The organism is Pseudonocardia benzenivorans CB1190 (assembly GCF_000196675.2).
Lineage (GTDB): Bacteria > Actinomycetota > Actinomycetes > Mycobacteriales > Pseudonocardiaceae > Pseudonocardia > Pseudonocardia benzenivorans.
In genome coordinates this window covers 171,565-286,907 of record NC_015312.1, presented here as the reverse complement: position 1 = coordinate 286,907, position 115,343 = coordinate 171,565, and the positions used below count along the sequence as shown (strand labels likewise).

99 protein-coding genes, 3 tRNA genes and 1 pseudogene (2 of these 103 only partly in view) are annotated in these 115,343 nt (G+C 73.8%); 49 read left to right on the top strand and 54 right to left on the bottom strand.

The features are described 5' to 3' along the window. The 4 genes from PSED_RS01320 to PSED_RS01305 all read right to left on the bottom strand — a co-directional run. A protein-coding gene (locus PSED_RS01320; RefSeq protein ID WP_013672468.1) for a non-ribosomal peptide synthase/polyketide synthase crosses the window boundary here: on the bottom strand, positions 1–13,640 show its 5' portion. It extends 10,099 nt beyond the left edge of the window; only the first 13,640 of its 23,739 coding nucleotides appear in the window; the start codon lies at positions 13,638–13,640; the stop codon falls past the left edge of the window. 68 nt (positions 13,641–13,708) lie between these two features. Then, positions 13,709–15,544: an ABC transporter ATP-binding protein gene (locus PSED_RS01315; RefSeq protein ID WP_013672467.1), complete on the bottom strand. Its 1,836-nt coding sequence runs from the start codon at positions 15,542–15,544 to the stop codon at positions 13,709–13,711. Next, positions 15,544–17,253 (bottom strand): ABC transporter transmembrane domain-containing protein, encoded by a 1,710-nt coding sequence (locus PSED_RS01310; RefSeq protein WP_041760282.1) that lies wholly within the window; start codon positions 17,251–17,253, stop codon positions 15,544–15,546. The genes PSED_RS01315 and PSED_RS01310 overlap by 1 nt, the downstream gene beginning before the upstream one ends. 9 nt (positions 17,254–17,262) lie before the next feature. After that, positions 17,263–18,588 carry a lysine N(6)-hydroxylase/L-ornithine N(5)-oxygenase family protein gene (locus PSED_RS01305; RefSeq protein WP_013672465.1) on the bottom strand — a complete coding sequence of 442 codons (1,326 nt, stop codon included), beginning with the start codon at positions 18,586–18,588 and terminating at the stop codon, positions 17,263–17,265. A 288-nt stretch (positions 18,589–18,876) separates the two neighbouring features. On the opposite strand from PSED_RS01305, the gene PSED_RS01300 reads away from it, so the two are divergent. The 4 genes from PSED_RS01300 to PSED_RS01285 all read left to right on the top strand — a co-directional run bounded on the left by PSED_RS01300 (position 18,877) and on the right by PSED_RS01285 (position 22,724). Then, positions 18,877–19,833, top strand: coding sequence for an ABC transporter substrate-binding protein (locus PSED_RS01300; protein ID WP_143770315.1), 957 nt, complete (start codon positions 18,877–18,879; stop codon positions 19,831–19,833). A gap of 142 nt (positions 19,834–19,975) precedes the next feature. Beyond that, the gene (locus tag PSED_RS01295; RefSeq protein WP_013672463.1) at positions 19,976–21,013 is read left to right on the top strand and encodes a FecCD family ABC transporter permease; all 1,038 of its coding nucleotides are present in this window, start codon (positions 19,976–19,978) and stop codon (positions 21,011–21,013) included. Beyond that, positions 21,010–22,095 (top strand): FecCD family ABC transporter permease, encoded by a 1,086-nt coding sequence (locus PSED_RS01290; protein ID WP_013672462.1) that lies wholly within the window; start codon positions 21,010–21,012, stop codon positions 22,093–22,095. Before PSED_RS01295 ends, PSED_RS01290 begins: the two co-directional genes overlap by 4 nt. Positions 22,096–22,229: 134 nt before the next feature. Next, the gene (locus PSED_RS01285; RefSeq protein ID WP_013672461.1) at positions 22,230–22,724 is read left to right on the top strand and encodes a DUF1059 domain-containing protein; all 495 of its coding nucleotides are present in this window, start codon (positions 22,230–22,232) and stop codon (positions 22,722–22,724) included. Between the two features lie 76 nt (positions 22,725–22,800). Here PSED_RS01285 and ygiD read toward each other — a convergent pair whose 3' ends face one another. Next, positions 22,801–23,706, bottom strand: a complete 906-nt coding sequence (ygiD, locus tag PSED_RS01280) for a 4,5-DOPA-extradiol-dioxygenase (protein WP_013672460.1) — start codon at positions 23,704–23,706, stop codon at positions 22,801–22,803. 164 nt (positions 23,707–23,870) lie between these two features. Between ygiD and PSED_RS01275 the strand changes: the two genes are divergently transcribed. From PSED_RS01275 to PSED_RS01250, 6 genes and pseudogenes are all read left to right on the top strand, one after another. Beyond that, on the top strand, positions 23,871–25,445 hold the full coding sequence (locus PSED_RS01275) for an HD domain-containing phosphohydrolase (RefSeq protein WP_013672459.1): 1,575 nt from the start codon (positions 23,871–23,873) through the stop codon (positions 25,443–25,445). 97 nt (positions 25,446–25,542) lie between these two features. After that, positions 25,543–25,926, top strand: coding sequence for a nuclear transport factor 2 family protein (locus PSED_RS01270; protein ID WP_013672458.1), 384 nt, complete (start codon positions 25,543–25,545; stop codon positions 25,924–25,926). Next, positions 25,923–26,288 carry a DsrE family protein gene (locus PSED_RS01265; RefSeq protein WP_013672457.1) on the top strand — a complete coding sequence of 122 codons (366 nt, stop codon included), beginning with the start codon at positions 25,923–25,925 and terminating at the stop codon, positions 26,286–26,288. The genes PSED_RS01270 and PSED_RS01265 overlap by 4 nt, the downstream gene beginning before the upstream one ends. 61 nt (positions 26,289–26,349) lie before the next feature. After that, positions 26,350–26,562, top strand: a pseudogene (locus tag PSED_RS01260) (FAD-dependent oxidoreductase); the annotation flags it as partial. A 70-nt stretch (positions 26,563–26,632) separates the two neighbouring features. Next, a complete protein-coding gene (locus PSED_RS01255; protein WP_013672456.1) occupies positions 26,633–27,103 on the top strand; it encodes a hypothetical protein in 471 nt (156 codons plus the stop codon). A 180-nt stretch (positions 27,104–27,283) separates the two neighbouring features. Beyond that, entirely contained in the window at positions 27,284–28,585 is a 1,302-nt protein-coding gene (locus tag PSED_RS01250) for a cation:proton antiporter (protein ID WP_013672455.1), read from the top strand. Positions 28,586–28,605: 20 nt separating this feature from the next. Here PSED_RS01250 and PSED_RS01245 read toward each other — a convergent pair whose 3' ends face one another. Continuing rightward, positions 28,606–29,157 (bottom strand): TetR/AcrR family transcriptional regulator, encoded by a 552-nt coding sequence (locus PSED_RS01245; protein WP_013672454.1) that lies wholly within the window; start codon positions 29,155–29,157, stop codon positions 28,606–28,608. Positions 29,158–29,253: 96 nt separating this feature from the next. On the opposite strand from PSED_RS01245, the gene PSED_RS01240 reads away from it, so the two are divergent. Then, positions 29,254–30,162 carry an NmrA/HSCARG family protein gene (locus PSED_RS01240; RefSeq protein WP_013672453.1) on the top strand — a complete coding sequence of 303 codons (909 nt, stop codon included), beginning with the start codon at positions 29,254–29,256 and terminating at the stop codon, positions 30,160–30,162. Between the two features lie 126 nt (positions 30,163–30,288). Here PSED_RS01240 and PSED_RS01235 read toward each other — a convergent pair. The 4 genes from PSED_RS01235 to PSED_RS01220 form a co-directional block, all read right to left on the bottom strand. Then, positions 30,289–30,364 (bottom strand) — tRNA-Arg (locus PSED_RS01235). Between the two features lie 50 nt (positions 30,365–30,414). Continuing rightward, positions 30,415–30,504 (bottom strand) — tRNA-Ser (locus PSED_RS01230). A gap of 100 nt (positions 30,505–30,604) precedes the next feature. Then, positions 30,605–32,584 carry an acetoacetate--CoA ligase gene (locus tag PSED_RS01225; protein ID WP_013672452.1) on the bottom strand — a complete coding sequence of 660 codons (1,980 nt, stop codon included), beginning with the start codon at positions 32,582–32,584 and terminating at the stop codon, positions 30,605–30,607. A 41-nt stretch (positions 32,585–32,625) separates the two neighbouring features. Next, positions 32,626–33,330, bottom strand: coding sequence for a dienelactone hydrolase family protein (locus PSED_RS01220; protein ID WP_013672451.1), 705 nt, complete (start codon positions 33,328–33,330; stop codon positions 32,626–32,628). A 56-nt stretch (positions 33,331–33,386) separates the two neighbouring features. Between PSED_RS01220 and hisC the strand changes: the two genes are divergently transcribed. Further along, complete coding sequence (gene hisC, locus PSED_RS01215) at positions 33,387–34,439, top strand: histidinol-phosphate transaminase (protein WP_013672450.1); 1,053 nt, start codon at positions 33,387–33,389, stop codon at positions 34,437–34,439. 84 nt (positions 34,440–34,523) lie between these two features. On the opposite strand, the gene PSED_RS01210 is transcribed toward hisC, so the two are convergent. From PSED_RS01210 to PSED_RS01195, 4 genes are all read right to left on the bottom strand, one after another. Then, on the bottom strand, positions 34,524–34,796 hold the full coding sequence (locus PSED_RS01210) for a GlsB/YeaQ/YmgE family stress response membrane protein (RefSeq protein WP_013672449.1): 273 nt from the start codon (positions 34,794–34,796) through the stop codon (positions 34,524–34,526). Between the two features lie 310 nt (positions 34,797–35,106). Next, on the bottom strand, positions 35,107–35,838 hold the full coding sequence (locus tag PSED_RS01205) for a response regulator transcription factor (protein ID WP_013672448.1): 732 nt from the start codon (positions 35,836–35,838) through the stop codon (positions 35,107–35,109). A 558-nt stretch (positions 35,839–36,396) separates the two neighbouring features. Then, complete coding sequence (locus tag PSED_RS01200) at positions 36,397–38,430, bottom strand: M3 family metallopeptidase (protein ID WP_013672447.1); 2,034 nt, start codon at positions 38,428–38,430, stop codon at positions 36,397–36,399. Beyond that, entirely contained in the window at positions 38,427–39,860 is a 1,434-nt protein-coding gene (locus PSED_RS01195) for a GMC family oxidoreductase N-terminal domain-containing protein (protein WP_233899267.1), read from the bottom strand. The genes PSED_RS01200 and PSED_RS01195 overlap by 4 nt, the downstream gene beginning before the upstream one ends. A gap of 18 nt (positions 39,861–39,878) precedes the next feature. On the opposite strand from PSED_RS01195, the gene PSED_RS01190 reads away from it, so the two are divergent. From PSED_RS01190 to PSED_RS01180, 3 genes are all read left to right on the top strand, one after another. Continuing rightward, positions 39,879–41,132 carry a M18 family aminopeptidase gene (locus PSED_RS01190; protein WP_013672445.1) on the top strand — a complete coding sequence of 418 codons (1,254 nt, stop codon included), beginning with the start codon at positions 39,879–39,881 and terminating at the stop codon, positions 41,130–41,132. Positions 41,133–41,342: 210 nt separating this feature from the next. Then, positions 41,343–41,804 carry a YdeI/OmpD-associated family protein gene (locus PSED_RS01185; RefSeq protein WP_233899265.1) on the top strand — a complete coding sequence of 154 codons (462 nt, stop codon included), beginning with the start codon at positions 41,343–41,345 and terminating at the stop codon, positions 41,802–41,804. Positions 41,805–41,918: 114 nt separating this feature from the next. Then, positions 41,919–42,524 carry a hypothetical protein gene (locus tag PSED_RS01180; protein ID WP_013672443.1) on the top strand — a complete coding sequence of 202 codons (606 nt, stop codon included), beginning with the start codon at positions 41,919–41,921 and terminating at the stop codon, positions 42,522–42,524. Here PSED_RS01180 and PSED_RS01175 read toward each other — a convergent pair. Next, positions 42,439–43,044, bottom strand: coding sequence for a 2'-5' RNA ligase family protein (locus PSED_RS01175; protein ID WP_202946339.1), 606 nt, complete (start codon positions 43,042–43,044; stop codon positions 42,439–42,441). The genes PSED_RS01180 and PSED_RS01175 overlap by 86 nt on opposite strands. 86 nt (positions 43,045–43,130) lie before the next feature. On the opposite strand from PSED_RS01175, the gene PSED_RS01170 reads away from it, so the two are divergent. Further along, entirely contained in the window at positions 43,131–43,835 is a 705-nt protein-coding gene (locus tag PSED_RS01170; RefSeq protein WP_013672441.1) for a peptidylprolyl isomerase, read from the top strand. A gap of 9 nt (positions 43,836–43,844) precedes the next feature. Continuing rightward, a complete protein-coding gene (locus PSED_RS01165; RefSeq protein ID WP_013672440.1) occupies positions 43,845–44,240 on the top strand; it encodes a DUF6191 domain-containing protein in 396 nt (131 codons plus the stop codon). Here PSED_RS01165 and PSED_RS01160 read toward each other — a convergent pair. Then, positions 44,222–45,118, bottom strand: coding sequence for an SDR family oxidoreductase (locus PSED_RS01160; RefSeq protein ID WP_013672439.1), 897 nt, complete (start codon positions 45,116–45,118; stop codon positions 44,222–44,224). The two genes, PSED_RS01165 and PSED_RS01160, sit on opposite strands and share 19 nt — an antisense overlap. A gap of 99 nt (positions 45,119–45,217) precedes the next feature. On the opposite strand from PSED_RS01160, the gene PSED_RS01155 reads away from it, so the two are divergent. After that, on the top strand, positions 45,218–45,778 hold the full coding sequence (locus PSED_RS01155) for a TetR/AcrR family transcriptional regulator (RefSeq protein ID WP_013672438.1): 561 nt from the start codon (positions 45,218–45,220) through the stop codon (positions 45,776–45,778). A gap of 10 nt (positions 45,779–45,788) precedes the next feature. On the opposite strand, the gene PSED_RS01150 is transcribed toward PSED_RS01155, so the two are convergent. Beyond that, positions 45,789–47,561 carry a PucR family transcriptional regulator gene (locus tag PSED_RS01150; protein WP_013672437.1) on the bottom strand — a complete coding sequence of 591 codons (1,773 nt, stop codon included), beginning with the start codon at positions 47,559–47,561 and terminating at the stop codon, positions 45,789–45,791. Positions 47,562–47,691: 130 nt separating this feature from the next. On the opposite strand from PSED_RS01150, the gene PSED_RS01145 reads away from it, so the two are divergent. The 7 genes from PSED_RS01145 (at position 47,692) to PSED_RS01115 (ending at position 54,223) form a co-directional block, all read left to right on the top strand. Beyond that, the gene (locus PSED_RS01145) at positions 47,692–48,894 is read left to right on the top strand and encodes a cytochrome P450 (protein WP_013672436.1); all 1,203 of its coding nucleotides are present in this window, start codon (positions 47,692–47,694) and stop codon (positions 48,892–48,894) included. Then, the gene (locus PSED_RS01140; RefSeq protein WP_013672435.1) at positions 48,891–49,625 is read left to right on the top strand and encodes an SDR family NAD(P)-dependent oxidoreductase; all 735 of its coding nucleotides are present in this window, start codon (positions 48,891–48,893) and stop codon (positions 49,623–49,625) included. The genes PSED_RS01145 and PSED_RS01140 overlap by 4 nt, the downstream gene beginning before the upstream one ends. A gap of 157 nt (positions 49,626–49,782) precedes the next feature. Further along, the gene (locus PSED_RS01135; RefSeq protein WP_013672434.1) at positions 49,783–50,316 is read left to right on the top strand and encodes a cupin domain-containing protein; all 534 of its coding nucleotides are present in this window, start codon (positions 49,783–49,785) and stop codon (positions 50,314–50,316) included. A gap of 28 nt (positions 50,317–50,344) precedes the next feature. Continuing rightward, positions 50,345–51,313 carry a DODA-type extradiol aromatic ring-opening family dioxygenase gene (locus PSED_RS01130; protein WP_013672433.1) on the top strand — a complete coding sequence of 323 codons (969 nt, stop codon included), beginning with the start codon at positions 50,345–50,347 and terminating at the stop codon, positions 51,311–51,313. Then, positions 51,310–52,791: a 4-hydroxyphenylacetate 3-monooxygenase, oxygenase component gene (hpaB, locus tag PSED_RS01125; protein WP_013672432.1), complete on the top strand. Its 1,482-nt coding sequence runs from the start codon at positions 51,310–51,312 to the stop codon at positions 52,789–52,791. Before PSED_RS01130 ends, hpaB begins: the two co-directional genes overlap by 4 nt. Next, positions 52,788–53,339, top strand: coding sequence for a flavin reductase family protein (locus PSED_RS01120; RefSeq protein ID WP_013672431.1), 552 nt, complete (start codon positions 52,788–52,790; stop codon positions 53,337–53,339). The genes hpaB and PSED_RS01120 overlap by 4 nt, the downstream gene beginning before the upstream one ends. 5 nt (positions 53,340–53,344) lie before the next feature. Beyond that, positions 53,345–54,223, top strand: a complete 879-nt coding sequence (locus tag PSED_RS01115) for an alpha/beta fold hydrolase (protein WP_202946338.1) — start codon at positions 53,345–53,347, stop codon at positions 54,221–54,223. A 2-nt stretch (positions 54,224–54,225) separates the two neighbouring features. On the opposite strand, the gene PSED_RS01110 is transcribed toward PSED_RS01115, so the two are convergent. Next, positions 54,226–54,313, bottom strand: a tRNA-Ser gene (locus tag PSED_RS01110). A 10-nt stretch (positions 54,314–54,323) separates the two neighbouring features. Then, positions 54,324–54,812 (bottom strand): MarR family winged helix-turn-helix transcriptional regulator, encoded by a 489-nt coding sequence (locus PSED_RS01105; RefSeq protein WP_013672429.1) that lies wholly within the window; start codon positions 54,810–54,812, stop codon positions 54,324–54,326. 96 nt (positions 54,813–54,908) lie between these two features. Here PSED_RS01105 and ypfJ point away from each other — a divergent pair, with 96 nt between their 5' ends. Further along, complete coding sequence (gene ypfJ / locus PSED_RS01100; protein ID WP_013672428.1) at positions 54,909–55,868, top strand: KPN_02809 family neutral zinc metallopeptidase; 960 nt, start codon at positions 54,909–54,911, stop codon at positions 55,866–55,868. A 9-nt stretch (positions 55,869–55,877) separates the two neighbouring features. On the opposite strand, the gene PSED_RS01095 is transcribed toward ypfJ, so the two are convergent. Then, a complete protein-coding gene (locus PSED_RS01095) occupies positions 55,878–56,525 on the bottom strand; it encodes a GNAT family N-acetyltransferase (protein WP_013672427.1) in 648 nt (215 codons plus the stop codon). Positions 56,526–56,570: 45 nt separating this feature from the next. On the opposite strand from PSED_RS01095, the gene PSED_RS01090 reads away from it, so the two are divergent. From PSED_RS01090 to glfT1, 5 genes are all read left to right on the top strand, one after another. Next, a complete protein-coding gene (locus PSED_RS01090) occupies positions 56,571–57,554 on the top strand; it encodes an NAD(P)H-quinone oxidoreductase (protein WP_041759155.1) in 984 nt (327 codons plus the stop codon). A gap of 49 nt (positions 57,555–57,603) precedes the next feature. Further along, the gene (locus tag PSED_RS01085; RefSeq protein WP_013672425.1) at positions 57,604–58,158 is read left to right on the top strand and encodes a bacterial proteasome activator family protein; all 555 of its coding nucleotides are present in this window, start codon (positions 57,604–57,606) and stop codon (positions 58,156–58,158) included. 132 nt (positions 58,159–58,290) lie between these two features. Beyond that, positions 58,291–59,166, top strand: coding sequence for a galactan export ABC transporter permease subunit Wzm/RfbD (gene wzm, locus PSED_RS01080; protein ID WP_103381989.1), 876 nt, complete (start codon positions 58,291–58,293; stop codon positions 59,164–59,166). A gap of 4 nt (positions 59,167–59,170) precedes the next feature. Further along, complete coding sequence (wzt, locus tag PSED_RS01075) at positions 59,171–59,941, top strand: galactan export ABC transporter ATP-binding subunit Wzt/RfbE (RefSeq protein ID WP_013672423.1); 771 nt, start codon at positions 59,171–59,173, stop codon at positions 59,939–59,941. Further along, the gene (gene glfT1 / locus PSED_RS01070; protein WP_013672422.1) at positions 59,938–60,852 is read left to right on the top strand and encodes a galactofuranosyltransferase GlfT1; all 915 of its coding nucleotides are present in this window, start codon (positions 59,938–59,940) and stop codon (positions 60,850–60,852) included. The genes wzt and glfT1 overlap by 4 nt, the downstream gene beginning before the upstream one ends. Positions 60,853–60,859: 7 nt before the next feature. Here glfT1 and PSED_RS01065 read toward each other — a convergent pair whose 3' ends face one another. The 4 genes from PSED_RS01065 to PSED_RS01050 all read right to left on the bottom strand — a co-directional run bounded on the left by PSED_RS01065 (position 60,860) and on the right by PSED_RS01050 (position 65,325). Continuing rightward, the gene (locus PSED_RS01065) at positions 60,860–61,300 is read right to left on the bottom strand and encodes a GtrA family protein (protein ID WP_013672421.1); all 441 of its coding nucleotides are present in this window, start codon (positions 61,298–61,300) and stop codon (positions 60,860–60,862) included. 148 nt (positions 61,301–61,448) lie between these two features. Continuing rightward, entirely contained in the window at positions 61,449–62,168 is a 720-nt protein-coding gene (locus PSED_RS01060; RefSeq protein ID WP_013672420.1) for a DUF4386 domain-containing protein, read from the bottom strand. Positions 62,169–62,189: 21 nt separating this feature from the next. Next, positions 62,190–62,411 (bottom strand): DUF8691 family protein, encoded by a 222-nt coding sequence (locus PSED_RS01055; protein WP_013672419.1) that lies wholly within the window; start codon positions 62,409–62,411, stop codon positions 62,190–62,192. A gap of 205 nt (positions 62,412–62,616) precedes the next feature. Beyond that, complete coding sequence (locus PSED_RS01050) at positions 62,617–65,325, bottom strand: winged helix-turn-helix domain-containing protein (protein WP_202946337.1); 2,709 nt, start codon at positions 65,323–65,325, stop codon at positions 62,617–62,619. A gap of 188 nt (positions 65,326–65,513) precedes the next feature. Here PSED_RS01050 and PSED_RS01045 point away from each other — a divergent pair, with 188 nt between their 5' ends. The 4 genes from PSED_RS01045 to PSED_RS01030 are packed head-to-tail and all read left to right on the top strand — an operon-like array spanning position 65,514 to position 68,183. Next, the gene (locus PSED_RS01045; RefSeq protein WP_013672417.1) at positions 65,514–66,161 is read left to right on the top strand and encodes a hypothetical protein; all 648 of its coding nucleotides are present in this window, start codon (positions 65,514–65,516) and stop codon (positions 66,159–66,161) included. Between the two features lie 5 nt (positions 66,162–66,166). Beyond that, on the top strand, positions 66,167–66,517 hold the full coding sequence (locus PSED_RS01040; RefSeq protein ID WP_049803582.1) for a transcriptional regulator: 351 nt from the start codon (positions 66,167–66,169) through the stop codon (positions 66,515–66,517). After that, complete coding sequence (locus PSED_RS01035; RefSeq protein WP_013672415.1) at positions 66,514–67,437, top strand: ABC transporter ATP-binding protein; 924 nt, start codon at positions 66,514–66,516, stop codon at positions 67,435–67,437. Before PSED_RS01040 ends, PSED_RS01035 begins: the two co-directional genes overlap by 4 nt. After that, positions 67,434–68,183, top strand: coding sequence for an ABC transporter permease (locus PSED_RS01030; RefSeq protein ID WP_013672414.1), 750 nt, complete (start codon positions 67,434–67,436; stop codon positions 68,181–68,183). Before PSED_RS01035 ends, PSED_RS01030 begins: the two co-directional genes overlap by 4 nt. A 27-nt stretch (positions 68,184–68,210) precedes the next feature. Here the strand turns inward: PSED_RS01030 and PSED_RS01025 are convergent, their stop codons facing one another. Both PSED_RS01025 and PSED_RS01020 read right to left on the bottom strand, forming a co-directional pair. Next, complete coding sequence (locus PSED_RS01025; protein WP_013672413.1) at positions 68,211–68,822, bottom strand: DUF1707 SHOCT-like domain-containing protein; 612 nt, start codon at positions 68,820–68,822, stop codon at positions 68,211–68,213. Between the two features lie 32 nt (positions 68,823–68,854). After that, positions 68,855–70,615 carry a hypothetical protein gene (locus tag PSED_RS01020; RefSeq protein ID WP_013672412.1) on the bottom strand — a complete coding sequence of 587 codons (1,761 nt, stop codon included), beginning with the start codon at positions 70,613–70,615 and terminating at the stop codon, positions 68,855–68,857. A gap of 174 nt (positions 70,616–70,789) precedes the next feature. Here PSED_RS01020 and dprE1 point away from each other — a divergent pair, with 174 nt between their 5' ends. Together dprE1 and dprE2 are read left to right on the top strand one after the other, a co-directional pair. After that, entirely contained in the window at positions 70,790–72,163 is a 1,374-nt protein-coding gene (gene dprE1, locus PSED_RS01015; RefSeq protein ID WP_013672411.1) for a decaprenylphosphoryl-beta-D-ribose oxidase, read from the top strand. A 3-nt stretch (positions 72,164–72,166) separates the two neighbouring features. Continuing rightward, positions 72,167–72,922, top strand: a complete 756-nt coding sequence (dprE2, locus tag PSED_RS01010) for a decaprenylphospho-beta-D-erythro-pentofuranosid-2-ulose 2-reductase (RefSeq protein WP_013672410.1) — start codon at positions 72,167–72,169, stop codon at positions 72,920–72,922. A gap of 40 nt (positions 72,923–72,962) precedes the next feature. Here dprE2 and PSED_RS01005 read toward each other — a convergent pair whose 3' ends face one another. The 4 genes from PSED_RS01005 to PSED_RS00990 form a co-directional block, all read right to left on the bottom strand. Continuing rightward, positions 72,963–74,969, bottom strand: coding sequence for a hypothetical protein (locus tag PSED_RS01005; protein ID WP_013672409.1), 2,007 nt, complete (start codon positions 74,967–74,969; stop codon positions 72,963–72,965). A 119-nt stretch (positions 74,970–75,088) separates the two neighbouring features. Next, positions 75,089–75,742, bottom strand: coding sequence for a nitroreductase family protein (locus PSED_RS01000; protein WP_041760267.1), 654 nt, complete (start codon positions 75,740–75,742; stop codon positions 75,089–75,091). An 11-nt stretch (positions 75,743–75,753) separates the two neighbouring features. Then, positions 75,754–76,413, bottom strand: coding sequence for a class I SAM-dependent methyltransferase (locus tag PSED_RS00995; protein ID WP_013672407.1), 660 nt, complete (start codon positions 76,411–76,413; stop codon positions 75,754–75,756). A gap of 51 nt (positions 76,414–76,464) precedes the next feature. Continuing rightward, positions 76,465–77,868, bottom strand: coding sequence for an acyltransferase family protein (locus tag PSED_RS00990; RefSeq protein ID WP_013672406.1), 1,404 nt, complete (start codon positions 77,866–77,868; stop codon positions 76,465–76,467). A 229-nt stretch (positions 77,869–78,097) separates the two neighbouring features. Here PSED_RS00990 and PSED_RS00985 point away from each other — a divergent pair, with 229 nt between their 5' ends. Then, the gene (locus tag PSED_RS00985) at positions 78,098–81,085 is read left to right on the top strand and encodes an arabinosyltransferase domain-containing protein (RefSeq protein WP_013672405.1); all 2,988 of its coding nucleotides are present in this window, start codon (positions 78,098–78,100) and stop codon (positions 81,083–81,085) included. Between the two features lie 197 nt (positions 81,086–81,282). After that, entirely contained in the window at positions 81,283–83,220 is a 1,938-nt protein-coding gene (locus PSED_RS00980) for a glycosyltransferase (RefSeq protein WP_013672404.1), read from the top strand. 78 nt (positions 83,221–83,298) lie between these two features. Here the strand turns inward: PSED_RS00980 and PSED_RS00975 are convergent, their stop codons facing one another. The 3 genes from PSED_RS00975 to glf form a co-directional block, all read right to left on the bottom strand. Then, complete coding sequence (locus PSED_RS00975; RefSeq protein WP_013672403.1) at positions 83,299–85,287, bottom strand: glycosyltransferase; 1,989 nt, start codon at positions 85,285–85,287, stop codon at positions 83,299–83,301. Between the two features lie 133 nt (positions 85,288–85,420). Then, positions 85,421–87,142: a hypothetical protein gene (locus PSED_RS00970; RefSeq protein ID WP_013672402.1), complete on the bottom strand. Its 1,722-nt coding sequence runs from the start codon at positions 87,140–87,142 to the stop codon at positions 85,421–85,423. 148 nt (positions 87,143–87,290) lie between these two features. Continuing rightward, positions 87,291–88,484 (bottom strand): UDP-galactopyranose mutase, encoded by a 1,194-nt coding sequence (gene glf, locus PSED_RS00965; protein ID WP_013672401.1) that lies wholly within the window; start codon positions 88,482–88,484, stop codon positions 87,291–87,293. Positions 88,485–88,596: 112 nt separating this feature from the next. Here glf and PSED_RS00960 point away from each other — a divergent pair, with 112 nt between their 5' ends. From PSED_RS00960 to PSED_RS00950, 3 genes are read left to right on the top strand one after another with little or no spacing between them, the layout of a single operon-like run. Then, positions 88,597–90,702 carry a DUF6541 family protein gene (locus tag PSED_RS00960; RefSeq protein WP_013672400.1) on the top strand — a complete coding sequence of 702 codons (2,106 nt, stop codon included), beginning with the start codon at positions 88,597–88,599 and terminating at the stop codon, positions 90,700–90,702. Positions 90,703–90,755: 53 nt separating this feature from the next. Next, positions 90,756–92,045: a polysaccharide biosynthesis protein gene (locus PSED_RS00955; RefSeq protein WP_013672399.1), complete on the top strand. Its 1,290-nt coding sequence runs from the start codon at positions 90,756–90,758 to the stop codon at positions 92,043–92,045. Next, a complete protein-coding gene (locus PSED_RS00950; RefSeq protein WP_013672398.1) occupies positions 92,042–93,079 on the top strand; it encodes a glycosyltransferase family 2 protein in 1,038 nt (345 codons plus the stop codon). The genes PSED_RS00955 and PSED_RS00950 overlap by 4 nt, the downstream gene beginning before the upstream one ends. Before the next feature lie 24 nt (positions 93,080–93,103). Here the strand turns inward: PSED_RS00950 and PSED_RS00945 are convergent, their stop codons facing one another. From PSED_RS00945 to PSED_RS00935, 3 genes are read right to left on the bottom strand one after another with little or no spacing between them, the layout of a single operon-like run. Next, positions 93,104–93,517, bottom strand: coding sequence for a DUF2304 domain-containing protein (locus tag PSED_RS00945; RefSeq protein WP_013672397.1), 414 nt, complete (start codon positions 93,515–93,517; stop codon positions 93,104–93,106). Further along, complete coding sequence (locus PSED_RS00940) at positions 93,517–94,251, bottom strand: glycosyltransferase family 2 protein (protein WP_049803581.1); 735 nt, start codon at positions 94,249–94,251, stop codon at positions 93,517–93,519. Before PSED_RS00940 ends, PSED_RS00945 begins: the two co-directional genes overlap by 1 nt. A gap of 32 nt (positions 94,252–94,283) precedes the next feature. Continuing rightward, positions 94,284–94,994 carry a class I SAM-dependent methyltransferase gene (locus PSED_RS00935; protein ID WP_233899261.1) on the bottom strand — a complete coding sequence of 237 codons (711 nt, stop codon included), beginning with the start codon at positions 94,992–94,994 and terminating at the stop codon, positions 94,284–94,286. Between the two features lies 1 nt (position 94,995). Between PSED_RS00935 and PSED_RS00930 the strand changes: the two genes are divergently transcribed. After that, entirely contained in the window at positions 94,996–95,535 is a 540-nt protein-coding gene (locus tag PSED_RS00930) for a dTDP-4-dehydrorhamnose 3,5-epimerase family protein (RefSeq protein ID WP_041759151.1), read from the top strand. Then, entirely contained in the window at positions 95,532–96,368 is an 837-nt protein-coding gene (locus PSED_RS00925; RefSeq protein ID WP_233899260.1) for an SDR family oxidoreductase, read from the top strand. The genes PSED_RS00930 and PSED_RS00925 overlap by 4 nt, the downstream gene beginning before the upstream one ends. Here PSED_RS00925 and rfbB read toward each other — a convergent pair. From rfbB to PSED_RS00885, 8 genes are all read right to left on the bottom strand, one after another. Beyond that, entirely contained in the window at positions 96,355–97,329 is a 975-nt protein-coding gene (rfbB, locus tag PSED_RS00920; RefSeq protein WP_013672394.1) for a dTDP-glucose 4,6-dehydratase, read from the bottom strand. The two genes, PSED_RS00925 and rfbB, sit on opposite strands and share 14 nt — an antisense overlap. Continuing rightward, complete coding sequence (gene rfbA / locus PSED_RS00915) at positions 97,326–98,237, bottom strand: glucose-1-phosphate thymidylyltransferase RfbA (protein ID WP_013672393.1); 912 nt, start codon at positions 98,235–98,237, stop codon at positions 97,326–97,328. Before rfbA ends, rfbB begins: the two co-directional genes overlap by 4 nt. Before the next feature lie 9 nt (positions 98,238–98,246). Then, on the bottom strand, positions 98,247–99,167 hold the full coding sequence (locus PSED_RS00910; protein ID WP_013672392.1) for a decaprenyl-phosphate phosphoribosyltransferase: 921 nt from the start codon (positions 99,165–99,167) through the stop codon (positions 98,247–98,249). A gap of 25 nt (positions 99,168–99,192) precedes the next feature. Next, positions 99,193–99,684 carry a phosphatase PAP2 family protein gene (locus PSED_RS00905; protein ID WP_049803579.1) on the bottom strand — a complete coding sequence of 164 codons (492 nt, stop codon included), beginning with the start codon at positions 99,682–99,684 and terminating at the stop codon, positions 99,193–99,195. A 242-nt stretch (positions 99,685–99,926) separates the two neighbouring features. Then, positions 99,927–100,775: an HAD family hydrolase gene (locus tag PSED_RS00900; protein WP_013672390.1), complete on the bottom strand. Its 849-nt coding sequence runs from the start codon at positions 100,773–100,775 to the stop codon at positions 99,927–99,929. 38 nt (positions 100,776–100,813) lie between these two features. Continuing rightward, the gene (locus tag PSED_RS00895; RefSeq protein ID WP_013672389.1) at positions 100,814–101,266 is read right to left on the bottom strand and encodes a DUF350 domain-containing protein; all 453 of its coding nucleotides are present in this window, start codon (positions 101,264–101,266) and stop codon (positions 100,814–100,816) included. Between the two features lie 23 nt (positions 101,267–101,289). After that, positions 101,290–102,456 carry a glutathionylspermidine synthase family protein gene (locus PSED_RS00890; protein WP_013672388.1) on the bottom strand — a complete coding sequence of 389 codons (1,167 nt, stop codon included), beginning with the start codon at positions 102,454–102,456 and terminating at the stop codon, positions 101,290–101,292. After that, positions 102,457–103,143, bottom strand: coding sequence for a hypothetical protein (locus PSED_RS00885; RefSeq protein ID WP_013672387.1), 687 nt, complete (start codon positions 103,141–103,143; stop codon positions 102,457–102,459). Positions 103,144–103,413: 270 nt separating this feature from the next. Here PSED_RS00885 and PSED_RS00880 point away from each other — a divergent pair, with 270 nt between their 5' ends. Both PSED_RS00880 and PSED_RS00875 read left to right on the top strand, forming a co-directional pair. Then, on the top strand, positions 103,414–104,493 hold the full coding sequence (locus PSED_RS00880) for a septum formation family protein (RefSeq protein ID WP_158511279.1): 1,080 nt from the start codon (positions 103,414–103,416) through the stop codon (positions 104,491–104,493). A 13-nt stretch (positions 104,494–104,506) separates the two neighbouring features. After that, positions 104,507–104,857, top strand: coding sequence for a metallopeptidase family protein (locus PSED_RS00875; protein WP_013672385.1), 351 nt, complete (start codon positions 104,507–104,509; stop codon positions 104,855–104,857). A 24-nt stretch (positions 104,858–104,881) separates the two neighbouring features. Here PSED_RS00875 and PSED_RS00870 read toward each other — a convergent pair whose 3' ends face one another. The 3 genes from PSED_RS00870 to PSED_RS00860 form a co-directional block, all read right to left on the bottom strand. Then, on the bottom strand, positions 104,882–105,676 hold the full coding sequence (locus PSED_RS00870; protein ID WP_013672384.1) for a histidine phosphatase family protein: 795 nt from the start codon (positions 105,674–105,676) through the stop codon (positions 104,882–104,884). Then, positions 105,673–106,620 (bottom strand): prephenate dehydratase, encoded by a 948-nt coding sequence (pheA, locus tag PSED_RS00865; protein ID WP_013672383.1) that lies wholly within the window; start codon positions 106,618–106,620, stop codon positions 105,673–105,675. The genes PSED_RS00870 and pheA overlap by 4 nt, the downstream gene beginning before the upstream one ends. Positions 106,621–106,841: 221 nt before the next feature. Beyond that, entirely contained in the window at positions 106,842–107,726 is an 885-nt protein-coding gene (locus PSED_RS00860; RefSeq protein WP_013672382.1) for a hypothetical protein, read from the bottom strand. A gap of 121 nt (positions 107,727–107,847) precedes the next feature. On the opposite strand from PSED_RS00860, the gene PSED_RS00855 reads away from it, so the two are divergent. Next, positions 107,848–108,675 carry a DUF2470 domain-containing protein gene (locus tag PSED_RS00855; protein ID WP_013672381.1) on the top strand — a complete coding sequence of 276 codons (828 nt, stop codon included), beginning with the start codon at positions 107,848–107,850 and terminating at the stop codon, positions 108,673–108,675. Between the two features lie 21 nt (positions 108,676–108,696). Here the strand turns inward: PSED_RS00855 and PSED_RS00850 are convergent, their stop codons facing one another. Beyond that, a complete protein-coding gene (locus PSED_RS00850; protein ID WP_233899258.1) occupies positions 108,697–109,053 on the bottom strand; it encodes a DUF3817 domain-containing protein in 357 nt (118 codons plus the stop codon). A gap of 45 nt (positions 109,054–109,098) precedes the next feature. Then, positions 109,099–109,542 carry a hypothetical protein gene (locus tag PSED_RS00845; protein ID WP_013672379.1) on the bottom strand — a complete coding sequence of 148 codons (444 nt, stop codon included), beginning with the start codon at positions 109,540–109,542 and terminating at the stop codon, positions 109,099–109,101. Positions 109,543–109,600: 58 nt separating this feature from the next. Here PSED_RS00845 and PSED_RS00840 point away from each other — a divergent pair, with 58 nt between their 5' ends. Beyond that, the gene (locus PSED_RS00840; protein ID WP_013672378.1) at positions 109,601–110,419 is read left to right on the top strand and encodes a CPBP family intramembrane glutamic endopeptidase; all 819 of its coding nucleotides are present in this window, start codon (positions 109,601–109,603) and stop codon (positions 110,417–110,419) included. A 133-nt stretch (positions 110,420–110,552) separates the two neighbouring features. On the opposite strand, the gene PSED_RS00835 is transcribed toward PSED_RS00840, so the two are convergent. The 3 genes from PSED_RS00835 to PSED_RS00825 form a co-directional block, all read right to left on the bottom strand. Next, on the bottom strand, positions 110,553–111,467 hold the full coding sequence (locus tag PSED_RS00835) for an SDR family NAD(P)-dependent oxidoreductase (protein ID WP_041759149.1): 915 nt from the start codon (positions 111,465–111,467) through the stop codon (positions 110,553–110,555). Positions 111,468–111,567: 100 nt separating this feature from the next. Beyond that, complete coding sequence (locus PSED_RS00830) at positions 111,568–112,515, bottom strand: DUF5926 family protein (RefSeq protein ID WP_013672376.1); 948 nt, start codon at positions 112,513–112,515, stop codon at positions 111,568–111,570. 37 nt (positions 112,516–112,552) lie between these two features. After that, complete coding sequence (locus PSED_RS00825; RefSeq protein WP_049803270.1) at positions 112,553–113,362, bottom strand: DUF4328 domain-containing protein; 810 nt, start codon at positions 113,360–113,362, stop codon at positions 112,553–112,555. Here PSED_RS00825 and PSED_RS00820 point away from each other — a divergent pair. Then, positions 113,337–113,852, top strand: a complete 516-nt coding sequence (locus PSED_RS00820; protein ID WP_143770309.1) for a hypothetical protein — start codon at positions 113,337–113,339, stop codon at positions 113,850–113,852. The genes PSED_RS00825 and PSED_RS00820 overlap by 26 nt on opposite strands. Here the strand turns inward: PSED_RS00820 and PSED_RS00815 are convergent. Continuing rightward, the gene (locus tag PSED_RS00815; RefSeq protein WP_013672374.1) at positions 113,845–114,174 is read right to left on the bottom strand and encodes a rhodanese-like domain-containing protein; all 330 of its coding nucleotides are present in this window, start codon (positions 114,172–114,174) and stop codon (positions 113,845–113,847) included. The two genes, PSED_RS00820 and PSED_RS00815, sit on opposite strands and share 8 nt — an antisense overlap. A gap of 51 nt (positions 114,175–114,225) precedes the next feature. Then, positions 114,226–115,343: the 3' portion of a sodium/solute symporter gene (locus tag PSED_RS00810; RefSeq protein WP_013672373.1), read on the bottom strand. Its footprint extends 625 nt past the window's final position; 1,118 of the gene's 1,743 nt are visible here — the last part of the coding sequence; its start codon lies beyond the right edge, outside the window; its stop codon occupies positions 114,226–114,228.

Below are 115,343 nucleotides of genomic sequence, written 5' to 3'. Positions count from 1 at the left end.
AGCCGGACGGCCAGCGCGTCGGAGCGCGCGTCGAGCTCGGCGTAGGTCAGCTCGGCCCGGCCGTCGCGGACCGCCACCGCGTCGGCGTGCGCGCGGGCGACCGCGCGGAACAGTTCGGGCAGGGTGGCGCCGGGTGCCGGGACGAGCTGCGGAGCCGAGGCGACCTCGGCGCCCGTCGACAGCCCCGCCACGGTGACGTCCGGGTCGTCGGCGAGCTGGGCGAGGAACCCGGCCAGCCGGCCGACGAGCCGCTCGGCCGTGGCCTCGTCGACGCGCCCGGTGTCGTAGGTGACCTTGAGCCGCAGCCGGTCCCCGGGGTGAGCGACCAGCGAGACCGGGTAGTGCGCGGCGTCGGTGCCGTCGATCCACTCCAGCTCGGGGAGCCCGGCCGACCCGGTGGGGTCGGTGGCGGCCTCGGTGACCAGGAAGTTCTCGACCACGACGATCGTGTCGAACAGCTCGCCCGCGACCCCGGCGACCCTGGCCAGCTCGGTCAGGCCCAGATGCTGGTGCTCCAGGACGGTGAGCTGCTGTTCCTGCAGCCGGGCGAGTACGTCGCACACCGGTTCGCCGGGCGACCACGCGAGGGGGACCGGCACGGTGTTGATCATCAGGCCGACGATCTCCTCGATGCCGGCCGTGTCGTCGCCGCGGCCGGAGACGGTGGAGCCGAACACCACGCGCTCGCGGCCGAGGGTGCGGCCCAGCAGGAGTCCCCACGCGCCGTGCACGGCGGTGCTGATCGTGACGCCGGCCGCCCGGACGCGGTCGAGCAGCCGCGCGCTGACGTCGGCGTCGAGCACCTGCTCGGCCGCGGCGTGCGGGGCGTCGGAGGTGGTCCCTGGCTCGGTGTCGACGAGCTGCGTCGGGCCGTCGACCTGGGCGAGCACGTCCGCCCAGGCCTTCCGGGAAGCCTCGGGCGCGCGCCCGGCCAGCACCGCGACGTGGTCGGCGAACGTGACCGACGGCGCCGGGAGCGACACCTGTCCCGTCCGCACGAGCTGCCCGTACGCGGCGGCGATGTCGTTGAACATCAGCGGGTAGGACCAGCCGTCGGCGAGCAGGTGGTGCATGGTCTGCACCAGGCGGTGCCGGTCGTCGGCGAGCCTCACGAGCAGGTAGCGCAGCAGCGGCGGCGCGGCGAGGTCGAAGACGGTGCGGAACCGTTCGGCGGCGACCTCGTCGAACCGCTCGGGGTGCTCACGCAGGTCGCAGGTCTCCCACGGGAGCGGCACGTCGGCGGCCAGCACCTGGGCGACCCTCCCGTCGGAGAGTTCGCGGAAGCCCGCGCGCAGGACGTCGTGCCGGGCCACCATCGCCGCGACGGCCTGCCGCAGCAGGTCGGGGTCGACCGTGCCGCGCAGCTCCAGGACGTGCTGGATGACGTACGGGTCGCGGCCCTCGGCCTGGACCGAGTGGAAGTACATGCCCTGCTGCAACGGCAGCAGCGGCAGGACGTCCACCGGCCCGCCGGGGACCGTCGTCTCCAGCTCCGCGACGTCGTCGGCGGTGAGCGTGACCAGCGGGAAGTCCGCCGGCGTGTGCCCGGCCAGGTCCTCGGCGGAGGCGATCGCCCGCAGCGCCTCGCCCCACAGGGCGGCCAGCTGCTCGACCTCCGCCCGCGCCAGGATCCCGGTGGGGAACGTCAGCGTCGCGGAGAACTCCGGACCCGCGGCGGTGTCGTGGGTGATCGCGTTGACCGACAGCGCGCGGACCTCCGACGACGGGTCGACACCCTCGCCGAGTGCCGCGTACTCCTCGACGCTCCCCCAGTCCGACGCCGCGCCGGTGGCGAAGCGACCCAGGTAGTTGAACAGGATCTGCGGTTCGACGACCGGCAGGCCGGCCGCGGGGTCGAGATCGGCGAGCACGCCGTGCCCGATGCCCCGGTTGGGCACCCGCAGCTGGTCCTTGACGGCCTTGACCGCGCGGGCCAGCTCCGGCCCGCCGGCGCGCACGGCGTCCCAGCCAGGGGTTCCGGGGTCGAGGCGGACCGGGTGCAGCGAGGTGAACCAGCCGACGGTGCGGGAGAGGTCCAGCGGGCCCGCGGCGTCGAACGGGTCGGGCTCGCGGCCGTGGCCCTCCAGGGTGAGCAGCACGGCGGCGTCCTCGGCCCGGCCGCGGACGCGTCGCCAGTGCCCGACGGCCAGCGCGAACCCGGCCAGCAGCACGTCGTTGACGCCGCCGAAGATCGCCGCGGGCACCGTCGACAGCAGCGGCCCGGTGACGTCGGACGGCAGCTCCAGCACGACGTCGTCGGTGGTCGCGGCCACGTCGACGGCCGGGTCCAGCGGGCGCGAGCCCAGGTCGGGGTCCGGGGTGGCGAGGACGTCGCGCCAGTACGCGGCCTCGCCGCGGAACCGGCCCTCGTCGGCGGCCGTGCGCATCCGGGTGGCCCAGGTGCGGAACGACGTCGCGACCTCCTCCAGCTCCGGCGCGCGCCCGGCCCGCACGGCCGCCCACGCCTGCTCGAGGTCGGCGCCGAGGATGCGCCAGGACACGCCGTCGACCACCAGGTGGTGGACGACGAGCAGCAGGCTCCCCGGCCCGTCCCCGGCACGGAACCAGTGCGCGCGGACCATGGTCCCGGCGCGGGCGTCGAGTGCCGCGGCGGCGGCGCGGGTGGCCGCCGCCATCTGCTCGCGGCTCGGCCTGCCGTCGGTCATCTCCAGCGGCACGGAACCGCCGGGTCCGGGCACGGTGAGGTGCCAACCACCCTCGGCGGAGCCGACGACGCGCGCCCGGAGCAGGTCGTGGCGCGCCAGCACCGCGGCGAGGACCGTCTCCAGCTCGTCGCGCGTCATGCCGGCGGGCGTGCGCAGCACCGACGACTGGTAGAAGTTCGCGAGCGGCATGTCCTGGAACGCCGCCAGGATCGGCGTGTTCGGCACGTCGCCGACGCCGTCGTCGCGCACCGCCGGCGCCCCGGTCGCCCTACCCGCGGCGGCGGCCAGCGCCTCGACCGTGCGGCGGCGGAAGACGTCGCGCGGGGCCAGCTCGAGCCCGGCCTTGCGCGCCCGGCTGCACAGCGTGATCGACGAGATGCTGTCACCGCCGAGGGTGAAGAAGTCGTCCTCGGGGCTGACGTCGGTCACGTCGAGCCCGACGACCGCCGCCACGATCTCGACGAGCAGCCGCTCCGCCCCGGTACGGGGAGCCCGGCCACCCCGGCGGGCGACGGGCCGCGGCGCGGGCAGGGCGGCGACGTCGAGCTTGCCGTTGACGGTCAGCGGCAGGTCGTCGACCACGCCCCAGAGCGTCGGGACCATGTAGTCCGGCAGCACCCTGGCCACCGCCTCGGCGAGGTCGGCGGGCTCGACCGACCCGTCGGGCACGACGTACGCGGCGAGCCGCTTGACGTCGGCGTCCGTGCGCACGACGACCGCGGCGCGGCGCACCCCCGGCCGGGCGGCCAGCGCCGCCTCGATCTCGCCGGGCTCGACACGGTAGCCGCGGATCTTGACCTGGTCGTCGGAGCGGCCGAGGAAGTCCAGGTTCCCGTCCGGCCGCCGGCGCACGAGGTCGCCGGTGCGATACATCCGCCCGCCCGGGTTCCACGGGTCGGCGACGAACCGGTCCGCGGTGTTGCCCCGCCGGTCGAGGTAGCCGCGGGCCAGCCCGGCACCGGCGATGTAGAGCTCGCCCACGACGCCGTCGTCGACCGGGCGCAGCCACTGGTCGAGCACGTGCGCGCGGGTGTTGTGGATGGGCCGCCCGACCGTCGACGTCGCGCTGTCCCGCGTGCCCGCGCCGAGGGTGTTGATCGTGTACTCGGTGGGGCCGTACAGGTTGTAGCCGAGCGTGGTCTCGCGCAGCTCCGTCCACAGGGCTTCGGGCACCGCCTCGCCGCCGAGCAGCATCAGCGCGAGCGGGTGCCGTCGGACCAGGCCCTCCTCCAGCAGGACGCGGGCGTAGGTCGGGGTCACGTTCACGACGTCGACGCCGTGCGTGCGGCAGTAGTCGACGAGCGCGCGGGCGTCGCGGCGCAGCTCCTCATCGCACACGTGCACCTCGTGGCCCTCGACGAGCCAGAGCAGCTCCTCCCACGACATGTCGAAGGAGAACGAGACGGTGTGCGCGATCGTGAGCCGGCGCCCGCCGGCCGCGGCGACCGTCGGGTCGAAGATCTCGGCCCGGTGGTTGAGCTGCATGTTCGTGAGCCCGCGGTACGGGGTGACGACGCCCTTGGGCTTACCCGTCGACCCCGACGTGAAGATCACGTAGGCCGGGTGGTCGAGCCGTCCCGACCGGCCGGGGGCGAACGCCCCCAGCTGCTCGGCGGTCGGCGCGGTGTCCGGGTACACGGCCAGGTCGAGACGGTCGAGCTCGACGGCACCCGGGAACCGGGCCGACACCGCCGACGTCGAGAGCACCAGCAACGGGCGCGCGTCGGCGATCATGCCGTGCAGCCGGTCGTCGGGCTGTTCCAGCTCCAGCGGCAGGTAGGCCGCGCCCGTGCGCAGCACGGCGAACAGCGCCACGACCATCTCGATCGAGCGCGGCAGCGCCAGCCCGACGACCTTCTCCGGGCCCGCCCCCGCGGCGAGCAGGTGGTGTGCGAGCCGGTTGATCCGGGCGTCCAGGTCCGCGTAGCCGACCCGCGTGCCGCCGAAGACGAGCGCGGTCTCCTCCGGCACGGCGGCGGCGCGCTCGGCCAGCAGGTCGGCGATGGTCGCGGTGCCGATCTCGTGCTCGGCCCGTGCCCACTCGGCCATCCGCGCCGCGCGGTCGGCCGGGGTGGTGAGGTCGATCGCGGCGACCCGCTCGTCGAGCCCGTCGGCGAGTCGCAGCAGGACCTGCTCCAGCCGCGCGAGCAGCCCGGCCGCCCGCTCCGGGGCGACGACGTCGCTGCGGTGCTCGAGCTTCACCCACAGCCGCGGGCCGGGGTAGACGACCCAGGTCAGCGGGTAGTGCGTCGAGTCGACGCCGTCGGCCGAGACGATGCCGTGGTCGGCGCGCAGGTCGTCGGTGAGCGCCTCGTCGTCGACGAAGTTCTGCAGCACGTAGAGGTTGTCGAACAGCTGGCCGCGGTCCACCGCGCGCTGGACCTCGCCCAGCCCGAGGTGCTCGAACGGCATCATCGCGGCGCGCTGCTCGTGCATGCCGCGCACGGCGTCGGCCACGGTGTCGGCCGGGTCGAGGCGGACGCGCGCCGGGATCGTGTTGAGGAAGACCCCGACCACGGACTCGACGCCGGCGACCTCGGCGGGCCGGCCCGAGACCGTCATGCCGAAGACGACGTCGTCGGTCCCCGCGGCGTGCCCCAGCACCAGACCGAGCGCCGTGGCCACGACCGAGTTGAGGGTGACGCCGAGCTCGCGGGCCCGCGCGGACAGCCGCGCGGTGTCGGCCTCGGACAGCTCGACCGACAGCCGCGTCGCGATCACCGGGTCGCTGCCGACCGCCTCGGGGAACATGATCGTCGGCGACTCGACGTCGGCGAACGCCTGCGCCCACGCCGCGGCCGCGGCCGCGTCGTCCTGTTCCGCGAGCCACCCGAGGTAGTCGGGGAACCGGGCGGTCGCCGGCGCGGGCAGCGCCGCCGCGTCGCCCCGGCGATAGGCCTCGTAGGCCCCGAAGAGCCGGCGCAGCACCAGCTCCCGCGACCACCCGTCCCAGAGGATCAGGTGCCGCGTCATCAGCAGGTGGTCGCGGCCGTCGCCGCGCAGCACGGCGAGCCGGAACAGCGGGGGCCGGGCCAGGTCGAACGGCGTCCGCCGGTCCTCGGCCATGATCGCGGCGGTGCGCTCCGCGCGTTCGGCGGGGGGGAGCCCGGACAGGTCGATCTCGGTGACGACGGGCGCGACCCGCGGGGGCAGGACGGCGACCGGTGCGTCGAGCCCGGCGTCGGTGAAGCCCAGCCGCAGCGCGGAGTTCTGGTCGAGCAGCAGCGTGGCGGCGCGGGTCAGCGCGTCGACGTCGAGGCGGGTCTCGAACTCGATGCTGTCCTGCGCGAGGTAGACGTCGACGCCCTCGGCCGAGGTGTCGGCGAACCGCGCCTGGAAGTACAGCCCGGCCTGCAGCGGGGAGAGCGGCCAGACGTCCTCGACGGGGCCCGCCGCCTCCAGCGCGGCCACCTCGTCCTGGCGCAGCGACACGAGCGGGAAGTCCGACGGGGTGTGCCCGCGCAGGTCGGGGCAGCGTGCGACCGCGTCGAGCACCTCGGTCCAGCGCCGGGCCAGGGCGCGGACGTCGGCGGCGCCGAGGATGCCGGTGGGCCAGGTCAGCGTGGCCGTCCCCGCGTCGCCCTCGCCGAGCACGTTGATCTCGAGCGCGTCCACCGGTGCGGCCGGGTCGAGCCCCGAACCGACGGCGGCGAAGCCGGGCAGCGGCGCCCAGTCGCCGTCTGTCGCCTGCCCGCGACCGCGGTAGTTGAGCACGACCTGCGGACGGACGTCGGGCAGGTCGGCGTCGGGGTCGAGATGGCGCAGCACGCCGTACCCGACACCCGCCGACGGCACCCGCAGCTGCTCCTTGACGGCCTTGACCGCGCGGGCCAGCGCCGCGGCGGCCTCGTCGACGTCGGCGGCGCTCACGTCGCCGGGGTCCACGCGCACCGGGTAGACCGACGTGAACGACCCGACCGTGCGGGACAGGTCGAGGTCGCCGAACAGCGCGCTCTCGCGGCCGTGGCCCTTCACCCGCAGCACGGTCGCCGGCCCGTCGTCCACGCCGCGGTCGCGGCGCCACCGGTGCAGCGCGATCGCGAACGCCGCCACGAGGACGTCGTCGCCGCGGCCGTGGATCGCCTGCGCCGCCCCGGCGAACGGCGGCAGCGCGACGGTCACGGTGTCGGTCGTGGCCTGCACGTCGACGCCCGCGTCGAGGGGCCGGTCACCGAGATCCGGGTCGGGCGTCGCGAGGACGGCCCGCCAGTGCTCCCGCTCGGCGCGGAAGCGGCCTGCCGCGGCGGCCTCGCGCAACGTCCGCGACCAGGTCGCGTACGACGTCTCGACGGGCGCGAGCAGCTCCTCGGTTCCCGTCCGCACGGCGTCCCACGCCGCGGCCAGCTCACCGCCGATAATGCGCCACGAGACCCCGTCGACCACGAGGTGGTGGGCCACCAGCAGCAGGGCGCGCGCGTGGCGGAACCAGACGGCCCGCAGCAGGGCGCCCCGGGCGGGGTCGAGTGCCGCCGCGGCCTCCCGGGTCGCCCGCTCGACGGTCTGCGCCGAGACCGCTCCCGGCTCGACCACGACGGTGGGCGGCGTCGTCCCCGCCGGCACCTCGACGGTCCAGGCGTCGCCCGCCGGTTCGACGACCGCGCGGAGCAGCCCGTGCCGCGCCAGCACCGCGGCGAGGATCCGGTCCAGGTCCGCGCCGGTCAGCCCCTCGGGGGTGCGCAGGAGCGCGGACTGGAAGAAGTTCGCGAGCGGGATGCGGTCGCGCGCGGCCTCCGCCATCACCGGCACGAGCGGGACCGGGCCGATCCCCTCGTCGCGGGCGGACCCGGTGTCCGTGACGACGTCGTCGACGACCCCGGCCAGCGCCGCGACGGTGCGCAGCCGGAAGACGTCGCGGGGCGTGATGCGCAGACCGGCGCGGCGGGCCCGGCCGGACACCGCGATCGAGGTGATGCTGTCACCGCCGAGCGCGAAGAAGTCGTCGTCGATCCCGACCCGGTCGAGGGCGAGGGCGTCGGCGAACAGCGCGGCGAGCCGTTCCTCCACCGGCGTGCGCGGGGCCCGGTCCGACACCAGCCCCGCGAAGTCCGGTGCCGGCAGGGCCGCACGGTCGAGCTTGCCGTTGGGCGTCGACGGGAACGCCTCCAGCGCCACCACGATCGCGGGCACCATGTGCTCGGGCAGCACCTCGGACACCCGGGCGACCAGGGCGTCCGACGAGGTCGGGCCGGTCACGTAGCCGACCAGCCGCCCGTCGCGCACGACGACCACCGCCCGCGTCGCCCCGGCCGCGACCAGCGCGGACTCGATCTCTCCGGGTTCGATCCGGAAGCCGCGGACCTGGACCTGGTGGTCGACGCGGCCCGTCACCTCCAGCACGCCGGTCTCGTCCCAGCGCGCGACGTCGCCGCTGCGGTACATCCGCGCGCCCGGCACGAACGGGTCCGCGACGAACCGCTCCGCGGTGAGCCCCGGACGGTTCAGGTAGCCGTGCGCCAGCTGCACGCCCGCGAGGTACAGCTCGCCCGTGACGCCGGGCGGCACCGGACGCAGCGCCCCGTCGAGGACGTAGAGCCGGGTGTTCGCGACCGGCCGCCCGACCGGCACCGACGCCCCCACCGGGCGCTCGCGGGTGTCCCAGGCGGTGACGTCGATCGCGGCCTCGGTCGGCCCGTAGACGTTGTGCAGCTCGGCGTCGGAGAGCGCCGCGAAGCGCCGGACCACGTCGGCGGGCAGGACCTCGCCGCCACAGATCACCCGGCGCAGCGAGGTCAGCTCGCGGACCGCGGGCTCCTCCAGGAACACGGCGAACATCGACGGCACGAACTGCACCGTCGTGACCTCGTGCTCGGCGATGAGCGCCGCGAGGTAGGCGGCGTCCTTGTGGCCCTCGGGCTTCGCGAGCACCATCGTCGCGCCGGACATCAACGGCCAGAACAGCTCCCGCAGCGAGGCGTCGAAGCTGGTCGGCGTCTTCTGCAGGGTCGGCTCGCCGGGTTCGAGCCGGTGGCGCTCCTGCATCCAGGTCAGGAAGTTGGCGGCGGCACCGTGCGGGACCACCACGCCCTTGGGCCGGCCGGTCGAGCCACTGGTGTAGATGACATACGCCGGGTCGGCCGGCGTGACGACGGTGTCCGGGTTCGCCGGGTCGCCGTCGACCGGGAAGGCCGCCGGGTCGTCGAGCACCACGACGGGACGCGCGTCCTCCAGCACGAACGCGATCCGTTCGGCGGGGTAGCCGGGATCGACGGGCAGGTACGCCGCGCCCGCCTTGTGCACCGCGTACAGCGCGACGATCAGCTCGATCGACCGTTCCAGCCGCACCGCGACGACCGACCCGCGCGACACACCGCGCGCGAGCAGGTCGTGGGCCAGCAGGTTCGCCCGGCGGTCCAGCTCGGCGTAGCTCACCGAGCTGCCCTCGAAGACCACCGCCGTGGTGTCGGGGGTCTCGCGCACCCAGTGCTCGAAGCGGCTGCGCAGCGTCGGCGCGCCGAGGTCGAGCTCCGTGTCGTTGAAGTCCTCGACGACCGTCGTGCGGGCGGCGGCGTCGACCAGCTCCAAGCGGCCGACCGGCGTCCGCGGGTCCGCGGCCAGCTGGTCGAGCACGCGCAGCACGCGGTCGAGCAGGTCCCGGGCCCGGTCCTCGGCGACGAGGTCGACGTCGTACTTGAGCTGCAACGTCAGCCGCTCGCCGGGGAACGCGACGAGCGAGACGGGATAGTGGGAGAAGGTCGTGGACGTGAAGCCGCGGACGGCCGGCCCGTCGTCCTGCGGGGCGTAGACCTCGGGGAAGTTCTCGACGATCACGAGCGTGTCGAAGAGCGTGCGCAGCCCGCGCGACCGGGCGAGCTCGGCCAGGCCGACGTGCTGGTGCTCCAGCACCGCGGTCTGCCGGTCCTGCAGCCGCCGGACGACGTCGTCGACCGGCTCGGCCTTCGTCCACGACATCGCCACCGGCACCGTGTTGATCAACAGTCCGACGACGGACTCGACCCCCGGGACGGTCTGCCCGGCCCGGCCCGACACCGTCGACCCGAAGACGACGGTGTCCTCGCCCAGCGTGCGACCCAGCACCAGCCCCCATGCCGCGTGCAGCACCGTCGACAGGGTGACGCCGAGGTCACGGGCGAGCCCGGTGAGCGCCGCGGAGCGGTCGACGGACAGCTCCTCGGCGGCGATCCGGTGCTCTCCGACGGCGGCGCCCGGGTCGGCGTCGACGAGCAGCGTCGGTTCCTCGACCTCGGCGACGGCCGCGACGTGCCTGCCCAGCGCGACGGCGGGCACCCCACGCAGCGTGCCGCGGTAGGCGTCGACGACGTCGTTGAACATCAACGGGTACGACCAGCCGTCGGCGACGATGTGGTGCAGCGTCTGGACGAGCCGGTGCTCGGTCGGGGTCAGCGAGACCACGGCCCAGCGCACCAGCGGCGGGCGCGCGAGGTCGAACGGCCGTGCGCGCTCCGCGGCGGTGACCTCCGCCAGCCCGGCCGCCGGGTCGGCCGACCCGGTGAGGTCCACGACCCGCCACTCGAACTCGACGTGCCCGCTGACGACCTGCACGATCCGGCCGTCGGCGAGCCCGCGGAACCCGGCCCGCAGCGCCGGGTGCCGGTCGACCATCGTCGCCACGGCGGCGCGCAGCACCTCCGGGTCGAGCGGCCCGGTCAGCTCGGCGACCTGCTGGATCCGGTACGGGTCGACGGACCCGTCCCCGAACGTGGCGTGGAAGTACATGCCCTGCTGCAGCGGCAGCAGCGGCAGCACGTCCTGCAGGTCGGGCACCTCCCGCTCCAGCTCCGCGACGTCGGCGGCGGTGAGCGGCACGAGCGGGAAGTCCGACGGGGTGTGCCCGGCGACCGTGTCGTCGGTGGCGATCGCGCCGAGCAGCCGCACCCACTCGTCGGCGAGCGCCCGGACGTCGGCGGCGTCGAGGACCGCGGCGGGCCAGCTGAAGCGGGCCGAGAGCACCGGACCGTCGGCCGTGTCGACGGTGATGGCGTTGACCTCCAGCGCCCGCGGCAGCGGCATCCGGGGGTCGCGGTCCTCGCCGAGCACCCGCTCGTCCCCGGCCGCCGCGTCGTCGGCCGTCGACCAGTCCGCACCCGAGCCGGCCGGGAACCGGCCGAGGTAGTTGCACAGCAGCGACGGCGCCACCGACAGCTCCTCGTGCCCACCCAGGAAGCGCAGCGCGCCGTAACCGAGCCCGTGCCGGGGCACCGCGCGCAGCTGCTCCTTGACCGAGCGCACCACCTCCGCGAGCGAGCCGTCGGTGATCTCCAGCGGCACCGGGTAGAGCGTGGTGAACCAGCCGACCGTGCGGGACAGGTCGAGCGGGTGCCCGGGCAGCAGCTCCGCCTCGCGGCCGTGCCCCTCCATCTCGACGAGGATCCGGTCGTGCCCGCGCCAGGCCCGCACGGCGAGCCCGAGCGCCGCGACCAGCGCGTCGTTGACGCCACCGTGGATCGCCGCGGGCACCGAGCCGAGCAGCGGACCGGTCAGCGCGCTCGGCACCGTGACGGTCAGCGCCCGCTCGGTCGCGACGGTGTCGGTCGCGGGATCGAGCGGACGGTTCCCCAGCACCGGGTTCGGCGCGGCCGCGGCCGCGCGCCAGAACGGGAGGTCGTCGTCGAACGTGCCCGCGCGGGTGGCCTCGTCGAGGCGCAGCGCCCATTCCCGGAACGACGTGGTCGCGGGCTGCGGGTCGGCGCCCGCCCAGGCCCGGCCCAGGTCTTCGGCGAGGACCCGCAGCGACACGCCGTCGACCACCACGTGGTGGACCACGAGCAGCACCCGGCCCTGGGCGTCGGGCCCGCGGTCGAGCCGGACGACCTCGAGCATCCGGCCCGCGCTCGCGTCGAGCCGGGCCGCCGCGGCGACGGTCTCCTGCCGGACCCGGTCGGCGACGGGCTCGTCCGGGTCGAGGCGGACGTGCGTGACCGAAGGCGCCGCCGGCCCGGCCGGGACGTCGACCCGCGGCCTGCCGTCGGCGCCCGTCCGGACCCGGGCGCGCAGCACGTCGTGCCGGGCGAGCAGTCCCGTCGTCAGCTCGGCGAGCCGCTCGGTCGTCAGCGCGGCCGGGGCGTGCAGTGTGATCGACTGGTAGAAGCCCTCCGACGGACCGGTGGCGTGGAGCCACTCGACGACCGGCGTCGCCGGCAGCTCACCGACCGGCGCGACGGTGCTCGGCTCGGCGCCCGCGGCGTCGCGGGCCGCGAGCGCCAGCGCCGCGGGCGTGCGCAGCTCGAACACCTCGCTCGGCCGGATCTCCAGGCCCTCCCGGCGGGCGCGACTGACCAGCCCGATCGCGACGATGCTGTCGCCGCCGAGGGTGAAGAAGTCGTCGTCGGCCCCGACCTCGGGCAGCCCGAGGACCTCCGCGACGACCGCGCACAGCGTCGCCTCGTGTGGGGTCCGCGGCGCCCGGCCGGGCTCGCGCGCCGGCCGCTGCGGCTCCGGGAGGGCACGGCGGTCGACCTTCCCGTTGGGGGTCAGGGGGAACGTGTCCAGGACCGTGACGGTGGTCGGCACCATGTACTCGGGCAGCCGGTCGGCGCACCAGCCGCGCAGCTCGTCCTCGGTGACCGGGTCGAGCAGCAGGACGTACGCGGCGAGGTACTTCGCTCCCGCGGAGTTCGAGCGGGCGGCGACGACGGCCTGGCGGACGGCCGGGTGCGCCGCCAGCGCGGCCTCGACCTCCTCCGGCTCCAGCCGCATCCCGCGGATCTTGACCTGGTTGTCGACGCGGCCGAGGAACTCCAGCGTCCCGTCCGGGTGCCAGCGGGCGAGGTCGCCGGTGCGGTAGAGGCGCGCGCCCGTCGGGTCGAAGGGGTTGGCGACGAACCTGGCCGCGGTGACGCCCGGCGCGTTGACGTAGCCGCGGCCGAGCAGGAACCCGGCCGCGTACAGCTCGCCGCCGACGCCGACCGGTACGGGCCGCAGGCGCTCGTCGAGCACGTGGATCTGGGTGTACGGGTTGGGCCGGCCGATCGAGGTGTCCGACCGCTCCGCACCCGGCCGGTAGATCGCGTGCGTGACGCCGATCGTCGCCTCGGCCGGGCCGTACCCGTGGTACATGGTCGTCGTCAGCCGGGCGCGGAAGCGACGGAACAGCTCCGGCGTCAGCGCCTCGCCTCCGCACCAGACGTGCCGCAGCCCGTCGAGGCCGCCCCCGGCCGTGCCGCGGGCCATCTCCAGCAGCGCGTCGAGCATCGACGGGACGAGGTAGACGAACGTGACGCCCTCGGTGGCGATCAGGTCGAACAGGTGGTGCGGGTCGCGGTCGCCGCCCGGGTCGGCGACGACGACGTGCCCGCCCGACACGAGCGGCAGCAGGATCTCGTTGACGGAGATGTCGAACGACAGCGGGGCCTTGAACAGCGACGCGTCGCCGGGGCCGAAGCCCAGCACCGTGTGGACCTGCCACTCCAACCGGTTCGCGATCGCCGCGTGCCGGATCATCGCGCCCTTCGGCGTGCCCGTCGAGCCGGACGTGAACATCACGTAGGCGAGCCGCTCGGGCTCGATCCGGACGTCCGGCCGGTCCGCCTGCCGGTCGGCGTAGCGCCAGGCCCCGAGGTCGACGACGGACGCCGGGACGAGGGGGTCGCCGTCGTCGGCCGTGGTGACCATGTGGACCGCGCCCGCGTCCGCGAGCACCTGACGGCGACGCTGCTCCGGCCACTCGGGGTCGACCGGCACGAACGCCCCGCCCGCTGCCATGATCGCCAGCACCGAGATCACCATCTCCGGTGACCGCGGCAGGTGCACGGCGACGACCTGCTCGGCCGTCAGGCCGCCGGCCAGCAGGTGGTGTGCGAGCTGGTGGACGTGCCGGGCCAGCTCGGCGTAGGTGAGCCGGACCGGACGCCGTCCCCTGGCGACGAGCGCGGTGACCCCGGGGTGGGCGGCGGCCGCCCCGGCGAAGAGCTCCACGACCGTCGTGGTGTGCGCCGGCTGCTCGGGGTCGTTCCACTCGGCGAGCGGCAGGAGACGTTCGGCGGACTCGATGGACATGACTCTCCCCAGGTACCTCAGACGATCGAGGTTCGTTGCGGCAGAACGAGATCGGTGGCGACGCGGCGTCAGGCGTCGGGCACGTGGGCCGTGCCGGGCGCGGCCGGGACGACGTCGACGGCCTGCGACCGCCACGCCGTCCACAGCTGCGCGTACCGGCCGTCGTGGGCGAGCAGGTCGCAGTGCGTGCCGCTCTCCACCACCCGCCCGTCCTCCATGACGACGATCCGATCGGCGGTGGCGGCCTGCGTGAGCCGGTGCGCGACGACGATCGTCGTGCGGCCGGCGGTCGCCGCCGCGGCGGCCTGTTCGAGCCCGCGGGCGCCGAGGCTGCCCGCCTCGGCGGTGGCCTCGTCGAGGATCGCGACCGGCGGGTCGCAGATCACGAGCCGGGCCAGTGCCAGCTGCTGGGCCTGTGCCGCGGTCAGCTCGCGGCCGCCCTCCCCGACCTCCGTGGCGATCCCGTCGGGCAGCGCGTCGACCCACTCGAGCGCGCCGACCCGGGCGAGCGCGTCGCGCACCTCCTCGTCCGTCGCGTCCGGCCGGGCGAGCCGGACGTCGTCGGCCAGCGGGCCCGCGAACACGTGCACCTCCTGGCTGACGATCGCCACCTGCGCGCGCACCTGCTCCGGGGTGAGCGCGGCCAGGTCGATCCCGCCGAGCCGGACGACGCCCCGGTCGGGCACGAGCTGACCGGCGGCGATCGCGGCGAGCGTCGTCTTGCCCGCGCCTGTCGACCCGACGAGGGCCAGCCGTTCCCCCGGCTCGATCCGCAGCGTCACACCGTGCAGGACGGGGGCACCGGGCTCGTAGCCGAAGGCGATGTCGACCAGCTCGAGCGACGCGTCGGCGGGCGTCCCGCCGGGCTGCGCGCCCGCGCGCGTGTCGTCCGGGATCCGCACGACGCCCACGAGGCGCGCGAGGCAGGCCCCGGCCGACTGCACCTCGTCGAAGCTGTGCAGCGCGGTGCCCACCGGATCGAAGAGCCGGTGGAACAGCAGGGCGGCGGCCGTCGCGGCGCCGACCGTCGCGACGTCGGCCCGGACCAGCACGAACCCGATGACGAGCACGACCGACAGGCCGACGAACTCGGCCCGGTTGGTGCGCCCGACGAAGCGGGTGAACAGCGTGACGATCCCGATGCTCAGGTCGCGCGCGCGGATCGCGGCGGCGTCGATCTCGGCCAGGTGCGGACGCTCCAGCCGGTACGCGTGCACCGTCCGGGCGCCGATCATGCTCTCCATCAGCGCCTGGGACCGGGCACCGACGGCCTTGCGCTCCTGCGCGTACAGCGGCGCCGACCGCCTCAGGTACCAGCGCAGCGCCACCAGGTAGAACGGCACCGCGACGAGCCCGGCCAGGCCGAGCCGCCAGTCCAGCCCGGCCATCGCCACCAACCCGAGCACGGCGATCAGCAGCGACGAGATGACCTTCGGCAGGACGTCGGTGACCGCGCGGCCGATGGTGTTGACGTCGTCGCCGATGCGGGAGAGCAGATCGCCCTTGCCGGCCTTCTCCAGCACGGGCGTGGGCAGCGTCAGCGCCCTGGCGACGACGCGCTCGCGCATCGTCGCCAGCACCGACTCGCCGAGCTTGCTGGTCAGGTAGGCCGCGACGCCGCTGAGCACGCCGCCGACCACGGCGGCGACGACGAGGACGACCGAGATCATCACGATCGTCGACGTCGGCCCCCGGTCGCGCACGCCGTCGACTAGCGCGGCGAAGACGTAGGACGGCAGCACGGCCGCCGCGGCGGCGACGATCCCGACGAACAGCGTGAGCGCGGCCAGCGCCCGGTGGTGGCGCAGCTCGCCCGCGAGCCACGACCACGACTCGCGGGCACCGGCGACCGGCAGCAGGGTCCGCCGGTCGGGGGTGGCGACGGTCTCCGTCACGGCGGTCATCAGCGCAACACCGCCCTGCGGTAGTCGTCGTCGCGGTCGACCAGCTCGTCGTGGGTCCCGGAGGTGCGCACGACGCCGTCGTCGACGACCACGACCCGGTCCACGGTCGCGAGCAGGATGGGGCTGGAGGTCACCAGCAGCGTCGTGCCGCCCCGGCCCGGTCCGTGGCGCAGCGCGCGCAGGCCCCGCGCGATCGTCTGTTCGGTGACGGGGTCGACCGCCGTGGTCGGGTCGTGCAGCACCAGGACCGGCGGCCGGGTGTGCAGCGCCCGGGCCAGCGCGACCCGCTGCCGCTGGCCGCCCGACAGGCTGGCGCCGCGTTCGGAGACGGGCGTGTCCAGCCCGTCGGCGTGGACCTCGACGACGTCGTCGGCGGCCGAGGCGCGCAGCACGGCGTCGAGGAGGTCCGGGTCGTCGGGCCGGCTGCCCTCGTCGTCCCCGACGACGATGTTGGAGCGCAGCGTGCCGGTGAAGACGTCGGTGGTGTGCGGCTCGACGAGCAGCGCCGCCCGCGCCGCGCGGTGCCCCGCGACGGCGACGTCGACCCCGGCGACCGCGACCGTGCCGCGGTAGTCCTCCGGGGCGAGCTGTCCGGCCAGCACGGTCACCAGCGCCTCGGCGTCGGCCGCCCGCGGTGCGACGACCCCGACGAGCTCACCCGGGGCGACCGACAGCTCGAGTCCCTGCAGGCTCCCGTAGTGCAGGCCGGTGACGTCGAGGCCGTGCGGCGGCGCGGGCAGCTCCGCGGTGTCGTCGGGCACGAGCGGGGGCGCCGAGAGCACCATCGCGACCCGGTTGGCCGACGCCCTCGCCTCGGCGATCCAGCTCGGCACCACGGTGAGCTGGGCCAGCGGCTCGACGAGGAACTGCGCGAGCCCGATCACGGTGACGAACTGGCCGATGGTGATCGCGCCGTCGAGCGCCAGCCAGCCCGCCGCGATCGCGATGCCCGCAGCCAGCAGGTTGGACAGCGTCGCCGAGATCCCCTCGAAGCCGCGCTGGGTGCGCGCGGCGCGCAGCGTCGCCCGCAGCGACCGCCTGCTGACCTCCCGGTAGCGGCGGCTCGCCGGCTCGTGCGCCCCGATGCCCCGCAACGGCCGCAGCCCGGCGACCAGGTCGGTCGCCACCGCGGCGGCGCGGCCGGCCGTCTCCTGCTGGTGCTGGATGCGGCGGGTGATCAGCGGCTCGGACAGCTGCAGCACCACCAGCACGAGCGGTGTGCCCAGCACGACGCCGAGACCGAGCGGCACGTCGATGAGCAGCAGCGTCACGGCGCAGACCGTGACGGCGGTGAGCGAGGCGACGATCCGCGGGATGTAGTCCAGGAAGTAGGAGGCGTTGTCCGCGTCGCTGGAGGAGATGGTCAGCAGCTCGCCCGACCGCAGGTCGGTGCGGACGCCGCGGGGCCGCAGGATCGTGCCGGCGACCTCGATCCGCAGGTTGGCGCCCTCGCCGGCCTCGGCGTAGGTGAGCAGCCGCGCGCCGAACCGCCACATCAGCGACAGCACGAGGAACAGCACCGCCAGCACGGCCACCCAGACGACCAGCTGCGCGACGTCACCCGTCGCGACCGCCCGGTCGATGATCACACCGATGACGACGGGGACCAGCGCCTCGCAGATCTGGTGCCCGCCGTACATCGCCGACCCGAGGGTCAGCCAACGGCGGTTGCGGGAGATCCCCGTCAGGAGCACTCGCGAACCGGTCATCTCGGGCATCTACGCGCGGTCCCCGGTCGACGCCAGTGCCGTCGTGATCGACTGGAGGATCTCGGCCGACCGCACGGCGATGTTCGACAGCAGCGACGACGACAGCCCGTGCGTGTGCTCGGTGCCGCCCTGCAGGTAGATGTTCCCGGACAGCTCCGTCCGGGTCAGCAGCCGGTAGTCCCGGCTCACCGCGGGCTCGCCCGCGAGGGCCTGCGGGTCGCACACCCCGGACAGCAGGTCGCGCAGCGGCATCGGGTCGAAGCCGGTGGCGTACACGACCGCGTCGCAGTCGAGCGTGTCGACCGTGCGCGTCGGGTTGTGCTCGATCTGGACCCGCACGCCGTCGGCGGTCTCCACCGCGCTGCGGATCCGACTGGCGCCGCGCAGGAACAGCCGTCGCGTCCCCCCGACCCGCTCGGAGTACTCGCGGCGGTAGAGGCTCTCGATGAGGTCGAGGTCGACGCAGGAGTAGTTGGTGCCGCGGTGGTACTCGAGCAGCTGGCGGCGCACGGCCGGTTCGGCGACGTAGAAGTCGTCGACGGCGGCGGGGTCGAAGACCCGGTTCGCGAAGGGGCTGTCGTCGGCGGGGCTGTACCCGTACCGGTTGAACACGCCGTGCACCTCGGCCGACTCGAAGCGGTCCAGGAGGTGCTCGGTGACCTCCGCGGCGCTCTGTCCGGATCCGACCACGACGAAGCGCCGGTGCGTCGGCTCGGGCAGCTCCGCGAGTCGGGCCAGCAGGCGGTGGTTGTGGAACTGCCGGGCGCTGGGCCGAACCCCGCTGGGCAAGCGGGGCGTGAGCCCCCCGGCGAGGACGACGTTGCGCGTGCGCAGGGAGATTCGGCCGTCCGGGCCGTCCGCGACGACCTCGAGCGCGCCGTCGACGTCGTGGACGGCGACCGCGCGCGTCCCGTACCGCACCCGCGCCGACACCGACTCGGCGGCCCAGGTCAGGTAGTCGTGGAATTCCACCCGTGTCGGGAAGAAGTTCTGGAGATTGATGAAATCGGTGAGTCGACCGCGTTCGGAGAGGTAGTTCACGAAGCTGTACCTGCTGCGCGCATTGCGCTGCGTGGCCAGATCCTTGAGGAAGGAAATCTGCATCGTCGTCCCGGGCAGGAGCATCCCGGTGTGCCAGCCGAAGCGTTCCTGGGCCTCCACGAACTCGGCACGAACGGGGTGCCCACCGTCTGCGACGTGCTCCTCGATCGCGATCGCGAGCCCCAGGTTCGAGGGTCCGAACCCGATCCCGACGAGGTCCAAGGGCTCCGAACCCCCTGCGTGCGGTCGAGTGACCTCGGGCGGCATCGAGCCGCCGGAAATGACGAGCGCCATGACCACCTTCCTGAATTTCAGGTAAGCCTAACCTGAGACTCCGTGAACCGGGCAAGCGTGACACAGAGCACGTCGGATTCCCAAGCCCTGCACGAGGTCCCCGGGCCGCGAGGGGACATGCCCGGCCGGAAGGGGCCCCCGAACGCCGTGATCGATCGTGTTGTCGGGCGAGTTCCTAATGCTAGCCTCAGCTAACTTTGCGAAGGAGAGGCTATGAGACCGAGGTTCCTGGTTCCCTCTGACGTGCGCCGCGGCCGCGTCCGCCGCAGCGGTGCACGGTCCCTGGGAATGGTCGCCGCACTGCTGCTCACGGTCGGTCTGTCGGCCTGCGGATCGACGGCAGGCGACGATGCACCGCCCCCGAGCACCGCGGCGGCGGCACCGGTCACGATCGAGCAGAAATACGGGGCGGTCACCGTGCCGGCGAACCCGACGAAGGTCGCGACGGTCGGCTACAACGACCAGGACTTCGTGCTCGCACTGGGCGTCCAGCCGGTTCTCACCCGCGGCTGGTTCGACAGCTACAACAAGCTGCCGTGGGTCGAGCAGGAGACCGACGGCAAGGGCGTGACCGAGATGAAGGACGGCGAGATCGACTACGAGGCGCTCGCCGCCGCCCAGCCCGACGTCATCCTGGCGATCTACGAGACCCTCGACCAGCCGACGTACGAGCGGCTCTCCAAGATCGCGCCGACCGTCCTGCAGCCCAGCCAGTTCCCCGACGAGGAGACGCCCTGGGACGCCCAGCTGCTGCTCACGGGCAAGGTGCTCGGCAAGGACCAGGAGGCGCAGGCCCTCGTCACCAAGGTGAAGGGCGCGATCGACAAGGCCAAGGCGGACAACCCCGGGTTCGCCGGCAAGGTGCTCGTCGTCGACTACGGCCCCGAGGACGGCGGGCACTACCTCATCCCCAAGGGCGACCCGCGGCGCGCGCTGTTCGACGCGCTCGGCTTCGCCGCACAGGACGCCAAGGGCGACGTCAGCCAGGAGAACCTGAACCTGCTCGACCGCGACGTGCTGTTCGTCGCCGGCGCCACGAAGGCACAGATGGCGGGCTCGCCGGGCTTCGACCGGCTCAACGTCGTCCAGGAGGACCGGACGCTGTACACGACGTTCGACTCCCCGCTCGGCGGTGCGCTGTCCTACAGCGGCCCGAGCGCGCTGCTGTACGCGATCGACAAGGTCGTGCCGCAGCTCGCCAACGCGGTGGGCGGCAAGCCCGTCGCGGACCTGTCCAATGCCTGATCTACCCGCCTGATCTACCCGTGCCCCGCGCGGCGCGGGTGCGGCACCGGCCGCCGCCGGGACGTCCCCCCGGCGGCGGCCACGCCCGGACACGCCGGGCACCCCTGACGCACCGACACCCACCACACCACCCGGAGGCCCGGTGGCCCAGACCACCACCGCGTCGGTCGAACGCGGTCGCGGCACCCGTGCCCGCCGGATCGGCATCATCGTCGTACTACTCGCGCTGCTCGTCGTCGTCGCGGCGGCCGGCCTCCTCCTCGGGTCGCGCTCGCTGCCGCCAGCGGCCGTCTGGTCGGCACTGACCGACCCCACCGGCAGCGACCTCGACTTCATCGTCCTGTCGCTGCGGGTGCCCCGGACGATCCTCGGGATCGCCGTGGGCGTCGCGCTCGGCATCAGCGGCGCACTCATGCAGGGACACACCCGCAACCCGCTCGCCGACCCCGGTCTGCTCGGCGTCAGTGCGGGTGCGGCCCTGCTCGTCGTGGTCAGCGTCTACGCACTCGGGATCACCAGCCTCTACGGCTACGTCTGGTTCGCCTTCGTCGGCGCGTTCGGCGCGAGCGTGCTGGTGTTCATGCTCGGCACCCTCAGCCCCGACGGCCCGACACCGGTGACGCTGGCGCTCGCGGGCGTGGCCGTCAGCGCGTTCCTGGGCGCCATGACGACCGCACTGGTGCTCGGCGACCGCCAGACGCTCGACGTCTTCCGGTTCTGGTCGGTCGGGGCCCTCGCCGGTCGCGGCGGGGACATCGTCGTGCAGATCGCGCCGTTCCTCGTCGCCGGGGTCGTCCTGGCGCTGGCCAACGCACCCGGGCTCAACCTGCTCAACCTCGGCGAGGACGTCGCCCGCGGCCTCGGGGCCAACGTCGGGATGATCCGCGTCATCGGCCTCGTGGCGATCACCCTGCTGGCCGGGGGCGCGACGGCCGCCTGCGGGCCCATCGGGTTCGTCGGGCTCGTCGTGCCGCACGTCTGCCGGTTCTTCACCGGGCCCGACCACCGCTGGCTCGTCCCGACGTCCGGGCTGGCGGGGGCCGTGCTGCTCCTCGGCGCGGACGTCGTCGGCCGCCTCGTCGCCCGGCCGGGAGAGCTGCAGGTCGGGATCGTGCTCGCGGTCGTCGGCGCGCCGTTCTTCGTGCTGCTGGTGCGCCGTCGGAAGCTGGCGTCGCTGTGAAGCTGCTCGAGGCCGACGACGTGCTGATCCCCGGCCGCACCCCCGTGCGCTACCGCAGGTTCTCCGGCGTGTGGCGGCCCCGGATCGTGCTGGTCACCCTGCTGGGCCTGGCCGCGACGCTGCTCATGCTGGCCGTCAACGTCGGCCTCGGGGAGTACCGCATCGGGGTCCTCGACGTGCTGCGCGTGCTCCTCGGCGGCGGCGACCCCGGCCAGCAGTTCGTCGTACTCGACCTCCGCCTCCCGCGCTCGCTGACCGCGGTGTTCGTCGGCGCCGCGCTCGGGCTGTCCGGGGCGATCACGCAGACCGTCACCCGCAACGCGCTCGCGAGCCCCGACATCCTCGGCATCACGACGGGCGCCTCGACGACCGCCGTCGCCGTCATCGTGCTCGGCGGCAGCTTCCCGCTCGCGACCTGGCTCTGGGGCACGGGCAGCCTGCCGTTCGCGGCACTCGTGGGCGGGCTGCTCACCGCGCTCGTGATCTATGCGCTCGCCTGGCGCAAGGGGGTGGAGGGCAACCGGCTGATCCTCGTCGGCGTCGGTGTCGGGGCCGTCGCCGCGGCGCTCACCTCGTGGTTGCTGGTCATCGCCGACCTCAACGATGCGTCGAAGGCGACCATCTGGCTCACGGGCAGCCTCAACGGCCGGGACTGGGCGCAGGTCTGGCCCGTGGCGGCCACGGTCGCGGTCCTGCTCCCGGTCGCGCTCGCGCTCTCCTTCGGGCTGGGCGCGATGCAGCTCGGCGACGACGCCGCGGGCGGCCTCGGGATGCGCGTCGACCGGCAGCGGACGCTCGCGCTGCTCGTCGCCGTCACGGCGGCGGCGGTCGCCACCGCGAGCGCCGGGCCGATCGACTTCGTCGCACTCGTCGTCCCGCAGGTGGCGATGCGGCTCGTCGCGTCCGCCCGGCCACCGCTGCTGACGTCGGCGGTGTTCGGTGCGCTCCTGCTGCTGGGTTCCGACGTCGTCGCCCGGACGGTGCTCCCGACCGAGCTCCCCGTCGGGACCGTCACCGCGGCGCTCGGCGCCCCCTACCTGATGTGGCTGCTCACCTACGGGCACCGGCGCGCCCGGGTGTGACACCCGACGGGTGCGCCGTGCCTCCGCCGTACGGGGAGACCGGATCCGCCTATCGACACGACCGGACGAGAGGGCTTGGGTCGGTGTCCCGGTGCCCTCGCGCCGGGGTTCGGCCCGAGTGTGGAGGTGGGAACGTGGCCAGGGTGACTCTCGACTGCCGGTCGATCCCCAGCGAGTCGAACTGCTCGCTGACCATCAGCGGCGAGCCCGACGAGGTGCTGCGGGCGGCGGCCGCCCACGCGGTCGACGTGCACGGACACGTCGACGACGACGAGCTGCGGCAGGGGCTGCGCACCGCGCTGACCGAGGCCGCCGCGATCGACGTGGAGCCGGGCGCGTTCGTACAGCTCATCGAGTTCACCACCGACCGGATCGACGAGATCGCCGACATCGAGCAGGAGTGGCTGGAGGCGATCGGCACCGACCGGACGGCCGTCTGGGGCATCGTCGGGGCGGACCGGTCCGACCCGAGGCGTTTCGTCCAGGTGGTCGGGTTCCCGGACGCCGAGCAGGCGGCCGTCAACTCGAAGCACCCCGCGACCAGCCGGATCGCCGAGCAGCTGCGCGCGCTCTGCGACGGGGACCCGGTCTTCCGCGACCTCGACGTGCGCGAGGTACGAGCGTTCTGACCAGGCACGATCCGCCCGCCGCGCCGAGAGTGCCCGCTCGCGCGGCGGGCGACCCGCGGAACGCGCCGCCCGGAGCTCAGATGTTGGAGCCGTCGGGCGGGACGTCGTCGGGCGGCCGCGGAGACCCGCCCACCGACGCCGTCGCCGGGCAGGACAGGCCCAACGTGTAGGCGGTCATCGACAACGAGCCGTAGGCGTACCCGTCGACCAGCACCCTGGTGTCGCTCGCCTCGCCGGCCGCATCGGCGAGGCCCGCGAGGTACAGCGCCGGGATGAAGTGGTCGGGGGTGGGGACGGCGTGCCCGTAGTCGGCGTGCGCGTCGAGGGCGGCGAAGCGCGTCGGGTCACCCAGCATGCGCTCCCTGGCCGCCTCGTCGAAGCGGCGCGCCCAGTCGAAGCCCTCGTCGGTGAGCTTCCAGTCCATCCCGCGAAGGTTGTGGACGACGTTCCCACTGGTCACGACCAGCACCCCGCGGGTGCGCAGTGCGTGGAGCTTCGCGCCCAGCTCGAGGTGGTGGTCCAGCGGCTTGTCGGCGTTGATGCTCAGCTGCACGACGGGGATCGACGCGTCGGGGAACGCGTGCACGAGCACCGACCAGGTGCCGTGGTCGATGCCCCAGCTGTCGACGTCGGCCCCGACCCAGGTGGGTTCGACGACGTCGGCGATCTCGGCGGCCAGCTCCGGCATCCCCGGAGCGGGGTACTCCACCTCGAACAGCTCCTGCGGGAAGCCGTAGAAGTCGTGGATCGTGCGGGGCCGCGGCATCGCGGTGACGGCGGTGGCGTTGATGTACCAGTGCGCGCTGACCACGAGGATCGCACGCGGGCGGGGCACGGCCTTCCCGAACGCGCGCCACGCGGCGGTGTACCTGTTGTCCGACAGCGCGTTCATCGGGTTGCCGTGGCCGAAGAACGCGGCCGGCATCAGCGGCGCACCGCCCCCCGCCGTCGCCTGGTGGCTGCCGTCGGCCGGCAACGTCATGGCGTCCTCCGATCCGGTCGACCAGCGGCCCGCGCGGGTGCACGTGCCGGTCGGCACACCGCAGTCTGCCGCGTCGGGCGGCCCGGAGCCCACCCGAGCGTCGTCGACGGCCCGCGTGTGTTCGTGGATCCGCCGCCCGGCCGCCGCCGCTACGCTCGACGCTCATGACGACGGGCGGCCTGCCGTCGGGGGTGCGCAAGGCCGAACTCGTGGCGGCGCTGTCGTTGGCGACCGATCTCGGGCTCGGCCTGCCGGAGGAACACGTCCTGCGCCAGACCGTCATCGCCCGGCGGCTGGCCCGCCTCGCCGTTCTGTCGGCCGCCCAGCAGGACGCCGTCTTCTACACCTCGCTGCTCGCCTGGGTCGGCTGCGTCGCCGACTCGCACGAGATGGCCCACTGGTTCGGCGACGACCGCCGGCTGCGCGCCGAGAGCTACGCCGTCGACAAGGCGGGCCTGCCGATGCTGCGCTTCCTCGTCGAGCAGGTCGGACGGGACGCCGGGCCGGCGCGGCGGCTGACGGCGATCGGGCGGTTCCTCGTCGCGGGCGGCGTCGGCGAGGCGATGGGCTCGATGATCACCCACTGCCGGACCACGGCGGACATCGCCGAGCGGCTCGGCCTGCCCGACGACATCGGGCGGGCCCTGGGTCAGGCCTTCGAGCGCTGGGACGGCCGCGGTGTGCCCGGACGGCTGCGCGCCGCGGCGATCGACCCGGTGATCCGCGTCGTCCACGTCGCCGACGACACCGAGCAGCACCACCGGGCCGGGGGCGTCGGCGCCGCCACCGCGATGCTGCGGTCACGCCGGGGCACCGAGTTCGACCCCGACCTCGTCGACCTCGTCTGCGCGCACGCCGACGAGGTGTTCGACGGTCTCGACGCGGTGTCGGCGTGGCAGTCCGTCCTCGACGACGGGTCGCCCGCCGAGTCCCCCGCGCTGACCGAGGACGAGCTGACCGACGCCCTGCGCGTCTTCGGCGACTACGCCGACCTCAAGGCGCCCTGCTTCCTCGGCCACTCCGCCGCCGTCGCGGCACTCGCGGCCGACGCCGCCGGCAGGATGGGTCTCCCCGACGCCGACGTGACGCTCGTCGAGCGGGCAGCGCTGGTGCACGACCTCGGGGTGCACGGGGTGTCGAGCGGGGTGTGGGACAAGCCGGGGCCGCTGAGCGCGGGCGAGTGGGAGCGCGTCCGGATGCACCCCTACCTGACCGAACGGACGCTGGCGCGGGTACCGCAGCTGGCGGAGCTGGGGACGCTCGCCGCGCTGCACCACGAGCGGCTCGACGGCTCGGGCTACCCGCGGGGGCTGCGGGCCGACGCCATGCCGATCACCGCGCGGGTCCTCGCCGCCGCCGTCCGCTACCGGACGGCGGTCGAGCCGAGGCCGCACCGCCCGGCCGCCGAACCGGCCGCGGCGCAGACGCTGCTGCGTGCCGATGCCGCCGCCGGACGTCTGGACGGCGAGGCCGTCAACGCGGTGCTGGCCGCCGCGGGCCACCGCGTCCGGCGGCGCCCCGCGTTGCCCGCGGGCCTGAGCCCGCGCGAGGCGCAGGTACTGGGACTCGTGGCGCGCGGGCTCTCCAACCGGGCCATCGCCGCCGAACTGAGCCTCGCGCCCCGCACCGTCGGCAGCCACGTCGAGCACGTCTACACCAAGATCGGGGTCTCGACACGGGGTGCGGCGGCGATGTTCGCGATGCGCCACGGCCTCGTCGGCGACCCGGTCCAGGGCTGAGGGCGGCGCGCCGAAACTTCGGGTGAACACCCGAGGCGACCCCGCCCCGGTCCGGCGACGCTACCTCCATCACTCGTCATCGATCGGAGGAGATCCCGTGCAGACCCTCGGCCCACCACTCACCACCGCGGGACGGCTCGTCGAAGCCGTTGCCGCGCAGGACTTTCCCGCTGTCCACGACTGCTTCACCGACGCCGTGCGGTTCCGGGCGCTGCTGCCCCGGGGGCCCGTCGAGACCACCGGTCCCGAAGCGGCCACCGACCGGTTCCGCGGCTGGTTCGGCGAACCCGACGAGCTCGAGGTGGTCGACGCCGCGATCAGCACGATCGCCGGCAAGGCCTGCCTGCGGTGGCGGCTGCGGCTGACCACCCCGACCGGTGCGTCCCGGCTCGTCGAGCAGCACCTGTTCGTCAGCGGCGACGGGCGGCTCGACGCCGTCGACCTGCTCTGCTCCGGCTGGATGCACGGGGGTGCGCGATGACGGGCAAGGCGGTCATCAGCCTCACCACCGGCCTGGAGGACCCCGAGCGGGTCACCGTGGCGTTCCTCGTCGCGGTCGGCGCGGCCGAGGAGGGCCGCCCCACGCTCATGTTCCTCACCAAGGAGGCCGTGCGCCTCGTGGTGCCCGGGACGGCGACCGGCACGGCGTGCACCGGCTGTCCTCCCCTGGAGACGCTGATGAAGCGCTATCGCGCCGCGGGCGGGACCTACCTCGCGTGCCCGATCTGCGTCGACGCCAAGGGCCTCGACGGCACCGGGTTCATCGACGGCGCCGAGGTCGGCGGCACCGTGCCCATGTGGCGGTGGATCGGTGACGAGGGCGCCACGACCTTCAGCTACTGATCCGTCCGCGTGAACCGTCGGCATCGGCGAACTTTCCGGCGCCCCGCGGCATCTCCTCGTCATGGTGGATGTCATCGTGGTCGGCACCAGGGTCGCCGGTGCCTCGACGGCACTGTTGCTGGCGCGCCGCGGGCTGTCGGTGCTCGCCCTGGACCGCGCGCGGTTCCCCAGCGACACGGTCTCGACGCACCAGGTGCAGGTCCCGGGCGGTGCCCGGCTGCACCGGTGGGGGCTGCTCGAACGCCTCCGCGCGGCGGGGACCCCGCCGGCGCGGACGGTCCGGTTCGACGCCGGCCCGGTCGTCCTGCAGGGTCGTCTGCCGGAGGTCGACGGCGTCGTGCGGGGTGCCCGTCGGCACCGTGCGCAGCCGCCTGCACGCGGGCCACCGCCGGCTCGCCGACGCCCTGCTGGCCACCGCCGCACAGGCGCACCCCGACCGGGCCCGCGCCCGCCGCTACGCCGAGGGGCTCGGCGCGGCGATGACCGCGTTCCAACGCACCGGCGACACCCGCGCGCTCAACGACCACCTGGCCGTCGACGTCGAGTACCAGTTGTTCGACGGCGTCCGCCGCCGCGACCGTGCGCGCTTCGCCGCGGCACTCGCCTCGGAGTTCGACGACGGCATCCGCGCCGAACCACTGGGCGTCACCGCGGGCGCCGGGCTCACGGTCGTCGATCTGCGGCTGCACAACCCCTCCGACCAGCCGCTGCACTGCCCGCCCGCCCTCACCCAGCTGTTCCTGCACGACGGCCGGACGGTGCGCCGCATCACCTCCCACTACGCGACGCTCCAACCGGACGCGGCCCGCGCGTAGCGCCGCCCGCGGCAACGCGCCGAGGGCGTACGGGGGTCGGCTTCACACTTTCCGCGTGACGGCCGGGGCGGGTGCGCACCGGATGATGGCCGCGGTGCCCGCTCGGAAGCCGCCGGCCCGGGGGTACTGCGGCGCGCCGCCTGTCGTCGTGCTGTCGAACGCCGCGGCAAGGGGGAGCCGATGGGTGGCCTGACCGCTCTCGCCGTCGTCGTCGTGGCCTACACCGTCGTGTCGTCGAAGCTGGATCGCTGGTGGATCTCCGGCCCGATGGTGTTCGTCGCCTCAGGCACGATCCTCGGGCCCGCCGTGCTGAACGTCCTCCCGCTGGCGGTCACCGACGAGGTGGTTCTGACCGTCACCGAGCTGACGCTGGCCCTGCTGCTGTTCTCCGACGCCTCGACGGTGCGGCTGCGCGAGGTCGAGGGCGATGCCGGCCTGCCCTCGCGACTGCTGTTCGTCGGCCTGCCGCTGACGATCGTGGCGGGCGCACTCGTCGCTCACCTCGTGTTCCCGGAGATCCCCTGGGCGGCGGCAGCGTTGATCGCGACCATCCTGGCGCCCACCGACACCGCGCTCGGCCTGGCGGTCGTCACCAACAGGCTGGTTCCGACCCGGATCCGGCGGGCGCTCAACGTCGAGAGCGGCCTCAACGACGGGATCGCCACTCCCTTCGTCACGCTGTTCATCGCGGTCCTCGCCGCGGAGGAAGGGGCCGGCGACCGCGCGTGGGGGCTCGAGGCCCTCAAGGAGATCGGCCTGGCGCTCGTCGCGGCGTTGGTCGTCGGATACCTCGGCGGGAAGCTGCTCGCATTCGCCAAGGACCGCGCCTGGACCTCGCCCGTGTCGGAGCAGATCGCCATCCTCGCGCTGGCGCTGCTCGCCTACGAGGGCTCCGTCGCGATCGGCGGGAACGGGTTCGTCGCGGCGTTCGCCGGCGGGATGCTGTTCGGCGCGGTGACGAAACGCGGCTTCGCCGAGCCCGGCCGCTTCACCGAGACACTCGGGCTGGCGGCCACGTTCCTCGTGTGGGCGGTGTTCGGTGCGCTCTTCCTCGGCGAGTTGTTCACCCACGGGCTCTCGGCACGCCCCGTCGTGTACGCGATCCTGAGCGTCACCGTCATCAGGATGGTGCCGGTCGCGCTCTCCCTGATCGGGACCCGGCTCAGACCGGTCACCGTGGGATTCATGGGCTGGTTCGGTCCGCGAGGACTCGCGTCGGTCGTCTTCACGCTCCTCGCGTGGCAGGAGCTCGAGCACGCGGCCGGTGGGGGGCTGCTCCTGCAGACCGCCGCCTGGACGATCCTGCTCTCCGTTCTGCTGCACGGCCTGTCGGCCTCGCCGTTCGCCACCCGGTACGGGGCATACGCCGCGACGTTGGCGAATGCCCCCGAGCAGGCCCCTTCGAGCCGGCCGCGGATCCGGCTGCGAGACCTCGGCGGTCGCCACCACCCGGAGGACCGGCCGGACCGGGAACCCGCGTGAGAGGACCGACGACCGCACGGCTAGGTGAAGACGGATGCCGAAATCAGACCGGCCAGGTGACCCGGCGGCGCGTCGTGGTGACGTGATTCAGCGGTGACGGCGGCAGCCAGCAGCGAGGTGACGTCCGCCGTCGTCAGGTTGTCGCGGAGGCGGCCCACGTCGCGCGCCCGACCGACGAGCTCGTCCAGCACGGACTCATAGCGCTGCCGCACGTCCGGATCGATGTTCAGCTTCTGATCACCCGCTGTGATGAGGTCGCACAGCGCCGCGTTCTCGCAGGCGTGCCTGACCGCCAGCCGCCAGAACTCGACACACCGCTGACCCGGCGGGTCGTCGGGGAGGCTCGGCACGCGGTCGAGGAGCTCGGTCAGGCGAGCGGACACGACGGCTGCATAAAGAGCCTCCTTCGTCGGGAAGTGCCGATAGACCGTGCCCGCGCCGACGCCGGCCCGGGCTGCGATGTCCAGCAGGCCGGCGCTCCTGCCCTCCGTGGCGAAGACCTCCTTCGCCGTGTCGAGCACGCGCTGGCGGTTGCGCGCGGCGTCGGCACGTGGCGCCCGGGCCGAGGACATTTCATTCCCCCTTGCTAAGCGGGTTTCAGATTCCGTATCGTTCGAAACGGGTTCCGTAACCCGGATCCTATCGTGATGACGCTCGGGGGAGCTGACATGTCCGAACTGATCACCGTCCTCGCCGCTACAGGGCGCCAGGGCAGTGCGGTGGTACGCGCCTCGCTCGCGGCCGGGAGCCCGGTCCGCGCGGTGGTGCGCGACCCGAGCCGGGACGACGCGCGCCGCCTCGCCGACGCCGGAGCCGAGGTCGTCCCCGGATCGCTCGACGACGCCGACGCCATCGCCCGGGCGTTGCAGGGCGCCGCCGGCCTGTTCCTCTATCAGCCCGGCTTCGTCTCGCCGCAGGTGACGCCGGGCATCGGTCCGGACGACGAACTGCGTCGCGGGCGGGCGATCATCGACGCCGCCGTGCGGGCCGGAGTCGGGCACATCGTCTACTCCTCCGGACTGGGCGCGGACCGGCCCGACTTCAGCCCGTTGTCACGCCCCAAGACCGAGCTCGAGGACTACCTGCGCTCCACGCAGGTTCCGGCCACCATCCTGCGGCCGGTCGGATTCATGGAGAACCACCTCGGGCCGTTCCGGGGCTTGCGCCCCGATGGCCGGCTCGCCTCCACCGCCCCGCCGGACGTCGTCGAACAGCTCATCAGCGTCCCCGACATCGGCTCGATCGCGACGCGCGCCCTCACCGCGCCGGACGACTGGATCGGTCGCGCCATGGACATCGCCGCGGACGAACTGACGGCACCCGAGATCGCGTCCGCCATCGCGGCAGCGACCGGCCGGGCAGTGCGCTACGAGCGCATCCCGCTGGACGAGGTCCGCACACAAGATCCGCGACGTGCCGCCGCGATCGCCCGCATGTGGGACCCCGACCGTCCGGCGGCCGAGCTGCAGACCTGCCGTGCCACGATCCCCGACCTCACCGGCTTCAGGGCCTGGCTCGACACGCCGGGCGTGACCGAGGCCTTCACGACCTACCTGTCCGAGGCGGAGCCGATCTGACATGTCGACCACGGCGACGAGCCACGTCCGATCGCCACGCTCCGGACCAGCACACCCGAAGCGCAGTCGACAGCGCAATCGAAACGACATCGCCCCGGCCGTTCCTGCCGACCGGGGCGATGTTCCTGGTGCGCCCGAAGGGATTCGAACCCCTAACCTTCTGATCCGTAGTCAGATGCTCTATCCGTTGAGCTACGGGCGCGTGCTCTTCAGTTGTCGCCGCGACCGACCCGGGAGTCGGCCACGCCTGCGCGGAGGCTCCGGGATTTGAACCCGGGATGGGGGGTGACCCCAAACCGCATTAGCAGTGCGGCGCCATAGACCAGACTAGGCGAAGCCTCCCGGGGCCTCTCGGCCTCAGCACGGACAACCTTACACAACCCCCCGGCGCCCCTCGCACACCCCCCACCCCCCGAGGGGCGCCGTGACGATCACCCGTCGATCACCCGGACGCGGCCATCTCCAGGAACGGCGCGAGGGCGTCGGGGTTCTGCAGGGCCCCCCGGCTGACGGCCTTGTCGGCGGCCACGCCCGCCAGGATCTTCTTCACCGGGACCTCGCACTTCTTGCCGTTCAGCGTGCGCGGCACCGCGTCGACGACGATGAACCGGTCGGGCACGTGCCGGGGCGAGAGCTCCGAGCGCAGTGCCTTGCGGAGGTCGCCCTCGACATCGTCGAGCGTGGTCCCGTCGGTCAGCACCAGGAAGCACAGCAGGGCACCCTCGTCGCGCGCCCCCAGCTCTGTGGTGTCGATCACCAGCGAGTCGGCGACGCCGTCGAAACCCTCCACGACGGCGTAGAAGTCCGCCGTGCCCATGCGGACGCCGCCCCGGTTGAGCGTCGAGTCCGAGCGGCCGTAGATGACGTAGGAGCCACGCGGGGTACGGCGCACCCAGTCGCCGTGCCGCCAGACGCCGGGGTAGTCCTCGAAGTAGGCGGCCCGCAGCTTGGCCCCGTCGGGGTCGTTCCAGAACATCACGGGCATCGACGGCATCGGCCGCGTGACGACGAGCTCCCCCACCTCGTCCTCGATCTCCTGGCCCTTCTCGTCGTAGGCGACGACGGCCGCCCCGAGCGCCGCACAGGAGATCTCGCCCAGCCACACCGGGACGGTCGGGGCCGCGCCGACGAACGCGGCGCAGAGGTCGGTCCCGCCGGACACGGAGGCGATCTGCAGGTCGTCGCCCACGGCGTCGGCGACCCAGGCGAATCCCTCCGGCGACAGCGGCGCCCCGGTGGACCCGACGGTGCGCAGCGCCGACAGGTCGACCTCGTCGCGCGGCCGCAGGCCGGCCTTGAGGCACGCCTGGATGAACGGCGCGGACGTCCCGAAGTACTTGACGCGGTGCTTCTCGGCCAACCGCCAGAGCGCGCCGAGGTCCGGGTGACCGGGGTTGCCGTCGTAGAGGATCACCGTCACACCGACGAGAAGCCCGGCGATCAGGTAGTTCCACATCATCCAGCCGGTCGTGGTGAACCAGAAGAAGCGGTCGCCCGGGCGCAGGTCGCCCTGCAGCTGCAGGGCCTTCATGTGTTCGAGAAGGATGCCGCCGTGGCCGTGGACGATGCCCTTGGGCAGGCCCGTCGTCCCCGACGAGTAGAGGACCCACAGGGGGTGCCCGAACGGGACCGACTCGTACTCGAGCGGGCCGGGCTCGGCGGTGAACTCGGCCCAGGTCGTCGTGCCGTCGAGGGTGGCCTCCTCGTCGAGGTAGCCGACGAGCACGGTGGTGGTCACCGTCGGGAGCTGGCCGCGCAGCGCCGCGACGTTCTCGCGGATGTCGAACCGCTTGCCGCCGTAGACGTAGCCGTCGACGGCGAAGAGCACCGTGGGCTCGATCTGGGCGAAGCGGTCGTGCACGGCGCGGGCGCCGAAGTCCGGGGAGCACGACGACCAGATCGCGCCGAGGCTCGCCGTCGCCAGGAAGGCGACGAGCGTCTCGACGGAGTTGGGCGCGAGCGCGACCACCCGGTCGCCGCGGCCGACGCCGGCACGGACGAGCCCGGCCCGCGCGCGGCCCACGGCGTCGCGCAGCTCGGCGTGGGTGACGGTGCGCTCCAGGCCGTCCTCGCGGACGAAGACGATCGCCGTGTCCTCCGGCGCGCGTCCGGGGCCGTCGCTGAGCGCGTGCTCGGCGTAGTTGAGCGTGGCGCCCGGGAACCACTCGGCACCGGGCATGGCGTCGGAGCCGAGCGGCGCAGTGGGCGCGTCGTGGAACCGGACCCCGAAGAACTCGGCCGCGGCGTCCCAGAACGCACCGACGTCGGCCACGGACCAGGCGTGCAGCGCCGCGTAGTCGGTGTCGTCGGGCAGGTCCACGCCGCGGTTCTCCCGCAGGTGCCGCGCGAACCGCGCGATCTCGCTCGACGCCGCCGCTGCAGGCGACGGGGACCACACGACCTCGGGTGTTCCGGATTCCATTCCGCGGAGTTTTCCCGGCGCCGCGCCCGGATGCCAGTGACCTAGCGCAGGTGTGACCCGAACCAATTGAGCATCCGCTGCCACGCCTCGGCCGCGGCGTCGGGATCGGCGTCGAAGCGGTGCCCCGAGAGCGGGTAGGTCACGAGGTCGGTGGCGACGCGGGCACGGTCGGCCGCCTCGCGCAACGCGTCGACGTCGTCGTGGCTGCCGCCGTCGGCCGGGCTGCCGTAGATCCCCAGCCAGGGACAGGTCAGCGCGGACGCGGCGTCGAGCAGCTCGTCCAGGCCCTCGGAGGTCGTCGTCGTGACCCCGCCGCCGCCGACGGTGACCGCCGCACCGAAGGCGCGTTTGGCCGCGACGAGCAGCGCCACCGAGCCCCCGATGTCGAACCCGACGACGCCCATCCGGTCGGGGGGCACGTCGTGCTCGGCGAGCCAGCCGAACGCCGTGTCGGTGTCGGCCATGATCTCTTCGCGGTCGAGTTTGTCGAGCTGCTCCTGGACGTGTTCGTCCGGTGAGTCGGCGTCGAGCTCGTCGGCCCCGTCGCGGTGGTAGAGGTGCGGTGCGACGGCCAGCCACCCGTCGCCGGCCATGCCGGAGACGATGTTGCGGACGCTCTCGGTGACGCCGCGCGCCTCCTGGAGCACGACGATCCCCCCGCGCACCGAGCCGTCGGGCTCGGCGACGGTGAGCCGCAGTCGGCTGCCGTCGACGAGCGGGACGGTCTCCGTCCGGATCTCGGTCATGGCGCAAGCCTGTCACGTCGGCGAACGGGTCACGGGCCCGGACTACGGTGACCCCCATGACGTTGATCCGCGCGGACCTCGACGCCCTGCCGGCCTACGTGCCGGGCCGGGCCGTCCCCGGGGCCGTGAAGCTCGCCAGCAACGAGGTGCCCCTGCCCCCGCCCGCCTCGGTCCTTGCGGCCGTCGCCGAGGCCGCAGCCGGCGGCAACCGCTACCCGGACCTGGCCGTCGTCGCGTTGACCGACCGGTTGGCCGGCCTGCTCGAGCTGCCCAGCGAGCGCATCGCCGTCGGCTGCGGCTCGGTGAGCCTGTGCCAGCAGCTCGTCAACATCACCTGCCTCGTCCCCGACGACGAGGTCGTCTTCGCGTGGCGCTCGTTCGAGGCGTACCCGATCGTCACGCAGATCGGTGGGGCGCGGGCGCGGATGATCCCGCTGACCGACGACTTCCGCCACGACCTCGACGCGATGGCCGCCGCGGTCACCCCGGCCACCAAGCTCGTCTTCGTCTGCTCGCCCAACAACCCGACGGGCACCGTCGTGACCCGGGCGGAGCTGGAGCGCTTCCTCGCCGCCGTCGGGCCGGACGTGATCGTCGCGCTCGACGAGGCGTACTACGAGTACGTCGACGACCCCGAGGCCGTCGACGGGCGCGACCTCGTCGACGCGTACCCCAACCTCGTCGTGCTGCGGACGTTCTCGAAGGCGTACCGGCTGGCGGGGCTGCGCGTCGGCTACGCGTTCGCCGCACCCGAGGTCGCGACGGCCCTGCGCAAGGTGTGTTCGCCGTTCAGCGTGAGCGTCGTCGCCCAGGCCGGGGCGATGGCCGCGCTCGACGTCCGTGACGAGCTGCTGGCCTCCTGTGCCGACGTCCGGCGCGAACGGGTGCGGGTGCGCGACGCGCTCGTCGCCATGGGGCACACCGTCCCGCCGACGCAGGCGAACTTCGTGTGGCTTCCGCTGGCCGACCGCTCGGCGGAGTTCGCGACGCACTGCCTGGAGCACAAGGTGGTCGTGCGGCCGTTCCAGGGCGACGGGGTGCGCGTCACCGTCAGCACCCCCGAGGAGAACGACCTGCTGCTGGCGGCCGCGGCGTCGTTCCCGCGCTAGACGCCTCCTTGGCGAAGGCCCGGACAGGCGAACGGCCCGGGGAGCAGGCCCCGGGCCGTTCTGTTCAGCGACGTGTTCGATGGCTCAGCTGCGCACGCCCCGCTTGGCCCACAGGCCCGCGACGAGGCCGATACCGATGATCGCGACGATCAGCTGCACGATGTGCTCGATCCAGTCGATCCCGTTCGTGTCGGCCACGCCGAAGGCGCGCGCGATCCACGTGCCGATGTAGGCCGCCACGATCCCGACGATGATCGTCAGCCACAGCGGAATCTTCTGGTCGCCCGGAAGAATGATCCGAGCGAGCACGCCGAGCACCAAACCGATGATGATCGCGCCGATGATGCTGCCGAGCATGTGTTCCCCCGATCCGTCGTCGAGGCGCCGCCACCACGGCCGCGCAATTCCCGTGTGGCGAGACTGACATCGATCGGCAATTCCTGCCCGCCGGGGCGGCCGAACAATACCGAAGCGTTATCTCCCTGTGCGGCTGCCGACATCCCGGACGTCCGGTTCGGGCCGATCGGCGTCGCGGGCGCACCCGCTCGCCCTGATCCGGCAGCCGCCGGACGGATGTCCACTGCCCGGCCGGGCGCGCGCAGCGGCTCGGCGACGCAGCCGTGACGCTGTGCCGAATTCGCGCCGCCGAACCGACTCGAACGGGTGGTCAGCCCTCGAGTACGTAGCCCGCCCCGCGTACCGTGCGAATTCGTTCGGCCCCGATCTTGCGACGGACGTAGGAGATGTAGACCTGCACGAGGTTCGCGGACGCCGGCTCGGCCCAGACCCGGCGCGCGATCTCGTCGTGCGAGACGGTCTGCCCGGCGTCGGTGAGCAACGCCATCAGCAGCGCGAACTCCGTCGGCGACAACGCCACCGGCCTGCCGTCGACCTGCACCTCGCCGAGGTCGGGGTCGACGGCCAGGTCGCCGATCCGGACGACCTTCTCCTCCACCAGCCCCCCCTGCCGCAGTCGCAGCCGGATCCGCGCGGACAGTTCGTCGACGGGGAAGGGGCGCAGGACGTAGTCGTCGCGATCGGCACGCAGCAGCCCGAGCAGCGCCGCACGCCGCTCACGCGGCGTCACCGCGACGAGGGGCGCCGACGGCACCTCGGCCTGCAGCGCGCCCACGACGGTGACGACGTCAGGGCCCGGTAGCTCGACGTCGACGACGACGAGGGCGGGGACACGGGCGCGCGCTGCGTCGAGCACGCCGATGCCATCGTGGACGGACGCGACGTCGAGGCCGTCGGCCCGCAGGCTGCGGACCACCGAGGCCGTGGCCGCGGTGGCCGGCAGCGCCAGCAGGACCTGATCCGACGACGCGGGCCACTGACCGTGCGACCGTTGTGCCGGGACGAACGCCGACGCGCCCTCCGGGGGAGCAACAGGGAGCATCGGAAGAAGCCTCTCCCGCCAACGGCAGGTCACGATCGGCTAACGGGGCGAGCGGTCGCCTCGAGCTGTCAAACGGTCACCCCTGAGACGACCTCTGCTCCGATCGGAGCAAGGCACTGCGCGGACATGCGACGTCGAGCGCTCCCCGGCGCGTCTCACGGACCTGTCGGCGCGTACGCGCAACCTCGACTCTCAGGATCGCACCCTTGCAGGGCAGGGGTTCCTAAGTTCTCCCGTCATGCGACGGACCCACCGCGCAGGCGGCCGGCACGCTCCCCTCACCGCCGGCCGCGAGGACCGACCACGGCCTGCGGCTCCCATCCCCGGCCGTGACCGGTCCGACCGGACGGACGTCCCCGGCCCCGGTGCCCCAAACCGGGCCCGGGGGCTCGTCCCACCGGGCGCCCACCGCCAGGGCGACGCCCCTCCGAAGCTCCCCATCGGACGGTCGTCACCGAGGCGGTCACCACGGGCGGGGACGGGCGGAAACGACCTCGTCCCCGCCCGGCGCCCCGTCTCGTCCGGCGTGATCAGGGCGGTGGCCGGGGTCGGCCCGTTTCAGCGGTTGAGCCCCCGGCGCTCGAGCAGCGGCGCGATCTCCGGGTCCCGGCCGCGGAAGGCGCGGTAGGCCGCCATCGGCTCGACGGCCCCGCCCCTCGACAGCACCGCGGCGCGGAACGCGTCGCCGTTCTCCCGGCGCAGGCCGCCGTTCTCGGTGAACCACTCGACGGTGTCGGCGTCGAGGACCTCCGACCAGATGTAGGAGTAGTACCCGGCGCTGTACCCGCCGGCGAAGACGTGGTTGAAGTAGGTGCTGCGATAGCGCGGCGGCACGGCGGGCAGCGCGATCCCCGCGTCGGCCAGCGCCCGGGCCTCGAACTCCTGCACGTGCTCGGCGTCGGGGACCTCGTCGGTGAGGGTGTGCCACGCCTGGTCGAGCACGGCCGCGGCGAGGTACTCGGTCGTCGCGAAGCCCTCGCCGTACGCCCGGCCCGCACGCAGCTTCTCGACCAGGTCGGCCGGCAGCGGCTCGCCCGTCTCGTGATGGCGCGCGTACCGGGTGAGCACCTCCGGCCACAGCGACCACATCTCGTTGACCTGCGACGGGAACTCGACGAAGTCGCGCGGAACGCTGGTCCCGGAGAACCGCGGGTACGTCACGTCGGACAGGAGCCCGTGCAGCGCGTGCCCGAACTCGTGGAACAGCGTCGTGACCTCGGAGAACGTGAGCAGCGTCGGCTCGTCGCCGGCGGGTTTCGGGATGTTGAGCGTGTTCATCACGACGGGTCGCTGCCCCAGCAGCCGCGACTGCGTCACCAGCGAGTTCATCCACGCCCCGCCGCGCTTGGAGTCGCGCGCGTAGAAGTCGGCACCGTAGAGGCCGACCGGTCCGGCGTCGTCGAAGACCTCCCAGACGCGGACGTCCTCGTGGTACATGACGAGGTCGTCGCGCTCGACGAACCGCAACCCGTAGAGCTGCCCGGCCGCGAAGAAGACGCCGTCGTGCAGCACCCGGTCGAGCTCCAGGTACGGCCGCAGGGTCGCGGTGTCGACGGAGAAGCGCTGCCTGCGCACCCGTTCGCCGTGGAACGCCCAGTCCCACGGCTCGAGCGTCTCCTCCCCCGCGACGGCCTGCAGCTCCACGGCCTCGGCCTTCGCGTTGGCGACCGCGGGTGGCACGAGGTCGGCCAGCAGCCCCGCGACGGCCTCGACCGAGCCGGCCGTGCTGTCGGCCGCGACGTAGGACGCGTGGTCCCGGAACCCGAGGAGCCGCGCCCGCTCGGCGCGCAGCCTCGCGAGCTCGGAGACGAGAGCACGGGTGTCGTGCTCACCGCCGCGGGCGCCGCGCTCGACCGAGGCCCGGAACAGCTCCTCGCGCAGTGCCCGGTCGGTCAGCGACGCGAGCGCGGGCTGCCCCGTCGGCAGCACCAGCGTGAGCAGGTGCCCGGACAGGCCCCGGGCCGCGGCGGCCGCGGCCGCCGCGGAGATCGCGCCGGAGGACAGGCCGTCGAGCCGGGCCGGGTCGTCGACGTGGACGGCCGAGGCGTTGGCGTCGGCGAGCAGGTGGCGGCCGAAGGCCGTCGAGAGCGACGAGAGTGCCGCGTTCAGCTCGCGCAGCCGGGCCTTGCCCGCGTCGTCGAGCTCCGCGCCGTTGCGGACGGCGTCGTCGGTCATCCGCTCCAGCAGCCGCAGCGACTCCGGGTCGAGCCCGAGATCGTGGCGGCGTCCGTGCAGGTCGCGCAGCCGGGCGTAGAGCCGCGGGTCCAGTGCGACGGCGTCGCGGTGCGCGGCGAGCTGCGGCGCGATCCGGGCCTGCAGCTCCTCGATCGCCGGGTTGGTGTGGGCGCTGACCCGGCTGAAGAACACCGTCGAGACACGGTCGAGGACGCGGCCGGACCGTTCGAGCGCGACGACGGTGTTCTCGAACGTCGGAGGCTCGGGGTTCGACAGGATCGCCTCGACCTCGGCGCGGTGCTCGGCCATGCCGACCTCGAAGGCCGGGCCGAAGTGCTCGTCGGCGATCCGGCGGAAGTCCGGCAACTCGTAGGGCAGGTCGCTCGCGTGCAGGAACGGGTTGTCGGACTCGCTCATGAGTCCCACGGTAGTGCCGCGGCCCGCTCCCCCAGCATGATCGCGCTGGCCGCGGGCCCCCTCCGGGGGACGGCCGGGAACACCGACGTGTCGACGACGCGCAGGCCCTGCGTGCCGCGCACCCGCAGCTGCGGATCGCACACCGGGCCGATCGCCGCCGTGCCGCACAGGTGCGACGACGTCGTCAGGTGGTCGCGGATCCAGCCGTCGACGCGGGCGTCGTTGCCCAGGACGAACCCCTCGGGCTCGAGGCGGGTGCCCAGACCCGCGCGCAGCAGGTCCGCGGCGATCCGGACGGCGTGCCGCAGCCGTCGGCGATCGGCCTCGGTGCGCAGGTACCGGTGCCGGACCGCTGGCGCCGAGCCGTCGACCGACAGCACCCCGCTGCGGTCCGGGCGCTGCAGCGCGCACATCACGTGCAGCGGGCCGCCCGGCGTGAACGGCCGCGAGAACAGCAGCAGCTCCAGGTCGCCCGCGGGATCGGCGCCGGAGTCGACGTGCAGCGCGACCTGCGCGGTGACGGCGTGCGGGTGCGGCGGCGTGTCGTCGTGCGGACGGAACGGCAGGAAGACCGCGGGGTGGTCGGAGAACCCGCGGCCGACAGGGAGGTCGTGCCGGACCCGGATGCCGGCCGCGCGCAGGTCGTCGCCGGGCCCGATGCCGGCACGCGCGAGCAGGACCGGCGTCGCGAGCGCCCCCGCCGCGAGGACGACCTCCCCCGCCTCGATCAGCCCCTGCCCGGTCCGGACGCCGACGGCGCGCAGCCGGTCGAGCTCGATGCCGAGCACCGGCGTGTCGCCCCGCACGACCAGGTTCGACGGCCGCTCCCCCAGGTACGCGTCGGCGGCGCTCACCCGGACACCGTCGACGGCGTTCGACGGGACCGGTCCCGCCCCGGGCGGGCCCCCGGCGTTCTTGTCGGGCTCCTCGGGGAAGCCGAGCGCGGCCGCGGCGGCCAGGAACGGTCCGGTCGTCGGCGCGAGCAGCGAGCCCGCGGGCCGGCGCACCGGGATCGGCCCGGCGTCGCCGTGACCGGGCGCGTCGCCGAGGTCGAGGTCGCGCTCGCTGCGCACGTAGAACGGCAGGACCTCGTCGTAGCCGAAGCCGGGTACACCCCAGCCGTCGAGGTCGTCGCGGGTGGCACGGACGAAGTAGCCGCCGTTGATCGCGCTCGACCCGCCGAGCAGCCGTCCCCGGGGCAGCACCGCGTCGATCCCCGAGACGAGCTCGGTGGTGTACCCCCAGTTCAGCGGATGCCCGGGCACGGTGGCGGCCAACGAGGTGACGTCGCGCGTGTCGTCGGTCCCCGTGACGGGGCCGGCCTCGAGCAGCAGCACCCGGCGGCCCGGCTTCTCCGCCAGCCGGGCGGCCAGCACGCAGCCCGCGCTGCCACCCCCGACGACGACCACGTCGAACCGTTCACCGGCCACGAGGGCAGGATGCATCACGTGGCCGACCTCGCGCTGGACCTCGCCGACTTCATCTCCGCGAGCCCGACCCCGTACCACGCGGTGGCCGAGGCCGTGGCCCGGCTAACCGCGGCCGGGTTCACCGAACAGGCCGAGACGGCCGACTGGGACACCACACCCGGCGGCCGGTACCTCGTGCGGGACGGGACCGTGCTGGCGTGGTGGCAGCGCGGCGGCGGCGCGCCGCTGCGAATCTTCGCCGCGCACACCGACTCACCCACGCTGAAGGTCAAGCCGTTGCCCGACACCGGGGCCGGCGGCTGGCGCCAGGTCGCCGTCGAGGTCTACGGCGGTGCGCTGTGGAACTCCTGGCTCGACCGCGACCTCGGGCTCGCGGGCAGGCTCGCGCTCTACGACGGCTCGTCGGTGCTGGTGAACGTCGCCCGCCCGCTGCTGCGGGTCCCGCAGCTGGCGATCCACCTCGACCGGTCGGTCAACCAGGGCCTGACGCTCGACGCCCAGCAGCACCTGCTGCCGGTCTGGGGGCTCGGCGACCCGTCCCCGGGGGACCTGATCGCCTTCCTCGCCGGGGAGGCGGGCGTCGACGCGGCCGACGTCGCCGCGCACGATCTCGTCGTCCACGATCTGACGCCGCCCGCCCGGCTCGGCAAGCACGGCGAACTGCTGGCCGCGCCACGGCTGGACAACCTGTCGTCGGTGCACGCGGGCATCACCGCCCTGACGGCCGCGGCCGAGCGCGACCCGTCGACGACACCGGTGTTCGTCGGCTTCGACCACGAGGAGATCGGCAGCGCCAGCGCGACCGGCGCCGCCGGCCCGCTGCTCGAGACCCTCCTGACGCACCTCGCCGGCGGCTTCGACGCCCGGTCGCGGACCTTCGCGGCGTCGCGGGCGCTGTCGGTCGACGTCACCCACGCCGCGCACCCCAACTACCTGCACCTGCACGACCCCGGGCACCGCGCGCTGCCCAACCAGGGTCCGTCGCTCAAGGTCAACGCCAACCAGCGCTACGCCACCGACGCCCCCGGGGCCGCGGCGTGGCAGCGGGCGTGCCGCGCCGCGGGTGTCGGCTCGCAGTTCTTCGTCGGCAGGAACACGGTGCCGTGCGGCTCGACGGTCGGGCCGATCATCGCCACCCGGCTCGGCATCCGGACCGTCGACGTCGGCATCCCGGTGCTGTCGATGCACTCCGCGCGCGAACTGTGCGGCGTCGAGGACCCCGCACATCTCATTGCGACGGCAACCGAATTCCTCGCAGATGAACGCTCGTGAGTGGCATTACCGGCCATGGTCGGTAGGGCCACTCACGACCGTCAGGGCGAATGCACTCATTCGAGCGAATGGACCGTTCCCCGCTCTCACGGATGTCGTTGATCGAAGTGGTGGTGGCGAGACCGGAGGGGAGCCCCTCGCTGCCGCCCCCAAACCTCGCGTCCGGCATTGTCCGGTGGCGCAACGGCCCGGCATGATCGCCTCCGGCGGATGATCGGAGGGGCCGTGCAGTTCCGGACGACGATCGAGGCGACCGGGAAGAACACGACGGGAATCGTCGTCCCCGAGCGGGTCGTCGAGGAGCTCGGCGGGGGTCGCAGGCCGGCCGTGTCGGTGACCGCCGCGGGCCACACGTGGCGCACCAGCATCGCGTCGATGGGCGGGCGGTTCCTGATCGGCGTCAGCGCGGAGGTCCGGCGCATCACCGGCCTCGCCGGAGGCGACGACGTGGACGTCGAGGTCGAGCTGGACACCGCGCCGCGCGAGGTCACCGTCCCCCAGGACCTCGCCGCCGCCCTCGACGGCGACGCCGCCGCGAAGGCCGCGTTCGAGGCGCTGGCCTACAGCCACCAGCGTCGCCACGTCCTGGCGATCGACGACGCCAAGACCCCCGAGACACGGGCCCGGCGCATCGCCAAGGCCGTCGACATGCTGCGCGAGGGCCGGAAGTAGGCGCCCGCGACACCGGACGGACCAATTTGAGACACCACACGGACACCTCGTCGTGCATGGTGACGTGTGATCGGCGTCATGATCGCCGATCACCGGTGTCGACGAGGAGGCCGCATGATCCGCGAGGCCGAGCTGTTCGTGACGGCCGAGGAGGTGGCCGTGCGGACGCTCGTCCGCGTCGGCCGCGAACATCGGATGATCACCGTTCCGCCGCCCTTCGGGCTGCCCGCCGACGCGCCGGTCCCGATCGCCACGGTGCTGCGCGAGCACGCCCGCGACGACGCGTGCGTGCCCGACCTGCTCGCGGGTGGCGAGGCGGGCACCGTCGACCCGCTGGAGATCGCACCGGGCGACGCCGAGCGCGACGCCGTCCTCACCCGGCTCGCCGAGGCGTCGACGGCTGCCGCGTGCAAGATCAGCGACCCCGACGCCGTCGTGCACGCGCCGTACGGCGACGTCCCGACGAGTGACTACCTGCTGCGCCAGGCCGTCGTGCGGGCGGTCACGGCGCACGAGGTGGCAGTGTTCATCGGATCGGTCTGCCCGCTCACCGAGGCGTTCTCCCGCAAGATGTGGGAGCTGACCGAGCCGCGGGCCGAGCACTGGCGTGCGGTCGGGCTGTTCGGGCCGCCGCTCACCCCTGTTCCCGACGACGTCTCCTGGCGCGACCGGTTCCTGATGTCCGCGGGGCGGGACCCGCATCCGCTCTGGGACCGCTGATCTCCTCGCCGGCGCCGAACACGTGGCGCCCCACCGGCTCCCACGGCCCATCGAGATAGCGCCACCACGCCAGGCCGACCGCGGTGGCCGTCGACGGCACGAACTCGGCACGCAGCTCGTCGTGCAGCGCCCGCGCGACGTCGGGCTCGACCTTGTTCTGCACGGTCACGTGCAGGTCGGAGCCCTTCGCGCGGTCCTGCGGGGTCAGCCACGGGTCCCACCGCGCGGCCAGCGCCGCACGCAGGCCGACCAGCCCGGGCGACGACAGGACGTAGCCGACCCCGCGGCCGGTGAAGCGCAGTCCCGAGACCCGCACCGGTAACGGGCCGGTGGCCCGGCCCGCGACGGCCGCCAGATCCTCCGCGATCGCGGCCGCCCGGTCGCCCGGCAGGTGGTGGAACAGCGTCAGGTGCGCGTCGAGGTGGTTGCGTTCGGGCGGGAAATGCTTGCGGCGCAGGCGGTCGAACCGCTGCTGCGTCTCGTCGTCGAGCAGGGCCGTGACGATCAGGGCGTCACCCACGCGGCACACGGTAACGCCTCCGTTCGGCGTCGACCCGATCTCGGGTCAGCGTCGACCCGAGTCGATCACGGTGACGTGGGGGCGGCATGTCGGCACGTTCGCCGGGATGGGTCACGTTCGGGGTGGTCGCGGTCGGCGCGCCGGGCGGCCCCACCCCGCGCACGGGCACCGTCACCACGTCGGACAACGGCTGCGTCACGCTCGACACGCCGGCCCCCGTGACCGACCTGCCCCGCGGCTTCCCGCCCGAGACCGAGGGGCCGCGGCGGGCGAGCGGGAACCCGATCGTGCGGTTCACGACGAACCAGGGGGACCTGCGCGTCGACCTCGACCGGTCGATCGCGCCCTGCAACGTGCAGAACTTCGTCGACCTGGCCGGCGCCGACTCCTTCGACGGCACCACCTGCCACCGTCTCTCGACGACCGCGGGGCTGCCGATCATCCAGTGCGGCGACCCGACCGGGACCGGCACCGGCGGCCCCGGCTTCACCGTCAAGGACGAGTTCCCGCGCGACTACCCGCCCGCCACCGGCTACGCCGACGCCGTCACCTATCCGCGCGGCGTCATCGCCATGGCCGGGTCGACGACGCCGAACTCGGCCGGCGGCCAGTTCTTCGTGACCTACGGCGACGCCGCGATCACGCCTCGGTTCTCCGTCATCGGCCGGGCGTCGAACGAGACGCTCGCCGTCATCGAGAAGGTCGCCGCGGGCGGGAACGACGACGGCCTCGCGCCGGGCGACGGCCGCCCGAACATCACGCTGACGATCCAGACCTCACGGCTCGGTTAGCCTGCGGGCGTGGGCCAGATCTGGGTGCTCGCGGTGGCGGGCGTCGTACTCCTGCTGATGGCGCTGGTGGTCGTCGACAGGGTGAGCGTCTCCTCCTCCGAGCACAGCAGGCTGCCGTGGCGCCGGCACCGGACCATGCGGCTCGCCCTGTCCACCGGGCTCGACCAGGTGACCGCGCTCTTCTACGCGACCAAGCACTACGAGCTCGACCAGCGCCGGGCCGAGATCATGCTGCGCGACGAGACCGACGACGCCGCCCCGCCGCGGCACGGCCTTCGCGACGGCGGGGTGTTCGTCCTCGATCCCGGCCCTCGCGATCCCGGCCGTCGCGATCCCGGCCGTCGCGATCCCGGCCCTCGCGTTCCCGGCCCTCGCGATTCCGGCCGTCAGGCGGGGAGCGCGTAGGCGCCCGCCGCGATGTCCTCGAACAGCGTCGGGCCGGTCGGCCTCCAGCCGAGCAGTTCGCGGGTGCGCTCGCTGGACCCGCTGACGTCGACGCCCCAGAAGGCGCCGAGCCACCCGAAGTGGGCCTGCGCGTCCGCCCGCGGGATCGACGCCGTCGGCACCCCCAGCTGATCGCCGATCGCCGCGGCGATGTCGCGCGACGGGATGCCGTTCTCGGCCACGGCGTGCACCCGGGAGCCCGCGGGCGCCTTCTCCAGCGCGAGCCGGACGAGCCGCGCCGCGTCGGAACGGTGGACCGCGGGCCACCGCGTCGAGCCGTCGTCGATATAGCCGGAGACCCCGCGGTCGCGGGCGATCTGGGTGAGACGGGCGACGAACCCGTGGTCGCCCATGCCGTGCACCGTCGCGGAGAACCGCACGGCGACCGGCCGCACACCGCGGTCGGCGTGGTCGAGCGCGAGGTTCTCGCTGCCGCCGCGCATCGCGTCGGCACCGACATGGGGCGACGGGTCGTCCTCGGTGAGCGGCCCGGCCCCGGTCCCGGCCAGTCCGGAAGCGAGCAGGAACGGCCGGCCGCTGCCGGCCAGCGCGTCGAGCGTCGCCGAGACGGCTGCACGCTCGGTCCGACCGGCGCCGGCGTAGTCGGTGAAGTCGTGGTTGAAGGCGAGGTGGACGACCCCGTCGGACTCGGCCGCGGCCTTCGCGAGACCATCCGGATCACCGAGGTCACCGCGGACGACCCGGACGCCCTTGGCCTCCAGGGCAGCGGCCGAGGCGTCGGACCGGGCGAGCCCGGCCACCTCGTGGCCCTCGGCGAGCAGTTCGTCGGTGACGGCCGAGCCGATCCAGCCCGAGGCGCCGGTGACGAAGACGAGCATGTTGGTTCCCTTCCGCGATGGGAGTCACTGACCGATGTCAGTTCATGACATCGACGCTAGCACGCGATGTCAGTGCCTGTCATCGCTTAGACTCGAGGGATGGGGCGCTGGGAGCCGGACGCGCGCGGGCGCATGATGCGCGCCGCGATCGAGCTCTTCACCGAGCGCGGCTACGAACAGACCACCGCGGGCGACATCGCCGGCGCCGCTGGCGTCACCGAGCGGACCTTCTTCCGGCACTTCCGTGACAAGCGCGAGATCCTCTTCGACAGCTCGGACACCATGGGGCGCAACGCCTGTGAGGCCATCCTCGCGGCCCCCGACGACCTCGCCCCGCTGGACACCGCCCTCGCCGGCATGGTCGCGGGCGGCGCCCTGCTGACCGGCCGCCGCGACTACTCCCGGCAACGGGCCGAGATCATCGCCGCCAACCCCGCGCTCCGGGAGCGTGAGCTGCTGAAGCTGGCGAGACTGACCGAGGGAGTGGCCGAAGCCCTGCGCGCCCGCGGGGTCCCCGAACCGACCGCGTCCCTCGCCGCGCACACCGCCGTCTCGGTCTTCCACGTCGCGTTCGGACGCTGGGTGGGCGACGCGGACGCTCCCGACGACCTCGCCGACTGCATCGCCGAGGCGGCCGCCGTCCTGCGTGCCCTGACCTGAACGTCCGGGCTCAGTTTCGGAGTGCGCCCGGCGGGATCGACCCGGAGATCTCGGCGACCGTCAGGGCCAGCTGCAGCTGGATCAGGTCCGCCGGCCGGGACGGCTGCAGACCCGTCAGCTCGCCGATCCGGCGCAGCCGGTAGTTGACGGTGTTGACGTGGACGAACATCGTCCGCGCCGTCTCCGGGGTCGACATGCCCGCGGCGAGCCACGCCCGCAGGGTGGCCAACAGCCGGCCGCCGCGCTCCGCGTCGTTGCGCACGAGCGGGGCCAGGGTCCGCTCCGCCAGCTCGCGGAGGGCCTCGGGCTGCGCCGACTGCAGGAGCAGCCCAGGCACACCGAGGTCGGTCATGTCGATCACTCCGGCGGACCGGCGGGTGAGCAGCTGGACCGCGCGTGAGGCGACGTCGAACGCGTGGGGGGCGTCGGCGAGCGTCCGGGCCCGCGGCCCGATGAGGACGCGCGCTCCGGCGATCGCTGCTGCGAGCCGCGCGGCGAGCGCCCGGGTCGTCCCCTCGGCCCCGGGCGGCCGGTCGTCGGTGGGGACCGGGTTGAGCACCACGACGTGCGAGCCGACGGAGCCGACCACGGGCCGCGGTCGCACCGTGCCGGTCAGCGCCACGACGCGGCGGTGCGCCCGTGCCACACCGGCCGTCGGATCACCGCCGGACTCGACCTCCGGCAGCGCCACCATGACGACGTCGTGGGCGTGCTGCGGCCGGTGACCGAGTGCGACCGCCCGCCCGAACACCGCGTCCCGGTGCCGCATGGCGGCCGGTGAGAGCAGATCCGCGACGAGGTCCTTGGTGAGCCTGGACTCGATGTCGGCGTCGCGGTCCAGCCGGCGGAGCTCCAGCTCGACGATCAGCGCCGCCCCGTCCAGCGACCACGGGACCGGCTCGTCGGGCGGGGTCTGCGGCGGCACCGCGGCCTGGAGCGTCATCGTCTGGTCGTCGTTGACGTGCATCGACGCGGATACGCTGCGGCCGTCGCCCCGCGGATCCCCGGCGAGCACCTCCCCCGTCGGCCCGAGCACCGTCAGGGCGACGCCGAGCCCGTCGGTGAGGGTCCGGACGACCGGCGCCAGCCCGGCTCCGTCCGCGGACAGGCGCAACGCGGCGCGCTCGAACGCGCCCAACCTGCGCTGCTCGGCCATCCGCGCGGCCGCACGGTCCAGGTCGGCCCGCAGCCCCTCGACCGCGGCCCGGTCGGCTTCGCGGCGCCGGACGAGCAGCGTGACCGCGGTGGCCAGCCTGCCCAGCTCCTCGAGCACGGGCAGGTCCGCGGGCCCGGGCGCGGCGCCCTTCGCCAGGTAGGCGGTGACCGACCCGATCACGGCCCCGTCCGGGGCGGTCATCGGAACCGCGGCGATACCCCGGAAACCCTGCGGCCGGAACAGCGGCAGCCACGGCCCGAGCTCGGTCTCGGCGAACACGTCCGGCACGAGGATGGTCGTCGCCGTCAGCACCGCCCGGACGTTGGGCGGCCCCGTCGCCGCCGTCCCCGACGCAAGGTCGAGCGGCATCTCGCGCATCACCTTCAGGTACTCGGCGGTCAGCCCGTGCCACCCCTCCAGCTGCAGGGTCGTCGCGTCGTCGCCCAGGAGATAGACCCCGCCGTAGAGCACGCCGGGCAGATCGGTGACGTTGCGCGCGACGTGCGAGAGCACCCGCTGCAGCGGGGCATCCTCGGCGACCTCGAAGGCCAGGCCGGCCAGGTCGTGCAGGGAGTCCGAATGGAGACCGCGGCCGCGGGCCGCCTCCCAGTCGAGGTGGCGCGCCACCGAACACTCCCTTGTGAGACGAACAAGCAGGACAGAGCTTCTCTGTCTCCTGAACATAGTCACCTGTGAGCCGGGCCACCAGACTCCGACAACGCGGCCCAGGACGGCCGCATCCGGACTGGGAGAGCACATGACAACCGCCAGCGCACTCGAACTGCCCGCGGCGATGGACCCGTTCCGCCCGGAGAACCTCGCCGACCCCTACCCGTTCTACGAACGGCTGCGGGCCTGCGGCCCCGTCGCGCACCTGCCCGGACGCGACACCTGGTTCGTCTCGACGTACGCGTCGGTGTCCCAGGTGCTGCGCAACTACCGCGAGTTCGTCTCCGGCCTCGGCTCGTCGTACCACCGCGTGTCCGAGAGCGGGTTCCGCTTCCCCTTCATCGACAACGACCCGCCGGAGCACACGCGGATCCGCCGGTCGGTCCAACGCCACTTCGGCAAGGGCCCCATGGCCGAGCTCCGGCCGATGGTCCGCGCCGACATCGAGCGGCTCGCCGCGCCGGCACTGGCCGCCGGGACCGTCGACGTGGTGGAGGCGTTCTCGAGAACGATCCCGAACCTGACCATCCGGCACGTCACCGGCATCCCGGCGCCGGACGCACGGACGATGGCCGGCTGGGCCGACGCCGCGTTCCACGTCGTCGGGCCCGAGCCCGACCCCGAGTACGTCGCGTTGATCATGGAGAGCCTGGAGTGGCTCAGCACCGAGGGCCTGCCGGCGATGCCCGCGCACTGCCTCGGCCGGCTGATGATGGAGCAGGGTGGCGACGACGGACTGCTCGCCGCCGAGGGCAGCGAACGGCTGTTCGCGCTCGCCTCGATCTGGGTCGCCGGCGTCGACACGACGAACAGCCTGATCTCCAACATGATCCGCGCCTTCACGTTGTTCCCCGAACAGTGGCAGCTGCTGCGCGAGGACCGATCCCTCATCCCCGCCGCCGTCGAGGAGGCCCTGCGCTGGGACAGCCCCGTGCGGGTGTTCATGCGCCGGACGGTGGACGAGGTGGAGTTCCAGGGCGTCACCATCCCCGCCGACGCCGACGTCTGCGCGCTGTTCCCGTCGGCCAACCGCGACCCGGAGGTGTTCGAGCGGGCCGACGAGTTCGACATCACGCTGCGACGGCCCACCGCGCACGTCGCGTTCGGCGCGTCGATCCACCTGTGCCTCGGGGCACCGGTGGCGCGGCTGGAGGCGGCCGAGCTGCTCGCCCACCTCGCCGACAACGTCGAGCGGTTCGAGCAGGCGGGCGAACCGGTGCGCGGCGTGAGCCGCGTCGTCCGCAACTTCTCCTCGCTGCCGACCCGCCTCGTCCCGGCGGCCCGGGCGTGACCGGCGAGCGTCCGGTCGCCGTCGTCGCGGGCGGGTCCACCGGTATCGGCGCGGCGGTGTGCCGCAGGCTCGACGCCGAGGGCCACCGGGTCGTCGTCGTCGGCTCGACGAGCGTCGACGAGGGCACGGCGGTCGCCGACGGGCTCGACGAGGGCGAGTTCCTGCGGGCCGACCTCGGCGATCCCGGTGCCCCCGCCGACATCGTGGCGCACGTCGAGGCCGTCCACGGGCGGCTCGACACCGTCGTCTACGCGGCCGGGCGGACCGCGCGGATTCCCCACCCCGACATCCACGCCGTCACCGACGACGTGTGGGAGCCCATCCTGCGGCTCAACCTGCTGGGACCGTGGCACATGATCCAGGCCGCCGAGCCGCTGCTGCGCAAGAGCGGCAACGGGAACGTCGTCGTCGTGGGCGCGCTCGCCGGGGTCGACGTCGGCGGCAGCAGCATCCCGTACGCCGTCAGCAAGGCCGCGGTGCACCACATGTGCAAGCTGCTCGGCGGGGCACTCGGCCCCGAGATCCGGGTCAACGCCGTCGCCCCCGGGTTCATCGAGACCCGCTGGACCGCGGACTGGAACGACTTCCGTGAGCAGATCTCGCAGGCAGCGCCCCTGCGCCGCACCGGAACCCCGGAGGAGGTCGCGGAGCTCGTCGTCGGACTCGTCCGCGCCACCTACGTGACGGGGCAGGTCGTCGTCGCCGACGGCGGCCTGTCCCTGTTGCCGTGAGGAGGCGGGCGCGGCGCGTCGGCCGACCTGCGGCCGCGTTCGCGCCGGGCCCGAACCCGCCCGGTAGGCGACCCGGCTCCGCCCGGCCACGAACCGCCCGGATCACCGAGCCCATCGACGGCGATCCGTCAGACACGCTCCTCAAGGAGGCTCGACCGTGCCCGAGAACATCCCGCTGTCCGGACGCGACGTCGCGGTCGCACCGTCGGTGCGCCGCTGGCGTCGCGTCGTCACCGGCCTCGACGCCGACGGACGCTCGACCGTCGTGTCCGACGCGCCGTGCCCGCACGTCCAGGTCGTCGCCGACGCGCCGACGTTCGCGATGACCGACTTCTGGCGCCACGAGAAGGTGCCCGTCGACAACGCCGGCACCGCCGACGACGGGCTCGGGGGCCCCGCGGAGATCTCCCCGCCCGCCGAGGGCTCGGTGCTGCGGATCGTCGAGTTCCCGCCCGACGAGCACTGGGACACCGACGGCGGCGAGCGCCGCGCCCGGATGTTCCACAGCACGGCGTCGCTGGACTACGCGATCGTGCTCCGCGGGTCGATCTGGTCGGTGCTGGACGCCGACGAGCGCGAGCTCACCGAGGGCGACGTGCTGGTGCAGCGGGGTACGCGCCACCGCTGGTCGAACCGGTCGGGCGCACCGTGCCAGGTGGCGTTCGTGCTGATCGGGGGCTCGGCGGTCTGATGAGCCCCGGTCTCCCGAGGAGCCTCCGATGAGCACCGTGATCGGGTGCGTCGCGCTGTCGCACTCGCCGTTCTGGAACATCGCCCCGGCCCCGACCCGCGACGACCCCGGCGGCCGGTTCGCCGACGCCGTCGCCCGGCTCCAGGAGGCGATCGCCGCCCTCGCGCCGGACGCGGTCGTCGTGTTCGGCCCCGACCACGCCCGCAACCTGTTCTACGACTGCATGCCGCCCTTCTGCATCGGCGTCGAGCGCGTCACGGGCACCGGCGACTACGGCACCCCCCGCGGCGACCTGCCCGTGGCGCGACGGCTCGCGCGCGACGTCTTCGACGGGGTGACGGCGCGCGGGTTCGACCCGGCGATCTCGCTGGACCTCGGCGTCGACCACGGCATCACGCAGGTCTACGCGAAGCTGCTCCCGGGGCTCGACGTGCCGCTGGTGCCCGTCGTCGTCAACTCGGGGTGCCCGCCCCTGCCGGGCTTCGCCCGGTGCGCCGACCTCGGCCGCGCGGTCGGCGCCGCGATCACGGCGTCCGTGGGATCGGAGCGGGTGCTCGTCGTCGGGTCCGGGGGGATGTCGCACTGGCCCGCGTCCATCTCGGCGGAGGACCCCGCGGTCACCACCGACTGGCGCGACTTCCTGATCCACGGCCGGTCCCGGGTCGCCCAGCTCGAACCCGTCCGCCGGCGCCGGGCCGAGGAGCTCGCCGCGAACGCCGCGACCGGCCGCGTGAACCCGGTCTGGGACCGGGACGTGTTGCGCCGCGTCGCCGTCGACCCCGACGAGCTGGCCCGGCTCCGCGACGCCGACGTGGAGTGCGCCGCCGGTCCCGGGGCCCTGGAGCTGCGGACCTGGGCCGCGGCCGCGGCGGCCTGGGCGGGCCCGCTGGCCTGGACGCACTACGAGCCCGTCGGAGCGTGGATCACCGGCATGGGCATCGCCTCGAGCATCACCCCCGCCGGGTCGGACGACCCGGCACGGAAGGAGTCCGCATGAGCGTCCGCACCGGCGCCCAGTACCTCGAACGACTGCAGAAGACCCCGCGCGAGGTGTGGCTGCGCGGCGAGCGCGTCGACGACGTGACCGCGCACCCGGCCTTCGCCCGGCCGACCGCCCGGATCGCCGCCCTGTACGACATGCAGCACGACCCCGCCCATCGTGACGTCCTCACCCGGCCGGGTCCGAACGGGCCGGTCGGCACCGCGTTCGTCGCCCCGGCGTCCTATGCGGACCTGGTCGCGCGGCGCGAGGCCTACCGGCTGTGGTCCGAGGCGACGCTGGGGCTGATGGGCCGCTCGCCCGACTTCCTCAACACCACCCTGCTGGCCTTTGCCGAGGAACCCGGCGTCTTCGCCCGGCTCGGCTCGCGCTACGCCGACAACGTGGTGCGCTACTACGAGTACGTCCGGGACAACGACCTGTTCCTCACCCACGCGCTGATCACGCCGCAGACCGACCGTTCGAAGGGCTCGACCGCGCAGGCCGATCCGTTCCTGCACATGGGCGTCGTGGCCGAGACGGCAGACGGGCTGGTCGTCCGCGGCGCCCGGATGCTGGCGACCCTCGCCCCGATGGCCGACGAGCTCATCATCTACAACCTGCCGGGACTGCGCCCGGGCGACGAGAAGCACGCCGCGGTGTTCGCCGTCCCCATCGAGACGCCGGGCCTGCGGCTGATCTCCCGCGAGCCGTTCGACGACGGCACCCGCAACCGGTTCGACCACCCCCTGTCGTCGCACTTCGAGGAGGCCGACTGCCTCGTCGTGTTCGACGACGTGCTCGTCCCGTGGGACCGGGTCTTCCTGCACGGCGACGTCGCGCTGGCCAACGCGATGTACGTCGAGACCAACCTGCGCCAGCACACCGCCCACCAGACCGGGGTGCGCGGCCTGGTGAAGATGCAGTTCGTCACCGGGGTCGCGATGAAGCTGGCGCAGACCGTCGGGATCGACGGGTTCCTGCACGTCCAGCAGAAGCTGGGCGAGCTGATCGCGGCCACCGAGACCTGCCGGGCACTGCTGCGCGCCGCCGAGATCGACCACGAGACGTCGGCGTCGGGCCGGTCGGTACGCCCCGGGTTCCTGCCGCTGCAGACGCTGCGGATGCACCTGTCGTCGAGCTATCCGAGGGCCGCCGAGGTGCTGCAGACGCTCGGCGCGGGCGGGCTGCTGATGATGCCGTCGGCCGCGGACTTCGACAGCCCGATCAGCGGCGACATCGCCCGGTACTTCCAGGGCGCCGCCGGACTCGACGCGACCGACCGCGTCCGGCTCTACAAGCTCGCCTGGGACCTCTGCGGCGACGGGTTCGGGCAGCGCGCCGTGCAGTACGAGCGCTACTACGCGGGCGACCCGGTCCGGCTGTACTCGATGAACTACCTGGCCTACGACAAGACGGACGCCTTCGCACTGGTCGACCGCGCCCTCGCGCTCGCGGGCGACCCCGCGCAGGCAGTCGCCGAGGTGCGCCCGTGACCGCGACCGTCGCCCCGCCGGACGCCGTCGCGATGCGGGAGGCGATGGGGCGCTTCGCCACCGGCGTCACCGTCGTCACCACCGTCGACGCCGACGGCCGACCGGCCGGCTGCACGATCAGCGCGTTCTGCTCGCTGTCCCTCGACCCGCCGCTGGTCCTGGTCTGCGTCGGCCACGGGCGGCGGATGCACGCGCTGCTCGCGGCCGCCCCCGGGTTCGCCGTCAACGTGCTGGCCGCCCACCAGCGCGACGTGGCGACGGCGTTCGCGCGCACCCCGCACGACCGCTTCGCCGGACTCGCCACCCGGCCCGGACGAGCCGGCGCGCGGTTGCTCGACGGCGCGGTCGCGCACATCGAGTGCGACCGGGAGACGGTGCTCGACGGCGGTGACCACGCGATCGTCGTCGGGCTGGTACGCGCCGTCACGACCTTCCCCGGCGAGCCGCTGCTCTACGCGCGCGGCGCCTTCCTCGACCTCCCCGGGCCCGCATGGGACCGCGCGGCGGCAGGCGCGCCGCACGAGTGGCTGCTGTCGGCGCCATGGTGACCGCGGTGGACACGCCCGTGTGGGTCGCGCTCGGCGCGGTCGCGCACACCGTCGACTACGTGCAGGTCGGTCCCTGGCGGACCCGGGTGCTGCAGGCCGGCCCGCGCGACGGCGAGCCGCTGGTGCTCATGGCGGGGACGGGCGGGCACCTGGAGGCCTACGCGCACAACGTCCCCGCCCTCGCGGCGCGGTACCGGGTCGTCGCCTACGACTACCCCGGCCACGGCTGGACCACCCTCGCGACGGCCGACCTCGAGCTCGACGCGTACGTCGCGCACCTGGCCGGGCTGCTCGACACCCTCGGGATCGGTCGGGCCCACCTCAACGGGGAGTCGCTGGGCGGCTGGGTCGCCGTGAAGTTCGCCGCCGCCCACCCGGCACGCGTCCGGCGCCTGGTGCTCAACACCCCCGGCGGGACGATGGCGCGCGCCGACGTGATGGAGCGGATCCGGACGTTGTCGCAGGCCGCGGCCGACGACCCGACCCCCGCCCGGATCCGGGCCAGACTGGAGTGGCTGATGGCCGACCCCGCGTCGGTGACCGACGAGCTCGTGGCCATCCGGCGGGCGATCTACGCCCGGCCCGGGTTCGCGCGGTCGATGCGCCACATCCTGTGCCTGCAGGACCCCGACGTCCGGCGGCGCAACCTCGTCACCGACGACGAGCTCGCCGCCGTCCCCCACGGCGCGCTGGTGATCTGGACCTCCGACGACCCCTCCGGACCCGCGGGCGCGGGCATGCAGATGGCGGAGAGGATCCCGGGAGGCCGCTTCGAGCTGATCGAGGGCGCGGGGCACTGGCCGCAATGGGAGCAGCGCACGCGGTTCAACGACCTCGTCCTGGGTTTCCTCGCCGAGGCCGAGCTGCCGGCTCCGCGGACGTGACCTGGCGGAAGCGGAGGGATTCGAACCCCCGAACCCTTGCGGGTCTCTCGCTTTCAAGGCGAGTGCATTCGGCCGCTCTGCCACGCTTCCGCGCGGCAGCTTAGCTGGCCTCCGCGACCTCGTCGGAGCCGCTCAGGCCCTGCAGGACGCGCTCGAGGGCGTCGGCGAAGGAGCGCTGCTCGTCGGCGGACAGGCGCGAGATGACGTGGTCGCGCACGCCGGCGACGTGGGTGGGCGCAGCTCGTTCGAGCAGCTCGCGCCCCTTGGGGAGCATGACCGCGAGGACGCCGCGGCCGTCGGAGTCGCACTCCTGGCGCTCGACGAGCCCGGCCTTCTCCATGCGCGCGACCTGGTGCGAGAGCCGGGACTTGGAGGAGGCGATGAAGTCGGCCAGCGCGCTCATCCGCATCTGGTGATCGGGAGCCTCGGAGAGGACGACGAGGATCGAGTAGTCGCTGTGCGAGATGCCGTGGCCCTCGACGAGCTCGCGGTTGAGCCGGGACTCGAGCAGCGTCGCGGTGAGGATGAAGCTGCGCCAGAACCGCATCTCGTCGTCGTCGAGCCACTGCGGTGTCGCTGCAGCACTCATGTACGCAGCCTACCGGCACGTCGGAGTCGACCGGATGATGCCGCTGTGGTGGGATCACCACGCTGGCGGCACCGGGTCGCGTGGGAGGCAGCTGACATGCGGTTCGACGAGAACGCCGATCTCGACACGTCGAGCGTCGACGACCTGCGCGGGGGCGGCGGCGGAGGTGGCGGCGGGGGCCTCGGCGGCCGCGTCGCCATCGGCGGCGGCGGGCTCGGCATCGTCGGTCTGATCCTCTTCTTCGTGATCTCCGCACTCGGGGGTGGCGGCGGCACCACGGGCGGTGGCGGGTTCGCGCTGCCCGGCAGCGGGCTGACCGGACTGCAGAGCGGCCAGCAGGCCGATGGGACGGCCATCGCGCAGAGCTGCCGCACCGGCGCGGACGCGAACACGAAGCTCGACTGCGAGGTCGTCGCCGTCGTCAACTCGCTCAACGGCTACTGGTCGGATGTCTTCGCCCGGTCGGGGCAGACCTACACGGCGCCCCGGATCACCTTCTTCACCGGCTCGGTCAACACGGACGGCTGCGGCAGCGCGACCTCCGACGTCGGGCCGTTCTACTGCCCGGCCGACCGTGAGGTCTACATCGACCTGTCGTTCTTCGAGGAGCTGGAGACGCGGTTCGGTGCGCAGGGCGGCCCGTTCGCCCGGGCGTACGTGATCGCCCACGAGTACGGCCACCACGTGCAGAACCTGCTCGGCACGAGCAGCAGGGTCCGCGCGGGCGACTCGGGTCCGACCTCGGGCTCGGTCCGGCTGGAGCTGCAGGCCGACTGCTACGCGGGCTCCTGGGGCAGCCACGCGACGCAGGTCCCGACGTCGTCGGGCAGGCCGTTGATCACCGACGTCACGCAGGCCGACGTGAAAGCCGCGCTCGACACCGCCTCCCGCATCGGCGACGACTACATCCAGTCGAACCTCGGCGGGGGCCGCGTGAACTCCAGCCAGTTCACCCACGGCACGTCGGCCCAGCGCGAGAAGTGGTTCTCGACGGGCTACCAGACGGGGAACCCGGCGCAGTGCGACACCTTCGCCCGCGGGGTGAACCTCGGCTGAGTCCGCTGCTCAGCCGGCGCCCAGCAACGCGGCGCAGGCCGGATAGCCCTCGACCTCCAGCGTCCAGTCGGGCCGGACGAACCCCTCCGGCGTCAGGACGACCCGCACCTCCTCGCTGGGCGCCCCGCGCCGGACGACGCTGCGGGTGCCCACCCGTCGATAACCGAGCTTCTCCGACACCCGCAGCGACCTGACGTTGTCGGCGAAGGCTGCGGAGAGGGCGCCCGTCGCGCCGAGGTGGTCGAAGGCGAACACGAGGACGGCGGCACGCATCTCGGTGCCGATCCCCTTGCCCTGCGCCTCCATGCCGATCCACAAGCCGGAGTCGACGCGGCGGTTGACGGCGAACTCGTCGGCCCGCAACGTCTGCACCCCCACGACCCGGCCCTCGAACCGGACGAGGAAGTGCACGGCCCAGCTCTCGGGTGCGAGCACCGACCGCTGCTGCCAGAAGTGCTGCAGCATCCCGCGGCCGAGGTAGCGGGGGTCGGCGTCGGTCCAGGGAACGTGGAAGGGCATCTCCTCGGGCGGGTGCACACCGCGGTAGCCGACGGCGACGAGCTCGTCGAGGCCGGCGTCGTCGTCGGGACGCAGCTCGAGGCGGGGGGTGCGCAGGACGAGATGGCGCAGGGGCCAGGGATCGGGCGGCGCGGGCATGACCGAAGGGTGCCGTACGAGCGCAAGCGCAATAGCGTCTGCGTCATGTACGCGATCACGATGCGCGAGCCGGGTGGACCGGAGCTCATGGAGTGGACCGAGGTCCCCGACCCCCAGGCGGGGCCGGGCGAGGTCGTCGTCGACGTCGTCGCGGCGGGGGTGAACCGGGCCGACGTCATGCAGCGGCAGGGCAACTACCCGCCGCCGCCGGGGGCGTCGGACATCATCGGGCTGGAGTGCTCGGGGCGGATCTCGCAGGTCGGCGAGGGTGTCGTCGGACTCGGGATCGGCGACGAGGTCTGCGCGCTGCTGTCGGGCGGCGGTTACGCGGAGAAGGTCACGGTGCCCGCGAGGCAGGTGCTGCCGCTACCGTCCGGCGTCGACCTGACGACGGCCGCGGGGCTGCCGGAGGTCGCCTGCACGGTGTGGTCCAACGTCGTCGACGCAGCGGGGTTGACCTCGGGCGAGACGTTCTTGGTCCAGGGCGGGAGCAGCGGCATCGGGACGCACGCGATCCAGGTCGCCAAGGCACTGGGCGCCCGGGTGGCCGCAACCGCGGGCGCGCCCGACCGGCTGGAGCGCTGCCGGGAGCTGGGGGCCGACATCGTCATCGACTACCACGACGACGTCGCCGAGGCGCTGCTGGCGGCCACCGACGGGCACGGCGCCGACGTCATCCTCGACAACATGGGGGCGAAGGGCCTTGCGAACAACGTCAAGGCGCTCGCGACGGACGGACGGCTGATGGTCATCGGCCTACAGGGCGGGGTGAAGGGCGAGCTCAACCTCGCGGCGCTGCTCACCAAGCGCGCGAGCGTGACCGCGCTGGGACTGCGCGGCCGGCCGCTCGACGGCCCCAAGGGCAAGGCACGCGTCGTCGCGGGGGTGCGTGAACAGGTGTGGCCGATGGTCGCCGACGGCCGGGTCCGGCCCGTCGTGCACGCCACCGTGCCGATGCGCGAGGCCGGTGAGGCGCACCGGACGCTCGAGGCGGGCGGGGTCGTCGGGAAGCTCCTGCTGACGATCTGACCCCGGGTGCGGGACGGCGCCGTCGGGGCGGGCGCGCAATGATGGGCACATGAGCCAGCCGTCTGACGAGCAGAACGACGTCGAGCAGCAGGTCGTGGTGATCGGCCCCGACGGGCGCCCCGTCGGCATGGCCCGCGTCCCGCAGAACGAGGAGGAGACCGAGGAGCAGGGTCCCGCCTCGATGGTCGAGCAGCCCGCGAAGGTCATGCGGATCGGGACCATGATCAAACAGCTGCTCGAGGAGGTGCGGGCCGCTCCCCTCGACGAGGCCTCGCGGGTCCGGCTGAAGGAGATCCACGAGAACTCCATCAAGGAGCTCGAGGAGGGTCTCGCCCCCGAGCTGCGCGAAGAGCTCGCCCGGCTGAGCCTGCCCTTCACCGAGGACACCACGCCGTCCGAGAGCGAGCTGCGCATCGCGCAGGCGCAGCTCGTCGGCTGGCTCGAGGGCCTGTTCCACGGCATCCAGACCGCGTTGTTCGCCCAGCAGATGGCCGCCCGCGCCCAGCTCGAGCAGATGCGCCGCGGGCTGCCGCCGGGTGCGATGCCGCCGCAGGGTCAGCCGGTGCCCGAGGGCATGGGCCGCGGCACCGGTCAGTACCTCTGAACCACCGCTCCGGGTCCGCGACGAACGGTCCCCGCGCCTGCTCAGCTGCAGGTCGGGGCCGTTCGTCGCGGCCCGGATCGACCTCGGCCCACCGCGCGTCGGACGTTCGTCACCCGCAGGTACCCTCGCTGCGTGGCTGTGACCGTGACCGCTGAGGGGGGCCCTGCCGAGCAGGCTCGCCCGCTTCCCGACGTGCCCGGTCCCCGCAGCTGGACCCGCGCCTTCGACGACCTGAGCCAGGGTTGGCGCCAGCGGTCGTTGTGGGGCTACCTCGGCTGGCAGGACATCAAGCAGCGCTACCGGCGCTCGGTGCTGGGGCCGTTGTGGATCAGCATCAGCATGGCCGTCATCGCGACCGCGATGGGCATCCTCTACGGCGCGCTGTTCAACGAGGACATCAAGACCTTCCTGCCCTACGTCGCCACCGGCCTGCTGATCTGGAACTTCATCCAGGGCTGCATCCTCGAGGGCAGCGAGGTCTTCATCGCCAACGAGGGGCTCATCCGCTTCCTGCCTGCGCCGCTGAGCCTGCACGTCTACCGCCTGGTGTGGCGCCAGGTGCTGTTCTTCGCGCACAACGTGATCGTCTGGGTCATCCTGATGATCATCTTTCCGCACCCGTTGGGCTGGATGTCGCTGATGGCGTTGCCCGCCTTCGCGGTGCTCGTGCTCAACGGCGGCTGGATCACGATCCTCTCGGGCATCCTGGCCACCCGGTTCCGCGACATCCCGCCGATCGTCGCGAGCCTCACCCAGCTCGTGTTCTTCATGACGCCGATCGTCTGGTCCTACGACCGGCTGCAGGAGAACCCCGCCGTCGCCGAGCGGGCCCGGATCGCCGAGCTCAACCCGGTGCTGCACTTCATCGAAATCCTGCGGGAGCCGATGCTCGGCGACGCGATCACGTGGCGGCACTGGATCGTCGTCGGTGTCATCACCGTCGTCGGCTGGGCCGTCGCCCTGGTCTGCATGCGCAACTACCGTGCCCGCGTGGCCTACTGGGTGTGACGAGATGACCGACCCGACCATCGACATCCGCGACGCCCGTGTCGACTTCCCCATCTTCGACGCGAAGTCCCGCTCGCTGAAGAAGGCCGTGCTGGGCAAGGCGGGCGGCCGGATCGGCACCGAGAGCAAGGTCCCGATCATCGAGGCGCTGCGCGACATCAACCTGTCGCTGCGCAAGGGCGCCAGGGTCGCGCTCGTCGGGCACAACGGCGCGGGCAAGTCGACGCTGCTGCGGCTGATGTCGGGCATCTACGAGCCGACGCGCGGGCAGGCCGTCGTGCAGGGCAAGGTCGCCCCGGTGTTCGACCTCGCGGTCGGCATGGACCCGGAGATCACCGGCCTCGACAACATCCTCATCCGCGGACTCTTCCTGGGGATGACCAAGAAGCAGATGGAGTCCCGGGTCGACGACATCGCCGCTTTCACCGAGCTCGGCGACTACCTCGACATGCCGCTGCGCACCTACTCGACGGGCATGCGGGTCCGGCTCGCGCTCGGCGTCGTGACCAGCATCGACCCCGAGATCCTGCTGCTCGACGAGGGCATCGGCGCGGTCGACGCGCAGTTCCTGGCCAAGGCCCGTGACCGGCTCAACGAGCTCGTCGAGCGCTCCGGCATCCTCGTCTTCGCCTCGCACTCCGACGAGTTCCTCGCCGACCTGTGCGACACCGCGATCTGGATGGAGCACGGCACCATCCGCGAGCACGGTCCGCTGCGCGAGGTCCTGCACCACTACAAGGGCCACGACGTGCTGGCGGAGCTCGAGCGCCGGTGACCCCCCTCCCCCCGGGGTCCGTGGTCGCGGTCGTCGTCACGCGGCACCGGGCGGCGATGCTCGTCGACTCGCTGGCCGCCATGGCCAAGCAGACGCATCCGATCGCGCACCTCGTCGTCGTCGACAACGGGCCGGACGAGTCGGCACGCGAGGTCGTCGAGGGCTGCGGGTTGCCGGCGACGTGGATCCCGTCGTGGCGCAACCTCGGCGGCGCCGGCGGCTTCGCGCTCGGCATCCTGCACGCGCTCGCCCTCGGCGCCGACTGGGTCTGGCTCGGCGACGACGACGGGCTCGCCGCCGACGAGACCGTCCTCGCGACGCTGCTCGACCTCGCGGACCGTCGCGGGCTGGCGGCGGTGTCGCCGACCGTCGCCGACCGCAACGACCCCGACCGGCTCGCGTTCCCCGTACGTCGCGGCCTGACCTGGCACGCGACGCGGTCGGGGCTGCTGGCCGAGGAGTCGGCCGACGCCGAGCTCCTGCCGGGCATCGCGGCGCTGTTCAACGGCGCGCTGTTCCGGGCGGCCACCCTCGAACGCGTCGGAGTCCCGGACCTGCGGCTGTTCGTCCGCGGCGACGAGGTCGACGTGCACCGCAGGCTGGTGCGGTCCGGGCTGCCCTTCGGGACCGCGCTGCAGGCCGCCTACCTGCACCCGGCGGCCGTCGGCGAGGACAAGCCGATGCTGCGCGGGCGGCTCCACGCCCGCGACCCCGACGACCCGGTCAAGCGCTTCTACACCTACCGCAACCGGGGCTACCTCATCGCGCAGCCGGGGATGCGTCGCGTCGGAGTGCTCGACGTGCCGCGCTACGCCTGGTACTTCCTGGTCACCAAGCGCAGCCCGGCACAGTTCCGGGAGTGGCTGCGGCTGGTGCGTGCGGGCGCGGCGGAGCGGTTCGACCGCCCCTGACCGCCGGTCAGGCTTCCGGGGCGGGATTCTTCGGGGCGGGATTCTTCGGGGCGGCGTTCTTCGGGACGCGGAACACGACGGTCCGCAGCATCACGAAGTTGATCGCCGTGGCGCAGGCCTGGGCGATGACCCAGGCCACCGACGTGCGCAGCGGCATCTGCGGGAGCAGGGCGAGCGCCAGCGCGTTGACACCGACGTTGATGGCGAACGTCGTCGCGTAGAGGGCGACGAAGCCGGCGAACCGGCCCGTGCCACCGCCGGCCTCGGTGAACGTGAAGCGGCGGTTGAGCAGGTACGCCGTCGTCGTGCCGAGGATGAAGCTGATGCCCTTGGCGACGTGCGGGTCCATCCCGACGGCGAGCAGCAGGAGCTGGTAGACGCCGTAGTCGACCGCCGCCGAGGCGACGCCGACGGCGACGAAGCGGGTGAGCTGTCCGACCAGGCTCATCCCGGCACGCTCCTGCGTCGCGGTCACGCGACCAGGCTAGCGACCCCTCGAAGGCGGTCACTGTCCGGTGCCGGCGCCCGCTCGCACCCGCAGTGCGGTGCGTGGGGCGACGGATTCGTCACCCCACGCACCGGATCGGCAGGGTCGATCAGCGCAGCGCCGCGACGGCGGCCGGGCGGAAGCCCTTGACGACCAGGTACACGCCGAGCGAGAACTCCCAGACCGCGATCGGGAGCGCGCTGAACGCCGCGACAGGAGCCATCCGGTCGTACAGGCCGAAGAAGATCGCGACGTCGGACGCCAGCAGGAGCGGCGCCCCGACGAGCCCGATCAGCGGGAGCACGCGCGGCACGAGGCCCGAGCGGTACAGCACGTAACCCAGGCAGAGTGCGTTGACGACCGGCGCGAGGCTCTGCGAGAGCAGGAACGCCCAGTCGTACCCGGCGACCAGTGCGTGGGCGGTCGTGACCAGCGCGGCGGGGTCCGCACCGGCGGTGCCGGCCATTTCCTCGCGCAGCGTGACGATCGACAGCACGTTCACGACGCCGACCAGGATCAGCGCCGCCTCCAGCACGCGGGAGGTCACGAAGCCCAGCGCGGCCGTCTCGCTCTGCCGCCTCGCGACGGGGTAGAGCACCACGGCGGTGCCGATGCCGGCGAGGGCGACGACGACCTCGGACAGCGCACCCCAGAGCAGCCCGTTGGTACTGCCCGCGCCCAGGACCAGGTCGGCATGCTCGCGGACGGGACCGTAGAGGGCGAGCGTCGGCATCGAGACGAAGGTGAGCAGGTAGAGCGCACCCGCGGCGAACGCCCTGCGGCGCATCGGGTCGGTCGTCGGCGGCGCCGTCGCGACGGTGGTCGTCATGTCGGTCTCCTCATCCAGCGTTCAGTGGCCGGGATCGAGTCGGGTCACCGAGACCAGGGCCAGGCCCAGGTCGTGGACGCGGCGCAGCAGCCCGTGCAGTGCCGCCTGGTCGACGAGCGGTCCGCGCAGCGTCGTCGTGCCGTCGCCGTCGGTCGTGACCGTCATCCCGTCGAACCAGCCGGCCCAGCGCTCGTCGAGGCGCCCGTCGAGCCGGACCTCGTAGCAGCACGGATACGTCGTCATCCGGGTCTCCCGCCCGTGTCGGCCGGGACCGTTCCCGACCGTGCACAGGACCGTAGGAGCCGTAATGGTGAGTCCGGCTCACCACACGTTGTGAGCCGGTTGGTGAGTTCGGCGCGCGGGTTGTGCGGTCGCCGCGCCGGCTGCTGGACGCGCGCCGTCCGCAGGATCCGCGCGATGCCGGGAGAAACGCGCGGCGCCGCGGCCGTCAGCGCTCGCCCGCGCGCCCCAGCAGGCCGAGCTCGTCGCCGCGGCGGACCGCCGCGCGGCGGTTGTTCACGCCGAGCTTGGCGTAGATGTTCTTCGTGTGGGTCCGGACGGTGTTGACGGACACGAACAGCCGGCGCGCGATGTCCGGGCCGTCCAGGTCGGTGTCCAGCAGCCTCAGGACGTCCAGCTCGCGGGCGGTGAGCGCGTCGACCGGGCCGCCCGGGACGTCGGCCGTGGGCCGCCGGACCTGGGCGGCGAGCACGCCGCCCGGGGTCGCGACCGTCGCCAGCAGGGCGGCGAGCGACCGGCGCTCGTCGAGGAACACCTGCACGTAGCCCGCCGGCTCGCCGAGGTCGACGGCGCGGCGCAAGGCGGCGGCCGCGGCCCCGGTGTCGCCGCGCGCCTGCTCGGCGACGGCCCGCACGACCAGCAGCTCGATCAGGCTGCCGGTCCGCCCGCCCGCCTCCGCCGCGGCCGTCAGCCGGTCGAGCAGCGACACGGCGTCGAGAAGGGCCTGCTGCTCGCCGGTGGCGGCGTGCCGGGCAACCAGTGCGCGGGCCAGGCACAGGTGCGCGAACTCGTGGAGGTAGTCGGGCTCGTCGGCGGGCGACAGCCCGCGCTCGCGCGCCCAGCCGAGGGCTTCGCCCCACCGGCCCTGCCGGGCGAGCAGCCGGGCGCGGAGCGCGGCGACCGGCCGCACCTCGGGGAAGTAGTCGGCGACGTAGCGGCGCTCGGCCTCCGCGAGCAGGGCGAGCGCTCCGTCGACGTCGCCGTCGGCCTCGTGCACCCGGGCCAGCTCGACGCACCGGCGGTACGGGAACTGCGGCAGCCCGCCGGCCTCCCCCAGCTCGTCCGCGGCCGCGAGATGCCGCCGCGCGGCCGCGGCGTCGCCGCGTTCCAGCAGCACGCCGGCCATGCCGACGTGCAGGTCTGCCGCTCCCCGCAGCGGTGTCCCGGTTCCCGGATCGACGATCCGCAGGGCCCGGTCGTACGCGGCCATCGCCTGGCCCGGGCGGCCCTGCGCCGAGCGGATGTCGGCCGTTGCGAGAGCTGCACCCGTCACGTCGGACCTGAATCCCGCGCTCTCCAGCGCGGCGGCCGCCTCGGTCCACCAGCGCAGTCCCGCGTCAAGATCGCCGGTGGTCCAGTGGGCCAGGCCGAGCAGGCCGGCGACCGCGCCGCGCCCCTGGTGGTCCTCGGGACGCAGGAGGTCGAGAGCGGTCCGGGCGTGGGCGATCGCGCCCGGCACGTCGCCGGACAGCAGCAAGCGCCCGGTGCGGTAGACGGCGATCGCGGCGGGCAGCCTGCGGAAGGCCTCCTCGTCGACGACGACCGTCCCCGGAGCCGGGGCGTCGTCCGCGGTGAGCAGGCGCTCCACGTCGCGCAGCCGCTCGTCGACCTCTGCGGCGTCCCCGCTGACCATGAGCGCGGCCACGTACCCGACGGAGAGCACCGGCCGGGCGCGGACGACCTCGTCGGGCAGCGCCTCGAGCCAGCGCCGCATCGTCGCCTCCTGCCGGTGCTGCTGCAGGGCGGGCAGGGCCGGTTCGATCAGGTCGGCGGCGCGGTCGTGGTCCCCCGCGGCGAGGGCGTGCGCGACCGCCTCGGCCAGGTCGCCCTCGCGCTCGTGCCAGGCGCAGGCCCGCCGGTGCAGGTCGGCGACGGCGCCGGGCTGCTCGTCGAGCAGATGGACCTGCAGGACGTCGGCGAACAGGTGGTGGTACCGGTACCAGCGACGACGGGTGTCGAGCGGGACGACGAAGAGGTTGCCGCGGTCGAGCGCGTCGAGCACGGCGGCGCCGTCGTCGCGGCCGGTGACTGCGTCGCACAGCGGGCCGGTCAACCTGCCCAGCACCGACGTCTGCAACAGGAACGAGCGGACGGGCTCCGGCTGGCGCTGCAGGACCTCCTCGACGAGGTAGTCGACGATGTAGCGGTCGTCCCCGGCGAAGTTCGCGATGAAGCCGGCGACGTCGTCGCGGTCCTGCATCGACAACGCCGCGAGCTGCAGGGCGGCGATCCAGCCCTCCGTCCTGGCCTCGAGTGCCGCGACGTCGTCGCCGGTGAGGTCGAGGCCCATGACCTCGCCGAGGTAGGTCGCCGCCTCCTCGTCGGTGAACCGGAGGTCCGCGGCGCGCAGCTCGACGAGCTCCCCGCGCCCGCGCATCCGCGCCAGCGGGAGGACGGGGTCGGTCCGCGTCGCGATGACGAGCCTGACCTGTGCGGGCAGGTGCTCGACCAGGAGCTGCACGCCGTCACGGACCTCGGACGAGTCGACGACGTGGTAGTCGTCGAGCACCAGGACGAGCTCGCCGGGGAGCGCCGCGAGCTCGTTGACCAGCCGCGTCGGCACGGCGTCGACGGACGACCCGACGTCGGCCCCGATGGCGTCCGACACGGTCCGCAGCGCCGCGAGGACGTATGTCCAGAACACGGCCGGGTCGTTGTCCCCCTCGTCGAGCGAGAGCCATGCGACCGCGCCCGCCCCGGTGCTGCCGGAGTCGAGCCACTCGGTCAGGACGGTCGTCTTGCCGAACCCGGCAGGCGCCGAGACCAGCGTCAACGCGGCGCCGTCGGCGCGGCTCAGCCGCTCACTGAGCCGCGGCCGCGGCACCAGGGCGCGGCGTCGCTTGGGGACGTGGAGCTTGGTCGCGAGCAGCGGCTGCACCACGAGCACCTCCGTCGCGACGCCGGGACCGCCTCGCACGCATGGTCTCAACCCGGCCGGACGGTGTCGACGACCCGGCGTGCCGGCGGCGTCGGGCGATCCGGTGCGGCGGGCGACGGCGTCGTCGGCCATCGCATCAGACCCGTACCGAGGAACTCACTTGCCATGGCAGTGGAGTTTGCGCTACAAAGTTGCCACTGGTTCAAACTGGTTTGGGGGAACGCGCCATGGCAGAGCGCGGCACGACCGGGCGCGAGCAGGGCACGGACGGGGACGTGACCCCCTCCGCCGCCGACGCGCTGGCGATCATCCAGCAGGCGCAGTCGCACGCGGCGTCGCGGCTCACACCCAGCATCGGCGTCTTCTACACGATCTGGGGCGTCGTCTGGGTGGTGATCGGCCTCGTGTGGTTCCTGGCCGGGATCGACGTCGTGAGCCCCGCCGCCTCCGGCTGGGGAACGGGCGTGGCGGTCGTGGCCGCTTCCGTCCTGAGCGCGGTCATCGGCATCCGGACCGGGCGCGGGATCAGCGGACCGTCGACCCGGCAGGGCCTCTGGTACGGCCTGAGCTGGCCGATCTCGATGGTGCTGCTCGGCGTGCTCGTCGGCGCCCTCGGCTCGACGGGCGTCCCCGGCGACACGATGGCCGTCGTCGGCCCCGCGCTTTACGTGTTCCTGGCCGGTGCGCTCTACATGCTGTCGGGCGCGATCTGGACGAGCCGGGTCGACTACGTGCTCGGCATCTGGATCATGGTCGTCGCGGTGGTGTCGATGCTCGTCGGGCTGCCGGCGAGCCCGCTGGTCATCGGGCTCGGCGGCGGCGGGGCGCTGCTGTTCGCCGGGGTCCGGGCGCTGGCCCGCCGGAGTGCCCGGTGACCGCGATGCCCGAGCTCGACCCGGTGATCCACGCGCAGGCACGGCTGCGGGTGACGGCGAGCCTCGCCTCCCTGTGCGCCGGCGACAAGATCACGTTCCCCCGGTTGCAGGAGCTGCTCGACATGACCGCGGGCAACCTCTCGACGCACCTGCGCAAGCTCGAGGACGCGGGCTACGTCGAGATCACCAAGGCCCATCAGCGGCGCACGCCCGTGACGTACGTGGAGCTCACGCACCGGGGCAGGCGCGCCTTCGAGGACTACACCGCGGCGCTGCGCGCGCTGCTCGACCCCGCCACCGCGGCCGCCGTCGCGCCGCGCGAGGCCGACGACCCGGACAGGAGCACGGCGCCATGACCACCGACACCGCGCAGCGGACCCCCTCCGACGTGGGCGAGCAGTTGGTCCGCCCCGTCGCCACGGCCCGCGGCGTCATCCGCCGCTTCGGTTCGACGGTGGCGTTGAACGGCGTCGACCTCGACGTCGTGCGGGGCACGATCACCGGCCTGCTCGGTCCCAACGGCGCGGGCAAGTCGACGCTGCTGAGCCTGCTCACCGGGCTGCGCAGGCCCGACTCCGGCCGCGTCGAGCTCTTCGGCGGCGACCCGACCGACCCCGGCCGCCGGCAGCGCCTCGGCGTCACCCCGCAGGAGACCGGGCTGCCGGCCACGTTGCGGGTGGGCGAGGTGCTGTCCTTCGTCTCGCGGCACTACCCGCAGCCGCTGCCCGCCGGTGAGGTGCTGGAGCGGTTCGGGCTCACGGGGCTGGAGCGACGCCAGTGCGGCGGGTTGTCGGGCGGGCAGAAGCGCCGGCTCGCGGTGGCACTGGCGTTCGCGGGCGACCCGGCGCTCGTCGTGCTCGACGAGCCGACCACGGGGCTCGACGTCGAGGCCCGCCGCGCGCTGTGGGACGGCGTGCGCGCCTACCACGACGGGGGCGGCACCGTGCTGCTGACCAGCCACTACCTCGACGAGATCGAGGAGCTCGCACAGCGCGTCGTCGTCATCGGGGCGGGCCGGGTGCTCGCCGAGGGCGACACGGCGTCGGTGCGGCGACTCGTCGGGCTCTCGCTCGTCGAGCTGCGGTCGGACGCGCTGCCGCCGCTGCCGGGCGTCGTCCGCGACGACGTCGACGGCGACCGGCACCGCCTGCACACCGCCGACGCCGATCTGCTCGTGCGCGACCTCGTGCGCAGCGGGGCGGCGTTCCGCGACCTGCAGGTCCGCACGGCATCCCTGGAAGAGGCGTTCCTGACGCTCACGGAGGCGGCGGCATGACGACCCTCGCACTGACCCGGACGCACTTCCGCTACCTGCTCCTGGAGAACCTCCGGGTGCCGATCGCCGTCGGCTCGGCCGCGATCTTCCCGGCGCTCTCGCTGCTGTTCTTCGTCGTCCCGTTCGGCTACGGCGACGACAGCGTGGCCGCCACGTCGGCGGTCGTGCAGCTCGCGGTGTTCGGCGTGCTGTCGAGCTTCCTGTTCACCTTCGGCGTCGGGGTGGCCGACGACCGCGAGCACGCCTGGGACCCCTACGTCCGGACGCTGCCCGCGGCCGCGACGCCGCGGATCGCCGGCAGGCTGCTCACCGGCTTCGTGTTCGCGCTCATCGCGATCGTGCCGGTGACGGTCGTCGGCGCGGCCCTGACCTCGGCGACGACGACCCCCCTGCGCTTTCTCGCCGGGCTGGTCGCGATGCTGGTCGCGGGCCTGCCGTTCCTGCTGGGCGGGCTGACCGTCGGCTACTCGCTGCCGGTGAAGGCGGCGCTGCCCGTCACGCAGCTGATCTTCTTCCCGCTGGCGTTCGGCGGCGGGCTGTTCCTGCCGCCGCAGCTGTTCCCGGTCTGGCTGCAGACGGTCTCGCAGCTGCTGCCCTCGCGCGGGGCCCGCGACATCGTCGTCTGGGCGGTGCAGGGCATAGCGCCGAGCGTGCTGACCGTCGTCGCGTTCGCCGGTTGGGTCGTCGTCACGGCCGCGCTGGCGGGCTGGGCCTACCGTCGCGACGAGGGCAGGCGCTTCCGCTGATCCCCCAGCCCACTCACGGGAACTCGGTCAGAACCAGTGCCCCGCGAGGCGGTACCGGCGTCGGACGGTCACCGACCCCATCGTCGTGCGGCCGTAGATCCGGAAGTGGGTCGCGCCGGGCCGCGGCGTCGCGGGCACCTTCGACTTGACGCTCCCCATCCCGGAGACGAGGCCGTCGACGTCGGCGGTCGCATTGTCCGGCAGCAGGACCCGGGCCGATCCGGCACCCAGCTCGAACTCGATCTCGACGACGGGGTGCCGGATCTCGGCCTCGCAGAAGTCGAGGACGACCGAGCCCATCCCGCTCTGCACCCGCAGCCGCGCCGGGACCTGCCAGGATCCGCTGCGCCGCAACGACCCCATCCCCGTCCGCAGGACGACGGGCGGGCCCGCGGGCGTCGAGGGCGGTGGGGCGGGGACGGTGACGTCGAGCGGGTCGCCCGGGAGGTCGGCCAGCGGCGGGACGAGCTCGGAGCCGTAGCGGGCCGCGTAGACGACCGCCAGCCGCTCCTCCAGCTCGGCGACGGTGATGCGGCCCTCGGTGAGCGCGGTGTGCAGCCGCTGGGCAGCACGCTCGCGGTCGGCGTCGGAGATGCGAATCCCCGGCGGCTCACCGGGCGACGACGGCTGCAGGCTCACCACAGCAAGCCTAGTCGCGACTGCGCCGCACGTCAGAGGCGGAACACCCAGGCGTCGTCGACAGGTGTCCCGGTGACGCCCGTCGCGGCGGCCGTCCATGCCAGCACCGCCGGGGTGTCGCGGTCGGGCTCCGGGACGACGACCACGACGGTCACGCCCGCCGCGCGCAACGACTCGGCCGCGGCGCTCGCCGGGACCGAGACCGGCCGGCGCGCCGCGATGTCGTCGACCCCGCGCTGGTAGGGCGTGACGGGTGCCTCGATGAGCACGTCGTTCGCCGCGTCGGAGCCGATGAAGTAGCCCCCGACGATCTTGTAGCCCATGTCGGCCTGCGCCTGCCAGCGCATCGGCCGGGCCCCGCCGTCCCACACGCTGGTCACCGCCGGCACGGTCTCGACGACGTCGCCCGGCCGCAGGTGCTGCGCCGCATGGGCGAAGAACGTCGGGGTCGCCGCCTCGCGGGCCGCGTACGCCCCCGCGGGCAGCAGGGTGAGCAGGGCGAACGCCGTCGCCAGGGACGCGGCACCGACCCCGGCGAGACGGCGGATCGAGGTGAGCCGGTCGAGCCAGATGCCGACGACCATCGCGACGCACATGAGCGTGACCGCCTGCAGCCGGACCGGTTCCGCCTCGCCGAGCAGCGGCACCGGCGACAGCACCGTCCACGGCAGCGGGAAGCCCGTCTCGTGGTCGGCGACCACCAGCGACGGCCCCAACGAGAGCACCAGCGACACGAGCCCGACGGTCGCCGCGATCCGCAACGGCGTCGACCGCACGACGACGACCAGGACCGCCACCAGCACGATCATCGCCGGCCCGAGGTAGCCGCCCTGCTCGCCGACGTTGGCGCGCATGGTGTCCGCGATACCGTGGGGGACCAGGCGCAGGGCGGTGAGCGGCGTCGGCACGACGACGTTGGCGAGGTCGGTGACGCCGTAGAGCGGATCGCGGATCGTCGAGCGCGGCCGTTGCGGGCCGGCGAGGATCAGCCACAGCGGGTACGCGCACACCACCGCGTACACGCCGACGCACGCCGCGCCCGCCCGGACCAGCCCGGGGAGTGCCGGCCGCACCCGCGCCGGGAACCGGATCGCCAGCACGACCGCCGTGACGACGAGCATCAGCACCCCGAGCGCGAGCGTCTGCGTGTAGAGCAGGGTCTGCGCGGCGAGCACCAGCCCGACCAGGGCGCCCGTGCGGTAGGGACGACGCGGGCCGCGGACGAACAGCACGTGCACGAGGCGGAGCAGGACCGGCGGGAACACCGACCACACCAGGTTCAGGTGCCCGGCCGACGCGTGCGCCACCAGGAACGGCCCGAACGCGTACATGGCCCCGGCCACCGCCCGCGCGGGCCACCGGCGCACCCACGGGCCCAGGGCCCAGGCGAGCGCCACCCCGGACACGACAGGGCCGAGGATCATGCCGGCGTTGTACGACGCGACCGGCCCCGCTGTGAGCGTGACCGGCGCGAGGAGCACGCCGAGCAGCGGGACCGTCGTGTTCCACATGCCGTTGACGCCGAGCGGGTAGTGCATCCAGTTGGTGACCAGCGGGTTCTGGCCGTGCAGGACCGCCCACGGGGTCCAGGTGAGCCACCACGCGAAGAGGTCGGGGTCGCCGGTGACGTCGCCGATCGTCGACGTCGTGAAGGCGCCGAGGACGCGGTGCTGCAGACCGAGCGAGACCGCGAGGTAGGCCAGCCCGACCAGCAGCAGCGGCGGCAGGCGCACCCTGGCGACCTGCCGCGGACGGTCCGCGACCGGCGCGGCGGCCGTCGACACGTCGAGCACGCCGACCACCCTGACACACGGCGCGGGTGGCCCCGGCAGTCCCGGGCTCCCCAGGGTGCAGGAACGGCACTTTCCCGCAACTGGGCTGCGGGAAAGTGCCGTTCCTGCGGGGGAGGGGCTCGCACCGAGCAGGCCCACGCCGGTCGGACCGGCGACCCGCGTAGCCTGGCCGCGATGTCGAGCCTGCCCGCTCCCGTCGGGGAGCCCCGCCGCCTGCACGGATGGGGTCGCACGGCGCCCTCGGTCGCCGAGGTCGTGACGCCGCGCGATCCCGAGGAGGTCGCCACCGCGATCCGCGGCGCCGGCCCGCGCGGCGTCATCGCCCGCGGCCTCGGGCGCTCCTACGGCGACCCGGCACAGAACGGCGGCGGGCGCGTCGTCGAGATGACTGGCCTGTCGCGCATCCACTCGATCGACGCGGAGTCCGGCCTGGTCGACGTCGACGCCGGCGTCAGCCTCGACACCCTGATGCGCGCGGCGCTGCCGTTCGGGCTGTGGCTCCCCGTGCTGCCCGGCACCCGGCAGGTGACGATCGGCGGCGCGATCGGCGCGGACATCCACGGCAAGGCACACCACGTCGTGGGCAGCTTCGGCAACCACGTCGAGTCGATGGTGCTGGTCACCGCCGACGGCGCGGTCCGCGAGCTGACACCCGACGGCGAGGGCTCCGAGCTGTTCTGGGCGACCGTCGGCGGCATGGGTCTCACCGGCATCGTCGTGCGGGCGCGGCTGCGGCTGCACCACGTCGAGACGGCGTACTTCCTCGTCGACACCGACCAGATCGACAACCTCGACGACCTCATGGACCGCCAGACCCGCGACGACGAGAAGTACGCGGAGTCGGTGTCCTGGTTCGACGCGGTGACGACGGGGCCGCACTTCGGCCGCGGCATCCTCACCCGCGCCAACCACGCGCGCCTCGACGACCTGCCGGAGAAGCTGCGCGCCCAGCCGCTGAAGTTCGACGCGCCGCAGCTGCTCACCGTGCCCGACGTGTTCCCGCCCGGGATGCTCAACAAGCTGACCGGGAAGATCTTCAGCGAGCTCTGGTACCGGAAGTCGCCGACGAAGCACGGCGCCGTCCAGAACATCACGCAGTTCCTGCACCCGCTCGACATCATCGGCGAGTGGAACCGTGGCTACGGGCCCAACGGGTTCCTGCAGTACCAGTTCGTCGTCCCGCCGGACCGCGGCGACGTGATCAGGACGGTGCTGGAGCGGATCACCGCGGCGGGCAAGGTCTCGGCGTTGAACGTCCTCAAGCGGTTCGGCGAGGGCAACCGGGCACCGCTGTCGTTCCCGAGGCCGGGCTGGACGTTGTGCGTCGACATCCCGATCGGCCGCGGGCTCGGCGAGCTGTGCGACGAGCTCGACACCATCGTGCTCGACGCGGGCGGGCGGCACTACCTGGCCAAGGAGTCGCGCACCTCCGCGGAGGCGATCCGCCGGGGCTACCCGCGACTGGACGAGTGGCGCAAGGTCCGCGCCGCCGTCGACCCCGAGGGCGTCTTCGCGTCCGACATGTCACGACGACTGGAGCTCGTGTAACCGATGATCGACGCCGTGGGCAACCCGCAGAGCATCCTGCTGCTCGGCGGCACCTCCGAGATCGGCCTCGCCGTCGTCGAGGCGTTCGCCTCCGACCGGCCGATGCGAGTGGTGCTCGCCGCGCGCCCCTCCCCCCGTCTCGACGAGGCCCGCGCCCGGCTCGAGGGCCGCGGCTGCGCCGTCGAGACCGTCGAGTTCGACGCCACCGACCTCGGCTCGCACGCCGACGTCGTGCAGAAGGCGTTCGCCGGTGGTGACGTCGACGTCGCCGTAGTCGCGTTCGGGCTGCTGGGCGACAACGAGCAGGCCTGGACCGACGCCGCGCACGCCGTCGAGCTCGCGCAGGTCAACTACACGGCGGCGGTCTCGGTCGGGGTGCTGGTCGCGGACAGGCTCAAGGAGCAGGGCCACGGCGCGCTGGTCGCCCTGTCGTCGGTCGCGGGCGAGCGTGCGCGTCGCTCGAACTTCGTCTACGGCTCCACGAAGGCGGGTCTCGACGCGTTCTACTCCGGTCTCACCGAGGCGCTGCGCCCGCACGGCGTGGTCGTCACCGTCGTCCGGCCGGGGTTCGTGCACACGAAGATGACCGAGGGCCTGCAGGCCGCCCCGCTCTCGACGACGCCCGAGGCCGTCGCGGCGATCGTCGCCGACGCGGTGCGCACCCGCAAGGAGCTGGTGTGGGCGCCCGCGCCGCTGCGGTTCGTCATGAGCATCCTGCGGCACGTGCCGCGGCCGATCTTCCGCCGCCTGCCGCTCTGAGGTCGTGGGCGCCGATGGTCGTCGTGGCGACCATCGGCGCTCACAGGGTGGTCACGCGGGCCGCCAGCCTCGTCGGCAGCAGCGCCCGCAGCGCCGGGGCCTCCTGCGGCCGCACCGCGATCCACACGTCCGTGCGGGCCCGCAGGATCCTCGCGGCCACCGTCGCCCAGTCCTGCATCGCCCGGCCGTGCAGGGTGATCTCGGAGGCGAGCGCGTTGCCCTCGGCCGTCCAGGTGCCGGTCAGCGCGAAGTACCACTGCGCGGCCATCATCGGGTCGACCGGGTAGCCGTCGGTGACGTCGAGGTAGACGACGATTCCGGGCAGGTCGGGCGCGCCGCCGCCGACCCGCTCGGCGAGGTCGGCCGTCGTCGGCGGGGAGTCGATGAGCCGGTACTCCATCTCGCGGCTGACGAGCCCGGCGGGTGCCGCCGTCTCGAGGCCCGCCGTCGGTCCGGGCGGGATCTGCGCGAACGTCCAGCCGAACGCCTGCGTCGCCGCGGCCGCCACGACCAGCGACAGCAGCGCCGCGGGCGCGACGAGCCAGCGGCGGCGGGTGACCCGGCGGCCGAGGTGCGCGCCCAGCACCGCGAGCAGGCACAGCGCGACGATCTCCACCGCCGTCATGAACTTGTAGCCGTAGTAGCTGACCGAGCCCGTGGCCGCCACCTGCATGACCACGAGGACGACGCTGCAGAGCACCCCCGCGACGGGCACCGCCACGAGCGCGACGAGCCGCGGTCGCTCGGGACGCCTCGTCCACCAGCGCATCCCGATCGGCACGACGATCGCCGCGGCCGCCGCACCGATCGCCAGTCCCAGGTTCGGCTGGCTGAGCCCGCCGGTGAGGACGAGCGGGTTCGGCACGCCGACCGTCGCGAGCACGACGACCGTGCGGGCCAGGCACGCGCCCGCCGCCACGAGCACGACGACGCACGCGAGCAACCGGACCGGCCGCGTCCGCCACCGGCCGCGCCGCAACGGGAGCAGGGCCGCGATGGCCGCGGGCGCGGCGAGCACACCGAGGAGCGCCCAGCCCTGCGCGACACCGACGACCGCCCCCGCCAGTGCCAGCAGGTGCAGCGGCGAGAGCACCCGCGCGGCAGGCACGACGACCAGCGCGATCGCCACGACCAGCGCGCAGGCCAGCACGTAGTTGCCGAAACCGTCGTAGAAGGCCGAGGACGCGGGCCCGAGGAGGAACACGGCGGCGACGAGCGTCGCGAGCGGCAGCGCGAGCAACGGTCGCCGCCGCAGCGACGGCAGCGCGACCAGCCCGGCGACGAGCATCGCCGTCGCGGCGACGACGAGCAGCGCCGCCCCGCGCGTGTAGCTGAGCAGCTCACCGCCGACGGACGCGACCTGCGGACCGTCGAAGACCTCGACGAGCGCCGCGACCAGCGTGTGGAAGCCCTGCGGATAGCTCGCGAACTGCCACGGCCCGCCCGTCGCGGGGGGCGGGAGGACGTCGGCGGTCACGCCCGTCGTGCGGATCATGTGGAACATGCCGAAGTGGGCCGAGTTGTCCCAGCTCAGCATGAGCATGCCGAGCGACTGGACCGGCGTCTTGACGGTCAGCCACGGCGCGAGGAGGACCGCACCGGCCCCGACGACCAGCACCGGGTAGGCGTCGACCACGCGGAAGCGCGGGACCAGCGCCCGCAGCCGCCGCGCCGGCTGCGGGGCGGCGGCGACCCACGCGGCGAGCAGCGCGGCCGTCGCGGCGAGGGCGACGGTCATCCGGCCCAGGCCGGCGAACGGCATCGGCGCCCACCACAGCACCGGCAGCCAGCCGACGAGGACGCAGCCGACGAGCAGCACCCGGCGCGAGAACTCACGCGAGGTCGGGATCAGCAGCACCAGCACGACCGTCAGCAGCAGGCCCGGGCCGCCGATCAGCAGCCCCGTCGCACGCGCGCCGAGGACGACACCGCCTGCGGCGAGCCCGACGAGCACGGCGCGGACCCACCGCCTGCGCCGGACCGCGGCACCGTCCGGTGCCGCCGTCCCCGGCCCGACGGTCGCGCCCGCCCCGGTCACCGTCGCCACGACGGGCACTCCATCCGATCAACGCGGGAACGGCCCCGGATCGGGGCCCACCCCCATGCTATTGCCGAGGTCGGGTCCGCGAGCGTCCGAACGGTCGCGTGTCGGAGGGCCCGTCCGACTCACCAGCCGTCGACGTGGAGGACGGTGTCGAGCGGTTCGCGGTGGGCGGGCTTGAAGTCGGTGCCCTTCGTCCAGGCGACGGGCAGCAGGACGCCCTGCCGGACGTTCGGCGGGATGCCCAGGATCTCGGCGACCTCCTTCTCGTAGCTGAGGTGCAGCGTCGTCCAGGCGCTGCCGAGGCCGCGGGCGCGCAGGGCGAGCTGCAGGCTCCACGCCGCGGGGAGCAGCGATCCCCACAGACCGGCCTGGTTGCCCGCGGGGAGCTCGGCTCCGGCGTGGATGGCGCCGATGACCAGCACCGGGACCTCGGCCATGTGGTCGGCGAGGAAGTCGGCGCTGGTGCTGACCCGGGCCTGGGTGGCCTGGCGCTCGGCGCTCTGCGACGGGTCGCCCGAGCCCGCGTACGTGGCGCTGTCGCGGTAGGCGCGATAGGAGCGCGCGTAGAGGTCGGCGACGGACCTGCGCAGATCGGGGTCGGTCACGACGATCCAGTGCCAGCCCTGCCGGTTGCTGCCGGTCGGCGCCTGCATGGCGATCTCGAGGCACTCCCGGACGATCTCCAGCGGCACCGGACGTTCGAGGTCGAGACGCTTGCGGACGGACCGGGTCGTCGTCAGCAGCTGGTCGGGGTCGAGGGGCAGCAGTTCGGTCATGCCCCCGATCATCACCCGGGAACCTCCACGACGAACACCGCGGCCTCGCCCGACCCGGGCCCGAGCACCAGCCGGCCCGCCGACAACTGGGACGAGGTGGACAGCAGCCGCACGTCCAGCCAGGCCGGCACCCGGCCGTAGGGCGGACGCGACAGGCCGTCGCTGCCCTGGCGCAGGATCGTCAGGCCGCCGCTCTCCAGCAGCTCTGCCCAACGCCCGTGGTCCCGGTCGCCGAGCACCCGCTCGACGCCACGCAGCACCGGCCCGCGTCCCCCGGCGTCGGGCGCCTGCACGAGGACGCGACCACCGGGCCGCAGCACCCGCTTCCACAGGTCGATCGCGGCGAGGACTCCCGCGTCGTCGAGTGCGTCGAGGCCCTCGACGGCGACGACCGCGTGGAAGCCGGCGTCGGGGAGGTCGTCGGGGTCGCCGACGACGGGGCAGCCCGGTGCCTCCTCGCGGACCCGCTGCACAACGGTGGCGTCGGCGACGTACCCGCTTGCCGGGCCCTCCCGCGAGAGCAGGCGCAGCCGCCTGCCGTCGGTACAGAGGTGGTCGAGATAGGGGCCGGGGCCGAGGTGGTGCCGGGCGACCCGCACGTGCCACTCGGTCACGCGCTCGGCGCGGGCCGTCGAGGTCGGCGCACCGGGAGGGGGCTGGTCGTCGCTCATCGTGGTCAGCACACCATCGGCGAGCCGGCGGGTGCGAGCGGGCCCCTGTGGTCAGACGCCCGTCGCGGGCCTGCGGGCGTGTCTCCCGCCGGCGACCGGAGCCCCCGTGGTGACGAGCGCGGACGGCACTCCCAGCGCCGCCGCGTGCCGGGGCCTGCGCTGACGGGGCGGCCCGTAGGACACGGTCGGACCCGCGGCCACGGGGTGTGTGCCGAGCGGCGGCCGGCGGTCGCGCGACGGACCGCCACCCGGCGACGTGTGCAGTGTCGCGCGTCCGGCCCGGTTGTGCCGGATGGCGAGTCGCGCCGGCAGCGCCCGCATCCACCGGCTGCCCGGCTCCTCGACCCACCGGTGCAGCGCCCAGGCCGTCGGTCCCGTCAGGGCCAGAACCGCCAGCCCGACGAGGTGCGCGGCGACGGTGGGCTGCCACAGCGCGGACACGTACGCCATGGCCAGCCAGTAGACCTCGAAGATCGGGATGTGGACGAGGTAGAGGCTGTAGGACGCCCGGCCCCCCGCGACGAACGCCCGCGAGGACAGCAGCCGCGCCACGCCGCCGTCGGCCAGCGCGAGCGCACCGATCAGCACGGGGAACAACACGATGACGACCCCGCCGCGCCCCGGCGCGACCCGCTCACCCACCCACAGCCCGGCCACGATCGCCACGACGCCTCCGTTCGCGACGTGCGAGGCGACCCGGCGGGCGCGCGGGGTGACCCGGATGCGGCGCACGATCACGCAGACCAGCACCCCGGCACCGAACCCGCACAGGATCCGGGTGACCCAGCTCCACGGGTAGTACGGGCTGCCGAGCGCGAGGTAGGCCCAGGCCATCGGAGCCATGAGCGCGAGCGCGACCACGGCGAGAACCGGGACGGGCAGCCGGCGGATGCGGTGGACCATCGGTGCGGCGAGCGGGAACAGCAGGTAGGCGAGCCACTCAGCACTGATCGACCACGTCGACCCGACCCACGACGCGCCGTCGAAGAAGCTGTGGTCCCACAGCTGGACCATGAACAGCTGGCGGACCCACTCCCCGACGCTGACGACCGGCTGCACCGACTGGAAGGCGACCACCCCGTCGTGGCCGAACAGGTACCGCGCGAGCACCCAGACGCCGAACAGGTTGAACACGACGACGTAGGCGGGCCACAGCCGCGCCGCCCGCGCCCACACGAACCGCGCCGCGGCCCTCACGTGCACTGCCGGGCCGAGCGCGTCGAGGTAGGTGTAGGCGATCACGAACCCGCTGAGCACGAAGAACAGGTCGACGCCGAGTGCGCCCGTCGTCACGACCGGCCCGGCGACCTTCACGACGTCGGCCATCCCCGGCAGCGCCGTGAAGTGGAAGTGGAAGACGACGACCCAGACGGCGGCGACGACGCGCAGTCCGGTGAGTGCCCGCAGGTGCCCCGCGAGAGGGCGCGTGCCGCTGTCCGCGGCAGTGGTCGTCACACGAACCTGAACGAGGGTGACCGATGCCCGTAACGGGCGTCCCTCGACAGCGCCTGAATGGAGCAGCCGACTACTCACTGTCGGTGAGCGCCCAGCGGCATCCGGACGTATCCCACGATCAACTGAGAAAGGGCGTGACCGAGTGCAACGTACGATTACTCAGCGTCACTCGGCGTGTCACGTCCGGTTGCCGACCCGGCCCGGCCGGCCCCGGCGCTAGCCTGCCCGGGTGGTGTCACCGGCCGACGCTCGCGAGGCCGTCGACCCGACGCCTCCGGAACCCGCCTCCGCCCGGCCCCGGCGTGCCCCGGGGCCGGCCGACTGGGCGTTCGTCCTCGGCCTGGTGACGATCCTCGCGGTGCTGGCCTTCCCGTTCGCGCCGGTCACCCAGATCCAGGCCCGGTACACGTGGGACGCCGACACCGGACCGGCCGCCGCGATCCCGCTGATGCCCTACCAGCCGATCTCGCTCACCGCGACCATAGGCTGCGACGCCGTCCGGGCCGCCGCGCCCGGCACGACCCTGTTCTCCACCGTCCCGGCCGACCCGGACCCGCAGGCCGTCCCGCTGCAGGGTCTCGACCTCGTCGCCGCCCCCGGCCCGGGCCTGCTCGTCCGCAGCGCGGGCGTCGACCTGGGCACCACGCCGGTCGGCAGCGGCCCCTGCACCTTCTCGGTCGGCTCCGGCCCGGCCCGTACCCAGGTCCTGCGCGACGGCACCCCGGTCCTGGCCGTCGACGGCGACGTGCGGCCCGCCGTCGCCGGCGCGTTCACCGATGTGCCTCCGGGACCGGGGGCGCCGACGCTCGACCTCGTCGCCGACACCCGCTTCGAGACCTCCATCGGCCCGCTCAAGGCGGCGCTGGGCACGATCGCGGTGCTCGGGCTGCTCGGCACGCTCGTCGCGCTCCGGCGCTGCGACCAGCTGGTCCTGCCACGCGTGCGGCTGTTCGCCCGGCCTCGACGCCCGCGCGCGGTGGACCCCGTCGTCGCGCTGTTGCTCGCGCTGTGGTGGTGGATCGGCCCGGTCACCGTCGACGACGGCTACATCGCCGGGATGGTCCGCAGTCCCGACGGCTTCATCGGCAACGCCTACCGCTGGCTCAATGCGCCGGAGGCCCCGTTCAGCTGGTACGACGAGCTCCTGCGCGAGTGGGCGTCCGTCTCGACGTCGATGCTGTGGCTGCGGCTGCCCTCGACGCTGCTCGGCCTCGTGGCGTGGCTGCTGCTGTCGCGCGCGGTGCTGCCCCGGCTGGGTCGGTTCGCGGCCCGCCGGTCGACGCCGTGGATCGCCGCCGCCGCGTTCGCCGCGTGGTGGCTGCCGTTCGAGCTGGGACTGCGGCCGGAACCCTGGGTGGCCGTCGGCACACTCGTCGCACTCGTCGCGGTGGAACGGGCCGTTGCCCGCCGAGCGGTGCTCCCGCTGGCCGTCGCGCTCGTCGCCGCCGGGCTGACCACGACCGTCACCCCCGGCGGGGTCATCGCCTACACCCCCGTGCTCGCCGCGGCCGTCCCGCTCGTGCGGCTGCTGCGCACCCGGCGCGACCTGCACCGGTTCCCGCTGGCCGTGGGGCTGCTCGCCGCGGCGGTCGCGCCCGCGCTGCTGACGGTCTACGACCAGAGCCTGGCCGCGATGCTCGAGTCGGTCCGGATCCGGCGCCAGATCGGCGGCGGCGTGCCGTGGTACGAGGAGTTCCAGCGCTACCAGCTGCTGCTGACGCCGGGCGACTTCCAGGGCTCGCTCGCCAAGCGGCTACCGGTGCTGCTGACGCTCGCCGCGGCCGCGGGCGTCGTCTGGACGACCCTCGGCCGGGGACGCTCCGGGATCGCCGCCGGGCCCACCCGCCGGCTGCTCGCCGGCTTCGTGCTGAGCGTCCTCGCGCTGACGACCACCCCGACCAAGTGGACCCAGCAGTTCGGGGTGCTCGCCGGCGTCGGGGCGGCGGTGCTCGTCGTCGCACTCGTGGGCTGGACCGGCGCGGCGCTGCGCGTCCGTACCCGCGGCAGGACCCTGACCGCGGTGCTCGCCGGGACGGCGGTGCTGACGGTCGTCGGCGCACTCGTGCTGTCCGGCACGGACACGTGGCCCTTCGTGTCGGGCTGGTACGTCTCGCGCTGGGACGGGCTGCGGATCCTCGGCCGGACGCCCGTCGTGCTGTGGACGGGCGTCGGCGTGCTCGTCGTCGTGGTCGTCGCCGGGTGGGCGGTGTGGCGTGCGACGGGCGACCGCGCGACCGTGCCGGCCGCGCCCCCACGCTGGGTTCCCGCCCCGGCGACGGCCGCGCTCGTGCTGGTCGGGATCGTGCTGGCGGTCCAGATGCTCGGTTTCGGGCGCACGGCACTGCGCGCCGGCTGGACCGTCGCGTCCGACGCGGCGGCGACGGTCCGCGGGCAGTCGTGCGGCCTGGAGCGCGATCTGCTCGTCGAGACCGACCCGGCGGCGGGCGTGCTGCCCGCGGTCGGTCCCTTCCGGCCGACCCTGCCGACCGTCGCCGCGGACGTCGGCGGCCGTGAGCTGCCCGGGATCGCCGTGGCGGGCGTCGGCAGCTCGGCGTGGCTGCAGCTCGACCCGGCCCAGCGGGACGGCGGCCTGCCGGTCGTCGTCACGACGACGGGATCGCTGCGGCCCGGCGACTCCCTGCTCGCGGAGTTCGCCGCGGCGCCCGACGGCCCCTCGCTCGCCGCGCTGCCCGTCCCGCTCGCCGGTGGGACGACGCCCACCGACGCCCGGCTCATGGCACCCCCGGGGGCGAGCGTCGTCAGACTCTCCGTCCATGCCCCGATCGCCGACGGCGCGGTGTCGACGGCCGTCGCGTCGATCCCCCGGGTCCCGCGGCTCACGCCGATGTCGGCCGTGCTCCCCGCGGGGACGTCGGCGATCCTGGACTGGCCCGTCGCGTTCGCGTACGGCTGCCTGACGCCCGCCCGGATCGCCGACGGGTCCGCGGGTCTGCCGCAGTGGCGCGTCGGCCCGCCCGCGGCGGACGACTCGGGCGCCGTCACCTACTCGCCCGTGCACGGTGGGCCGTTCGCGACACCGCGGCTGCTCGTCACCGAACAGCGGATGGCGATGTACGTCGTCGGGAACCCGACCCGCGACCCCAGGCAGCTCTACCACTGGCAGCCGCGGCAGCCGATGACGACCGTCACACCGGTCGTCTCGCAACGTGCCGTGTCCGGTCTGCACTCGGACGGGCGGATCCGGCTGATCGGCTGACACGGCGCACCGGCCGCACCGTCGGTGACGCGCCGTGACCGGGGGTGATGGCATCCTGGGCCGTGGGGAGGCATCCCGGCCCGACCTGCGGGGCGACGCCGTGCTCCGCCCCGGCGCTGCCGCCCGACCCGGTGTCACCCACAATGACCAGTGCACGACGCCCTGGAACGACCTCGTACCGAAGGACGATCGCCCGCATGGCAGGTTCCCCCGGCACCACCGAGCTCCCGGCCGACGAGACCGGAATCGCCCCCGCCTCCGAGGCCCGCACCGCCGGACTCGGAGATCCCGGCGCCGCCGACCGGCTGCTGATCCAACGTGGGCTGTTCGACGGTCCGTCACCGCTGGTTCCCGAGGACCTGTACTCCGTCGTCGAGGTCGGCACTGCGCGCCGCGAGCGCGGCGGTGTCGTCGTGATGCCCGACTCGCGGCTGTCGACGAACACCTACTTCGGTCGCGTGCACGCGACCTACTGGCAACGCTGGACCGACGTCACCGAGCTCGAGGTCTCGCTCGTCGTGAGCGGTACCGGGCGGGTGCGGGTCATGGCGTCGGACACCAACCGCATCCCGCGGATCGTCGCGGCGCAGGACGTCATCGAGGCCGAGGCCGTCGCCCTGCGGTTCGAGGTACGGGTCGACCGCTTCACCGACGGTGGCGGGCTCTGGCTCGAGCTGGGCACCGGCGCCGGCGAGCTTGCCGTGTCCGAGGTCCGCTGGTCGGTCGCGCGGACGGCGCGCCCGCGCCCCGCCTCCATGGTGATCTGCACCTTCAACCGCGTCGACGACTGCCTCAACACCCTCGAGGCACTCGCCAACGACCCCGAGGCGCTCGCCGCGATCCGCACGGTCTACGTCGTCGACCAGGGCAGCGACCCCGTCGAGTCCCGGCCCCGGTTCGAGACCGTCGCGGCCCGCTTCGGCGACCAGCTCGTCTACCTGCGCCAGCCGAACCTGGGCGGCGCGGGCGGGTTCACCCGCGGCCTGTTCGAGGTGGCCGGTGGGCCCGACGCCGACGCCGACACCGTGTTCATGGACGACGACGTGCTGCTCGAGCCGGAGATCCTCATCCGGCTCACGGCATTCGCCAACCGGACGCGCAACCCGATGATCGTCGGCGGCCAGATGCTCAACCTGCTGCACCCCAGCAGGCTGCACATCAGCGCGGAGTACGCGGTGCCCGAGAAGCTGCTCGCCGGGCAGCCCGTCGAGGACGGCATGCACGACGCGATGCTGCTCGGCGTCGACGAGGAGGGCCTGCCGCACGTCGTCGAGCGTCGCGTCGACACCGAGTACAACGGCTGGTGGGCGTGCCTGATCCCGGCCGAGGTGGTCCGGCGAATCGGCTACCCCCTGCCCATGTTCTTCCAGTGGGACGACGTCGAGTACGGCTACCGCGGGCGCGCCCACGGCATCGCGACGGTCTCCCTCCCCGGTGCGGCGGTGTGGCACGCCGACTTCGGGTGGAAGGACTGGGACGAGTGGCACCGGTACTTCAACATCCGCAACGCGCTGGTCACCGCGGCCCTGCACACGGGCTTCTCGACGCGCGTCGTCGGGGCGAAGCTGACCGAGATGCTCGCCCAGTACCTCGTCGGGATGCAGTACGGCCTCGCGGCCACCCTGCTGCAGGCCGTCGAGGACTTCCTGCGCGGCCCGGAGATCATGGCCGACGGGTCCGCCGCCGCGGCCGCGGAGATCCGCCGGATCCGGGCCCGCTACCCCGAGACCGTCATGCATCCGGTCGGTGAGATCGAGAAGGACTTCCGCGAGCTGCGCGTCGTGCGGCCGGCCGGCCCGCCCGGGCTGCCCCGGGCCACGTGGTTCAAGCGCGTCACCTACCTGGCGCTCGACCGGGCGAAGGACCGGACGGGGTACGTCACGGCGGGCGACGCCCACTGGTGGCACACCTCGACGTTCGCCAAGGCGTACGTCACCGACATGTCCGAGCAGGGCGTGCGCATCCGCACCCGGGACCGGGTGCTCGCGGCCCAGCTCGCCAAGCGGGCGGCCCGCACGCTGCGCCGGCTGCAGAAGGAGGCCCCCTCGGTCGTCGAGAGCTACCGGGCGGCGATGCCGGAGCTCACGAGCCGCGCCAACTGGGCCCGCCTCTACGGCGTCGACGAGAACGCCTGACCCGGCTCACCGGGGCCTACGAACGGCGCCGCCGCGCAACCCGGGTTGCGCGGCGGCGCCGTTCGTTCGTACCGGGGCTCAGCGCTCGAAGATCTGCGCCCAGCCCTCGCGGCTCGTCAGCGTCGGCTGCGCCTCCCGGTAGCGCCGCTGCAGCTCCGGCCAGCGGCGGGCGACCTCGCGCAGCTGCCGGGCCGAGCGGGTGATCTGGGCCGCGAACAGCGCACGGTCGCGGCGGCGGAAGGTGACGCCGCGGCCGTCCGGCGTCGACACCGTGGCCGAGTCGAGGTGTGCGAGCACGTACCAGTGCGCCTTGCGCGACGGCACGTTGCGCTGAGGCACGTCGTGGTGTGCGGGGTTCGGCGTCCGCAGGTTGGCCGCGACGGCCCGGCCCAGCATCTTCAACGCGCCCTTCAGGTCGCGCGGCGGATTCGGGAACATCTGCGCGGCCAGCTCGTCGAGCTCGGCGAGCGGGACCTGGGTGGCCGAGTCGAGCGGGCGCCCGTCGTCGAACTCCGCGCGCTTGGCCCGGATCTCCGGCAGCACGGTCGGCAGCGTCGGGAAGAGCACCTCCGGCCCGGCGAGGAAGTCGCGCAACGCCATGTCCTGCAACGCCATCGCCGAGTACTCCATGAGCAGCAGGTGACGCAGGCTGCGCTTGAAGGTGTCGACGAGCAGGGCCCGCGGGTTGACCGGACCGTGCAGCGCCGCGGCGACGAACCGGTTGCGGTAGTGGAAGTAGGCCTGCCAGTCGCTGGTGTCGTCCTTCTCCAGGAACGACATGTGCCAGATCGCGATCCCCGGCACGGTCGCGGTGCGGTAGCCACGGGAGCGGGCCCGCAGGCCGTACTCCGCGTCGTCCCACTTGATGAACAGCGGCAGCGGCAGCCCGAGGTCCTCGGCGACCGAGCGCGGGATCAGGCACATCCACCACGCGTTGTAGTCGACGTCGACGCGCGCGTGCATCCACGGCGACTGCCGCAACGGGCGGTCGGCCAGGTCGTGGTGCGGCTCGGTCTTCGGGGCGTTGCGCCACAGGAAGGCGTTGCGGTCGACGACCTCGCCCATCGTCGACAGCTGCGAACGGGCCTGCAGCGACAGCATCTGCCCGCCGACCAGCATCGGGTTGCGGGCGAACCGCGAGAACGCGACGGCCCGCAGCACCGAGTCGGGCTCGAGCAGGATGTCGTCGTCCATGAAGAGGATCTGCTCGCAGTCGGTCGACCCGAGCGCCTCGTACATGACGCGGGCGTAGCCGCCGGACCCGCCGAGGTTGGGCTGGTCGACGATGCGCAGCCGCCCGCCCAGGCGCGCGGCCGCCGTCTCGAAGCCGTCGGCGTCGCGGACCTTCTGCGTGCCCTGGTCGGGCAGGATCACGGCGGTGACCTCGGCGAGGACCGCCGGGTCCTCACCGATCGCGGTGAGGGTCGCGACGCAGTCGGCCGGCCGGTTGAACGTCGGCATCCCGATCGTGACCGCCGCGCGTCCGGGCGCGGGCCGGTCGGCGAACCAGCCACCCTCGACCAGGGTGAGCTCGGCCTCGTCGGTGACCAGGTCGAACCAGTACCACCCGCCGTCCTCGAACGGCCGCAGGTCGAGCGCCATGTCGAGCTCGTGACGGCCCTCGACGACCTCGCCGCCGACGTAGATGTGCGTGCCGTCGGCCTTGGTCCGGTAGACCTCCACGCGGCCGGCGCCCTCCAGCGTCAGCCGCAGGTGGACCTCGGTCAGGATCGACCACCGCCGCCAGTACCCGGCCGCGAAACCGTTGAAGTAGGCACCGAAGGACACCTCGGACCCGGCCGGGACCACCGCCGAGGTGCGGGAGACGACCCGCAGCCGGCGCTGCCCGCGGTGACCGAGCGTGAGCGAGACGGGCTGCGTCGGGTCACCGGGCTGCGGGGGCTCGGTGGCCAGGCGGACGCCCGACCCTTCGTCGACGTAGAGCGCCCGCACCCGGGTCGGGTCCGTCGGGCGCGGCAGGATGACCCGCTGGAGGAGCCCGGGCGCGTTGTCGGCCGACTCGTCGGGGACGGGTCGCGTGGTCGGGTCGGTGGCGAGCTCGGTCATCAGGGCTGGGCCTCGGTCCTCTGCTGCTCGGCGACGGCGAAGGTCCGTCGGTGGCGGATGCGCGACCGAGGGTAGCGACAGACGAGGGTCACCCGGGGCGGGGGCGCGCCGCGCCGGCGAGGTGCGTCGCCCGTCAGGACGCCGCGGTCTCGCCCTGCACGATGCGGTCCCCGCACGACGCACGGGGCGTCGCGCGCTGGGCCGTGTCGTCGGCCGCGGCCCGGGCGGCCCAGGCGCGCAACCGGTCCATCGTCGCCTCGTCGCGCACGAGGTCACGGCGCACCCAGTTGCCGCCGCCGTTGGGTGCCGGCCCGATGAGCACGTAGTCGGCCTGGAACCGCGGGTCGTCGTCGAAGTCCATCTGTGTCCGGAACTCGCCGTGCGCGCGGAAGAAGGTCGGCCGGACGTCGTCGAGCACGTAGTCGCGCACGCCCGCCCAGTCCTTCGCGGCCCAGAGCCTCGCGATCGTCGGCTCGGCGAGCCCGGCGCCGTCGACCAGCAGCGATCGTCCGGCCAGCGCGCCGCCACCGATCTCGGGAGCGAAGAACGTCGCCGAGCGCAGGCCCAGGATGTCGGCGTAGCCGTTGAACTCCCACCCGGTGTTGACGACGATCAGGCACATCGGCGCGGTGGGTGCGGCCCGGAACGACTGCGCGGCCCCGACCCAGCCCACCCCGGAGAGCACGGCGGCGCCGGCGACGACGACCGCGACCACCGCCCGCCCACGCGCCCGCAGCCCGCCGAGGACGTCCACCGCGGCGAGCGTCACCACCAGCGCCCCGAGAGCCCACACCGGTGTGGCGAAGCGGTACTGCTCCATCCAGTCGGGGACGAGCACACCGAACGCGACGATCCCCAGCCCGAGCGGCACCAGCAGGACGACGACGGCCGTGCGCACCGGCGTCGGCCGCAGCAGCGCGGCCCCGACGACGACGGCCCCGACCAGCACGCCGAGCCAGCCGGCGTACGAGACCAGCTCGGTGACCTTGCCGAACCCCGCGACCGTCGGCAGGCCCTGCGACTTCGCCACGGCGGTCGTCGGCAGCAGCTGACCGAACGTCGCCCAGCGCCACCACAGGTACAACCCGACCGGGACGAGGAACGCCACGACGGACAGCACGCCCGCCCCGAGCGTGCGCGCCACGGCGCCACGACGCACCAGCAGGAGCGCGACCAGCGGGAACGCCGCCCCGTAGATCAACCCCTCCGGACGGGTGAGCGCGGCGAGGGCGGCGAGCAGCCCGCAGCCGACCGCCGGGAACGCCGCCGCGACCCTCCCCCGGGCGGCCGCCCGCACCAGCACCGCGCCGATCCACGTCACGGCCAGCGCCAGGAGCGAGTTCTCCAGCCCCGACACGCACCAGATGACGAACGACGGGATCGCCGCGGCGATCGTGCCGGCGACGACGGTGACGACGACCGGCCGGCGCGACACCGCGGACGCCGCCGCCCAGAAACCCGCGAACACGCCGGCGACGCACAGCAGGGCCAGGGCCTTCGGGTAGGCGACGTAGTCCGGGACGCCGAACCAGGCACCGTGGTCGAACAGCCGCAGCCAGTGCCCGACCACGAGCAGCCCGAGCCACGCCGGGTTCGACCAGCCCTCGACGGGCGGCAGCCCCGCCTGCAGGACCGGCCCGGCGCCCGTCGCGACGGAACGCGCGTAGGCGAACGTGATGCCGGCGTCGTCGACCTCCCAGCGCCCGTAGACGAGGGCGTGCAGGCCGAACAGGACCGTGGGCAGCAGCACCGCCGGGACACCCCACCAGACCCGGCGCCCCGACCGGGGCGGCCGGGCGTCCGGGTCGGGCTCGGCCTCCTGCGGCCGGGCGGCGACCTCGGCGGTGTCCGTCATGCGCGGAAGTCTGGCAGGTGTCGTGGTGGCGGCGCGGGAGGCTCGACGCGCCCGCCCGCAACCCCAGCGTCGCCCGCGGCCCGATCGGGAGCGCTCAGGTTGCGGCCGGGGTGTCGGGCGCACCCCCCGCGTCGCGGGGCCGCCGGGGTCAGTCCTCGGACTCGGTCCCGGACAGCGGTTTGCCGTCGACGAGGAACGGGCGCAGCCGGTTGTCGAACATCGTCAGCGCCGAGCCGATGGCCATGTGCATGTCGAGGTACTTGTAGGTGCCGAGGCGGCCGCCGAAGAGCACGTTGTGCTCGGCGGTCTCCTTGCGCGCCCGCTCCCGGTAGCGCTCCAGCTTGGCGCGGTCGTCGGGGGTGTTGATCGGGTAGTAGGGCTCGTCGCCCTTCTCCGCGAACCGCGAGTACTCCCGGACGATGACCGTCTTGTCCGTCGGGTAGTCGCGCTCCGGGTGGAAGTGCCGGAACTCGTGGATGCGGGTGTAGGGGATCTCGGCGTCGTTGTAGTTCATGACCGACGTGCCCTGGAAGTCGCCGGTGTCGCGGCGGACCTCCTGCTCGAAGTCCAGTGTCCGCCAGCCGAGATCGCCCTCGGCGAAGTCGAAGTAGCGGTCGATGGGCCCGGTGTAGACGATCGGCACGTCGGCCGGCAGCTCGTCGCGCACCTCGAAGAAGTCGGTGTCGAGCCGGACGGTGATGTTCGGGTGATCGGCCATCTTCTCGAGCCACGCCGTGTACCCGTCGACGGGCAGACCCTCGTACGTGTCGTTGAAGTAGCGGTTCTCGAACGTGTAGCGCACCGGCAGCCGGGTGATGATCGACGCGGAGAGCTCGGTGGGGTCGGTCTGCCACTGCTTGGCGGTGTAGCCCTTGACGAACGCCTCGTAGAGGGGCCGCCCGATCAGCGAGATCGCCTTGTCCTCGAGGTTCTGCACGTCGGCGGAGTCGACCTCCGACGCCTGTTCCCTGATCAGCGCGCGCGCCTCGTCGGGCGTGTGCGACTTCCCGAAGAACTGGTTGATCAACGCAAGGTTCAGCGGGAACGCGTAGACCTGGCCCTGGTACTTCGCGAACACGCGGTGCCGGTAGTCGGTGAACCCGGTGAACCGGTTGACGTACTCCCAGACCCGCTTGTTCGAGGTGTGGAACAGGTGCGCGCCGTAGCGGTGGATCTCGATCCCCGTCTCGGGTTCCGCCTCGGAGTAGGCGTTGCCGCCGATGTGGGAACGCCGCTCGAGCACCAGGACCTTCTTGTCCAGCTCGGCGGCGGCTCGCTCGGCGATGGTCAGTCCGAAGAACCCGGAACCGACGACGACCAGATCGAAGCCCGTCTCATCCACGGCGACCGAGGGTAGCGGGGACGTTCCGACGGCCGACGCACCCACCCGGTCAGGTACCGCGAACGTCCCGCGTCAGGGCGGTGCCACGGCCGCCGGGCGAGGCGTGGCTAGCATGCGGGAGCAGGACGCACCATCCCCCGACCAGAAGAAGAGCAACGTGATCATCCCGCAGCTCGGTGCTGCCGACGGCGTGGTCGTGATCGCGTACGTGGCGACCCTCCTGGTCCCGGGCGGCCTCGTCGGGCTGGTCGGCGGCCTGCGTGGCTGGACCCTCGTCGCCACCGCCCCGATGTTCACCTACGCGGTGTCGGGCATCGCGGGCCCGCTCTGCTCGACGCTGGGGATCCGCTGGTCACCGCTGTCGTGGGCACTGGCGTTCGTCGTGCTGGTGGTCGTCGTCGGAGGGCTGCGGCTGCTGGTCCGCCGGCGGCGGGGCACACCGCCACCCGGTCCCGCGATCCCGCCCTGGAGCCTCGCGGCCCAGCTCGCGGTCGTCGCGGCGGCGGTCGTCGCGACCGGGACGGGGATCCTCGTCATCCTCGGCGGGATCCGGACGCTCGGGGCGATCCCGCAGGACTGGGACGCCGTCTTCCACGCCAACGGCATCCGCTACATCGCCGAGACCGGCGACGGCTCGCTCTACGGGATGGGGCTCACCAACTGGTACGAGCCCGGCGCCCCGCCGATCTTCTACCCGAACGCCTACCACCTGGTCGCGACGGTCGTCTACGAGATGACGGGCGCGACCATCCCGACGGTCCTCAACGCCCAGACCGTCCTCATCCCGGGGATGCTCGCGCTCTCGCTGGTCGCGCTCGTGCGCCGCTACGGCGGGCGGCCGATCGTCGCGGCCGCCGCCGCGCTGGCCGTCGTCGCCGTCTCGTCGGTCTACGACCTGCTCTGGCGCGGGCCGCTGCTGCCGTTCGCCACGGGGGTCGCGCTGACGCCGCTGCTGGTGGTCCTGGTCGTCGACCTGCTCGACGCGCCGGGTCTGCGCGCCGCGATCCGTCCGGGACTGCTGTTCGCGCTCGGCATGGCGGGCCTGCTGTGCCTGCACCCCGCGATCCTCATCGGTGCGGTCCTGTTCACGCTGCCCGCACTCGTACAGCGCTGGTGGTCGACCCCGTCGCGGGTGCCGCGGGAGGTCGGCCTGCTCGTCGGCGGGGGCGTCGTGGCGGCCGTCGGCTGCGCGGCGCAGGTTGGCGGCACGCTCACCACCGCGGGGACCCTGTCGGCGGTCACGTGGCCCGCCGACCAGACCGTGTCGACGGCCGTCGGCGAGATCCTGACCTTCGGCCACGGCAGCGACACGGTCCAGCTGTGGCTGATGGCGTTCCTGCTGGTCGGCCTGCTCGCCTACCGCAGCCTCGGCGCGCTGCGCTGGACCGGGTTCACCGCGGCGGTGTTCGGGGCGCTGTTCGTCGTCGCGGCGGCGTCGAGCGCGCCGTGGGCGAAGACGATCACCAGCCTGTGGTGGAACGACCGCTGGCGGCTGATCGCGCTGACGGCCGTCCCGCTGTGCATCGTCGTCGGACACGGTGTCGGCGAGCTGCAGCGGCTGCTCGTGACCGGGCTCGCCCGCATCGCCGACGCCGCACGGCACCGGCCACCGGAGTCCCTGCCGTCGGCGAGCCCGGCGACGCGGCGGGTACTGGCCGTCGCGACCTCGGTGCTCGTGCTGCTGGCGTTCGTCGTGCTGACGCGGGGTCTCTACGTGAGCCGCGACCAGGCCCGGATGATGCAGAACACCGGGAACGGACCGGCCGTCTCCCATCTGGAGATCACCGGCATGGAGGAGATCGCGAAGATCGTGCCGCCGGGCGAGCGCGTCCTCAACGACCGGGGCGACGGCTCGACCTGGCTGTACGCGCTCACCGGCGTCGAGTCCGTCGCGGGGCACTATGACGGGTTCCGCACCGGCCCCGACGCGGCCCTGCTCGCGCAGAGCTTCAACCGCTACCCCGACGACCCGGCCGTCCGCGCGGCCGTGCAGCAGCTGGACATCCGGTACGTGCAGCTCGACGCCGGTTTCCTGCGCAGCGACGCCACCCGGGAACCGGGACTGACCGGCCTGCAGAACGCCGACTGGCTCACCGTCGTCTACCGCAACCCCGACGTCGTGCTCTACCGGATCGACACCCCCGGCACCGAGCGGACGTCGGCCGAGGTGCGTGCGGGCGTCCCCGCAGGTCCGTTGCTGTCCGACGGCTCGGGATGACCGGCCGTCACCGCGGACGCGGGGCCGGTGCGCCCGGCGACTAGCCTGGCGCGGTGACCAGCCGCGCCGACTCGGGCAGCCGCGTGCGCCGCACCGGCGCCGCGGCACAGGTCGCGGGCAGCCAGATCGGCCTGGCGCTGTCGAACTACCTGGTGCTCGCGATCGCCGCGCGGCACCTGGACACGGCCGGGTTCGCCGCCGTGAGCTCGTACTACCTGCTGATCAACACGGTCGGGCGCGGGTTGTTCGCGGCGGTCGAGCTCGAGGCGACCCGCGCGGTCGCCGACGCCGTCGCCCGCAGCCACGACACCGCACCGGCCGTCCGCGCGGCCCGGCGCGACACCCTGCGACTGCTCGTCGTCGCGCTGGTGCTGGCGGCCGCGGCCGGGCCGCTGCTGGGCCACGCGCTCGGCGGGACCGGGGTCGCGATCGGCCTGCTCGCGGCCGGCGCGGTGACGATGGCGGCCTCGTACCTGCTGCGCGGCCCCCTCGCCGGCCGCCGGCGGTACGGCCTCTACGCGGCGACGTTCTGGATCGAGGCCGCGGTCGGGCTGGCCGCCGCCGCGGCGTTCGTCGTCGCCGACGTGCAGGGCACGGGGGCGTGGATCGCGATCCTGGCGCTCGCGCCGCTCGTCTCGCCCCTCGTGCTGTCCCGCCCGGCCTCCCGGGTCCCCGCGACCACCGGGGCCGAGGCGTCCGCCGACGCGACGGCGGTACCGCCCCCCGCCCGGGGCGGGGTGTTCTGGTCGGCCGCGCTGCTGCTCGCCGGCCAGGGCGTCTGGAACCTCGCCGCGGTCTTCGTGACCTCGCGGCTCACCGACGCCCCGGCCGTCGCCGCGGGCTTCGTGACGGTGGCCGTCATCCTGCGGGCCCCGGTGCTGCTCTTCCCCGCCGTGCAGGCCATCCTGCTGCCCTCGTTCACGGCGATGCTCGGCGACGGCGACCGGTCCGGCGTCCGCACGATCGTGCGCCGGCTCGGCGCGGCCCTCGCCGTGGGCGGTGTCGTCTGGCTCGTGCTGGCGGTCTTCGTCGTGCCGTGGGCCGCGCGACTGCTGTTCGCCGCCACCGTCATCCCGCCGGCGTGGGTGCTGGTCGTGCTGGCGCTGTCGACGGTCGTCGGCGCGGCGGCGCAGATCGGCCAGACCCGGCTCGTCGCCGAGCGCAGGCCCGCGGCGGTCGCGGGGGCGTGGATCGCCGGGCTGGTCGTGCTGGTCGTCGTCGCGTTCCTGGCGTCCCCGCCCGTCCCCGCCGCTGCGGTCGGCCAGCTCGCGGCCGCCGTCGCCGTGCTCGCGCTGCTGGCCGTCGCCGCCCGCCGTCCCCCCGATCCAGGAGCCGCCCCGTGACACAGCCCCCGGTCGGAGCGACCCGGCCCTCGGTCGGGGTCGTCGTGCTCGCCTGGCGTGCCGAGCCCTACCTCGCCGAGTGCGTCCGCTCCGTGCTCGACTCGCGCGACGTCGACGTGCGCGTCGTGCTCGTCGACAACGGGTGCGAGCCCGACGACCTCGCGGCCGTCGCGCCCGACGACCGGGTCGAGCTGCTCACACCGGGCGTCAACACGGGCTTCGCCGGCGGGTGCAACCTGGGCGTCGAGAAGCTGGACACCGACTACGTCACGCTGGTCAACTCCGACTGCGTGCTGCGGCCCGACACCCTCGCGTTGCTGGTCGCCGAGGCGGCGCGGCCGGACGTCGGGCCCGTCATGGCCGGCATCCGGCTGGCCGAGCCGCCCGGGCTGATCAACAGCGCCGGCAACCCGGTACACCTCGTCGGGCTGTCCTGGGCCGGCGACATGAACCGGCCCGAGACCCGCACCGAGCCGTTCGACGTGACCGGCGCGAGCGGCGCCTGCGTGATGCTGCGCCGGTCGCTGTGGGACGAACTCGGCGGGTTCGACGACGCCTACTTCGCCTACCTGGAAGACACGGAGCTGAGCCTGCGGTCGTGGCGGCGCGGCCTGCCCGCCCGCTGCGTCCCGCAGGCGGTCGCGGTGCACCACTACGAGTTCTCCCGCAACAGCCACAAGATGCACCTGCTCGAACGCAACCGGCTGATGATGGTGCTGACGCTGTGGAGCGGCCGTGCGCTCGTCGTCCTCGCGCCGCTGCTGCTGACGACGGAGGTCCTGCTCACCGGCTACGCCGTCGCGTCGGGCTGGGGGAAGCAGAAGGTGACGGGCTGGATGTGGCTGTGGCGGCACCGCGGGCACGTCGCCGAGCGGCGCCGGCAGCTGCAGGCGGAGCGGACCCGGCCCGATCCAGAGTGGATGCGGCGGCTGACGCCGAACCTCGACCCGCAGGCGATCGGCCCGGCGCCCGTCGTCAAGGTCGCGAACGTGTTCTTCCGCGCCTACTGGGCGCTGGCCCGCCGGGCGCTCTGACCGCCCCGAACGGTTCGACCGCCGTCAGGCGCCGCGCTCGGCCTTCTGCTGCTCGGTCGCGTCCTGCGCCGCGGCGGCCTCGTCGGCCCGCTTCTCCATCGCGTCGAGCCGCAGCCGCAGCGCGCCGACCTCTTCGGCGAGCCGCCGCGACTGCTCCTCCAGCAGCCCGACCTCCCGGGAGAGCTGCAGCGAGACGGCGAACAGCACCAGCAGCGAGCCGAAGAACAGCAGGTTGCTGGGCGTCTGGATGCCGATGGCCTGTGCGACGCCGCGCAGCAGCGACGGGAAGATCGCCACGATCAGCGTGCCGATCGAGATGACGACCCAGATCACGGCGTACTTCTCCCGGAGCCGGCGCCGCCGCAGCAGCTCGACCACCAGCACCAGCGCCGCGACCGCGACGACGACGGAGAAGATCGTGAGGCGGAGGTCGGTCATCACCGGTGCTCGCTCTCCGGACGGCGGCGGATCAGGGCCAGCCCGACGGCGACGACGACGCGCAGCAGGTACACCGCCGAGCGGACCGGGTTGGTGCTCGCGACGCCCGTCTCCCGCGCCCGCATGACGACGGGCACCTGCGCGACGGACAGCCCCGCGCGATGCGCGATGACCAGCGACTCGACGGTGTCGCCGAGGTACTCCTCCGGGTAGTGCTCGGCGAACAGCGCGAGCGCGCGCCCGTGGACGAGCCGGAAGCCCGAGGTCGGGTCGGTCAGCGGGACGCCGATGATGCGGCTGAGTACGAACGACAGCAGCCGCATCGCCCACCGTCGCGGGCCCTTGACGACGTAGCTGCCGCGCCCGGCGAACCGGGCCCCGATCACGACGTCGGCGTCGCGCACGGCGAGCAGGTGCTCGATCTCGCGGGGATCGTGCTGGCCGTCGGCGTCGACCTGCACGACGGACGTGAATCCCGACTCGTGGGCGTAGCGGTAGGCCGCGCGCATCGCGCCGCCCACCCCGAGGTTGAACGGCAGCCGCATCACGAGCGCGCCCGCGGCGTCGGCCCGCTCGGCCGTGCGGTCGGTGGACCCGTCGTCGACGACGAGGACGTCCGCGTCCGGCCTGCTGGCCCGGATCTCGCCGATCACCTTGGCGACGGACTCCTGCTCGTTGAGCGCCGGCAGCACGACCAGCAGCCGCTGCTCGTGTGCGGGACCCGACCCGTTCAACGAGATCTCGACGCGCTCGAGGCCTTCCGTCGTCACGACCTGCTCGCAGTGGCGGCCACGGTCACGAACTCGTTGTAGGTGAAGACCTTGCCGGTGAACCGCGGCAACGGGAACGAGAACTCGCGCCGGAACGTCAGACCCAGCTCGGCGACCAGGGCGCGCAGCGCGGCGTGGTCGGTGAAGACTGTGTGCGTCGCGTCGGAGGCGAAGCCGCGCTCCTGCGGGCAGATCAGCACGACGGGCGACCCGGGCCGGACGTAGGCCAGGTAGGGGCGGATGACGTCGGCCGCGGCGCCCTCGTCGAGGTGCTCGACGACGTGCGCGACGAGCATCGCGTCGAACGGGGTGGTCTCCTCGGGCGTGCGGGCGAGGAACTCCGCGCTCGTCTCGGCCTGGAAGCCCTGCTTGCGGCACAGCTCCACGGAGGTCGGGTTGTGGTCGACGCCGACGCTGCCCGGGGGCAGGTTCGCGAGGTTGCGCCCGATGCCGCAGCCCACGTCGAGCGTGCGTCGCTGACCGATGAGCCTGCGCAGGTTCCACCGGTACGGCCGCTGCACGTCGACGAGGCGCTTCCAGCGCGCTCCCGACAACGTCGCGAGACGCTCGGAGTAGGCCGTCGACGTCGTATCGCCTTCTCCCGCCACGGCGCGCACCCTACCGGCCGTGCCGAGCCGGTCGCCGACCGACAGGCCGCGCCCGGGTGCGAGGATGCCGTCGATCCCGCCCACTGGAGGACCCGCCACCGTGGCAGAGCTCAGCGTCGACACCACGTCGATCCCCGGACTGCTCCGCGTCACCCTCGCCGTGCACGGTGACAACCGGGGCTGGTTCAAGGAGGCCTACCAGCAGGCGAAGCTGCGCGAGGCGGGCTTCCCGGAGTTCGACATCGTGCAGAGCAACGTCTCGTTCAACGCCGAGCGCGGCGTCACCCGCGGCATCCACGCCGAGCCGTGGGACAAGTACATCTCCCTGGCGCACGGCCGGGCGTTCGCGGCGATCGTCGACCTGCGGCCGGGCCCGGCGTTCGGGCGGGTCGAGACCTTCGAGCTCGACCCGGGCAACGCGATCTTCGTGCCGCGGGGGTGCGGCAACTCCTACCAGACGCTCACACCCGACGTCGTCTACACCTACCTCGTCAACGACCACTGGTCGCCGGAGGCGCGGTACACGCTGATCAACGCGTACGACCCGGCGCTGGGGATCGACTGGCCCATCGCGGAGGCCGACGCGATCCGGTCCCAGAAGGACATCGACCACCCACCGCTGGCGGCGATCGCCCCGTGAGGGTGCTGCTGCTCGGCGCGGGCGGCCAGGTCGGCCGGGCCCTCGCCGCCGCACTGCCCGACGCCGTCGCCCTGACCAGGGCGGACTTCGACATCACCGGCGGTGGGCCCGAACCCGCATGGGACGAGCACGAGGTCGTGGTCAACGCCGCAGCGCACACCGACGTCGACGGCGCCCAGACCCCCGACGGCCGGGTCGCGACGTGGCGGGCCAACGCGTCCGGCCCCGCGCTGCTCGCCGACCGCGCCCGGCGGCACGGCTTCACGCTCGTCCACCTCTCGACCGAGTACGTGTTCGACGGGCGCAAGTCCGGCCCGTACACCGAGACCGACCCCGTCGCACCGCTGTCCGCGTACGGCGCGGCCAAGGCCGCGGGCGACCTGGCGGTGCGCGGCGTCGAGCGGCACTACCTGGTGCGGCCCACGTGGGTCGTCGGCGAGGGCCGCAACTTCGTGCGCACGATGCTGGGGCTGGCCGGGCGCGGGATCGCCCCGACGGTCGTCGCGGACCAGGTCGGCCGGCCGACGTTCGCGCCGGACATCGCCGCCGCGATCGTGCACCTGCTCGACGTCGGCGCACCGCACGGCACCTACCACGTCACCGGCGGCGGGGAGCCCGCGTCGTGGGCGGACGTCGCGCGGGCCGTGTTCGCCGCGGCCGGCCGCGACGACCTCGCGGTCACCGACACGACGACGGCCGAGTACTTCGCCGGCAGGCCCGACGTCGCGCCGCGGCCGCTCAACAGCGTGCTGGACCTGGGACGCGCGCACGCCGCCGGCGTCGTGACCCCAGACTGGCAGGAGAGCCTCGTCCGCTACGTCAGCCGTTCTTGAGCGGTTCCCACCAGTCCCGCCGGTCCCGGTAGAACGCGACCGTCTCGGCGAGCCCCCGCTCGAACGGCACCTGTGGCGCGTACCCCAGCTCGTCGGCGATCTTGGACCAGTCGACGGAGTAGCGCCGGTCGTGGCCCGGCCGGTCCGCCACCGGCTGGATCATCGACTCGTCGGCACCGACGGCGTCGAGCAGCAGGTGCGTGAGCTCCCGGTTGGACAGCTCGGTGCCGCCGCCGATGTTGTAGACCTCGCCGTCGCGCCCCTTCTCGACGACGAGCTGGATGCCGCGACAGTGGTCGTCGACGTGCAGCCAGTCGCGCACGTTGCCGCCGTCGCCGTAGAGCGGCACCTTCTTCCCGTCGAGCAGGTTCGACACGAACAGCGGGATGACCTTCTCCGGGAACTGGTGCGGCCCGTAGTTGTTGGAGCAGCGCGTGATGCACACCGGCAGCCCGTGCGTGCGGTGGTAGGCCCGGGCGAGCAGGTCCGATCCCGCCTTCGACGCCGAGTACGGCGAGTTCGGCTCCAACGGGTGCGTCTCCGGCCAGGAGCCCTCGTCGATCGAGCCGTACACCTCGTCGGTGGACACGTGCACGAACCGGCCCACCCCGGCGTCGAGGGCCGCCTGCAGCAGCACCTGGGTGCCGACGACGTTGGTCGACACGAAGTCGCCCGCACCGGTGATCGAGCGGTCGACGTGGGACTCGGCCGCGAAGTGGACGACGACGTCGACGCCGGCCATCACGTCGCCGACCGCGGCCGCGTCGCGGATGTCGCCGCGGACGAACCGGTAGCGCGGCGAGTCGGCGACCTCGACGAGGTTGGTCAGCGTCCCGGCGTAGGTGAGCAGGTCGAACACGGTGACGTCGGCGTCGGCGAACGCCGGGTAGGCGCCGGCGACCAGCTTGCGGACGTAGTTCGACCCGATGAAACCGGCCCCGCCGGTGACCAGCACCCTCACTGTGTCCGAGCCCCCTGTGCCTGCGCTCCTCGTGCTCGCGCCACGTTCATGACGTACTCCCCGTAGCCGGACTTGCCCTGCGCGGCGCCGAGGGCGAGGCAGGCGTCGGCGTCGATCCAGCCCCGGTCGAGCGCGATCTCCTCGAGGCACGCGATGCGCACGCCCTGCCGGTGCTCGAGCACCTGCACGTACTGGCTCGCCTCGACGAGCGAGTCGTGCGTCCCGGTGTCCAGCCACGCGAAGCCGCGGCCCAGGTCGACCAGCCGCGCCCGGTCGCGCTTGAGGTACTCGCGGTTGACGTCGGTGATCTCCAGCTCGCCGCGTGCCGACGGGGTGAGCCCACGCGCGATGTCGACGACGTGCTCGTCGTAGAGGTACAGCCCGGTGATCGCCCGGTTCGACCGGGGCGCGGCCGGCTTCTCCTCGATGTCGACGAGGCGGCCCGACTCGTCGGCCAGGCCCACGCCGTAGCGCTGCGGGTCCCGGACCGGGTAGCCGAACAGCACCGCGCCGTCCTCGCCCGCCGCGAGCCGCGCGATGCAGCCGCGCAGCACCGAGGCGAAGCCCTGGCCGTGGAAGATGTTGTCGCCCAGGACGAGCGCGCAGTGGTCGTCACCGATGTGCTCGGCGCCGATCAGGAAGGCCTGGGCGATACCGCCCGGCTCGGGTTGCGCGGCGTAGCCGAGCCGCAGGCCCAGCTCGGCGCCGTCGCCGAGGAGGCGCCGGAACAGCGGCTGCTCCTCCGGCGTCGTGATGACGAGGATGTCCCGGATCCCGGCGAGCATGAGCACCGAGAGCGGGTAGTAGATCATCGGCTTGTCGAACACCGGGAGCAGCTGCTTCGAGACGGCCCGGGTGATCGGGTGCAGGCGGGTGCCGGCGCCGCCGGCCAGGATGATGCCCTTCACGGCCGGCCGTCAGGTGTAGACGGCGAGGGTCAGCGTGGCCACCCAGAGCACGGCCAGGACCTGCAGCACGTGGTCCTTGAGCGCGATCTCGTCGGGCGCGCCGCCGTTGCCGCTGTCGACGTCGACCGCGTACCGCAGCACCGCCACCACGAACGGCACGATCGAGACGACCGACCACACCGAGTTGTGGTGCGCCTCGCGGATCTCGAACGCCCACAGGCCGTAGGTCATGATCAGGACGGTGGCCGACAGCGCCCACACGAACCGCAGGTAGGACGCCGAGTAGCTCTCCAGCGACTTGCGGATCTTCGCTCCGGTGCGCTCGGCGAGCATCATCTCGGCGTAGCGCTTGCCCGCGACCATGAACAGCGACCCGAAGCCCGCGGCGAGCAGGAACCACTGCGAGAGCGGGATGCTCGCCGCGGCGCCGCCCGCGATCGCGCGCAGCAGGAATCCCGAGGCGACGATGCAGATGTCGAGCACCGGCTGGTGCTTGAGCCAGAAGCAGTAGCCGAGCTGCACGCCGATGTAGACGGCCAGCACGATCGTCAGCTGCGTCGAGGCGAGGACGCTGAGCGCGAGCGCGCCCAGGAGCAGCAGGATCGCGAGCGCGTACGCCAGCCGGACGGGGACGATCCCGGCGGCGATGGGACGGGTGCGCTTCTTGGGGTGGGCCCGGTCGGCCTCGACGTCGTTGGCGTCGTTGACCAGGTAGACCGCCGACGCGGCCAGCGAGAACGTCACGAACGCGACGGCGAGGTGGTAGGCCGAGCGGCCGTCGAAGAGGTCGCCGGCCGCGAAGGGCGCCGCCAGCACCAGGACGTTCTTGACCCACTGCTTCGGCCGCATCGTCCGCAGCAGGCCGAGGCCGACGTTCGCGGGGCTCCGGACCGCCGGTGCGGCGGTGGGCGGCGTGTCGGTGCTGGTCATCGCCTGCCCACCCGCTCGGTGCCGGTCATCGCGCCCCCGCCCGTCGCCGCAGCCACGCCCGCACCCCGCTCGCGACGCCCGCGCCCAGCGCGGAGCCGACGAGCACGTCGGACGGGAAGTGCACGCCCAGGACCAGCCGCGACAGCGCCATCGGCGGGACCAGGACGGGCACGAGCGGCCGGGCCAGCAGGCCGCCGTAGAGCACCGCGGCAGCGGTGGTCGACGTCGCGTGCGCCGACGGGAAGCTCAGCCGGCTGGGCGTGCCGACGAGCACGCGGACCGAGGGGTCGTCCGGGCGGCGGCGGCGGACGACGCGCTTCACCGCGATCGACGCCCCGTGCGCGGCGGCGACGCCCGCGGCGGCCCCGAGCCAGTCGCGACGGCGGTCGCGGTCGACCGCCGCGCCGACGAGACCGAGCGCCAGCCAGCCGGCGGCGTGCTCGCCGAACAGCGACATGCCGCGGGCGACGCCCACCACCGCCGGCGTCGCGATCGCGGACTGCACCGCGTTGAGGATGCGGACCTCGGCGGACCGCGTCGACGGGTCGGGGACGACGGCGAGGGCGCGCGGCGACGGCGCGGGCTGCGACGAGACGGGCTGGGACGGGACGGGCTGCGACGGGACGGGCTGGGCGGGCTCGGTGACGCCCGGACGGACGACGGGCTCGGCCACGGTTCGGGGCCTCCTGTGCGCCACGGCTGGGTCGGCGGCGCTGCTCGGCGGGTGTGTTCCGGCGGCCGATGCTACGCGCGACGCCTTTACCCGGCCTTGTCGGGGAGGTCCGTGTCGCCCGACGGCGCCCAGCGTTCGAGCACCTGGGCGACGCCGTCGTCGGTGTTCGCGGCGGTGACCTCGTCGGCGACGGCCAGCAGGTCCGGGTGCGCGTTGGCCATCGCGACGCCGTGCCCGGCCCACCGCAGCATCTCGATGTCGTTGGGCATGTCCCCGAACGCGACGATGCCCGCGGCCTCGATCCCCGCCGACCCCGCGACCTCCGCCAGCCCGGTGGCCTTCGTGATCCCCGGCGACGACGCCTCGACCAGCCCACCTGAGTGCGAGAACGTCAGGTCGACGGCGTCCCCCACGACGGGCGTCAGCGCGGCGACCATCTGTTCGCTCGTCATGCCGTGCGCCCTGACCAGCAGCTTCACGGCCGGCCGGGAGAGCAGCTCGGCGCGTGGGATGCGGTCGCTGTCGTCGCCCTTCCAGGCGTGCCGGTAGTCGGCCTCGGCGAGGAAGGCCCCGGCCTGGTCGCCGTGCCCGCCCACGCCGACGCGCTCGACCGCGATTCCGGCGCCGGGCAACGTCTCCGCGACGGCCTCGGCGAGGAAGCCGAGCGTCGCCGGGTCGATCTCGTGGGCGTCGAGCACCCGGTCGGCGACCACGTCGTACAGCACGGCGCCGTTGGCACACACCGCGAGGCGCACCGCCGTCAGCTGCGCGGCGACGGGCGGGATCCACCGCGGCGGCCGCCCCGTGACCAGCACGAACTCGCCGCCACCCGCGACGTAGTCGCGGACCGCGACCGCGGTGCGCGGGGTGACCCGCAGCTCGGGGTCGAGCAGGGTCCCGTCGACGTCGGTCGCGACGAGCCGGGGTGCCTGCACCCCGACAGCGTACGTGGGGTCCGGGCCGCCGGGACGGGCTACAGGATCGCGACCGCGACGACCAGACCCAGCCCGATGTGCGCGGCGGCGACGACCCACGCCTGCGGCCGGACGTCGGGCGCCGCGAGGACCGCGCCGATGTCGATGCCCGTCACCCACTCCAGCAGCCGGACCGCGAGCACCTGCGCGATGATCCCGACGAGGCCGAAGATCAACGAGGCCAGCAGGCCCTCGGCGAGCGCACCGGAGACGCTCCAGATCGCCGTGACGACGATCAGCGCCATGCTCACCATGCCCGCCGCGGTGACGATCACCGCGTTCGGCAGGCCGTCGCGGACCATCCGGTTGAGCTTGCCGGGCGTCGTGAGGTCGATCGCCCAGAAACCGAGCAGCATCAGCAGCAGACCGATGAGCGCGTACAGCAGGATCGCGCCGATGCCGCGGCCGACGGTCGAGAAGAACCCCGGCTCGAGGGCCAACAGGGCGGTCATTGTGTTCCTTCCGGGGAGCGGGATCAGGACTCGGGGATGCGGTGCGGGACGAACGCCGCGCCGTCGTCGGTCACCAGCCCGACGGTCTCGCGAATCCCGAGCCCGGCCGAGGTGTCACCGACCACCCACGCGCCCAGTGCGGGACGGAACCCGTCGAACTGCGGCAACGGGTCGAAAAGCTGGTAGACGTATCCTTCCTCGCCGTACACGCCACCGGTGGACACCTCGCTGCCGGGTGACACGATCGAGACGTTCGCCCCTTCCCGGCCCAGCAGCGGCTTCTTGACGTACTCGGTGAGCAGGCCGGGGTTCTGCAGGTAGGCGGGCAGCAGGTTCGGGTGCCCGGGGTACATCTCCCACAGGATCGCGAGCAGCGCCTTGTTGGACAGCAACGACTTCCACAGCGGCTCGATCCACAGCGTGTCCGGCAGGCTGCGGGCGACGTGCTTGCCGAACTCGTCGGTGAGGGCCCACTCCCAGGGATAGAGCTTGAAGACGGCGTTCATCGGCGCCTCGGCGAGGTCGACGAACCTGTCGAGCGTCACGTCCCAGCCGATGTCCTCGATCGCCAGCCCGACGGTGTCGATGCCGGCCTCGGCCGCGGTCTCCTGCAGGTACCCGACGGTGACGTGGTCCTCGCCCGTGGTGTCCGAGCCCGACCAGGTGAAGTGCACCTCCGAGGTGGGCAGGCTCGACCGGATCTCACCCCAGCGCTCGACGAGCTTCTCGTGCAGGGAGTTCCACTGGTCGTCGTCGGGGTGGGTGTCCTTGAGCCAGTACCACTGCAGGATCGACGCCTCGAGCAGCGTCGTCGGGGTGTCGGCGTTGTACTCCAGCAGCTTCGCGGGGCCGGACCCGTCGTAGCGCAGGTCGAACCGGCCGTAGACGTGCGGGTCGTGCCGCTTCCACGAGTCGGCGACGGCCTGCCACGACCACTCGGGCAGCGCGAAGTCGCGGAACCGCTCCGTGGTGACGACGTGGTCGACCGCGTCGAGGCACATCGAGTGGAGCAGCTCGACGTCGGCCTCGAGCGAGAGGATCTCGTCCATCTCGAAGACGTAGTGCACCGACTCGTCCCAGTACGGGCGGGCGGTGCCGCCCTCGCCACGGCCCGGGGTGCCGTAGACCATGCCCTGGCTCTCGACGGTCTGCTGCCAGCCCGGGCGCGGCGTCGATCGTTCCCTGCGCATCTACGACCCGCTGCTCCCGCCGGACGAACCGCCGCTCGAGCCCTTGCCGCTGCCGCTGGAGACGCCCAACCCGCCGCGCGAGATGGTCTTGCCGGAGGTGCCGCTCTTCACCGTCGTCGAGTCCTTGGGGACGACGGTCGTCCCGCCCGACGCGACCTGGCCGACGTTGCCGGTGCCGCCGTAGTTGTAGTGGTACTGGCCGCCGCCGGCCCCGATGAAGATCGGGAAGAAGCCGCCGCCGTGGTAGCCGGTGTTGTTCGACGCGGGGGTGACGCAGTTGCTGTCGTCGACGACGACGTTGTTCGCGTCGACGCAGCGCGCCTCGACCTCGTCGTTGCTGTTCGAGATCGCGTAGCCGATGGCGATCACCGCGACGACCCCGACCGTGACCCCGGTGCCGATGAGGATCCGCTTGCGCTTCTTGTTCTTCGCCTGCTCGGCGGCGTACTTGGCCGACGCTTCCTCGCGACGGCGGCGTTCGGCCTGCTGACGGGCGCGCGCCTCGGCGAGCGTGGGTTCACGGGGCGTGGTGGACTCGTCCTGGAAGCTCATCCGGCCGCGGCGCGTCGGCCCGTCCGGACCCGGGCCCGGCCCTGGACCCAGGCGTCCCTCCGACTCCGGCGGCTGCTGCGCCGGCTGCTCGCCACTCGCGTCCGGCCGCTCGTCGCCGGGCGTTCCCTCCGTCATCGCTCACCCCCGCGCGCACCGTACAGCCCTCCCGATCACAGCGGAAAGGCGCACGTCCGCCGCATCCGGACGACCGATGACCGCCCGATCCGGGCACCCCTGCCGTCACCCGATCCAGGTAACGGCATGATGACGGCCGACATGGCCAACCTCGCCGCGCCGGACCGGCGGCCCCCCGCCGCCCCCCGCCGTCGCTCCCCCGGTGACTCCCGGCCCCCGGCCTCCCGCCCGCGGGATGCCGGTCGGGCGCCGAAGCGTGCCGTCCACCCGGTGCGCCGCATCGTGATCGGCGTGCTCATCGGTGCGGTGACGATGCTCGCGGTCTCGGTGCTCGACCGCTTCGCCGACACGTCGGTGCCGGTGCTGAGCACGCTCGCGACGCTGCCCGACCCGGCCGCCGCCGAGGCCCGCAGGCTGGCCGACCTGCCGCCGCCCCCCGCCGCCGCGGGCACGTGCCTGAACTGGTCGCGGCCCGACGCGGCCGACACCGTCGCGGTGCCGTGCGACCAGACGCATCGCTTCGAGCAGGCCGGCTCGGTGCAGCTCACCGACCAGGGCACGCTCCCCAGCGACCAGACGTGGCGTCAGCTGGTGAGCGAACGCTGCACCCCGATCGTCCAGCAGTACCTCGACAACAGGTTCGACCCCAACGGCAGGTTCCGCGTCGGCGGGCTCAAGCCGTCGCAGGCGAAGTGGGCCGAGGGCGACCGCGAGATGCGCTGCGGCCTGCAGAGCAATACGAAGTCCGGCAGCTTCATGCCGATCAAGGGCAAGGTCGCCGACCAGGACCAGTCCCGGGTCGAGGACGCCGGGACCTGCCTGGCCGTCGACGGCAAGACCGTCGGCGACCCCGTGCCGTGCACCGGTCCGCACGCGGTCGAGACGGTGTCCGTCGTCGACCTGTCCCAGCAGTTCACGGACGGGAAGTTCCCTTCCGTCGACGACCAGGACAAGTACCTGCAGACCAAGTGCACCGAGGACGCGGCGGCCTACGCCGGCAGTCCCGACGCCGTGGCCCAGAAGAAGCTGACCGTCTACTGGGACAACATCTCCCAGGAGTCGTGGGACGTCGGCTCGCGCAAGGTCAACTGCAACCTGGCCGCGCTGCTGGCCGACCGCAGCGGCTTCGCCCCGGTCACCGGGTCGGTGAAGGGCTCGGTCAGCGTCGGTGAGACGCCGGCCCCGCCCACCACGTCCGGCGCTCCCGGCGAGCCGACGTCGGCCCCGCCGAGCGGCTCCTCCGGCGACGGCCAGGACACACCCCCGCCGACCTCCGGCGAACCGCCCGTCCCGATCCCGACGCAGGTGCTGCCCGCGGCCGGCGGGAGCGGTGGCGGGGGCCAGACCTGACGGGCGGCCGGCCGTGCCCGTCCCGATGAGCCGCCGGCGTTTCGAGGAGCTCGTCGGCGACGCCCTCGACCAGGTCCCGCCGGGTCTCGCGGCGGCCATGGACAACGTCGTCGTCCTGGTCGCCGACCGGCACGAGGAGGACCCGGCGCTGCTCGGGCTCTACGAGGGCGTCGCGCTGACCGAGCGGACCACCGAGTACGCGGGCGTCCTGCCCGACCGGATCACGCTGTTCCAGGACGCGATCCTCGACATCTGCGACGACGAGGACGACGTCGTCCACGAGGTGACGGTCACCGTGGTGCACGAGATCGCGCACCACTTCGGCATCGACGAGGAGACCCTGCACCGCCTGGGCTGGGGCTGACCCCGGCACCCGCGGGCGCCGGGCTCAGCCGGTCGCGCCCGCGGTCACGTCGCCCGCGAGCGCGGGTCCGCTGTCCCACAGCTGCAGCGTCCAGCCGCTCGCCGAGCCGGGGTCGCGCGCGAGCACGACCCGCCCGGTGTTCGGCACGTACGCCGTCTCGACGGTGTCGCCCAGCAGCGCCGCGGCGGTGATGCGGATCGTCGCCCCGTGGCTCACGAGCACGACTGCGGAGCCCGGTGGCAGCTCCTCCGCGGCGCGCACGATCTCGTCGACGACGGGCAACGCCCGCTCCCGGACGTCGGCCGCGGACTCGCCGCCCGGCATCGGACGTGCCAGGTCGCCGCCCCACCAACCGTCGTAGATGTCCTCGAAGATGCGCCGCGAGTGTGCGTCCGAGGCACCCTCGAGGTGGCCGACGGAGATCTCGTGCACGCCCTCCAGCACCGTCACCGAGAGCCCGTGGGCGTCGGCGATCGGCGCGGCCGTCTCCTGCGCACGGGTGGCGCGGGAGGCGAAGACGGCGCGGACCGGCCAGTCGGCGAGCAGGTCGGCCACCGTGCGGGCCTGCTCGTGCCCGAGCGCGTTGAGCGGGCTGCCCGGCAGGGCGGTGTCGAGCACCTTGCCGGCGTTGGCGTCGGTCTGGCCGTGCCGCACGAGCACGAGGCGCAGCCCGTCCACGGGTACCTCCGGGGGCTCCAGGTCGGCCTCGTCGGCGACGAGGTGGTCGGGGTCGCTGGGATCGGGGTCGCTGGGATCGGGGGCGCTGGGATCGGGGGCGCTGCGGCTGTGGTCGAGGAGCCGCCGGCCGTCGGACGTCACGGTCGACCTCCTGCGCGCAGCGCCGCGAGCCACTGCTGCGCCGCGGCGAACTCCGCATGCCCGGCCGTGCTCAGCGGGACGGCAGGCGCCCCGGCGCCCGACCCCGCCCCGTTGAGCGGCGTCGCCCGCGGGTAGGAGCCGAGATAGCGCACCTCGTCGCACCGGCGGTGCAGCGCCGCGAGCGCCTCGCCCATCGCGGGCTCGGCGATGTGACCCGTGCAGTCGAGGTGGAACCAGTACTCGGAGTGCCGGTGCTTGATCGGGCGGGACTCGATGCGTGTGAGGTCGATGCCACGGACGGCGAGCTCGGTGAGCAGGCCCAACAGCGAGCCCGGCCGGTTCTCGGTGGTGGCGGCCAGGGTGGTGCGGTCGTTGCCCGTCGGCGGGGGCGGCGCCGACGGCGGCGCCACCAGCACGAACCGGGTGACGGCGTTCTCGTTGTCGGCGATGTCGTCGGCCAGCACCTCGAGACCGTGCTGGGCGGCGGCGACGGGCGCGGAGACGGCAGCGTCCATCTCACCGCGGGCGACCTGCGCCGCGGCCTCGGACGTCGACGTCGAGATCAGGACCTCGGCGGACGGCAGGTGCTCGGCGATCCAGCCGCGCGTCTGGGCGATTCCGTGCGAGTGCGAGGCGACGGTCCGGATGGCGTCGACGGTCGTCCCCGGCCTGACCAGCAGCACGAACCGGACCGCCAGTACGGCCTCGCGCACGATGACCAGCGGCGGGTCGCCGACGAGGCCGTCGAGCACCGGCGGGACGGCACCCTCGACGGAGTTCTCGATCGGGACGCACGCCATGTCGGCCCGGCCGTCGCGGACGGCGGCCAGCACCGCCGGGTTGCCCGGGCAGGGCAGCAGCTCGGCACCGTCGGCCTCGGGGAGCGAGCGCAGCGCCTGCTCGGTGAAGGTCCCGAACGGACCCAGGAACGCGAGTCGGGGCACGACCCGACCTTATCCGCGGGCCCGGCGCCCGCCCGGCGGGGCGGTCCCTCGCGTCCGCCGGGCACCGGCCGGACCGTTCGGCGGGCGCCGCTCCGCCGTTCGACGCAACTTGCGAACCGGACGACCCGGACGCTCGTAGGACAGCACGAGGCGGCGTCGTCGCGACGGAGGAAGGGGGTCCGTCGGGCGGGGCCGCCTCACCGTCGGGGCCGCGGAATGCGTCAGGCCGCGAGCGCGCCCAGCGCGGTCACCTCGTCCTGGCCGGCACCGCAGCGCGAGAGCACCTTGCGGACGGCCGCCATCCGGGCACCGTCGAGCTCGCGGGTCGCGGCGACGAGCGCCGCCGCGTCGGTCGACTCGAGCGCCGCCACCACGGCGTCGCCCTCGGCACCGTCGGCGGTGCGGGCCGCGGCGACGAGCACGTTGAGGATGCCGTGCTGGACCACGCCCGCCTCGTCGGCCGAGCGCACGAGCCGGCCGAGCCCGACCAGCGCGGCGGCCCGTCCGGTCTCCGCGGCGATCGCGAGGAAGCGGCGCAGCTCGTCGACGCTCGGGACGTCGGACGGCCGGGGTCCGCCGCAGCGCAGCTTGGGCTCGCAGCCGTGCTCGGCGACGCGGCGCACCGCGTCGAGCCAGGCGGCCACGTCCTCGGGGTCGCCCGTGATGGGCCGGCGCGGCTCGACGACGGCGACCACGTCGTCCGGGACGAACTCGGCGACGCGCTCGAGCCACACCGGGTCGAGGTCGAGCGGCGCGGACGTCTCGACCGACCGCGGGGTCAGCAGGGTCGCGCGGGAGAACACCGTCGACAGCGCCTTGGGCACGGCGCCCAGGCCGCTGTCGACGACGAGGGCCAGGTCGACCGGCTCCGCGGGGGCGGACCGGGCGAGCTCGGTGACCAGCGGCGACAGTCGCGACACCGGGCAGGCGAGCCGGCCCAGCAGGTCGCCGTGGTCACCGTCGCGGGCGTCGAGGTAGCCCTCCACCACGGCGTCGACCCCGGCTCCGCCGTTCGCGAGCAACAGGCTCGTGTCGTCGACGAACGCTGCGAACAGCGGGGGAACCGACCCGGGTGCGGAGGAGCTACCCGATGGCACGGTCGTCACGGACGAACACGCTAACCCCCGCGTGTCGATCTCCTCGCATCGGGTGAGGCGCGCCCTCCGGGCCTGGACATGAGGGTATGCGATAGATAACTTAGCCTCACCTAACACAAGGGAGAGTCACGTGGGTACGACACGGTTGCGGCGCCCCCCGACGCCCACCGACGCCGAGCGGGCACGCAGCATCACCACGCGCGGCGGCCGCGCCGCGATCGTCGGAACCGGTGGGCCCGAGCCGATCGTCCCGGCGTTCCACCACGTGCTCGCCGACGGATCGGCCGTGCTGCTCCTCGACGACCACTGCGCGCTCGTCGAACAGGCCCGGCTCGACCCGCGCGGCGAGGTCGCGGTGATGCTGGAGCTCGCCGACCACGCGGCGGTCGACCTCCGGGAACCGGTGCGCGCCCTGCTGTGGATCACCGGCTGGCTGCGCGTCCCCGACGACGCCGAGGCCCGCCGCGCCGCGGTGCACGCCGCGCAGGCCCGCCCCGACCACCGGCTGCTCGACCTCGGCCACGGGGCAACGCTCGTCCGGCTCGAGCCCGGCTCCGTCGTGCTCGCCGACGCGGAGGGCACGGCGTCGCTGTCGCCGGTCGACCTCGCGGCGGCCCGGCCCGACCCGTTCTGCATCCTCGAGGACCGCTGGCTGGGCCACCTGGAAAGCACCCACCCCGAGGTGTTCGTCGCGCTGGCCCGGCACCTGCCGGCGCCGCTGCGCGCCACCTCGGGCGCCAGGGTGCGCCCGCTCGGCGTCGACCGCTGCGGCATCCGGCTGCGGGTCGAGACGCCGGGCGGTGACCACGACGTCCGGATCGCGTGGCCCGCGGAGGCGACGACCGTGCACGAGCTGCGCAGCCGGCTCACCGCGCTCGTCGGGTGCGGGTACGGCGGCCGGCACGCGCGCCACGACGAGCTCGACCCGGTACAGACCCACGGGGACGAGCAGGGCTGACGGCTCCCGCCCGCGGGACGGTCAGCCGGCGGCGGCCTCCCGCTCGCGGACCTCCCTGGTCACCTTGCGCTCGGCGACGAAGGACGCGACGGGGATCGTCCCGGCCAGCAGGATCAGCAGTGCCGTGACGGGGCGCCAGCGAACCCGCTCGGCCAGCACGAGCGTGCACACGATGTAGATCATGTACAGGTACCCGTGGATGATGCCGATGACCGTGGTCGGGCCCGGGACGTCCCAGATGTACTTGAGCGGCAACGCGACGAACGTCAGCGCGAGCAGACCGACACCCGTGACCCATGCGGCGATCCGGTAGATCACCAGCCGCGGACCCACCGGCTTCATCGGCGTCTGCTTGCTGGTCTCGGCGGGCACGCTCACCCCGCCGAGTGTACGGACGGCGCCCGGGCCGACGCCCAGGGCCGCTCAGCGACCGTCGTCACGCTCGGCGAGCTCCGCGAGCATCCGGTTGTACGCCGCGAGCTGCGGGTTCTCCTCGTCGTCGGGCTCGGGGACCGCGGTCCGCCGCACACCGAAGGGCGACGGTCCCTCGTCCTTCACGACCGGCACCGCGGGCGCGGGGGTGCGCTCCTGCTGCACCGGACCCGACTCGGTCGGCACCGGGGCGTGCTCGTCGACGTCGGTCCCGGCGAGCCGGCGCGCCTCCAGCCGCAGGAACCGCCACCACATGACGCCGAAGAAGACCGCGAAGACCGGCCACTGGACGCCGTAGCCGATGTTGAGCGCCGATCCCATCGCCTCTCCCGCGCGGTGCCACTGCCACGCCGAGAGGAAGCCGCACGCGACCATCGCGCCCAGGGTCAGGACGTGCCAGGCCATCCAGCGAGGGGTCAGCGCGAGACGGAGCACGAGGGTCAGGATACGTGTCGGCGCTCCCGCGCGAGGGCGCCCGGTAGCGTCGACGTCCGTGCCCGACGGCCTCCGCAGCTGGCTCGCTCCACCCCCGCCCACCGGCCGCGCGGCCGAGGTGATCGACGACCCGGCCCGACGCCGGCTGGTCGTCACCGAGATCCTCGTCGTGCTCGCGGTGACGCTCGGGCTCTCGGCGCTGCGGTCGGCCCTGTCGCTGATCGACTCGCTGCTCGCGACGACGCCGCTGTCCGAGCAGCAGGTCGCGCTCAACGCCCCCGCCGCGGCCGCGACGCTCGTCGACCTGGCGCTGCAGCTCACGCGCCTCCTGCAGCTGGTCGGCTGGGGCGCGGTCGGGGCGTACCTGCTGCTGCGGGCGGGCTTCGCCATGCGCGACATCGGTCTCGACGCCCGCCGCCCGGGCCGCGACGCCGCCGCCACCGTCGGGCTCGCCGCCGTCATCGGCATCCCCGGGCTCGGCCTCTACCTCGTCGCGCACGCCGTCGGGGTGAGCCTGACGATCGCGCCCACGACCCTCACCGACACGTGGTGGCGCATCCCGGTACTGCTCGCGTCGGCCGCGGCGAACGCGTGGGCCGAGGAGATCGTCATGATCGGCTACCTGCTGACGCGGCTGCGGCAGCTGGGCTGGTCGGCGAACAGGTCGCTGCTGGCGGCGGCGGTGCTGCGCGGCAGCTACCACCTCTACCAGGGGTTCGGCGGGTTCGTCGGGAACCTGGTCATGGGGCTGGTCTTCGGCCGCTACTGGCAGCGCACCGGACGGCTGTGGCCCCTCGTCGCGGCGCACACCCTGATCGACGTCGTCGCCTTCGTCGGCTACGCGGCGCTCAAGGGGCACGTCTCCTGGCTGCCCTGACCGCTGTGCCGCCCGCTCGCCCGACCGGCGCCCGACCGGGCGGTGACGCTGCCGCGACCGCTCGGGGCGGCTGCGGCCCTGCCCCGGGGTCGTGCGCGGCAATGGTCGCGGCAGCGACCATTGCCGCGCACGGTCAGATGTCCAGGATCTGGTAGCGCATGCGCGCCATCATGTTCTCGGCACCCGCCTGGATGCCCGAGGCGCTGAAGAGCTCGTCGATCCGGCCCGGCAGGTCCTCGGGGTCCCAGCGCTTCCCGTCGTTCTTGATCTCGGCGACCGAGGTGAACGGCTGGAAGATCTCGACGCTGTCCCCCTGCACGCCGAACACCTTGCCGCTGATGTGGCTCGACGCGTCCGAGCACAGGAACGCCACCAGCGGGGCCACGTTCTCGGGGGCGAAGAAGTCGAACTCGCCGCGGGCCAGCGCCGCGTCGCGCTGGTCGCGGAACTCCTGCGGCATGAGGTCGAGCGTCATCCGGGTCAGCGCGGTGGGGGCGATGGCGTTGGACGTGATGCCGCCGCGGGCACCCTCCTGCGCGACGATCGTGGAGAACGCGGCGATGCCGGCCTTCGCGGCGCCGTAGTTGCTCTGCCCGAAGTTGCCGAGGAGACCCGAGGTCGAGGCGGTGTGCACGAGGTGCCCGCCGCGCTTGGCCTCGCGCCAGTACCGGACCGCGGCACGCGTCGGCAGGAAGTGGCCGCGCAGGTGGACGCGGATGACGGCGTCCCAGTCGTCGTCGGAGAGCTTGGCGACGGTCCGGTCGCGCAGGATCCCCGCGTTGTTCACGACCGCGTCCAGCTGCCCGAACTCCTCGACGGCGGTGCGCACCAACGAGTCGGCGACCTCGGCGTCGGCGACGTCCCCGCCCACCGCGACGGCACGCCCGCCCGCCGCGACGATCTCCTTGGCGACCTCCTCGCCCGCCTCCGGGTCGAACTCGGCCACGACGACGGCAGCGCCCTGCGCGGCGCACTCCAGCGCCTCACCCCGGCCGATCCCCCGGCCCGCGCCGGTGACGATGACGACCTTGGCATCGAGAAGTCCCATGCTCGGGATACTAAGCGTCACCGTCGGCGCCGCCCGGGTGCGGCTCCTCACACGCCTCCGCCCCGGGCAGCGGGGCCCCCGACGCCCGCGGAGTCGCTGCTCAGCGCAGGGTGACCTGCTTGCCGGCGAGGGCGTCGCGGGCACGGCGTTCCGCGTCGGTCGGCGGCGTGTCGTCGAGGCCGGCGAGCGTCTCGTCGAGCCGCGCGGCGAAGGCGGCGACGGGGGCCGTCCACTCCTTGGGGTGCATGTCGCGGTCGAGGTCCCACACCGGGACGAGCAGCCCGTGGGCCCGGAACGAGCCCAGGTAGCGTGCGTCGGCGGACAGGGCGAGCTCGTCGCGGGCCTGCAGCCGGGCGAACGCGGCCAGCAGCCTGTCCTCCGGCTCGGGCCGCACCCAGCGGATGTGCGCCTTCGACCCGGTGTCGACCCAGTAGGCGGCGCGCACGCCGTCGGCCGTGACGGGCTCGGTCGGCATGATGACGGCGTTGGCGCGCTCGAGCATCGCGGCGAGCTCGGGGGCGAGGTCGCCGTCGCCGTCCGGCATCCACCAGCCGAAGTCCTGGTGCATGGTGACCTCGAGCGGAGCGGCCGGGTCGAGCAGGTCCTGCAGCCGCACGGCGTCGCCGCCCAGACCCGGCCCGACGACGGCCAGCGACTCACCCGGCTCGGCCTGCAGCGCCCACCGGACGGCCTTCGCGACGTCGGCCGAGAGGTCCCCCGAGCGCGTCTGGACCTGCATGCCGATCATGACCGCACCGTCGGACCTGACCAGCGCGGCCGAGGCACCCGGCAGCACGGACGTGACGGTGACGGTCCGGTCGCCCGCGTCGGCGAGCGGGAGCGGCGCCGTGGCCGAGGGCAGGAACTCGCGCATGGCCACCAGGTCCGGCTCGGCGGCGAGGCCCTCGAACGGACGGATGACGATCACGTCGTCGCCCGCGCCGTGGCAGACCTTGTAGCGCTTGCCCGATCCGCACGGGCAGGGGCGGCGGGGGTTCTCGCCGGGGGCGCTCGCGGCGGCGGCCCGGTTGCGTGTCTTCTTGGCCATCAGGGCTCAGACCGTAGCGGGTGCGGGCCCGCGCAGGTCAGGCGCCCGCCCGGACCGCCACGAGGGTCTCGCGCGCGGGGGTGCGGACGGGCGCGAGCAACGTCGTCAGGGTCGCGACGAGACGCGCCGTCAGCACCGCGACCGCCGCGGCGACGAGGTCGACGAGGGCGTGCAGGACGACCCCGTCGGCGCGCGCCTGCACCCCCGAGCGGAACGACAGCCCGAACACCGTCAGCGACAGCACGACGCCCAGCGCCCACACCGCCCACCAGACCAGCAGCGCGCGCGAGGGCCGGGGGCGTTCGTCGGCGGGACGGTCGAGGGCGCCGTGCTCGATCTCGGCGAGCACCGAGCCGGGCACCGAGAGGTTCAGCCCGGGCACGACCCAGCCGGCGACGACGTCGCGCGCGCGCCGGGCGGGGATCGATCCGGACCGGGCCGCGGCCGCCCGGGACGCGACGACCGACCAGCTGACGACGAACAGCCCGGCGAGCAGCCCGAGGATCGTCGCGAACCAGCCGGTACCGACGACGAGGACGTCCGACGCCGACACCGCGCCCGCCGACAGCGCGGCCGTTCGGCTCTGCAACAGCAGCACGTAGCGCCAGATCTCCGCGCCCGCGGCCAGCACGGCGACGACGGCGGTCATCCGCAGCGCCGGCACCAGGGTCTGGGCGAGCGTGCGGGCCCGCTGCCACTCCGGGACGGGCTCGGCCTCCGCGTCGCGCCGGAACGGCAGGGCTGCGAACCCCCACCGCGGGATCCCGCGGTACGCCGGCGGGCCGCTGTAGGGCCCGCGCGGCTCGGCGACGGACGCCGACGTGGCCGACGGCGGCGGCGTGGCCACCCAGCGCAACGACGCCCGCTCGCGGGCGCAGTGCGGACACGGACCCCAGCCCGGGGCGACGGGCCGTCCGCAGCCGGGGCAGGCGACGGGCCCGGCGGGCAACGACCGCTGCGGCACGGGCGGCGACCCGAACGGCGACACGGGCGGCGACACGGGCGGCGCGGCGGGACGGGGCGCCCAGCCGGCGGGCGGCGGGTACGGCGGCGCCGACGCGGGCGGGACGGGCCACGCCCGTGACCATCCCGGCGGCACCGCGCCCGGCCCGCCCGGCGGTGGCGCGTGCGGCCCGCTCCACGTGGGCGGCGGCGCGAAGGGCGGCGCCGGGACGGGCTGCGGACCCGGCCGCGGGCCGGTCGACCCGCCGGGACCCGCCGGCCCCGCCTGCTGCGCAGGTTCGGTGGGGGTGCCCGGCACCGGCCGCGGGTCGTCGCCGGGACCCTCCTGGGTCCCGGATTCCCGCGCCGGACCGTCGGGCACCGGGATCAGATGACCTCGGGCGTGCGGCCCCCGTCGGCGACGACGGAGCGGCCCTGCGCGGCCCAGTCCTGCATGCCGCCGTCGACGTTGACGGCCGGGTAGCCCTGCGCGACGAGGTACTGGGTGACCCGGGCGGAGCGGCCGCCGGACCGGCAGATCACGTAGAGCGGCTCGTGGCCGGGGATCTCGCCGATGCGCGCGGTGAGCTGGGACATCGGCAGGTGGCCCGCGGTCGGCGCGTGCCCGGCGTCCCACTCGTCGGCCTCGCGGACGTCGAGCAGCGGAGCGTCGGCGGGCACGTCGGCGACCCGGACGGAGGGAATGGGACCGGTCATGCCTCGATACTGACACGCCCCACGTCAGCCGACCGTGAGTGACCCCGTGGCTCAGTCGACGGTGCGGGCCGGTCGCTGCTCCGGGGTGTCCTTGCTCAGCCCGAGCCGTTCGGGCGCGTGCAGCCGCAGGAGCACCTGGTCGGTGTCGGCGGGCCGTTCGCGGGCGGTCGCCCGGCTCACGACGATCATCGTCAGGAACGCGAGCGGCACGCTGACGACGGCCGGCCGGTGCAGCAGCACCCCGAGCAGGCCGCCGTCCCCGGCTCCCGCGAGGCTCGCGGTCACCGCACCGACGGCCACCGTCCCCCCGACGATGATCCCCCAGCTCGCGCCGCGGGCGGTGAGGCCGCGCCACCACACGCCCAGCACGAGCAGCGGGCAGAACGTCGAGGCCGCGACGGCGAACACCAGCGCGACCGACTCGGAGAAGTCCAGCCGCGTGACGACCAGCGCGAGCAGGATCGGCACCGAGCCCGCGAGCAGCGTCGCGATCCGGATGTCGCGCGCCCGGCCACGCAGCACGTCGGTGGACAGGACGCCCGCGACGCTGGTGAGCAGGCCCGACGACGTCGAGAGGAACGCCGACCACGCACCGGCGGCGACGATGCCGCCCAGGATCGTGCCCGCCCACCCGTGCCCGAGCACGCCGGTGGGCAGCAGCAGGACCGCGGCGTCGGTCTCGCCGGAGACCAGCAGCTGCGGGGTGTAGAGCCGCGACAGCGCCCCGAGCAGCGTCACGAGCAGGTAGAACGCGCCCAGCATGCCGAGCGCGACGACCGCGCTGCGACGGGCCGCGCGGCCGTCGGGGTTGGTGTAGAAGCGGCCGAGGACGTGCGGCAGGCCCATCGTCCCGAGGAACGTGGCGAGGATCAGCGAGTACACGGCGAGCAGCCCGTGGCCGCCGCCGCTCGCGAAGGGCGTCAGCCACCCGGCGTCCTGGACCGGCGACCCCGCGACGACCGGGACGGGCGCGCCGGCGTCGAACTCGAGCGTCGTGCCGCGCTGGACGGTGTGCGCGCCCGCCTGCCAGGTCAGCGGCCCGTCGACCGGCACGCCGTCGACGGTCCCGACGGCGCTCACCTGGACAGGTGCCGCGGTCTGCAGCACGACGTCGGTGGCCACGTCGACCGTGGTCGGCGCACTGAACTGGGGCGGCGCGGGCCGGTCGA

What these genes read in the sequence shown, in the direction of transcription:
- PSED_RS01315 (WP_013672467.1), bottom strand. Translation starts at nt 15,544, where the DNA reads ATGACCGCCGTGACGGAGACCGTCGCCACCCCCGACCGGCGGACCCTG.
- PSED_RS01310 (WP_041760282.1), bottom strand. Translation starts at nt 17,253, where the DNA reads ATGACCGGTTCGCGAGTGCTCCTGACGGGGATCTCCCGCAACCGCCGT.
- PSED_RS01305 (WP_013672465.1), bottom strand. Translation starts at nt 18,588, where the DNA reads ATGGCGCTCGTCATTTCCGGCGGCTCGATGCCGCCCGAGGTCACTCGA.
- PSED_RS01300 (WP_143770315.1), top strand. Translation starts at nt 18,877, where the DNA reads ATGGTCGCCGCACTGCTGCTCACGGTCGGTCTGTCGGCCTGCGGATCG.
- ygiD (WP_013672460.1), bottom strand. Translation starts at nt 23,706, where the DNA reads ATGACGTTGCCGGCCGACGGCAGCCACCAGGCGACGGCGGGGGGCGGT.
- PSED_RS01275 (WP_013672459.1), top strand. Translation starts at nt 23,871, where the DNA reads ATGACGACGGGCGGCCTGCCGTCGGGGGTGCGCAAGGCCGAACTCGTG.
- PSED_RS01265 (WP_013672457.1), top strand. Translation starts at nt 25,923, where the DNA reads ATGACGGGCAAGGCGGTCATCAGCCTCACCACCGGCCTGGAGGACCCC.
- PSED_RS01250 (WP_013672455.1), top strand. Translation starts at nt 27,284, where the DNA reads ATGGGTGGCCTGACCGCTCTCGCCGTCGTCGTCGTGGCCTACACCGTC.
- PSED_RS01245 (WP_013672454.1), bottom strand. Translation starts at nt 29,157, where the DNA reads ATGTCCTCGGCCCGGGCGCCACGTGCCGACGCCGCGCGCAACCGCCAG.
- PSED_RS01240 (WP_013672453.1), top strand. Translation starts at nt 29,254, where the DNA reads ATGTCCGAACTGATCACCGTCCTCGCCGCTACAGGGCGCCAGGGCAGT.
- PSED_RS01225 (WP_013672452.1), bottom strand. Translation starts at nt 32,584, where the DNA reads ATGGAATCCGGAACACCCGAGGTCGTGTGGTCCCCGTCGCCTGCAGCG.
- PSED_RS01220 (WP_013672451.1), bottom strand. Translation starts at nt 33,330, where the DNA reads ATGACCGAGATCCGGACGGAGACCGTCCCGCTCGTCGACGGCAGCCGA.
- hisC (WP_013672450.1), top strand. Translation starts at nt 33,387, where the DNA reads ATGACGTTGATCCGCGCGGACCTCGACGCCCTGCCGGCCTACGTGCCG.
- PSED_RS01210 (WP_013672449.1), bottom strand. Translation starts at nt 34,796, where the DNA reads ATGCTCGGCAGCATCATCGGCGCGATCATCATCGGTTTGGTGCTCGGC.
- PSED_RS01205 (WP_013672448.1), bottom strand. Translation starts at nt 35,838, where the DNA reads ATGCTCCCTGTTGCTCCCCCGGAGGGCGCGTCGGCGTTCGTCCCGGCA.
- PSED_RS01200 (WP_013672447.1), bottom strand. Translation starts at nt 38,430, where the DNA reads ATGAGCGAGTCCGACAACCCGTTCCTGCACGCGAGCGACCTGCCCTAC.
- PSED_RS01185 (WP_233899265.1), top strand. Translation starts at nt 41,343, where the DNA reads ATGATCGGAGGGGCCGTGCAGTTCCGGACGACGATCGAGGCGACCGGG.
- PSED_RS01180 (WP_013672443.1), top strand. Translation starts at nt 41,919, where the DNA reads ATGATCCGCGAGGCCGAGCTGTTCGTGACGGCCGAGGAGGTGGCCGTG.
- PSED_RS01170 (WP_013672441.1), top strand. Translation starts at nt 43,131, where the DNA reads ATGTCGGCACGTTCGCCGGGATGGGTCACGTTCGGGGTGGTCGCGGTC.
- PSED_RS01160 (WP_013672439.1), bottom strand. Translation starts at nt 45,118, where the DNA reads ATGCTCGTCTTCGTCACCGGCGCCTCGGGCTGGATCGGCTCGGCCGTC.
- PSED_RS01155 (WP_013672438.1), top strand. Translation starts at nt 45,218, where the DNA reads ATGGGGCGCTGGGAGCCGGACGCGCGCGGGCGCATGATGCGCGCCGCG.
- PSED_RS01145 (WP_013672436.1), top strand. Translation starts at nt 47,692, where the DNA reads ATGACAACCGCCAGCGCACTCGAACTGCCCGCGGCGATGGACCCGTTC.
- PSED_RS01130 (WP_013672433.1), top strand. Translation starts at nt 50,345, where the DNA reads ATGAGCACCGTGATCGGGTGCGTCGCGCTGTCGCACTCGCCGTTCTGG.
- hpaB (WP_013672432.1), top strand. Translation starts at nt 51,310, where the DNA reads ATGAGCGTCCGCACCGGCGCCCAGTACCTCGAACGACTGCAGAAGACC.
- PSED_RS01105 (WP_013672429.1), bottom strand. Translation starts at nt 54,812, where the DNA reads ATGAGTGCTGCAGCGACACCGCAGTGGCTCGACGACGACGAGATGCGG.
- ypfJ (WP_013672428.1), top strand. Translation starts at nt 54,909, where the DNA reads ATGCGGTTCGACGAGAACGCCGATCTCGACACGTCGAGCGTCGACGAC.
- PSED_RS01095 (WP_013672427.1), bottom strand. Translation starts at nt 56,525, where the DNA reads ATGCCCGCGCCGCCCGATCCCTGGCCCCTGCGCCATCTCGTCCTGCGC.
- PSED_RS01090 (WP_041759155.1), top strand. Translation starts at nt 56,571, where the DNA reads ATGTACGCGATCACGATGCGCGAGCCGGGTGGACCGGAGCTCATGGAG.
- PSED_RS01085 (WP_013672425.1), top strand. Translation starts at nt 57,604, where the DNA reads ATGAGCCAGCCGTCTGACGAGCAGAACGACGTCGAGCAGCAGGTCGTG.
- wzt (WP_013672423.1), top strand. Translation starts at nt 59,171, where the DNA reads ATGACCGACCCGACCATCGACATCCGCGACGCCCGTGTCGACTTCCCC.
- PSED_RS01065 (WP_013672421.1), bottom strand. Translation starts at nt 61,300, where the DNA reads ATGAGCCTGGTCGGACAGCTCACCCGCTTCGTCGCCGTCGGCGTCGCC.
- PSED_RS01060 (WP_013672420.1), bottom strand. Translation starts at nt 62,168, where the DNA reads ATGACGACCACCGTCGCGACGGCGCCGCCGACGACCGACCCGATGCGC.
- PSED_RS01055 (WP_013672419.1), bottom strand. Translation starts at nt 62,411, where the DNA reads ATGACGACGTATCCGTGCTGCTACGAGGTCCGGCTCGACGGGCGCCTC.
- PSED_RS01045 (WP_013672417.1), top strand. Translation starts at nt 65,514, where the DNA reads ATGGCAGAGCGCGGCACGACCGGGCGCGAGCAGGGCACGGACGGGGAC.
- PSED_RS01040 (WP_049803582.1), top strand. Translation starts at nt 66,167, where the DNA reads ATGCCCGAGCTCGACCCGGTGATCCACGCGCAGGCACGGCTGCGGGTG.
- PSED_RS01035 (WP_013672415.1), top strand. Translation starts at nt 66,514, where the DNA reads ATGACCACCGACACCGCGCAGCGGACCCCCTCCGACGTGGGCGAGCAG.
- PSED_RS01030 (WP_013672414.1), top strand. Translation starts at nt 67,434, where the DNA reads ATGACGACCCTCGCACTGACCCGGACGCACTTCCGCTACCTGCTCCTG.
- dprE1 (WP_013672411.1), top strand. Translation starts at nt 70,790, where the DNA reads ATGTCGAGCCTGCCCGCTCCCGTCGGGGAGCCCCGCCGCCTGCACGGA.
- dprE2 (WP_013672410.1), top strand. Translation starts at nt 72,167, where the DNA reads ATGATCGACGCCGTGGGCAACCCGCAGAGCATCCTGCTGCTCGGCGGC.
- PSED_RS01000 (WP_041760267.1), bottom strand. Translation starts at nt 75,742, where the DNA reads ATGACCGAACTGCTGCCCCTCGACCCCGACCAGCTGCTGACGACGACC.
- PSED_RS00995 (WP_013672407.1), bottom strand. Translation starts at nt 76,413, where the DNA reads ATGAGCGACGACCAGCCCCCTCCCGGTGCGCCGACCTCGACGGCCCGC.
- PSED_RS00980 (WP_013672404.1), top strand. Translation starts at nt 81,283, where the DNA reads ATGGCAGGTTCCCCCGGCACCACCGAGCTCCCGGCCGACGAGACCGGA.
- PSED_RS00975 (WP_013672403.1), bottom strand. Translation starts at nt 85,287, where the DNA reads ATGACCGAGCTCGCCACCGACCCGACCACGCGACCCGTCCCCGACGAG.
- PSED_RS00970 (WP_013672402.1), bottom strand. Translation starts at nt 87,142, where the DNA reads ATGACGGACACCGCCGAGGTCGCCGCCCGGCCGCAGGAGGCCGAGCCC.
- PSED_RS00960 (WP_013672400.1), top strand. Translation starts at nt 88,597, where the DNA reads ATGCGGGAGCAGGACGCACCATCCCCCGACCAGAAGAAGAGCAACGTG.
- PSED_RS00945 (WP_013672397.1), bottom strand. Translation starts at nt 93,517, where the DNA reads ATGACCGACCTCCGCCTCACGATCTTCTCCGTCGTCGTCGCGGTCGCG.
- PSED_RS00910 (WP_013672392.1), bottom strand. Translation starts at nt 99,167, where the DNA reads ATGACCAGCACCGACACGCCGCCCACCGCCGCACCGGCGGTCCGGAGC.
- PSED_RS00895 (WP_013672389.1), bottom strand. Translation starts at nt 101,266, where the DNA reads ATGACCGCCCTGTTGGCCCTCGAGCCGGGGTTCTTCTCGACCGTCGGC.
- PSED_RS00890 (WP_013672388.1), bottom strand. Translation starts at nt 102,456, where the DNA reads ATGCGCAGGGAACGATCGACGCCGCGCCCGGGCTGGCAGCAGACCGTC.
- PSED_RS00885 (WP_013672387.1), bottom strand. Translation starts at nt 103,143, where the DNA reads ATGACGGAGGGAACGCCCGGCGACGAGCGGCCGGACGCGAGTGGCGAG.
- PSED_RS00835 (WP_041759149.1), bottom strand. Translation starts at nt 111,467, where the DNA reads ATGGGACTTCTCGATGCCAAGGTCGTCATCGTCACCGGCGCGGGCCGG.
- PSED_RS00830 (WP_013672376.1), bottom strand. Translation starts at nt 112,515, where the DNA reads ATGGCCAAGAAGACACGCAACCGGGCCGCCGCCGCGAGCGCCCCCGGC.
- PSED_RS00815 (WP_013672374.1), bottom strand. Translation starts at nt 114,174, where the DNA reads ATGACCGGTCCCATTCCCTCCGTCCGGGTCGCCGACGTGCCCGCCGAC.